At 53.3% G+C, this 115,343-nt stretch carries 100 protein-coding genes and 1 pseudogene (1 of these 101 running past the window's edge); 49 read left to right on the top strand and 52 right to left on the bottom strand.

All coding sequences use genetic code 11. From position 1 onward, the window contains the following. Positions 1–367, bottom strand: partial view of an HAD family hydrolase gene (locus ACQ9LF_RS07260; RefSeq protein ID WP_462488719.1) — the 5' portion only. Its footprint begins 236 nt before the window's first position; the window shows 367 of its 603 coding nt (coding positions 1–367); it begins with the start codon at positions 365–367; its stop codon lies beyond the left edge, outside the window. 174 nt (positions 368–541) lie between these two features. Next, on the bottom strand, positions 542–1,189 hold the full coding sequence (locus ACQ9LF_RS07255; RefSeq protein WP_462488718.1) for a hypothetical protein: 648 nt from the start codon (positions 1,187–1,189) through the stop codon (positions 542–544). 131 nt (positions 1,190–1,320) lie between these two features. Here ACQ9LF_RS07255 and mgtE point away from each other — a divergent pair, with 131 nt between their 5' ends. The 4 genes from mgtE (at position 1,321) to ACQ9LF_RS07235 (ending at position 6,958) form a co-directional block, all read left to right on the top strand. After that, on the top strand, positions 1,321–2,778 hold the full coding sequence (mgtE, locus tag ACQ9LF_RS07250; RefSeq protein WP_462488717.1) for a magnesium transporter: 1,458 nt from the start codon (positions 1,321–1,323) through the stop codon (positions 2,776–2,778). Between the two features lie 177 nt (positions 2,779–2,955). Then, complete coding sequence (locus ACQ9LF_RS07245; RefSeq protein WP_462488716.1) at positions 2,956–4,092, top strand: type IV pilus twitching motility protein PilT; 1,137 nt, start codon at positions 2,956–2,958, stop codon at positions 4,090–4,092. A 73-nt stretch (positions 4,093–4,165) separates the two neighbouring features. Beyond that, a complete protein-coding gene (locus ACQ9LF_RS07240; protein ID WP_462488715.1) occupies positions 4,166–5,815 on the top strand; it encodes a GspE/PulE family protein in 1,650 nt (549 codons plus the stop codon). A 15-nt stretch (positions 5,816–5,830) separates the two neighbouring features. Beyond that, complete coding sequence (locus ACQ9LF_RS07235) at positions 5,831–6,958, top strand: hypothetical protein (protein WP_462488714.1); 1,128 nt, start codon at positions 5,831–5,833, stop codon at positions 6,956–6,958. A gap of 196 nt (positions 6,959–7,154) precedes the next feature. Here the strand turns inward: ACQ9LF_RS07235 and ACQ9LF_RS07230 are convergent, their stop codons facing one another. Then, entirely contained in the window at positions 7,155–7,304 is a 150-nt protein-coding gene (locus ACQ9LF_RS07230) for a hypothetical protein (RefSeq protein ID WP_462488713.1), read from the bottom strand. A gap of 326 nt (positions 7,305–7,630) precedes the next feature. On the opposite strand from ACQ9LF_RS07230, the gene ACQ9LF_RS07225 reads away from it, so the two are divergent. The 3 genes from ACQ9LF_RS07225 to ACQ9LF_RS07215 are packed head-to-tail and all read left to right on the top strand — an operon-like array spanning position 7,631 to position 10,513. Further along, entirely contained in the window at positions 7,631–8,650 is a 1,020-nt protein-coding gene (locus ACQ9LF_RS07225; RefSeq protein WP_462488712.1) for a radical SAM protein, read from the top strand. A 23-nt stretch (positions 8,651–8,673) separates the two neighbouring features. After that, a complete protein-coding gene (locus ACQ9LF_RS07220; RefSeq protein WP_462488711.1) occupies positions 8,674–9,915 on the top strand; it encodes a serine/threonine protein kinase in 1,242 nt (413 codons plus the stop codon). 25 nt (positions 9,916–9,940) lie between these two features. Then, complete coding sequence (locus ACQ9LF_RS07215; protein ID WP_462488710.1) at positions 9,941–10,513, top strand: TetR/AcrR family transcriptional regulator; 573 nt, start codon at positions 9,941–9,943, stop codon at positions 10,511–10,513. Positions 10,514–10,531: 18 nt separating this feature from the next. Here ACQ9LF_RS07215 and ACQ9LF_RS07210 read toward each other — a convergent pair whose 3' ends face one another. Beyond that, positions 10,532–12,499 (bottom strand): heparinase II/III domain-containing protein, encoded by a 1,968-nt coding sequence (locus tag ACQ9LF_RS07210; RefSeq protein WP_462488709.1) that lies wholly within the window; start codon positions 12,497–12,499, stop codon positions 10,532–10,534. A 354-nt stretch (positions 12,500–12,853) separates the two neighbouring features. Here ACQ9LF_RS07210 and ACQ9LF_RS07205 point away from each other — a divergent pair, with 354 nt between their 5' ends. Further along, positions 12,854–13,732 (top strand): amino acid--tRNA ligase-related protein, encoded by an 879-nt coding sequence (locus ACQ9LF_RS07205; RefSeq protein WP_462488708.1) that lies wholly within the window; start codon positions 12,854–12,856, stop codon positions 13,730–13,732. 3 nt (positions 13,733–13,735) lie between these two features. Then, positions 13,736–14,356 carry an amino acid--tRNA ligase-related protein gene (locus ACQ9LF_RS07200; protein WP_462488707.1) on the top strand — a complete coding sequence of 207 codons (621 nt, stop codon included), beginning with the start codon at positions 13,736–13,738 and terminating at the stop codon, positions 14,354–14,356. A 41-nt stretch (positions 14,357–14,397) separates the two neighbouring features. Here the strand turns inward: ACQ9LF_RS07200 and ACQ9LF_RS07195 are convergent, their stop codons facing one another. From ACQ9LF_RS07195 to ACQ9LF_RS07170, 6 genes are all read right to left on the bottom strand, one after another. Continuing rightward, positions 14,398–15,933 carry a sensor histidine kinase gene (locus tag ACQ9LF_RS07195; RefSeq protein WP_462488706.1) on the bottom strand — a complete coding sequence of 512 codons (1,536 nt, stop codon included), beginning with the start codon at positions 15,931–15,933 and terminating at the stop codon, positions 14,398–14,400. 280 nt (positions 15,934–16,213) lie between these two features. After that, positions 16,214–17,020: a 3-keto-disaccharide hydrolase gene (locus tag ACQ9LF_RS07190; RefSeq protein WP_462488705.1), complete on the bottom strand. Its 807-nt coding sequence runs from the start codon at positions 17,018–17,020 to the stop codon at positions 16,214–16,216. Further along, positions 17,017–19,344: an O-antigen ligase family protein gene (locus ACQ9LF_RS07185; protein ID WP_462488704.1), complete on the bottom strand. Its 2,328-nt coding sequence runs from the start codon at positions 19,342–19,344 to the stop codon at positions 17,017–17,019. Before ACQ9LF_RS07185 ends, ACQ9LF_RS07190 begins: the two co-directional genes overlap by 4 nt. Before the next feature lie 24 nt (positions 19,345–19,368). Beyond that, on the bottom strand, positions 19,369–20,445 hold the full coding sequence (locus ACQ9LF_RS07180) for an MraY family glycosyltransferase (protein ID WP_462488703.1): 1,077 nt from the start codon (positions 20,443–20,445) through the stop codon (positions 19,369–19,371). A gap of 57 nt (positions 20,446–20,502) precedes the next feature. Further along, positions 20,503–21,081 carry a DUF4416 family protein gene (locus ACQ9LF_RS07175; protein WP_462488702.1) on the bottom strand — a complete coding sequence of 193 codons (579 nt, stop codon included), beginning with the start codon at positions 21,079–21,081 and terminating at the stop codon, positions 20,503–20,505. 146 nt (positions 21,082–21,227) lie between these two features. After that, complete coding sequence (locus ACQ9LF_RS07170) at positions 21,228–21,974, bottom strand: fibro-slime domain-containing protein (RefSeq protein ID WP_462488701.1); 747 nt, start codon at positions 21,972–21,974, stop codon at positions 21,228–21,230. Between the two features lie 562 nt (positions 21,975–22,536). Here ACQ9LF_RS07170 and ACQ9LF_RS07165 point away from each other — a divergent pair. Next, positions 22,537–22,938, top strand: coding sequence for a Dabb family protein (locus ACQ9LF_RS07165; protein WP_462488700.1), 402 nt, complete (start codon positions 22,537–22,539; stop codon positions 22,936–22,938). Between the two features lie 138 nt (positions 22,939–23,076). On the opposite strand, the gene ACQ9LF_RS07160 is transcribed toward ACQ9LF_RS07165, so the two are convergent. From ACQ9LF_RS07160 to ACQ9LF_RS07115, 10 genes are all read right to left on the bottom strand, one after another. Then, on the bottom strand, positions 23,077–24,222 hold the full coding sequence (locus tag ACQ9LF_RS07160) for a serine hydrolase domain-containing protein (protein WP_462488699.1): 1,146 nt from the start codon (positions 24,220–24,222) through the stop codon (positions 23,077–23,079). A 39-nt stretch (positions 24,223–24,261) separates the two neighbouring features. Continuing rightward, entirely contained in the window at positions 24,262–26,412 is a 2,151-nt protein-coding gene (locus ACQ9LF_RS07155; protein WP_462488698.1) for a glycoside hydrolase family 32 protein, read from the bottom strand. Between the two features lie 56 nt (positions 26,413–26,468). Next, positions 26,469–28,040: a 2Fe-2S iron-sulfur cluster-binding protein gene (locus tag ACQ9LF_RS07150; protein WP_462488697.1), complete on the bottom strand. Its 1,572-nt coding sequence runs from the start codon at positions 28,038–28,040 to the stop codon at positions 26,469–26,471. A 3-nt stretch (positions 28,041–28,043) separates the two neighbouring features. Next, positions 28,044–30,374 carry an NAD(P)H-dependent oxidoreductase subunit E gene (locus ACQ9LF_RS07145; protein ID WP_462488696.1) on the bottom strand — a complete coding sequence of 777 codons (2,331 nt, stop codon included), beginning with the start codon at positions 30,372–30,374 and terminating at the stop codon, positions 28,044–28,046. After that, positions 30,374–32,110, bottom strand: a complete 1,737-nt coding sequence (locus ACQ9LF_RS07140; protein ID WP_462488695.1) for an outer membrane protein assembly factor BamB family protein — start codon at positions 32,108–32,110, stop codon at positions 30,374–30,376. Before ACQ9LF_RS07140 ends, ACQ9LF_RS07145 begins: the two co-directional genes overlap by 1 nt. Before the next feature lie 2 nt (positions 32,111–32,112). Next, positions 32,113–33,405, bottom strand: coding sequence for a 4Fe-4S binding protein (locus ACQ9LF_RS07135; RefSeq protein ID WP_462488694.1), 1,293 nt, complete (start codon positions 33,403–33,405; stop codon positions 32,113–32,115). Next, positions 33,402–33,959: a 4Fe-4S dicluster domain-containing protein gene (locus tag ACQ9LF_RS07130; RefSeq protein WP_462488693.1), complete on the bottom strand. Its 558-nt coding sequence runs from the start codon at positions 33,957–33,959 to the stop codon at positions 33,402–33,404. The genes ACQ9LF_RS07135 and ACQ9LF_RS07130 overlap by 4 nt, the downstream gene beginning before the upstream one ends. After that, positions 33,956–34,219 carry a hypothetical protein gene (locus ACQ9LF_RS07125; RefSeq protein ID WP_462488692.1) on the bottom strand — a complete coding sequence of 88 codons (264 nt, stop codon included), beginning with the start codon at positions 34,217–34,219 and terminating at the stop codon, positions 33,956–33,958. Before ACQ9LF_RS07125 ends, ACQ9LF_RS07130 begins: the two co-directional genes overlap by 4 nt. Further along, positions 34,188–35,219 carry an NHL repeat-containing protein gene (locus ACQ9LF_RS07120; RefSeq protein WP_462488691.1) on the bottom strand — a complete coding sequence of 344 codons (1,032 nt, stop codon included), beginning with the start codon at positions 35,217–35,219 and terminating at the stop codon, positions 34,188–34,190. Before ACQ9LF_RS07120 ends, ACQ9LF_RS07125 begins: the two co-directional genes overlap by 32 nt. A gap of 61 nt (positions 35,220–35,280) precedes the next feature. After that, entirely contained in the window at positions 35,281–36,657 is a 1,377-nt protein-coding gene (locus ACQ9LF_RS07115) for a PQQ-binding-like beta-propeller repeat protein (RefSeq protein ID WP_462488690.1), read from the bottom strand. 301 nt (positions 36,658–36,958) lie between these two features. Between ACQ9LF_RS07115 and ACQ9LF_RS07110 the strand changes: the two genes are divergently transcribed. Further along, on the top strand, positions 36,959–37,792 hold the full coding sequence (locus tag ACQ9LF_RS07110) for a DUF4097 family beta strand repeat-containing protein (RefSeq protein WP_462488689.1): 834 nt from the start codon (positions 36,959–36,961) through the stop codon (positions 37,790–37,792). 44 nt (positions 37,793–37,836) lie between these two features. On the opposite strand, the gene ACQ9LF_RS07105 is transcribed toward ACQ9LF_RS07110, so the two are convergent. The 20 genes from ACQ9LF_RS07105 to ACQ9LF_RS07010 form a co-directional block, all read right to left on the bottom strand. After that, the gene (locus ACQ9LF_RS07105; protein ID WP_462488688.1) at positions 37,837–41,184 is read right to left on the bottom strand and encodes an FtsX-like permease family protein; all 3,348 of its coding nucleotides are present in this window, start codon (positions 41,182–41,184) and stop codon (positions 37,837–37,839) included. Further along, positions 41,181–41,867 carry an ABC transporter ATP-binding protein gene (locus ACQ9LF_RS07100; RefSeq protein WP_462488687.1) on the bottom strand — a complete coding sequence of 229 codons (687 nt, stop codon included), beginning with the start codon at positions 41,865–41,867 and terminating at the stop codon, positions 41,181–41,183. The genes ACQ9LF_RS07105 and ACQ9LF_RS07100 overlap by 4 nt, the downstream gene beginning before the upstream one ends. Then, positions 41,864–43,156 (bottom strand): glycosyltransferase family 4 protein, encoded by a 1,293-nt coding sequence (locus ACQ9LF_RS07095; RefSeq protein WP_462488686.1) that lies wholly within the window; start codon positions 43,154–43,156, stop codon positions 41,864–41,866. Before ACQ9LF_RS07095 ends, ACQ9LF_RS07100 begins: the two co-directional genes overlap by 4 nt. A 149-nt stretch (positions 43,157–43,305) precedes the next feature. Continuing rightward, on the bottom strand, positions 43,306–44,493 hold the full coding sequence (gene kbl, locus ACQ9LF_RS07090) for a glycine C-acetyltransferase (RefSeq protein WP_462488685.1): 1,188 nt from the start codon (positions 44,491–44,493) through the stop codon (positions 43,306–43,308). Between the two features lie 44 nt (positions 44,494–44,537). Further along, entirely contained in the window at positions 44,538–45,257 is a 720-nt protein-coding gene (hisA, locus tag ACQ9LF_RS07085) for a 1-(5-phosphoribosyl)-5-[(5-phosphoribosylamino)methylideneamino]imidazole-4-carboxamide isomerase (protein WP_462488684.1), read from the bottom strand. Between the two features lie 14 nt (positions 45,258–45,271). Continuing rightward, positions 45,272–45,709 carry a hypothetical protein gene (locus ACQ9LF_RS07080; protein WP_462488683.1) on the bottom strand — a complete coding sequence of 146 codons (438 nt, stop codon included), beginning with the start codon at positions 45,707–45,709 and terminating at the stop codon, positions 45,272–45,274. Positions 45,710–45,756: 47 nt separating this feature from the next. After that, the gene (locus ACQ9LF_RS07075; RefSeq protein ID WP_462488682.1) at positions 45,757–47,067 is read right to left on the bottom strand and encodes a phenylacetate--CoA ligase family protein; all 1,311 of its coding nucleotides are present in this window, start codon (positions 47,065–47,067) and stop codon (positions 45,757–45,759) included. Positions 47,068–47,141: 74 nt separating this feature from the next. Next, entirely contained in the window at positions 47,142–47,573 is a 432-nt protein-coding gene (locus ACQ9LF_RS07070; protein ID WP_462488681.1) for an ACT domain-containing protein, read from the bottom strand. 73 nt (positions 47,574–47,646) lie between these two features. Continuing rightward, positions 47,647–48,051, bottom strand: coding sequence for a GxxExxY protein (locus tag ACQ9LF_RS07065; RefSeq protein WP_462488680.1), 405 nt, complete (start codon positions 48,049–48,051; stop codon positions 47,647–47,649). A 3-nt stretch (positions 48,052–48,054) separates the two neighbouring features. Continuing rightward, the gene (locus ACQ9LF_RS07060) at positions 48,055–49,356 is read right to left on the bottom strand and encodes a phenylacetate--CoA ligase family protein (protein ID WP_462488679.1); all 1,302 of its coding nucleotides are present in this window, start codon (positions 49,354–49,356) and stop codon (positions 48,055–48,057) included. A 176-nt stretch (positions 49,357–49,532) separates the two neighbouring features. Further along, positions 49,533–51,017, bottom strand: coding sequence for an alginate export family protein (locus ACQ9LF_RS07055; protein ID WP_462488678.1), 1,485 nt, complete (start codon positions 51,015–51,017; stop codon positions 49,533–49,535). 98 nt (positions 51,018–51,115) lie between these two features. Beyond that, the gene (locus tag ACQ9LF_RS07050; protein WP_462488677.1) at positions 51,116–52,912 is read right to left on the bottom strand and encodes a sodium:solute symporter family protein; all 1,797 of its coding nucleotides are present in this window, start codon (positions 52,910–52,912) and stop codon (positions 51,116–51,118) included. Positions 52,913–52,973: 61 nt separating this feature from the next. Next, the gene (locus tag ACQ9LF_RS07045; RefSeq protein WP_462488676.1) at positions 52,974–53,144 is read right to left on the bottom strand and encodes a symporter small accessory protein; all 171 of its coding nucleotides are present in this window, start codon (positions 53,142–53,144) and stop codon (positions 52,974–52,976) included. Between the two features lie 380 nt (positions 53,145–53,524). Further along, complete coding sequence (locus tag ACQ9LF_RS07040) at positions 53,525–54,325, bottom strand: amidohydrolase family protein (RefSeq protein WP_462488675.1); 801 nt, start codon at positions 54,323–54,325, stop codon at positions 53,525–53,527. A 45-nt stretch (positions 54,326–54,370) separates the two neighbouring features. After that, a complete protein-coding gene (locus ACQ9LF_RS07035; protein ID WP_462488674.1) occupies positions 54,371–55,258 on the bottom strand; it encodes a homocysteine S-methyltransferase family protein in 888 nt (295 codons plus the stop codon). Continuing rightward, a complete protein-coding gene (locus ACQ9LF_RS07030; RefSeq protein ID WP_462488673.1) occupies positions 55,258–56,148 on the bottom strand; it encodes a hypothetical protein in 891 nt (296 codons plus the stop codon). The genes ACQ9LF_RS07035 and ACQ9LF_RS07030 overlap by 1 nt, the downstream gene beginning before the upstream one ends. Then, positions 56,145–56,642, bottom strand: coding sequence for a hypothetical protein (locus ACQ9LF_RS07025; RefSeq protein WP_462488672.1), 498 nt, complete (start codon positions 56,640–56,642; stop codon positions 56,145–56,147). The genes ACQ9LF_RS07030 and ACQ9LF_RS07025 overlap by 4 nt, the downstream gene beginning before the upstream one ends. A gap of 7 nt (positions 56,643–56,649) precedes the next feature. Then, positions 56,650–56,997: a ComEA family DNA-binding protein gene (locus ACQ9LF_RS07020; RefSeq protein ID WP_462488671.1), complete on the bottom strand. Its 348-nt coding sequence runs from the start codon at positions 56,995–56,997 to the stop codon at positions 56,650–56,652. Between the two features lie 95 nt (positions 56,998–57,092). Then, on the bottom strand, positions 57,093–58,628 hold the full coding sequence (locus tag ACQ9LF_RS07015) for an endo-1,4-beta-xylanase (protein ID WP_462488670.1): 1,536 nt from the start codon (positions 58,626–58,628) through the stop codon (positions 57,093–57,095). Between the two features lie 136 nt (positions 58,629–58,764). Next, positions 58,765–59,265, bottom strand: a complete 501-nt coding sequence (locus ACQ9LF_RS07010; RefSeq protein WP_462488669.1) for a DUF2284 domain-containing protein — start codon at positions 59,263–59,265, stop codon at positions 58,765–58,767. 377 nt (positions 59,266–59,642) lie between these two features. Between ACQ9LF_RS07010 and ACQ9LF_RS07005 the strand changes: the two genes are divergently transcribed. Next, positions 59,643–61,145, top strand: a complete 1,503-nt coding sequence (locus ACQ9LF_RS07005) for a hypothetical protein (protein WP_462488668.1) — start codon at positions 59,643–59,645, stop codon at positions 61,143–61,145. A 126-nt stretch (positions 61,146–61,271) separates the two neighbouring features. On the opposite strand, the gene dnaK is transcribed toward ACQ9LF_RS07005, so the two are convergent. Continuing rightward, the gene (gene dnaK, locus ACQ9LF_RS07000) at positions 61,272–63,206 is read right to left on the bottom strand and encodes a molecular chaperone DnaK (RefSeq protein ID WP_462488667.1); all 1,935 of its coding nucleotides are present in this window, start codon (positions 63,204–63,206) and stop codon (positions 61,272–61,274) included. Between the two features lie 361 nt (positions 63,207–63,567). Between dnaK and ACQ9LF_RS06995 the strand changes: the two genes are divergently transcribed. Then, on the top strand, positions 63,568–64,317 hold the full coding sequence (locus ACQ9LF_RS06995; protein ID WP_462488666.1) for a SagB/ThcOx family dehydrogenase: 750 nt from the start codon (positions 63,568–63,570) through the stop codon (positions 64,315–64,317). Between the two features lie 15 nt (positions 64,318–64,332). Here the strand turns inward: ACQ9LF_RS06995 and fmt are convergent, their stop codons facing one another. The 3 genes from fmt to lptB all read right to left on the bottom strand — a co-directional run bounded on the left by fmt (position 64,333) and on the right by lptB (position 66,769). Next, a complete protein-coding gene (gene fmt, locus ACQ9LF_RS06990) occupies positions 64,333–65,313 on the bottom strand; it encodes a methionyl-tRNA formyltransferase (RefSeq protein ID WP_462488665.1) in 981 nt (326 codons plus the stop codon). Positions 65,314–65,316: 3 nt separating this feature from the next. Then, a complete protein-coding gene (gene def, locus ACQ9LF_RS06985) occupies positions 65,317–65,847 on the bottom strand; it encodes a peptide deformylase (RefSeq protein ID WP_462488664.1) in 531 nt (176 codons plus the stop codon). Between the two features lie 184 nt (positions 65,848–66,031). Beyond that, positions 66,032–66,769: an LPS export ABC transporter ATP-binding protein gene (gene lptB / locus ACQ9LF_RS06980; protein WP_462488776.1), complete on the bottom strand. Its 738-nt coding sequence runs from the start codon at positions 66,767–66,769 to the stop codon at positions 66,032–66,034. Positions 66,770–66,936: 167 nt separating this feature from the next. On the opposite strand from lptB, the gene ACQ9LF_RS06975 reads away from it, so the two are divergent. The 7 genes from ACQ9LF_RS06975 to ACQ9LF_RS06945 all read left to right on the top strand — a co-directional run bounded on the left by ACQ9LF_RS06975 (position 66,937) and on the right by ACQ9LF_RS06945 (position 75,785). Then, a complete protein-coding gene (locus ACQ9LF_RS06975; RefSeq protein WP_462488663.1) occupies positions 66,937–67,623 on the top strand; it encodes a hypothetical protein in 687 nt (228 codons plus the stop codon). 150 nt (positions 67,624–67,773) lie between these two features. Next, positions 67,774–68,550, top strand: a complete 777-nt coding sequence (locus ACQ9LF_RS06970) for a metallophosphoesterase family protein (RefSeq protein ID WP_462488662.1) — start codon at positions 67,774–67,776, stop codon at positions 68,548–68,550. A gap of 103 nt (positions 68,551–68,653) precedes the next feature. Further along, complete coding sequence (locus ACQ9LF_RS06965) at positions 68,654–70,660, top strand: YidC/Oxa1 family insertase periplasmic-domain containing protein (RefSeq protein ID WP_462488661.1); 2,007 nt, start codon at positions 68,654–68,656, stop codon at positions 70,658–70,660. 64 nt (positions 70,661–70,724) lie between these two features. Then, positions 70,725–72,137 carry a tRNA modification GTPase gene (locus ACQ9LF_RS06960; RefSeq protein ID WP_462488660.1) on the top strand — a complete coding sequence of 471 codons (1,413 nt, stop codon included), beginning with the start codon at positions 70,725–70,727 and terminating at the stop codon, positions 72,135–72,137. 66 nt (positions 72,138–72,203) lie between these two features. Beyond that, on the top strand, positions 72,204–73,343 hold the full coding sequence (locus ACQ9LF_RS06955; RefSeq protein ID WP_462488659.1) for an ATP-binding protein: 1,140 nt from the start codon (positions 72,204–72,206) through the stop codon (positions 73,341–73,343). Positions 73,344–73,489: 146 nt separating this feature from the next. After that, a complete protein-coding gene (locus tag ACQ9LF_RS06950) occupies positions 73,490–74,089 on the top strand; it encodes an NfeD family protein (protein ID WP_462488658.1) in 600 nt (199 codons plus the stop codon). Positions 74,090–74,123: 34 nt separating this feature from the next. Continuing rightward, complete coding sequence (locus ACQ9LF_RS06945; protein WP_462488657.1) at positions 74,124–75,785, top strand: flotillin family protein; 1,662 nt, start codon at positions 74,124–74,126, stop codon at positions 75,783–75,785. A 72-nt stretch (positions 75,786–75,857) separates the two neighbouring features. On the opposite strand, the gene ACQ9LF_RS06940 is transcribed toward ACQ9LF_RS06945, so the two are convergent. Further along, positions 75,858–79,052, bottom strand: a complete 3,195-nt coding sequence (locus ACQ9LF_RS06940) for a GEVED domain-containing protein (RefSeq protein WP_462488656.1) — start codon at positions 79,050–79,052, stop codon at positions 75,858–75,860. Between the two features lie 346 nt (positions 79,053–79,398). Here ACQ9LF_RS06940 and ACQ9LF_RS06935 point away from each other — a divergent pair. The 13 genes and pseudogenes from ACQ9LF_RS06935 to mutY form a co-directional block, all read left to right on the top strand. Then, positions 79,399–79,710, top strand: a pseudogene (locus tag ACQ9LF_RS06935) (YbjQ family protein); the annotation flags it as partial. Positions 79,711–79,793: 83 nt separating this feature from the next. Continuing rightward, positions 79,794–80,246 carry a YbjQ family protein gene (locus tag ACQ9LF_RS06930; RefSeq protein WP_462488655.1) on the top strand — a complete coding sequence of 151 codons (453 nt, stop codon included), beginning with the start codon at positions 79,794–79,796 and terminating at the stop codon, positions 80,244–80,246. After that, a complete protein-coding gene (locus ACQ9LF_RS06925; protein ID WP_462488654.1) occupies positions 80,240–80,980 on the top strand; it encodes a PrsW family glutamic-type intramembrane protease in 741 nt (246 codons plus the stop codon). The genes ACQ9LF_RS06930 and ACQ9LF_RS06925 overlap by 7 nt, the downstream gene beginning before the upstream one ends. 173 nt (positions 80,981–81,153) lie before the next feature. Continuing rightward, a complete protein-coding gene (rpmE, locus tag ACQ9LF_RS06920; protein WP_462488653.1) occupies positions 81,154–81,381 on the top strand; it encodes a 50S ribosomal protein L31 in 228 nt (75 codons plus the stop codon). Between the two features lie 114 nt (positions 81,382–81,495). Then, positions 81,496–82,590, top strand: coding sequence for a peptide chain release factor 1 (prfA, locus tag ACQ9LF_RS06915; RefSeq protein WP_462488652.1), 1,095 nt, complete (start codon positions 81,496–81,498; stop codon positions 82,588–82,590). A gap of 36 nt (positions 82,591–82,626) precedes the next feature. Beyond that, a complete protein-coding gene (locus ACQ9LF_RS06910) occupies positions 82,627–83,724 on the top strand; it encodes an AAA family ATPase (protein ID WP_462488651.1) in 1,098 nt (365 codons plus the stop codon). A gap of 12 nt (positions 83,725–83,736) precedes the next feature. Then, positions 83,737–84,438 carry a deoxyribose-phosphate aldolase gene (gene deoC / locus ACQ9LF_RS06905; protein WP_462488650.1) on the top strand — a complete coding sequence of 234 codons (702 nt, stop codon included), beginning with the start codon at positions 83,737–83,739 and terminating at the stop codon, positions 84,436–84,438. An 8-nt stretch (positions 84,439–84,446) separates the two neighbouring features. Beyond that, positions 84,447–85,865 (top strand): anthranilate synthase component I family protein, encoded by a 1,419-nt coding sequence (locus ACQ9LF_RS06900; RefSeq protein ID WP_462488649.1) that lies wholly within the window; start codon positions 84,447–84,449, stop codon positions 85,863–85,865. A gap of 75 nt (positions 85,866–85,940) precedes the next feature. Beyond that, a complete protein-coding gene (locus tag ACQ9LF_RS06895) occupies positions 85,941–86,777 on the top strand; it encodes an aminotransferase class IV (protein WP_462488648.1) in 837 nt (278 codons plus the stop codon). Between the two features lie 12 nt (positions 86,778–86,789). After that, on the top strand, positions 86,790–87,152 hold the full coding sequence (locus ACQ9LF_RS06890) for a hypothetical protein (protein ID WP_462488647.1): 363 nt from the start codon (positions 86,790–86,792) through the stop codon (positions 87,150–87,152). Positions 87,153–87,228: 76 nt separating this feature from the next. Next, complete coding sequence (locus ACQ9LF_RS06885; RefSeq protein ID WP_462488646.1) at positions 87,229–88,341, top strand: Nif3-like dinuclear metal center hexameric protein; 1,113 nt, start codon at positions 87,229–87,231, stop codon at positions 88,339–88,341. After that, entirely contained in the window at positions 88,338–89,222 is an 885-nt protein-coding gene (scpB, locus tag ACQ9LF_RS06880) for an SMC-Scp complex subunit ScpB (RefSeq protein ID WP_462488645.1), read from the top strand. Before ACQ9LF_RS06885 ends, scpB begins: the two co-directional genes overlap by 4 nt. Then, positions 89,219–90,337: an A/G-specific adenine glycosylase gene (mutY, locus tag ACQ9LF_RS06875; protein WP_462488644.1), complete on the top strand. Its 1,119-nt coding sequence runs from the start codon at positions 89,219–89,221 to the stop codon at positions 90,335–90,337. The genes scpB and mutY overlap by 4 nt, the downstream gene beginning before the upstream one ends. A gap of 27 nt (positions 90,338–90,364) precedes the next feature. On the opposite strand, the gene ACQ9LF_RS06870 is transcribed toward mutY, so the two are convergent. Next, positions 90,365–90,802, bottom strand: coding sequence for a glycine zipper domain-containing protein (locus ACQ9LF_RS06870; RefSeq protein ID WP_462488643.1), 438 nt, complete (start codon positions 90,800–90,802; stop codon positions 90,365–90,367). 161 nt (positions 90,803–90,963) lie between these two features. Here ACQ9LF_RS06870 and dapB point away from each other — a divergent pair, with 161 nt between their 5' ends. The 4 genes from dapB (at position 90,964) to ACQ9LF_RS06850 (ending at position 94,061) form a co-directional block, all read left to right on the top strand. Then, entirely contained in the window at positions 90,964–91,761 is a 798-nt protein-coding gene (dapB, locus tag ACQ9LF_RS06865) for a 4-hydroxy-tetrahydrodipicolinate reductase (RefSeq protein WP_462488642.1), read from the top strand. 79 nt (positions 91,762–91,840) lie between these two features. Then, positions 91,841–93,127, top strand: coding sequence for a UDP-N-acetylglucosamine 1-carboxyvinyltransferase (gene murA, locus ACQ9LF_RS06860; protein WP_462488641.1), 1,287 nt, complete (start codon positions 91,841–91,843; stop codon positions 93,125–93,127). A gap of 184 nt (positions 93,128–93,311) precedes the next feature. Continuing rightward, positions 93,312–93,848, top strand: a complete 537-nt coding sequence (locus ACQ9LF_RS06855) for a nitroreductase family protein (protein WP_462488640.1) — start codon at positions 93,312–93,314, stop codon at positions 93,846–93,848. Between the two features lie 9 nt (positions 93,849–93,857). Further along, complete coding sequence (locus tag ACQ9LF_RS06850) at positions 93,858–94,061, top strand: hypothetical protein (protein WP_462488639.1); 204 nt, start codon at positions 93,858–93,860, stop codon at positions 94,059–94,061. A gap of 30 nt (positions 94,062–94,091) precedes the next feature. On the opposite strand, the gene ACQ9LF_RS06845 is transcribed toward ACQ9LF_RS06850, so the two are convergent. Next, positions 94,092–94,235 carry a 50S ribosomal protein L34 gene (locus ACQ9LF_RS06845; RefSeq protein WP_462488638.1) on the bottom strand — a complete coding sequence of 48 codons (144 nt, stop codon included), beginning with the start codon at positions 94,233–94,235 and terminating at the stop codon, positions 94,092–94,094. 162 nt (positions 94,236–94,397) lie between these two features. After that, on the bottom strand, positions 94,398–95,366 hold the full coding sequence (locus ACQ9LF_RS06840; protein ID WP_462488637.1) for a 3'-5' exoribonuclease YhaM family protein: 969 nt from the start codon (positions 95,364–95,366) through the stop codon (positions 94,398–94,400). A 269-nt stretch (positions 95,367–95,635) separates the two neighbouring features. Here ACQ9LF_RS06840 and ACQ9LF_RS06835 point away from each other — a divergent pair, with 269 nt between their 5' ends. The 11 genes from ACQ9LF_RS06835 (at position 95,636) to ACQ9LF_RS06785 (ending at position 105,791) form a co-directional block, all read left to right on the top strand. Further along, entirely contained in the window at positions 95,636–95,938 is a 303-nt protein-coding gene (locus ACQ9LF_RS06835; RefSeq protein ID WP_462488636.1) for a DUF2089 family protein, read from the top strand. Continuing rightward, complete coding sequence (locus tag ACQ9LF_RS06830; protein ID WP_462488635.1) at positions 95,935–96,579, top strand: hypothetical protein; 645 nt, start codon at positions 95,935–95,937, stop codon at positions 96,577–96,579. Before ACQ9LF_RS06835 ends, ACQ9LF_RS06830 begins: the two co-directional genes overlap by 4 nt. Positions 96,580–96,589: 10 nt before the next feature. Then, positions 96,590–97,105 carry a hypothetical protein gene (locus ACQ9LF_RS06825; RefSeq protein WP_462488634.1) on the top strand — a complete coding sequence of 172 codons (516 nt, stop codon included), beginning with the start codon at positions 96,590–96,592 and terminating at the stop codon, positions 97,103–97,105. Between the two features lie 443 nt (positions 97,106–97,548). After that, the gene (gene ffh / locus ACQ9LF_RS06820; RefSeq protein ID WP_462488633.1) at positions 97,549–98,952 is read left to right on the top strand and encodes a signal recognition particle protein; all 1,404 of its coding nucleotides are present in this window, start codon (positions 97,549–97,551) and stop codon (positions 98,950–98,952) included. Positions 98,953–98,966: 14 nt separating this feature from the next. Then, positions 98,967–99,275, top strand: coding sequence for a hypothetical protein (locus ACQ9LF_RS06815; RefSeq protein WP_462488632.1), 309 nt, complete (start codon positions 98,967–98,969; stop codon positions 99,273–99,275). Between the two features lie 163 nt (positions 99,276–99,438). Then, a complete protein-coding gene (gene rpsP / locus ACQ9LF_RS06810) occupies positions 99,439–99,819 on the top strand; it encodes a 30S ribosomal protein S16 (RefSeq protein ID WP_462488631.1) in 381 nt (126 codons plus the stop codon). A 13-nt stretch (positions 99,820–99,832) separates the two neighbouring features. Next, entirely contained in the window at positions 99,833–100,561 is a 729-nt protein-coding gene (gene trmD, locus ACQ9LF_RS06805) for a tRNA (guanosine(37)-N1)-methyltransferase TrmD (RefSeq protein WP_462488630.1), read from the top strand. Between the two features lie 17 nt (positions 100,562–100,578). Next, complete coding sequence (gene rplS / locus ACQ9LF_RS06800) at positions 100,579–100,947, top strand: 50S ribosomal protein L19 (protein ID WP_462488629.1); 369 nt, start codon at positions 100,579–100,581, stop codon at positions 100,945–100,947. 12 nt (positions 100,948–100,959) lie between these two features. Next, a complete protein-coding gene (locus ACQ9LF_RS06795) occupies positions 100,960–101,355 on the top strand; it encodes a YraN family protein (protein WP_462488628.1) in 396 nt (131 codons plus the stop codon). A 65-nt stretch (positions 101,356–101,420) separates the two neighbouring features. After that, a complete protein-coding gene (locus ACQ9LF_RS06790; protein WP_462488627.1) occupies positions 101,421–102,209 on the top strand; it encodes a TatD family hydrolase in 789 nt (262 codons plus the stop codon). Positions 102,210–102,374: 165 nt separating this feature from the next. Beyond that, positions 102,375–105,791 (top strand): DUF5696 domain-containing protein, encoded by a 3,417-nt coding sequence (locus ACQ9LF_RS06785; protein ID WP_462488626.1) that lies wholly within the window; start codon positions 102,375–102,377, stop codon positions 105,789–105,791. Between the two features lie 53 nt (positions 105,792–105,844). Here the strand turns inward: ACQ9LF_RS06785 and ACQ9LF_RS06780 are convergent, their stop codons facing one another. The 4 genes from ACQ9LF_RS06780 to ppdK form a co-directional block, all read right to left on the bottom strand. Then, positions 105,845–107,152 (bottom strand): rhamnogalacturonan acetylesterase, encoded by a 1,308-nt coding sequence (locus tag ACQ9LF_RS06780; protein ID WP_462488625.1) that lies wholly within the window; start codon positions 107,150–107,152, stop codon positions 105,845–105,847. Between the two features lie 205 nt (positions 107,153–107,357). Next, positions 107,358–107,558: a hypothetical protein gene (locus ACQ9LF_RS06775; RefSeq protein WP_462488624.1), complete on the bottom strand. Its 201-nt coding sequence runs from the start codon at positions 107,556–107,558 to the stop codon at positions 107,358–107,360. Positions 107,559–107,614: 56 nt separating this feature from the next. Then, positions 107,615–108,364: a SagB/ThcOx family dehydrogenase gene (locus tag ACQ9LF_RS06770; protein WP_462488623.1), complete on the bottom strand. Its 750-nt coding sequence runs from the start codon at positions 108,362–108,364 to the stop codon at positions 107,615–107,617. A 107-nt stretch (positions 108,365–108,471) separates the two neighbouring features. Beyond that, on the bottom strand, positions 108,472–111,231 hold the full coding sequence (ppdK, locus tag ACQ9LF_RS06765) for a pyruvate, phosphate dikinase (protein WP_462488622.1): 2,760 nt from the start codon (positions 111,229–111,231) through the stop codon (positions 108,472–108,474). A 455-nt stretch (positions 111,232–111,686) separates the two neighbouring features. Between ppdK and ACQ9LF_RS06760 the strand changes: the two genes are divergently transcribed. Next, positions 111,687–115,343: LamG-like jellyroll fold domain-containing protein (locus tag ACQ9LF_RS06760; RefSeq protein WP_462488621.1), on the top strand; the 3,657-nt coding region annotated here is incomplete at its 3' end.

Raw genomic sequence — 115,343 nt, 5'->3', positions numbered from 1 at the left:
GGTAATGACGGCGGATATAATCCCAATGCAGCGGATCGGTATCGGACAACAGCCCCAGCCTGACCTTGCCGCTTAACTGAGCCACCAGGGAATCCATTCCCTCCATGGGAGCAAAAATGTCACACCAGCCAAACACAAACGCCTCATACGACAGACCAAGCCGGTAGTCATCCTGCAGCTTTTGGTAGAATTCCTGCGTTTGAATGCGCCCCAGACTGTATTGCATCATGATGGGATCCGCCATAATCCGCCCCAGTACCTGCTGGATATCCTGGCCTGCATCAGTCGGGAAAAAAAAGTGCCACAGCTTTTGGGTGTCCACCTGCACCAGCACGCGCCCCAGATCAAAGATCACCGCACGAATCATATCTTTTAGGCCCCCACATTATCCTCAAAAAAGTCTGGCGACTCTGCCATATCTATATATAAACAATTCCGGATATAATATAGCTATCAAACAGATTCGTAAAGCAAAAAACAAAAAACCAGCCCTTAGATTCAAGGCTGGTTTTCTATGGTAGCTCAGATATCCCCGACACAGTTACCGCATCACCCAGTGTTGCTCCTGAAACGCCAGACCCGCTCGAGCTCGCAGCTCAGGGTCAGTCGTATTGGCATAGATCAATTGCAAGGTCTTTTGAAGATATATTTTCTCTGGATTCCCATTCTCATCTTTATTCACCGGGTGATTGATCGCCGCAGTTTCATTGGAAAGTCCTGCGATAAACAGGCTGATTTTCTTGGCATTGGGATCAAATTCAGGCCAGATAATCGCAATATCACGGGAATTATCAGCCCCTTTGCGTAATTTCATATCCGCAAAATCCATCGACTCGAGGAAGGGATACTGCCCCTGATGCTTCAGTTTAATGGCATCAAATACTTCTTTGCGTACCCCCTGGCCGGCGGGAATCGTCTGGAACGTGTCGGTCACAAGCTGGCAACTCGGGATCAGCGAAATTTCAGGATTGGACGTATTGTTGGTCAGACTCAGAACCACATACCAGAACCGCTGGGGCACATCAGAACCCGGAAGACGGACCGAAATCTGCAGGGGCTGGCTATACTGGACATCCAATGTCCACTGACCGGCACGCTGAACCGTAGCCGGCTTGGGTGCTGAAATAACCGAATAGGAAAACACGCCAAACAATAATACAGTAATTAGGACAATACCTGCACGTTTCATAGAAAATATCCTCTTTTTCTGTTGCCGGACGTCTTTGGCAAAGATAGTATTGTACTATCGGTTGCCAGGAAGGTAAAGCCAAAAACATCAGCCTTCTTAAAAATCCAGCATGACCCAATAGCCTGAATTCGATGTCTGAAGAAAAAATCGAAATTTATCACGAAATCATCGGTTTGCTTGAGGAAAACAACCTCAAAGCACTGGGGGCATTCCTGGACCTTCAGCGGGCCAGCGATATTGCTGAAGCCGTCGAAATGCTGGATAATGACCAGAAACGCAAGGTCTTCGATGCCATGGAGGACAAGGAGCTGGCCGCCGAAGTCCTCGAAAAAGTCGACGAGGCAACCCGCGCCGAACTGTTCGATGAAGTCCTTGAAAATAAAGAAATTGTCGATCTTGTTTCAGAACTTCCACCCGATGAAGCTGCCGACGTCCTGGCCGAGATGGATGAAGAGGAAAGCCAGGAGGTTCTGGCCAATCTCGATGATGATGATGCCCGCCAGATTCAGGGGCTGATGAAATACGAGGAAGACTCCGCCGGCGGTATTATGCACCCGATGATCCTGGCCGTCGAAGAAAACCTCACGGTTCAGCAAACCATCGATTTGATTCGAAAGGCAGAAGGCCAGGAGGAGTTTTATTGCGTTTTTGTTGTCAATCAACAAAGACGATTCCTCGGTACGGTCGGCATACGCCATCTTTTAGCTGCCGACCCACAAACCCAATTGGGTAAAATTGTGGACCCACAAGCCATTTATGTCACGGTGGACACCGACCAGGAAGAAATACGTAACCTATTTAAGAAGAACAACTTACTGGTTGCTCCGGTCGTTGATGAACAAAAAAGGCTCGTCGGCGGCATCACAGCCGACCGCATCATCGAAGTCGCCGAAGAAGAAGCTGCCGAAGACATCTATGCCATGGCCGGTACGGATGCGGAGGAATTGGAATCCTTCTCCGTTTTGCATGCTGCACGGGTCAGAATGACGTGGCTGCTGCCCTGTCTGATTGGGACGGCAATTACGGCATTTCTGGGTCTTTATTTTAAGAATCTATTTATACAGTGGGATCAGCTTTATATCTTCGTTATGGCCTTTCTTTTTGCCCCGATGATTGGGGCCATTAGTGGAAATGCCGGACTTCAGACATCCGCAATTGTGGTCTGCGGTCTTGCAACCGGGGATCTGGCTGCCCTGCGAATCGGTCAGGTTTTTTTTCGCGAAGTTCGGGTTGCTTTTCTGGTTGCGGCCTGTTGCGGGATTATTGGGGGCCTGATTTGTGCTTATTTGCCTCAAATCATTGCCCCCCACCTGGACCAGGAGATTCAGGATGCGGCCGCATCGTCCCCATCGAATCCACCCAGCACCACTGCGATTGATCCCAGACAGCAAACCAAAATCGCCCTCGCGCTGGGTTTTGCGATGTTTTCGGCCATTATGGTCTCTACCACATTAGGCCTGCTGCTGCCGTTTGCTTTCCGCCGAATCGGCCTTGATCCGGCCATCAGCTCCGGGCCGCTGGTAACCACGGCCAATGACTCCATCAGCATTACGATTTATATGCTGCTGACCCTCTTGCTGACCCGGTAACTGCCCGCATATTGCCTAAAAATTACCCCGCAACAAAATGGATAGCGGTTGACGGAAACAAGTCCTTATTGTATAATTAGTTATTCATTTAATTGAGACCCTCAATGGTCCTATTTGGGCATTCGGGGTCGTTTATTGTTTTGGGATAGTTTGTGCAGGTATGTGCAGGAGTCTTGTATGACTACAGGTCAACCGATAGACAGCCATGTCCATATGGACAAGGTGCCGGAAATTGACAAATACTTCAAGGCCGCCATCAAAGCGGAAGCCAGCGACCTTCACCTCAAAGTCGGGATGCCCCCGATCATGCGAATCAGCAGCAAGCTCAAGAAAACCACCGCCGAGGTGATGACCGAACAGCGCATTGAAGAGTTGATCTTTGAAATAATGAGCCCCAAGCAGAAGCAGTTTTTTATGGAAAACGGGGCACTGGACTTTGCCTATCAAGTTGGCCCCACGGACCGCTTCCGCATTAATGCCTTCCGGCAGCGCAATTTTGTCAGCGTGTCAGCACGACGCATCAGCAGCAAAATCCCTCCCTTTGAAAAGCTTCACCTTCCCCCGGTGATTGAAAAAATAGCCGACAGCACCCACGATGGACTGGTTCTGGTGGTTGGTCCGACCGGTTCCGGCAAAAGCACCACCATCGCATCCATGATCGATTATATCAACCGTACCCGGGCGGCTCACATCGTCACGATTGAAGACCCGCTGGAATTTCTGCATGTGGACCAGAAATCCATCGTTTCTCAACGTGAGATCGGGATTGATGCGCTGAACTACGAAGATGCACTTCGCAGTCTGATGCGTCAGGACCCCGATATTGTGCTGGTTGGTGAAATGCGCGACCGGGAAACACTGACCGCTGCCATGCGTGCTGCAGAAACCGGCCATCTGGTGTTTGGCACACTGCATGCCAACAATGCCGCCCAGACCATCCAGCGTATTCTGGACCTGTTCCCGCAGGAAGAACGCGAACTGGCTCGGTCCACGTTTGCCCTGACCATCCGCGCCATTATCAGCCAGCAGCTTCTGCCCGGTATTCGCCCGGATGTGACACGTGTCCCCGCGGTGGAAGTCCTGATCCGCACCCCGATTATACGCAAATTAATCAGTGACCAGCGGGAAGCAGACATCCCCACGGCCATTCGCGCCGGTGCCGGGGAAGGCATGATTGATTACACCTCCAGTCTCTGCAGGCTGGTGGAAGAGGAATACATTGATTTGAAGGTTGCCATGGATTATGCCCCCAACGTCGAAGAATTGAAAATGGCCATGAAGGGCATTCGGACAACCTCCAGCGGAATCTTATAATCGCGTGAATCCCCCTTCGACAGGGTCTTTGGCTGTCGAAACGAAACGAGATAACTCCAAACAGGAAACAGGTATGCAAACAAGTGTTTTGTCGGCAGTGGAATACGGCGGCTATGTCGCGCTTTACAAGTTGCTCATGATGATGATTCTTTTCCTGGCGTGGATGCCCCTGGTTAACTGGATTTACATGGACAGCCAGGCCGTACGAACCGATAAGCGGGTCTGGACGGGAACTATGACGATCACCGGAGCAGTATCATTGTGGCTGTGGCTTCTGATTCCAATCTTCTGGATTGGTTTTTTCATTTATGTCATTCTGGTCGGTGCCGTCGCGTTTGCGTATGTAACGCACCGCAACGCCCGCGTGGCTGAGTTCGAAAAAGTCCTGACCGCCGATCATATTCGCAGTCTCTTTGTCAATCCCACCAAAAAACTCCAGAAAGCCAGCCGCGGCTTGTCCTTTATCACCGCCAATAAAAACGAAGTCCCTTTGCCGGACCCCAAAAGCCCGGAATCCGAAGCCTTCCAGGTGGCCTGTGAACTCTTTGATGATGCCCTCTGGCGGCGCGTCTCCCAGATCATTCTGACGCCGCAAAAGGACAACTATGCCGTGATTTATGAAATTGATGGCGTAACCAGTCGCCAGAGCGAACGGCCCAGAGAGGAAATCGATATCCTGGTTCGCTACCTTAAACAACTGGCCGACCTGGAACTGGATGAAAAACGCAAGCCTCAACAGGGCACTTTTTCCATTCTCAAGGACAATGACTGGAAAAAGAAATCCGCCTGGGAAGTGCAGACTGCAGGCTCCACCGCCGGCGAACAGGTGCGCATTATCAAACAGGAAGATTACACTGCACGCAAGCTGACCGAGCTGGGATTGAATGAAAATCAGTTTGAATCGATCCGTTCTCTGCGGGACATCAAGCAGGGCCTGATCCTGGTATCCGGTCCGGCCAAAAGCGGCGTGACCAGTACGCTGTATGCCCTGCTGGGCAATCATGACCCGTTCCTGAACAACATTGTCACGCTGGAACGCAAAAAAGCCGCCGACCTGGCCAATATCACCCAGACTGAATATACCCTCAGCGACACCGGCACAACCACCTTCTCCCGCAAACTTCAGTCGGTCTTGCGCCGGGGTCCGGATATTGTTGGCGTGGCCGATGCCGAGGAAGAAATGAGCGCCAAGCTGTGCTGCGCGGCAGCAGCCAAAGACGGCAAAATAATCTATGCCACCCTGCAGGCCACCAGTGTCATCGAAACCATGGATAAGTTTTTGAAGCTTGTCGGCGACAAAAATGCCGTAGCCGACGCGCTCGAAGCCATCATCAATCAGCGGCTGGTGCGGATCCTCTGCCCTGACTGCAGGCAGGCCTATAAACCCAATCAGGCACTGTTCAAAAAATTCAATATCCCCTCGGATGAAGTGGATATGTTCTATCGGCCCGGTGAAATTGAATATGATAAACACGGCAAACCGATCATCTGTGAAAAATGCCAGGGGACAGGCTTTTACGGACGCACCGGCCTGTTCGAAACCATTCGCATCACCGATGAACTCCGGCAGGTTATCCGAACCGCAAATACCATTCAGGAAATCGGGGCGGCATTCCGCAAGGCCGGGATGCTTTATATGCAGGAACAATCCATCAAGAAGGTAACTATCGGGGTTACTTCCATCAATGAAGTCATTCGCAACTTCTCATCGAAAAATGGATAATTCAGGAGTAAGACAGTGATAGCCATCATATTGATACTGCTCATTACCGTCCTGACCGTGGCACACTTTTATCTGAAGTGCTCCGTCATGACCGCGTTTTCAACCTTTATGGCCGCCATCTTCGGCTCCATCATTGCATTCAATTACTATGAATTGCTGGCCGATCTGTTTGTATCTCGCGGGTATGGTGGTCCCTGGGCTCATGCCGGCTGCTTTATCCTGGCGTTTGTGCTGGGATTTGCCGCAGTGCGTGCACTGGCCGATCTGCTGGTGGGGGCCAATATTGATTTCGGAAACACCCCCAAAATTACGGTGAATATAATTCTGGGGCTGACCACCGGCCTGATTCTGTCGGGGCATTTATTGGTGGCTTTCGGAATGCTCCCGGTTTCAGGCGGTTGGGCTTATAACCGTTTCCCCCCCGGAACACCCATCTCGCTGAATAATCCCAAAACCGTTCTGTTCAACCCGGATGGAATGGTGAGCTCAATTTTCAGCCTGTTTAGCAGGGGATCGCTTAGTTCCAGCAAGAGTTTTGGCGTACTGTGTGCCGATTTTGTCAATCGCAATCATCTCAATCGGCATGGTACCCAAGAGGGCATCTGGACGGTCAGCTCTCGTAAGGCATTATCCGTTCCGGCCGCGTCCAAAAAGCCGGTACGCACGATGGATATCCCCGATGTTGGGAATGTCACGGTTGTCAGAGCCATCCTGGCATTCCGGGACATCCCCGACGGCGGTGCCAAACAACCCCCGGACGGCAACATTGTATTTACGATGTCCCAGGTCCGTATGATTACCAAGGCCTCCGAGGAAGCCGGCACTCTCCGCGGGGCCGGAAAGGCCATCTGGCCTATCGGTATTCTTGAAAATGGCAAGCTGGTCAAGAAAAGTCTCTCGGACACATTGACTTATACCAACAAAGAGGCTCGAAAAGACCGAACCGTATGGGTGGATTTTGTCTTTGAAACGCCAGCCGGTCAGCAGGGTGTCCTGCTGGAATTCAAACTCAATGCAATTACCCAGCTTCCGGCCCCCGCTGTTTCCACCGACGAGCTTGAAAAGGCCCTAAACGCCGATGAACAGTCTGCTGAGAATGGAACCGAACAAGCGGCTTCCCAGCCAGCAGAAAATCCTCAATAACCCCCTGAATTGGATTAACAGCAAAAGGTATCCGATGGTCAGATGGATACCTTTTTTTATGTCCGGACAGTTTCTTTAACTGCTTATTCGGCCAATACTAAAGGCATTTACCTCCACGGCCCTTAAGCCTCACAGGTAAATGCCTTTTCAGTTGATATCCGCGGAGCCAGCCTGTCCGCCCGCAGCGAACCGCCGATTATGCACAAAGCGCGTAATCTTCGATTTCAATACCCAACAGATTTTCCAGATACTTGTCCAGGTCCTCACTTGAAAACTGTGCCAAAAACTCCGGTTTGGCTGTCCGGTTGATTTCGAGGATACAATCAATTAATTCCCTCTTACTCATACATTACTCCTTGGGTTAACTTCAATAAACATCCTTGTTTACAGTATGCTTATCGGAAGAGATTTTGATTTTTCTTGAATTATCTATCGCGGGTGTGCCTTCAAATCAAAAAATAAACCCATACAATATAATTGATCGCCATAATGGCCAGCCACAAGCTGTAGTTAAGAGCAAAGTGAACCAATTCATACGTCCAATAAAATACTTCACTTCAAAAAAACATCAGGGGTGTAAAAAAATAGAATTTTTTAGAAAATTTTTTATAATGCTTTTTGGGTGGCGGTAATTTCTTGTATTGTGTACCCACACGGAACCACAGATAAATAATGATGAACATTTTAGAAAACAAGTACAATATGCACATTGGCCGGGAGCAGGCCAAGCTGAAAATCTGGCGCTATGCCGGCCTGATGCTGACTTATCAATGCAGCGCTGCCTGTGCATTTTGTTACTACTGTTGCGATCCCCGCCAGGGGGGATTGATGCCCACCGATGTCGCCTTGGGGGCCTGGGAAAGTCTTGTACGTCTGGCAGGCAAAGAGGCTCGAGTCCATCTGACAGGCGGCGAACCTTTTCTGGTATTCGACCGATTGGCAGAAATCGTTCAACAGGCACATAAAGCAGGGCTTACAGGTCTTGAATATGTCGAAACAAACGCTTCCTGGGCAAACCAGACTTCGGACATCCAGGAAAAACTGCGTTTTCTGGCCGAAAATGGGATGGAGAAATTGAAAATAAGCTGCGATCCATTTCATCAAGAGTTTGTCGATATTCAGAAGGTAATTCACCTTCAAACGATTGCCAAGACCATACTTGGACCGGAGCGAGTTATGGTCCGATGGCAGCGGTATTTACAGAATCCTGTGAACTTTAAGGCAATCAATGACACAGAAAAACAGGCAATTTACCGCCAGGCACTCTGTGATGATCCCTGCAGATTAACCGGACGTGCGGCATTTCGCCTGGCAGACCTGCTGCCCCAGCGTTCCTGGACAGATTATCTTCACAATCCCTGCTCTCAGAGTATTCTGGGGGCTAAAGGGGTACATATTGACCCCTATGGCAACGTCTTTAGCGGGCAGTGCAGCGGGTTAGTCGTCGGTAATCTGGCCAAACAGCAACTCGATACCCTATGGCGGGATTTCAACCCACTGAGCAGTCCTCCCTGGAAGCAGCTACTGACCGAAGGCCCGGCCGGACTGATGGGCGAAGCTCTCGCCCAGGGGTACATCCAGCGACCGGGATATGCTTCAAAATGCCATCTTTGCACAGACTTACGGCGATTTTTTTTTGACAAATCCCTTTTTTGGCCGATAATTTCACCAAGAGAATGTTATCATATATAAAATAGAAAGCAGGAGGCTGAAACTTGGCCCAGAATGAACAAACCAGCTACGACACGCTGTTCGGAAGAATGGCGGTCGAGCAAAAGCTATGCACCGAAGAGGAGGTTCGCTCCTGCCAGGACGAGCGGAAAAAAAGGGCTTCCGAAAAGCCAACCACCCTGGAGCAGCTTTTACTGGAAAAACGCTATCTGACCCCTACTCAGGCTGAACGGCTGAAAGTCTCTATTCGCGAGAGTCGTGACAGCAGCAATCAAATCCCTGGCTACAAAGTCTTAGGCAAATTAGGGTCAGGGGCCATGGCCGTCGTATATAAGGCTAAACAACTGTCCCTGGATCGCACCGTCGCAATCAAGGTATTACCCAAGAAATTTGTCCAGAAATCGGATTATGTAGAGCGGTTTTATAAAGAAGGTCGTCTTGCCGCCAAACTCAATCATAATAATATCGTCCAGGCTATCGATGTCGGTGAAGTCGGCGGATTGTACTATTTTGTGATGGAATATGTCGAAGGAAGGACCCTCTACGATGATTTATCCAAGGGCAAAATCTTTTCTGAGAAAGAGGCCCTGGATGTCATTATTCAGGTTGCCAATGCTCTGGCTCACGCCCATGCCCAGGGGTTAATCCATCGTGACGTCAAGCCCAAAAATATCATGATCAATAAAGACGGCGTCGTCAAACTGGCCGATATGGGATTGGCTCGCGAAACCTCGGATGTCCGCGCTGCCAAACACGAGCAGGGCAAGGCCTTCGGCACCCCTTATTATATCGCACCTGAACAGATCCGGGGCGAGATGGATATTGACGGTCGCGCAGATATTTACTCGCTGGGCGGCACGCTGTATCATATGGTCACAGGACGAGTCCCCTTTGACGCATCAGCCCCTGCGGAAGTGATGAAAAAACACCTGAAAGAACCCTTGATTCCGCCGGATCACATTAATACCGCCCTGTCTGCCGGGATTTCAGAGGTCATCGAAGTCATGATGGCCAAAGACAAGAAAGACCGATATAAAAATATGGAAGAAGGCATTGTCGATCTTCAGGCCGTACGCGATGGAAAGCCCCCGCTGATTGCCAGACAGCGTTTCAACCTCGAAGCATTGGGTGAGCTGGAAGAAGGGGCGGCCGTCGATGTGCCCAACGAAAAACTACTGCGAGCCACCGAAGAAGCCCTGACCAAATATAAAATGCTTGTCATCATTCTGGCCGCCTTGTCGGCGGTGCTTCTGCTGGCGGTTCTGTTTTTGGCATTAAGCCGATAATGTCTTAATCCTTCGGGAGCCGACGATGTCGAGACATCCCACTGAGACCAAAACACGCATTTTGCATTCCGCTCGCGGCCTGTTCAGCAACCACGGGTTTACCGCCACATCGCTGGATGATATCCTCGGTGCAACCGGCATCACCAAAGGAGCGTTCTATCATTATTTTCGCAGCAAAGACCACCTGTGCGAGGTCATGCTGGAAGAGGTTGTCGCAGAATATAAAACGCTGCTGATGACGATTGACAAGCAAGCACCGGCTATCGAACAATTGAAACAATGGCTGTCGATTCTGATGGAAAAGAATACCTCCGGACAATGGGTCAACTGCCGGCTGATTAGCCGGCTTTCCGTCCAGATTCAGCAGCTTGGGCCGGACCTTCAGACCCGGCTGACAGACTTCTGGCGATGGTATGAGGGATTGTACATCAACTGGTTGACGCAATCCGGCTTGAACAGTGCCCAGGCCGCGTTATCTGCAAGGACTCTGATCGGCGTGATATTCGGGACGATCTGGCTCGATAAATGTGCTCCCTCAACATTATCCATGCCCGACGTGGTGGATTATCTGCTGGGCCTGGTCCTCAGGACAGAGTAACTTTCCATTCCCGCCTGCTTATTTGACTTTTTCCGGCCACGGAGCAGGCTGATATGTCTGGGGCGAAAAATCCTTCTGACCGTTTGTCAGAGGTGCCATCGTAACATAATAGTCCATCGTCTGGGCGGCCTGGAGCGGAATCTCAAATCCCAGAATTCGCGTACCGCGATTCGGCTCATCCAGTTTGGATTTCGGCTCAGTGGACCAAATCTTAAGCGGAATATCCATCGCTGGGGCATCCAGAACATGCACCGCAAAATACAGCATTTTGCCATCCTTTTTCAGCAGGGCCGTCCCGCTGGATTGAATTTCGACCTCCGCCGGCGTGACCATGCTCCATCGCACGGTAACGTCCTTATTCACAGCCTTAACGCGGTCGTGAATCCAGGTCGTTCTGTCGGCGGATATCTGGACCGAACGCATTGCGGTGTCCAACTGCCCGGCATACACACGGCTCATATCCACGACCACACGGGGCTTGGGCTGGTCCGGCACAAATTCCGTAATCGGTGCAAATCCTTCCACGTGCTGGAGCTGCTCATCAACAGCCAAAGTATTATGCCACAGATTCGTATAGCGCATAATCTGCCAGCGCTGCGAATCCTGTCGCATGTTAAACAGGCTGACTCCCATCTGCTCAACACGGTTATAATCCTGCATACCCAAATCCAGTGCCCATCGCACTCCATCCACATCCAGCACAAACGACCCGATATCCATATGGCCATGATTGACAGAGGGGCTGCCGCCTTTGATGGCAACATAAAGCGACTCCTCCTCCCAGCCGCTGCGCAATACCGCCACAGGGTTATTGCCATCGCCCTTCCAGCATTGTATCGCTGGCTTGACAGGTTCGGCCTGTCCCATCCAGATTAGTGTCATCGGCAGAAAACAGGACCCTCCGGACATCCCCTGGCCTGCCTTTGTTCGATAGCGTTCCAAAGCAGGCTTCTCCCCCCATAGCCAGTCCGGTCGGGAGTAATGCCTGGAAAACCAGACGATTTCCGGATAAATCTCCCGCCCGCGCTGGCCGCAATCGGCATAATTAAAAAACAACCCCGTCGGGCCGGTCATCTGGACAAAATAATCCCCAGTCTTCTTAAATCCCTTGTGTTCCGAAAGCCCGAAATCTGTTTTCAAAGCCGTATTCAAAGCATCAATCAGCACAATATTGTAGCTGGTTCCATAGACCCAATAACTCGGCCCTTCCGGATACGCCCCATCCGGATTGTATTCGCCCATGGCCCGCGGAACAGAATGGATTGCTCGATGGACAATCTGCGCAGCCAGGCGCGGCTCATCTTCCAGCACTGCCAGCGCCCCCAGTGTCATGCCGCCATTACAGACCTGGTTCCAGTTATTCGTCGAAGTGACCCACCAGGTGTTCATCCGCTTTTCGATACTCTTTTTAATCGATTCGAGATTAGACAAATCCTCTTTGGTTTCCAGCGATGGCATCAGCCCCTTATCCACAATTGCACGACGGATGGTTTCTCGCGATGCTGGTGACAGTGTGTCATAGAGCCAGTCATAGCCGATGGCCAGCCCCGCCGTCATCTCCGCCACATCCAGAAAATGGGAGGGATTCCAATCGGAAAATGCTGCCGCAGCGAGCATTTCTTTCTGGGCCCGCTGGGAATAGACCTCCTGTCCGGTCATCCGGTACATAAACGACAAGGTTAGTACACGCTTGATGCAGGTACGAGACTTATCCAGGAGCCGTCTGCCGATTTGAACGCGTTCTATCGGAGGCTGTTCAAGCAGTGCCTCGGCCTGGCTGTGAATTTGCTCAAAAATGGCCTTGGCTGCCGGGTCTGCCGCAATGCGGTCGCGAATCTGCTGCTCTGTTCCTGCAGGCCATATTAATCGAGGGTGGGCCGCTGGTTTTTCGAGGACTTTTTGCACCTGGACAAAGGGCACCTCTGCTGCATGTAAAAGTCCCCCCAGCCATACCACACCAACGAGCCAACGACAGGTCCGTTTCATAATAGCCTCCACAATACCTGTTTCATATCAGGAACACCAGGATAAGCATATTTCCTTTTTATGCAAGATGATGCTGGCCGTCGCAGGATTACATGGATTTCGCACGGGGTGGGATATTTTCTACTTAACACGTATATTTTGCCGCCAGGTTGGCCATCGAACAGATTGAAACCGTGCTTAGCCGCGCCTCCGGCGGACAATTTGCCCAGAATCAGTGTACTTAACACAGCCCCGGCTCTCTGAGATATTCATATTAAAAAATCCAGACTCTATATTGATTTTTGGTCCTATCGGGGGTACAAATACCCCTGTGATGCAAATAAAACTATATAACCATTCATATTTCAAGGTGTTATGAAAACGACAATCCATCAGCTCAGTGCATTCGCCGGTCAGGAAGTCACTCTGTCCGGCTGGGTCTATCATAGCCGTCATAGCGGAAAAGTCGCCTTCATCGTCCTGCGGGATGGCACCGGCCTGTGCCAGTGCGTCATCGAAAAGGGCAAAATCTCCGACGAGTTGTTCGAACAGCTTGTCCGGCTGGGACAGGAGTCCTCCCTGTCACTGTCGGGCATCGTCCGTGTTGAACCCCGCAGTCCGGGCGGATACGAACTGGCTGTGACGGCAGCAGGTATTATCTGCCCGACACAGAACTACCCGATTACACCCAAAGAGCACGGTGTGGAATTTCTGATGAAAAACCGTCATTTGCATCTCCGCAGCCAGCGGCCCTGGTGCATCGGACGCATTCGCCATACCGTCATTGATGCCATTCGGCGATTTTTCAACGACAACGGCTTTACCCTGGTGGATACTCCGATCTTCACCGCTGCAGCCGGTGAAGGTGAACAAACGCTGTTTGCCGTCAATTATTTTGGTAAACCCATGTTTCTGTCACAGACGGGACAGCTTTACCTTGAATGCGCTGCAATGAGTTTTGGTAAGGTCTATTGCTTCGGCCCGACTTTCCGCGCTGAAAAGAGCAAGACCCGTCGCCACCTGACCGAATTCTGGATGGTCGAGCCGGAAATAGCCTTTATTGACCTGCCGGGCCTGCTGGAACTGGCGGAAGATTTCGTGACCAGTATCGTCAAGCGAGTTCTGAAAGACAATCGTCCGGAACTGGAAACTCTGGGTGCCGATATCACCATGCTGGAAAAAATCGAACCGCCCTTCTACCGTCTGACCTATACGGAGGCGGCCGATATCCTGACCAGTGACCGCACCGCCTGATTTATGGCCGAACAGCTCGAGCAGTTCAAATCCCAGAAGGCTGCTGTGGAAAAACAACTGGCCGACATCGAAGCTGCAGACAAAGCCGGCGGCCTTAAACAGTGGCAAAAAGACAAAAATGCCCGCCTGCAAATCGAGCTGCGGGCTGAGCTGGACGAATTGAATATCAAAATTGAGAATAATCCCAAACATGCTCAACTGGCTGCCGAATTCAAATGGGGCAAAGACCTGGGCGGCTCAGATGAAACCATTATCTCGCTGATGCATGACAAGCCGGTCTTCGTTACGCATTACCCGCGCGAAGCCAAGGCGTTCTATATGAAGACCGACCGCGACAATCCGAAGGTGGTCCAGAATTTCGACCTGCTGGCCTCTCAGGGGTTCGGCGAAATCATCGGTGGTTCCGTCCGGGAAGATGATTTGCAGTATCTGCTCAAACGCATTGAAGAAGAAGGGTATAATCCCCAAAACTACGACTGGTACCTGGATTTACGGAAATATGGCTCGGTGCCGCATGGCGGCTTTGGTCTGGGGATTGAACGCACCGTCGCCTGGATTACCAACGAACGGCATATCCGTCAATGCATCGCCTTCCCGCGGCTGATGGATAATGTGTGCATTTAGTCCGCACGAAAATAAAAAGGCAAAGGCAACAAACATCTGAATTATGAGGTGCTTTGGGCCAGAGCAGCAGTTTTTTCTGTGTCTGCTGTTGGAGCCGCAGGCGGTATATCCAGCGGAATTTCCATCACAAACGTACTGCCCTGACCCGCATCGCTTTTCAAGGTCATGGAGCCATTCATCCGCTGTACCAGCCGAACCGCAATCGGCAGACTCAGGCCGAAACCCCGATTGTCGCGGTTGATTTTATTGTCCGAACGAGTAAAGATATTCCAGATCCAGTCCTGCTCTTCGGGCTTGATGCCGACGCCGGTGTCTTCCACTTCAAACCGCAGCCAGGAGCGGATCGCATCGTCCCGGCGACTGACCCGAATATAAATATGTCCCTTCTCGGTATATTTCAGCGCGTTATCCATCAGTACCACCAGACACTGCCGCAGATGGATCGGGTCACCCAGAATCCGCTCGGGAAGCGTCCCCATCCGCTGGATTTCAAAACACAATCCCCGGTCTTCTGCGGGCAGATAATAAATTGACCAAAGCTCCCGCAGCAGTTGTTCCAGCACAATAGGCTGACAGGAAATCTGGACTTCATCTCGCTCGATTTCGGTCAAATCCAAAATCCCGTCGATCAGGCACAACATCGTTCCCGCCGCGGCATGGATACTCTGAACAAATTCCTTCTGGTGCTCGGCCAGCGGTTCTTCACGCAGCAGTTCCGAAAACCCCAGCACGGCATTCATCGGAGTCCGCAGTTCATGGCTGATATTGGCCAGGAAATCGGTTTTGAGCTTGTTGGCTTTTTCCGACAGTCGAGCCAGACGCTTGGCTTCCCGAACTGCTCGTTTGAGTTTTTCATTAATCCGGTTGAGCTTAGTCTGGGTTTTAACCAGTTCGGCATTGGCCACTTCAAGCTGTTGTTTATGATCACGCTGCCTGTTGACATACTGTCGCATCAATAACGCAAACATCACTGCCAGAATCAGCCAGCAAATCAGCAGCACACCGCATACCCCGTAAAAGGTATACAACTCCCGCCGCTGCATCTGTTTGATGTCTTTTTCCATCTGCTCAGTCAGCGTGATCAGAGAGACAAAATCCGCATCGAATGCCGCAATCGCATACTCTGTTTGATTAGACAGGGCAATGCATTCCAGCCGGTTGAGAATCTGTTGCCGATACGAAGCAATCTGTTTTCCAATCGTCTGAGCATACCTGCGGATCGAAGCATTGCAGGCTGGAGGGTACGAGTCGTGGTGATTTACCCCCCCCTGTAATATCGCCTGAACATACCAGACCGCATTATCCAGGTGAGATCGAACACGGCTCAGAAGGTCCTCTTCGCGAACATAAATGTATTTTTGCAGCCACAGGTGGGCGGCAGCAGCTTCCAGTCGAATCTCCATCGCCGCACAGCAGACCTTGCTGTGTTCCAGGGTCATCCGCCGGGCTGAAAACCAGGCATAGCCAAGCCCCGCTGTCGATGCCAGAAGACACAACCCTATCACCAGGTATACGCGAATAATAGGCTGACCTAAACCGGCCTTCCGCTGTTCCTTTGGATCACCATTCTTATCCATAACTTAGTCCGATAACTTCACGCATTCATCGGGTGCAAAACATTGCAGACAGCAGACAATATTGGGCCGTTTCAGCGTCTCCACAGACGAGATACATTAATCCAGGTTCACCTGGAACGGCTTATTAAGTGATGTCGGCTATTCAAACAACTCATTTCACAAGGAAAAAACACCTATTTTTGCACTATCGGACAAGTTATTGTGATTATTCTCGCAACTAAGCCCAAAATTTGATTCACACTTCTTTAAACCAGCCTGTCGAGGGTATTGGGGCTGGCTTTTACTGTTCTTCCAGCGGCAGGATTTCCACCTTACGGAACTCTACCGGGTGACTTTCGGCCTGCAGAGCAATATAGCCTTCCGACAACAACAGCTTGCCGTCCTGAATCAGTTTTTTGGCGTTCGCGTCCCGCTCATCCAGCTGCGGCTTTTGGTATTCTATCACGGTTTCCCCATTGATTTTATGACGGATCATATCGCTGCCATGCACTTCAATTTCAATTGTCACCCACTGATCTCCGTGATAGGTCTTGGACTTGGACGTGATACAGTGGTCGGTGATCAGTGTATCGTTGATTACCACGTTGGTACCCGGGGTACAGAGATTGCCCGTGGTGCGATCATTTTTGCCGTCACCGCCGAGCAATTGAACCTCAATACTGACTGGAAAATCCTGGTCCTGAGTCATGGTATTGGGATCCTGACAATGAATCATCACTCCGCTGTTACGGAATGCCCAGGCAGGACCGCCTTTGACCTGCTGGCCGGTAAAACGGTATTCGGCCCGGAAGAGATAATGTGAAAACGGCAGTGCATAAAACAAATGTCCGAATTCACCCTTGAACTGCTCATACTGGTCGTAGGAGACTTTTAATACGCCGTCTTCGACCCGGAAGGTATTTTTGTAATTTTCGCCCAGTTTCGAGCCGGTAAATTTGGGTGTCCAACCCTTGAGGTCTTTGCCGTTAAACAGGCTGATCCATGTTTTCTTTTGTTCCTGTTCCTGACCGATTGCACCTGTGCAACAGAGTCCTGCAATCGCTGCGATCATCAATCCTGCCGCGTAGTGTCGTTTCTGAAGCTTCATGGAGTATTCTCCTTTTCTTGGGTATTTGTTGGAGTTTCGGGTGAAACCCTTTCTTTATTCACATAGGCCAAGGCATAATCATACCGGCTTTGTCCCAGGCGGCTGCATAGCGGATATCCCGGATACATCCGGGCAAATTGGGCACGGTACTGTTCTTCAATCAGGACGGCTTGGGAAAATTGTCTGAAAGCCTCTTGCCGATTGCCCATCCGCTCGGCCAGAAGCCCCAGATCATACGCAATCCGATCTGAACCCGGATAACGAGCCTGCGCCTCAAGGCCGGCCTGATAAGCAGATTCCAGCAGCGGTCCGGACTGCTGGGGATTCGTTTCGGCCAGCGCAATATAGGCTCTGCCAAGCAACTCCCGACAGCGGAAATTGGCCCGATCTCGCCCGCAGGCCTGCTGGAAATACGACACCGCTTTTTCTGCATGTTCCCGACGGAACAATCGGGTATTCTCATATTGGCTCAAATGCCACTGGCCGGCAAAGACCCAGGGGTCCGGGTCCAGCGGATCCAGTCGAGCCGATTCCAGAAAATACGGTTCGGCGTGGTCGAAGTCCCGCAGTCCCCGCTGAAATACAGCACCCGCTTTGACGGGAATCCAGACATAATGATACCCGATCAAACCCGTCACGAGCACCGCAGTGATGATTCCGATCCACCGCCGCGGCATCCGCATCGCTTCCGACGCAGCAGGCTTGTCCGGCCTGCGGCTGATAGCCAGAATCAGTGCCAGCATCAGCCAGAAGCTCATCCACACACCCGGTTCAAAAATGGCAAAGTCAATCAGATTGTGAATCAAAATACCAACCACACCACACACCAGGCCGCACAACAGCCCGTCACGCGGCATTACGCTGGTCGGCTCTTTTGCGGTTGCCCACAGCAAACCAAACGCAAGCACAAACGCTGCCGCCGGAAGCACATACATCAGCACAAACACCGACAGTTGAACCGTAGCATTCTCTCCGATAATACCACCTTCGCTGACCCAGGGCCGAATCACCAGCAGCAAAAAAAGCGTTCCCATCAGCACGCCCCACGGGGTCAATGCATCCGGACCAGCGGCAATGGAATCAGCCGCTCCGGCCTGTTCACCGCAACATCTGCGAAAACCTTTCCAGACCACAGCTCCCACCGCCATCAGAAAGGCCATCGGTCCCAAAATTCCAAACTGGCACCACAACGACAGGATAAACTGATGCGGGTCCTTCACTGTCTCCGGAGCCGCAGCAATTTTATACCGCGGATAAAATATGCCGAAATTACCCCCGCCGACACCGGTCACGAAACGATCTTTAAGCATCTCCGCCGCCCCCACCCAGTACTGCCATCGCACATACAGGGCATTGGGGCCGGGCAGCCGTCCATGCTGATGCCCATAGGCAATCACCCAGCTACCACATACCACAGCCGCCAGCAGCCCCGCAATGAATATCGGTTTGCGATAAGCCCATACCCAACGTCGGCACAACAGAAAAACCGCAAACAACCCCCCCGACAGCATTGCAGCACCGATGCCGCCCCGGCTTTTCCCAATCAGCAGGCCAACAGCCAGCGTCATCAGCACGACTAGTTGTACCACCAGCCGGGCGGCAAATCCCGCATCCTCCCTGCGGCTGCGTAAGGTATCAACAATCAATCCCAGTGAAATCAAGATTCCCGCCAGCAGGAATGTCGCCGTGGAATTACTGGTCAGGAGAAATCCACGAACATCTTTGGAATGCAGACGGTGTTCATACTGGAAATGCGCCAGGCTGTTAGGCTCAATTCCCAGCAGCGCCAAATGTTTGTATGGGTCAGCGGCGTAGTCCTGCTCCACCTGCGAATTGCCGGCGGTATATTGATCCATACTGACATAGACTGCCGCGCAGCCGGTCGCCAGAATAACCCAGACAGCAGCATCCACCCGCCGCTGAGAATCCAGCCAGCCGACCACCGTAATCGCCATCAGCATGGGCACGATGAGTGTAAACAGTTCGCTGATAGCCGCCCGTTTGTCGGATGAAACCATACAGGCGATCACCCCACCGACCAGAAACAATCCCGTCGCCAGCGGCACAAGGCGTCCCGACCATGGCAGCCGCCCTCGAATCCACAGGCTCACAACCCCGGCCATCACCGCCGCAAACACCACCCCCGACAGCAGCAGACTCATCCCGCGGGGCGTCGTCCATAAAGCCGGATTCTGCATCGCCGAATGCGGCTGCTCAACAAAACTCAACCGCAGCGCCATCATACCCAGCACCACCGCCAGAAGAATCCCTTCCAACAGGCGGTTCGAGGCAGGCTTGGTTAGGTTGTTCTTTTTGAGTGCCATAGCGTGTGTCTTCAAAGAGGATTGTCACTGGTCACAGGGTTTGCCGGTGGCTTCCAAAATCGCTACAATCGCCAGCGTCATCAGTGTCTGGACAAAAATCAAAATCGCCCCGACGAAATCCACCTGCCGCAGAAATATCGCCCCCAATCCGGTACACAATGTCGCCAGATATAGCGTTAGTGCCGTTTGCGTATCGGTCAGTCCTCGCCTGCGAAGCCGGTGCGAAAAATGCTGCGTATCGCCGACCAGCGGGCTTTTGCCCTGTTTAATCCGCAAAAAGGTTACACTGACAAAATCATACAGCGGCACAGCCAAAGCCAATAACGGCATAAACACGGCATACAGGCCGCCGCCGTCATTTTGATGATAATAGGTGGTCCGAAGGCTCAACAGGGCAACAAAAAAACCAATCACCAGCGACCCGCAATCCCCCATAAAAATTTTGGCCGGCGGGAAATTCCACACCCAGAAGCCCGCCACCGCCCCGATAAACAGCAGCCCCAGACCGGAAATAAAGACCTGCCCGCTGCCGACCGCCGCCGTCAGCAGCACCCCGGCCACAATCATTGCAATCCCCGCTGAACAGCCGTCCATATTATCAAGAAAATTAAACACATTCATAATCCCGACAATCCACAGCACCGACAGCAGCGTTGTGATGACCTTGTTATGAATAAACATCTCCACGCGCACATCAGCAAAAACCGCAGCCGCAGTCGCAACTCCAAACTGCACCGCCAGTTTCAGATAAGGCCCCAGCCGTTTCTTGTCATCCCACAGCCCTAAAAGATGCAGCATCGCCGCACATCCCAGCACCACCCACAGGTCCCGACTTCGATTGATAAATCCTTCCACATGGTCACTAAGACTCTTGTCGATGAAAGAAAGCCTGCCTGCATCCGCCAGATACCCCCCCGCCAGCCCAGCCAGAATAAACAACGCAATCGTCCAGAAGATGGCAACCCCCCCGCCCAGCGCAATGACCGTCCGATGATAGCGGTCCTGACGCGGATGGGCACAAAAATCGACTGTCATCGCTGCCTTTCGCACTAATACCGTCAGCATTGCCGAGAGCAAAAACGCCCCAACCGGCAAAACCATAGCTAAGATCATTACCTGTGAAATCGAATTAATCCTTTCCTATTGCCTGTCATCGATTCATGGGGTATCCGAATCATCCGGCGATGCCGCCGCCGAGGCCAAATCCCGCCGCTGGGCCGCCAGTTTTTCGCGCGCTGCCGACAAAAAAGCGTTATATCGTCCGCTTTTGAAATCGGGGAACGTATAGGGATAGACCTGCCAAACCCCCTTGTTATAGGTCAGCGTCACCTCTGCCCACATCCCATCGCCAATATACACCCGATGGGCAAAATTCTTGGTCGAGGCCAACACCAGCTTGCTCGGTTCCAGATATCCAGGGTCAAGATTAACCGGACGGGGCCACGGTGTTGCCAGCACCTCGGCAAGCTGCATCTCCATCCGGTTGGTCTGGTGCTTGATCCCCCCCAGCCGGCCTGGATCGATAGGAGCCTCAATGCTCACAAATCGCCGCAAAATGGCCGGTCCGGCCTGCTGTTGGTAATAGGTCGTCATATCAAACGGATACACCGGACTGACCAGGTCCGCCTTGCCAAACGTCTCGGACACCGCCGACTCCGCCACTGCAAGACACCGCTGGTCAGCCGCCAAGATTCCAATAATCAGCTTAACCGGCTGAGGTTGCTGTATCTCCCACATTCTATTGCTTCCAAGTCCAGTTCTAATGCTCCCATATTCTAATCATACGATGGATAAATGCAAAGCATCTCTTTTTTTCCGTAAACCAACAAAAAAAGCCGTGGCCAAACGCCACGGCTTTATCATCTCACCCTAATTTAACAACCTTACAGACTCCGGCGTCTCCGAAGCCAGCCAACCAGACTCGTGCCCATCGCACCCAGCAGAATCGCTCCAGGTGCCGGAACCACCGGCTGTTTCAGTTCAATCGACGTGGTCATCTTGAAATTGGACTCTGTGGTATGCCGTTCGGCAAAGAACAGATCAAAGGCATAGGTCTGTCCAACCGTCAAGCCCAGGGTATCGAGATTTACCGTTTGAGATTGAGAACTATGGACACCGCCCAGATCAATGACTAATTGTTTGTTGATAAAGACCCACAGGTCGTCGTCACCGGTAAAATTAAAGACCTCACCGCCCTGATAGGTAAACATATTGTGCATTTCAAGCGTGAAATGATAATTGTGTGAACGGCCTTCATTACCGAATCCTTCGCCGTCAATCGGGAAGAAGCTGGCGTTGTTATATTCATATAAACCGCCCGCATTCTTGGTGGCCACCAGCGTCTTGGAGATGACCAAATTCACACCAGCTACATCGTTATACCACTGATTGAACGTCGCTTCACTGGTGACCGCATTTGTGGTGTTGGCAGTGTTATACACCGGCTTGCCATCTACCCCCAGCGTGGATAAAACAATTCCCGTGCCGGAATAATATGGACTCATTTCAAAATCCGGGTGCGATGCCTGAAAATCCCGAATCGTCACGTTGAGATTCAGGGTCTCGGCCGCATGGGCAACCCCGGCCAGCACGCCCACGACACATAGACACAACATTACTCTTTTCATCATTTTCTCCCTTCACAATCAAATCAGACTGTCAAAATATGTTTTAGGTATGGAAAACAATCCAACCATCCTACAAGATTTCCCTATCTTATCTTTTTTTGACACAAAAAGCAAGTTTATTTTTGATATGCGGAATATGGATGAAATATATAATTAATAATAATTTGCAAACGCTACATATATTCTTCACAATGTACTGCATTCCATCGAGAAATCGTGGAGATGAAAAGAAAAGAGGAACCAGACGACTGGCATCTGATTCCTCCTCCTCACATGAAGCTTCACACAAAAGACGTTCGGGGGGAGAACGACTTTTGTGTATTATAACCAAATGGACAGACTCAATTCAACCCTGAAATCGTTTTCCCTGTATTGTTGCCGAAAATTCGTCGTCTGAATGATAAAAATAGCCTTTCATGGCTATTTGTTTTTCTGCCTGGTCCGGCCAAGCATTGACTTTCTTTCATGAGATGCGTATGCTGATATCATATAGCCGACACTGGCGGGATAGATTATCGTTTTTCCGCAGTCGGCCCGGATGGGATACTCTTATAAGGATACGACCATGAAACGCTGGTTTTGGCTGTTACTGATACCGCTGATGGCTCTGGCCGGATGCTGCAACTGTCTGTTTGGAGGCAAAACAATGACCCAGGAACCCATGCTGGCCCATAGCGTGTTTTTCACCCTCAATGACAACTCCGCCGGGCAAAAGGAACGATTGCTTGAGGAGTGCTACACCTATCTGAAAGACCATCCCGGCGTGACCTTCTTCTCCGCCGGCCTGCGGGATACCACCCTGACCCGGCCGGTTAATGACCAGGCCTTCGATGTCGCCCTGACTATCGTCTTCAAAACCCGCAAAAATCACGAGGACTACCAGGTCGCCGCCAAACACAAGGAATTCATCCAGCGCAACCAGGCCAACTGGAAACAAGTCCGCGTCTTCGACTCGCTGGTCTGGTAACGCCCACAACAAAAACACACGAGGCCGAACAGGAGTTTAAGCCTGTGCGGCTACAGAGAGAATCTGGACGAACACCAAATCTGCACCTTACGAAAAAAAGATAAACACGGGGTAATGAGGGTCAACCATAGGTTGCTCCTACCGGGACATATCGGCAATGGCTTTGATGAGTGCAGCGACGGTTTCGTCGGAGGCTGCGAAGGCACTGTCGCCGCCCTGGTTGATGCAGACTAGCACGGCAAAATCACGCTTGGGGGCGATCCAGGTGTTGGCATAGTTCATGGTGTTGGAGCCGGTATGGTGAAGGACGGCCCCGCCACCCCAGTCACGGGTAACGGCCAGCCAGCCGAGGGCGTAGTCGTTGCCAAAGGGCGGGGTGTGGAGGATGCGATAGGTGTCGGGGGTCATCAGGGCGGATTTGCCCATACCGCCGCGAAGCTGGTCGATGACAAACTTCGCCCAGTCGGAGATGCTGGCATGGACGCAGCCGGCCGGAGCCATAACCATTGCGTTATCCATATCGGGGCCATTGCCCTCAACAGGAGAGCCGTCGGCACGATGTCCCCAGGGCTGGTCGAGTTTGCCCGGCGTCCCCACTCCGCCAAAGCCGGCGGTGGTCATCCCCAGCGGCTTAAAGAGGCTGTCGTAAATCTGGTCTTCCCAGGACTTGCCTGATATTCGCTCGACGGCGATTCCCGCGACAACATATCCGAGATTGGAGTAATGAGCCTCTGTGCCGGGGGTGTATTTGGGCTTTTCGGTCAGGGCCTGTTCCATAACCGCCTGGCGCTGGCGGCGGATATCGCCGCGGGAGGCAAACGACCGCCAGTTGAGGTTTTCGGTCAGCCCCGCGTGATGCGACAGGAGCTGCAGGATGGTGACGCCTTTGAGCTGGGAATGTATGCGGTCGGCCAGCTCGGGAAAAAGCTCGGCCAGCGTCGAGGTCCAGCGGACTTTTTTCTGTTCGACAAGCCGGGCGAGGACTGCGGCGGTCATGGCCTTGGTATCGGAACCGAGATGCCATAAGTCACTTGTGGTGACGGGGGTGGTATCGCCCCTGCGGCGAAGGCCGACGGCACCGATGGCGATGATACCGTCGCTGTTGACTATGGCTGCACAGATGGCCGGGACGTTGTGTTTTTGACGGATCGGTTCCAATAGGTCAGTAATGTCTGCCACCTTTGTTTTCGGGGATTCCACAGTAGCTTTATCCTGAGTCTGCCCCTGGCAACCGCCGCAGAAGGATATCACTATGACTAAAGCCATCAATCGGTTATGATTCATCACAAGCCTCTATCTGCACGAATTTGCGCCCCGGGGAGTTTACGGCCAGATGGATTTTAGCGGATACACATCCAGTCTTTCAACCAGAATGTCGCTCTGGTCAGCACGGAATTGCAGCGAATCAGAACAGCGAGTCAAATTGACGCCAAGGGGCATATAGATACGGCCGTTGTTGGCGAAGATTTCAATGCTCATGCGGTCAACCAGTACTTCAAGGCGGATTTTGCCGTCAACAGGTGCCAGCGGCGCGGATTTATCCAGGCAGGTCAACTGCTGCTTTGCGGCGTTATAGACAATGGGGGTATCGCGAATGACCAGCGAGCAGGACTGGGCATCCTGGGGCTTGAATTCAGCGATGATATGGAACAATTCGCCTTTGATGTCGGCCAGCGGATTGTCGCCGGGTTTGACGGTAAGGTTTTCTTTTTGCCAATGCTGCTGATGAAGGTTTTGGATTTCACGAATGGGTTCAGTGAACATCCGGATGCCGTCAGGGGTCGTCCGCAGGGTCAGCGTGACCGGGAACAGGATCATCTGATTGAAGGGCATATCGGGCATATTGATTCGGGCCCAGCCCATCTGGACGCGGCGACCATCCCCGGGCGGCATATCGTTAAATGTCTGGGAGGCATAAAAGCAATTGCCGTATTCAAATTTGAGCAAGCCGGTATCGGGAACAAACTGTGTTCCATCGAAGCGGCCGATTTTATAATCACCGCTGGCACCATAGACAACCCACTTGCTGTTTGCCCGGTCGCCATCCACCGGCAATTCAAACAGCTCCGGACATTCAAAGAACCCCTCCACATCACTTTGTTTGTGCCATGTTTTCAGGTCGGAGGAATTAAAAATCGACAGCGTCGAGCCATCGATCCAGAGAATCATGACCCATTTGCCTGTTGGTTCATGCCAGAAGACCCTCGGGTCACGGCTGCCGTCGCGAATCTTGTCGATAACAGGATTCTGAACGTATTTAGTCCAGGTCTTGCCGCCGTCATTGCTGTATGCCATCGATTGAGTAAAAGGCTTTCCCTGTGATAACGGGTTATTGCCGCCGGCGGAGGTGTAAAATGCCACGAGGGTCTTTTCGCTGCCGGTCTGCAGGCCGGCAGTGTTGTTCTGATCCACGACCGCCGAACCAGAATATATAGTCCCCATCACATCAGGATGCAGGGCATCCGGCCATTCCTGCCAGTGCACCATATCGGTACTGACAGCGTGCCCCCAGGTCATATTGCCCCAGTTCCAGCCATAGGGATTGTGCTGATAGAACAGGTGATACCGGCCTTGGTAATACACCATACCATTCGTATCGTTGAGCCATCCGCGCCGGCTGGAGAAGTGAAACTGCGGGCGCAGGGCTTCGCGGTAGAGGGTGTCCTGGCCGGGGAAGGTGTCGGCGTGGGTGACGGCGTCAAAGCCAGTCTTCCAGGCACAGTCATAGCGGTCAATTTGAAGAGTCCCCTGTTTGCCCGCAAATTCGCTGACATCCAGAAAGACCCAGAAATCCGGGTCTTCGGGGGCGATTTCAATCTGGAATTCCCGAACGCACTGCTGATCGATAAACAGACGAACAAGGCGGTTTGCGGCGCCGGTCTTGACGGGGAAATTCAGATATTTTTTCTGCAGACTGAAGGTGCGTTCTTTATTGGCGATGACCTGATGGCAGGTATTGCTCTGGACGATGTGATCCACATTGATATGGCCCCATCCGCCGGTGTGCAGGTCGATAATCTGAATTTGAACGGTCTGGCCGGCCAGTTCACTGACATCCCAGGACTGCCAGTCGAGCTGTTCCGAGCCGCCGGGGGTGATGTTGGGACCGGTTGCGGTGCGAACGATTTTACCGTCAGCCACAAGATTCATACAGGTCTGGCCGGGGTGACCACCGCCGCCGATGAGGAAATTGATAAAATGGCGTTCGATTTTGAAGGCCGGCGAGGTCAACGTACCGGTGGAATCATCGCCCCGATAGAAGGAATTGACCAGCCCCTTGCCTTTAAAACCGGCAACCTGCATCTGATTGGGCAGGGTTCCGCGGGCCGGGCCGGGACCGAAGGCCTGACCGGTGATTTGCCAGTCGCCATAGGTATCTCCTTCGAAATCGGCAATAAGAATATCCCCAGCGGCAGCCATAGCCGGAATTACACTTGACAACATCCCTGCAAAAACCATCAAGACTAATTTCATAGCTGTTCCTTTTGCGGGCTCATTGTTGAGTCTGCGGGTGAATCCATGTTGTGCTGTCAGCGGGGCAACCGGGACAGCGCTCCCGTCGGGCAGATTTTGACGCATGCTTCAGCACAGGCCTGGGACAGGCTCTCCGTCAGCAACCCATGCAGCGGAACGGCGATTTCGGTCTCAAAACCCCGTCCGGCAAATGCAAGCCCTTTCTGGTCCGCGTATTGACGGGCGGTCTGGACGCACAGGCCACACAAGATGCATTTGCCCTGCTCAAACACAAGGCCATACGGCGTCGTCTGCCGCGTAAAGGGCTTGCGATGACCTTTGTAAGTCTGCTGGCGAACCTGGTATTTTTCAGCAAGGTCGCGAAGAACACAGGCATCCTTCTTCAGGCAGTCGCACCCCAGGCATCGTTTCGATTCCATCACGGCATCGTCGGGGGACAGTCCATCGCCGGCTGTCGCGGTACGACGCGGACCTGTTTCGGCCGTTGCAAGATACTGCTGCATCTCGCCTTCGGCAAGCTGCCCCAGACGGCTGTTGAACCGTTCTTGAACGCCTGTAACCTCTTTGCCGGACAATAACTGCACAATCGATATCGCTGCTTCTTTGCCGTCGGCAACCGCTCGAACGGCCAGGCGTCTGCGGCCAATGGCCTCACCGCCGGCAAAAATAGTCGTCTGACCCATCCGATAAGTCCTGGCATCCACCTTGATTCCCTTGTCCGTCGCATCAAGCCCCAAAGCAGTCGAATCGGCTTTGCCCACGGCCACAAATACCGCATCGAATTCTGAAGCAAGCTGCTGGAAAGAAAGCGTCCGGCCAATCTCCACGTTGCCGCGAAATTCAATCCCCGGCAGCGACAGCAGATTATCGATTTCCGCCTTGAGTACCTCCGGCGGCAAGACCGCTTTATCGATTGTCCTCAACATCCCGCCAGGCTGGGGATGCTGATCGAAAACGACTGATGCGATGCCTGCAACAGCCAGATAATACGCCGCAGCCAGTCCACACGGTCCGGCACCGACAATAGCCACCTTGTTACCGGTTAAGGGTTTGCACTGCGGCTGATAGGGTTTAGCCGCAGCCAAATCCCAATCAGCGACAAATCGTTTTAATAAACAAATTGATACCGCTGCATCATGTCCGGCCCTGCGGCACACCTTTTCGCAAGGAGCCGGGCAAATTCGGCCCAGAATCGCGGGCAGGGCAATATCGGCCTTAATAGTCGCGATCGCCCGGTCGAGTTGGCTAGAGGCTATCTGCCGCAGCATCTGCGGGATATCCATTTCAGCAGGACACCCCCGCTGACAAGGGCCCATACAATCGCCGGCGTGTTCGCTGAGCAGCAGCGCTATCGCCGACTGGCGGGCCGCCAGAACCTGCGGCGTATCGGTGCGAATCCGCATCCCTTCCTGAGCCATCGCCCCGCACGAGGGAATCAGTGCCCCCGACCGCTCCATCGCCACGACACAGACCATGCAGCTTGTCGATGGCGTACAGCCGGGCTTGAAGCACATTGTGGGAATTGCAATACCCAGCTTGGCCGCCGCCTGCAGCACTGTTGTCCCCCGTTCCACTTGGACATGATGGCCGTCAATGGTCAATTGAATGAGATGATCATGATGGGTCATTGCCTACGACTCCACATCCACAGCCTTGGCCGGACAGACCGCCTTGCAGGTCCCGCATCGCACACATTTTTCGTGCTCAATGCGATGCTTGCGGTACGGCTCGGGTGTAATCGCCCCGACCGGACACCGCTGGGCACAGAGCGTACAGCCAATACAGTGATCATTAATTACATAACGAATCAGCCCCTTGCACTTGCCCGCCGGACAGCGGCCGTGCTTATGAGCTTCGTATTCCTCGCGGAAATAATGCAGCGTCGATAAGACCGGGTTGGGCGCGGTTTTGCCCAGTCCGCACAGACTGCCGGCCTTGATTTGCCTGGCCAGGTTTTCCAGTGCATCCAGATCACACGGCTTGCCCTCGCACAAATCCGTCAGCATCTCCAGCATCCGCTTGGTCCCGACGCGGCAATAGGTGCATTTGCCGCAGGATTGGGCCTGGGTGAATTCCAGAAAATAGCGGGCGATATCGACCATGCAGTCGGTTTCATCCAGCACAACCATACCGCCAGACCCCATCATGGCCCCCACGGACAACAGAGATTCATAATCAATCGGCGTATCGGCCAGCGACGCAGGCACACACCCCCCCGACGGCCCGCCGATCTGGACGGCCTTGAATTTTGCTCCGCCGGCAATCCCTCCGCCGATTTGCTCGACAATATGACGAATGGTCATCCCCATCGGCACTTCGATCAGCCCGCCGCGGTTGACCTTGCCGGTCAATGCAAAGACCTTGGTGCCCTTGCTGCTGGCGGTGCCTATGGCCGAATAGGCTCCCGGTTCGCTGCGCAATATCCACGGTATCGCGGCGTAGGTTTCGACATTATTAATCAGCGTGGGCTTGTCCCACAGACCTTGTTCGGCCGGGTATGGCGGACGCAGAGAGGGCATTCCGCGTTTGCCTTCAATCGAAGCCAGCAATGCCGTTTCCTCGCCGCAGACAAACGCCCCGGCCCCTTCCATAATCGACAGCTTCAAGTCCCCCAGCAGCCCGCGCTGATAACAGATGTCAATCGCGGCTCGAATTCGCTGGACAGCCAGCGGATACTCGGCTCGTATATACAGCACGCCTTCTTTAGCACCGATGGCCCGCGCGGCAATGGCCATCCCTTCCAGCACACGGTAGGGATAGCTTTCCAGAATCATCCGATCCATGAACGCACCGGGATCGCCTTCATCACCGTTGCAAACGATATATTTGGGGTCACCGCAAGCCTGCTGGGTAAGCTGCCATTTGCGGCCCGTCGGGAATCCGCCCCCGCCGCGACCACGCAGGCCGGACTCGATAACCCGCTCGATTATCGCATCGGCAGACATCTGACTGGCACGCTGCCAGCCCTGCCAGCCCTGATGACGCAGGTACTCATCTATATCCAGCGGATTAAGCCGTCCACAAAATTCAGTGGCGATACGCTGCTGGCCGCCGAGGAACGTGCAGATTTCCCCATCCCGCACAGCACGCTGAACCAGCGGTTTGGATTCACTTTCCAGCAATCCATCAAGGGCGTCTTCCGCGGCCAGTCGCAAGCGACGCCATAATCCCTGGGGCTTGAAATGCCGCTTGACAATCTGTCTGGCTTCGGCAGCCGAGACCTTGGTATATAAAATAGCGCCGCTGGTTTGGGGGGATGCAGGATCCACAATTTCCACCAGCGGGGTCTGATGACACATACCCACACAGCCGACAGGCTTAATGACCACGCTGTCGGACAAGCCCATCTTTGCGACGGTCTGATCCAGCTCCCTGCGGACATCCATACTGCCGCCGGCCACACAGCAGGAGCCGACACCAATCCGCAATTCCACGGGAGCCTCTGTCACCGTCTTGCTCTGACCGTTACCCGACGGGGATGATTCAGCATCGCCTTCACGCAGGGTAGCTTCGAGAATCTCATGCACGGCCTCAGGGCGTACCGGACCATAGACTTTATGATCCACCTGCACCACCGGCGCCAGCGTACAGCAGCCCAGACAGGCAATCTTTTCGACAGTGAACAGAAAATCGCTGTCGGTATCTTTATCCGGGTCAATTTTTAACTGCCGTCGGAAGGCTTCATAGACCCGCTCGGCCCCCTTGACATGGCATGCGGTGCCAACACAGACCCGAATGGTATGCTTGCCCGCCGGAGTCAGGCGGAATTGGTCATAAAAAGTCGCCACACCCCAGATATCGGCATGACGAATTCCCGTTCGGCGACAGACCTCCTCAATCGCCTCGGTCGGCAGATAGCCGTACTGCTGCTGAATCGCCTGCAGGATGGCCAGCGTCTTTTCCTGGCCGGTGCCCGTGCGGGCCAGAATCGCCTCAATCGGTTGTAAGTCGCATTGCGGCACTACTCCACCTTCCCGATGCAATAGAGGCTTTGTGTTGAACGCAGAAACATCCGTCCCGGGGCAAAGGCCGGCGAGGCGTAACAGGCTTCATGGATGGCACTGCGGCTCAGTTCCTCATACGTCCGCCCGGCCTGGGCGATAATCATCTGGCCGTCCCGACCCAGAATATAAAGCTTGTCACCGACCAGCGTCGGGGAGGCATGGCATTCCAGATCCAGCGATTGCGTATAGACCTCCTTGCCGTCGGCCAGATCAAAACAACTCAACCCGCCCGAAACCGTCAGGGTCCAGACCAGTTCGCCGTTACTCACCGGGCTGGCAATATCAGGCATATCCCCCGGGCTTTCCCAGGCCTTAGCGGATTCGGTCACATCGCCGCCGGCGTTATCCAGACGAAAGGCATAGAGCTTGTCATAGGGCTGAAGGGCCACCACCAGCCCGGCGGCCAGAATCTGGGTCGGGGCAATGTCGCTGCCCAAGCATGAGGCCTTCCACAATTCCTGTCCGGTTGCCGGGTCATAGCCTATCACCCACGGCGAGCCGCTGGTCAGAATCTGATAACCTTTATCCGTCTTGACGATTGTCGGCGAGGTCCAGGTATTCGGCGTTGGGCGTTTGGTACGCCACAGAAGGGTGCCATCGGCAATATGAAACGCCAGAATTTCGCTGAGTCCTTCCTCGCTGCCTTGGTCAAACTGTACAATGACTTTATCTTCAAACACCGCCAGCGAGGTCGCATAGCCATAGGCACTTTCAGGAATACCCAGGGCCTTCTGCCATTGGACCTTGCCATCCCGGTCAAAACAGCCGATATCGCCGGTGGCAAAAATGGCACAGACATAATTGCCGTTGGTCACAGGTGTATTGGCGGCAAACCCGGTATCTTCCATGATGTGCGGAGCCTCACGTCCAGCGGTACCGTCCGGCTGAACCCGGCCGGCCCACAGCAGCTTGCCGTCGTTGGCATCAAAACAGAATACTTTCTGTTCGGTTTCGGTAGCGCCAGTCAGATAAACCCGGTCATCCCAGACAATCGGCGAACTGAAACCCGGCAGCGAGACTTCGGATTTCCAGACAATCGCCTGGTTTTGTTCTTCGTTCCATGCCTCCGGAATGTCCGGCATCCGGCAGACACCATCACCCCACGGCCCGCGGAAGGACGGCCACTGATCAGCCACGGCTTGGGCCCAATCCATGGCCGCGGCAGCCTGCTGCGTGACGAGGGATTGAGATTCAGCCTGTTTTGGCCGGGCCATAAGAGCCGCATACAAGCCCAGCGCCCCCAGCAGTGCAAGTGTTACCGTAACCGCCAGTCGCGTCTGCCGCGCCCGCTGAATCTGTTCACCGGGGCAGATGTCGGCTGTCGGCACAACCGGAGCGGGCTTGAGCATCGAACGGGCTGCAATAAAGCAGACCGCCGCGATGACAATGCTGCCGGCAAAATAAATGGTCCCGGTATGGATGAACTGCTGACGGCGCAACTCATTGCGGCGGACACGAGCGTCCAGGTCACGAATCTTCTCGGCCAGCACCTGATCGGACGGCTTGGTCTGCAGTTGTTCTTTGTACGTTTGCAGCAGCGCGGCCTGGGCCGGGTCCGTCACTCGAATCTGATAGCCCGCCACAGCCAGCAGCACTGCGGCAACCACCCCCAGCACGGTCGCAACCACCGAACAGCCCATCAGCCCCTGATACAGCGGCCGCATCTTTATCTGGGTATTATCAAGGTAATCCATAGTCATTTCGCCCCGGGAATGGGTTGATCAATTTTTCGCTTTTGTTCCACCGGGCAATAGGCAAAACAGCGGCCGCAGGCTAAGCAGCCTGCTCGATGAGCCTCGTATTCTTTCCGTACGACCGGGACCGTCGAGGCAATCAGCTTGCCGCCGGCAAGCAGGCCCAGCACGATACCAGCCAGGACCCCTCCGACCCAAAACCGATGGCGAATGGATCCCGCCTCCAGCCGCAGTAATTGAATATCCTGCCCGCTGGCTCGGAAGGCCTCGCTGGCATCAGTATGTCCTTTAACCAGACCTGCCATTTCCGCATCGATACGGTTGGCCAGCCGCACCGTCGGGTGGGCGTCAGCCAGCAGGGGATGTATCGCTGAGCCAATCCAGCCGCCCAACGCCGCCAGGACCGGCAGCAGCACAATCAGAAATACAATCGTGCGTTTGCTGCGGGCGGTTTCGGCCGGCGACAGCGGTTTGGCGGGCTTGACTACCGCACCAAAGGGACAGGCCTGTTCGCACAGGCGACATTGAATGCATTCGTCCGGCGTAATCTTGACACGCCATCGGGAAATCCGGCTCAGTTGCCGCAGAATCACACCGTAAGGACACAGAAACCGGCAATAGGGTCTGCCGACAAACAGCGATATCAGCAGAAAGCTGATGCCCAGCACCCACTGGTTCCAATTGCCGTTCAAGCGAAAGAACGTCACGAATGGATCATATCGGCAGATCAGAAAAAAGCTGCCGGTGGCCGCGAACAATACTGCAAAAGCCAGATACACATACGCCAGCAGCCGCAATGCCGCTTCCAGCGGTTCGGGAACACGCAGCGGGTGAATCAGAACGAGATCCTGCATCGCTCCCAGCGGACAGACCGCCGCACAAAATCCCCGCCCGAAAAACAAGGTAAAGACCAGCGGCGCCAGAAAGAACACCAGCACCGCCACCGGCAAAGCGTATTCAGAGTCAAACGCGGCCAGGGCGATATTGCCGATGGAACCCACCGAACAGACACACCCTTTGCGGAAAAAACCAAAAAACAACAATGAAAACAGCATCAGGCCGACAATCCATTTGCGGCTGCGTTTTTTCAGCGTCAGCCAGGAAGCCAGACCGAGGGCTGCCACGAGTACCACGACGCCCACCACATCCCGCATCGGCGGATGCGGCAGCGGAGTGGTCATCTGTGGAATCTGATAATCCGAGTCAAACTGCGGCGGCGGGAACCGCTGCACGCCCCACGCTGGCATCGACAGCAATAGCATCAAACCAATCCATCCGATGTACCGTTTCATCATTGACCTTTCAGCAGATAAGGCTTATCGGCGGGTACACGTCGGAACGCTTGCGGAGGACAGGCCGCCGCGATGGCACACTCGTTGCAATTGACGCAGCGATCGTGACGCACCTGCAAAAACAGCGAACCATTGCCGAAGGCACCGCAGCCTTCCACACACTTGCCGCAGCCGTTGCACAGCGATTCGTCAATGGTGTATTGAAAATATGGATCTTCCACATACGTCCGGATGATGGCTCCACGCGGGCAGAGCTGATTTTCAGCGGCCGTATCCAGCGCCGATGGTTCCGGGCGATAGTAGCCCGTGCACAAATCACAATACCCGCACATCTGGTAAGCATGAACACACTTGACTGCCGACTCCTGCAGGACGCAGAACGTCGCACAGTTGCCGCAGGCGGTGCACTTGGCCGGGTCGATCTGCCAGACATAGTGCTGCCGGCCGCTTTTGGAGGCCAGTACCGCCCCCGTCCCGGCAAGCCCGGCAAAACACGCCCCCCACAGGCCATCCCGCAGGAAATCACGTCGATTGACTGGTTTGTCAGGCTGGGTCATAATGATCTTCCTATCTGCTGTTTAAAGGACAGGGCCTTAGGATGGCCGCATTGTTTCACCAGACCGCATCCGCGACAGCCAACCCGACCTTGGGGGTCTGCACAAGTCTGACGATTCAGGTCAATTCCGTTGCGTCGCCCCAGCCAGCCGGTTGCCGCGGCCAGCACGCCTACAGTAGCCCATCGCAGGGCGGAACGAATCCACTGCCGACGACTGGGAACCGTTGTGCTATTGTTTTTTTTGAAATATGCGAACGACATTTTTCACCGTATCCAAAACATAAATCCGGCCGGTCTCATCGACAGCCACATCAAAACCTCTGCTCTGGCACTGCTCGGGCGTATCGCAGACCTTCAGCGGCCCTTGCCATTCAAGCTGGTCAGGTCCGGCCACCACACCCGCAAACTGTCCCTGGGCATCATAGACCTTGACCCGCACCAGGCCTTTTTCAGCCGTCACAAACGATCCGTCGGGTAAAATAGCCATATTGACCGGGTTGCAGCAGCCGCTGAAACCATCCACCTTCGGGGAGGCCTTGCCCCAGGCCCATTCCCGATGACCATCCAGCGTAAAAGCGACAATTTCATGCCGGCCGGGGTCCACCACCCGCAGCAGGCCATCGGAGGCCATCGCAATATCAAAATACGGGCTGGGAATTACAAACCCCTTATGGTCTTCTTTTTGCGGGTCTTTTTCGCCGATGATATTGACGAGCCCACCCTGGAAATCGTAACGATAAATCAAGCCATTGACAGCATCGGCACACAAAAGCAGCCCTTCATTCAGGACAATAGAACTCAGGATAGCATTCTTTTGCGGGACGACAAATTGGGTTCGTTTGGTTCCCGTGCTGTCAAAAATGGTAATGGTATCCTGGGACCCGACAATTACGACCCCTTCTTCATCAACAGCAAGGCTGGTCGGAGCAGACTCCAGGATCATTTCTTTTTCTATTTTTCCTGAACCGTCTATTTTTACAACCCTCATATCACCTGCGACATAAATGCCATCCTGGTATGCAATGGACCGTGAGGCCTTCAGGCCGGTGGGGATTGGATTGCCAACCTGTTGGTAAATAACCAATTCAGACGGAATTTTTGCATATTCGGAGATATCATACCTATATTCTGGAGACAGTCCGCTGCCTCTTTCGCCAGTAGTGTCATAACTGACCACAGACACGATACTCAGAATGATGGCGACACCAATGACAATGCCTGCCACAAGGCCGGCGTTACTTTTTCCTGTTTTACAGGCCACGTTCTATCTCCCAAATCAATCCTTTGTGTACAAACAATATTAGTCGTTTATATCAAAGTACTTATGGCGCAGCAATATCCACACAGACCATCGTCGTCAGGTCGCGGACGATCAGCCTGCCCTGAACCAAGGCCATCGGTCCCCAGCATTCGTGCCCTTCCAGCACTTTCGCCTGGGTCAGAAGACTAAACCTATCAGAGCGGGCTTCAATGATTGATAAAAGGCCGTCATCATCCAGAATCACGATCTTTTCGTCTGCAATAATGTATGGACCAAGTCCATATTTGTTCGCCGAACCGCTGGTCCAGATGATTTTTCCGTCCGGGTCCATACAGACCAACTGCTTATCGGGGCGGACGCCGTAGATGTATCCTTTATAATAAATTGGTGTCTGCTGGTCGGCGCCAAAGACACTGGCCTTGTGCGTAAAAAGCACTTTTGGAACAATAGTTTCACCCTCTTGTTCTAACTGGAGCATCATGCTGCCTTTATTGTATCCGGCAGAGAAAAATAGTTTGCCATCTCCCACATCCACCGGCGTGGGTACATTGGTGGTCATCTTCCATTGGTCGGTTTTCCACAAGACTTTGCCGGTTTCCTGATCGATTCCAACCACTCCACCGCTGGCACAATAGACATACATCTTTTTGCCGGCAAACTCGGTACTCAGGATCGACGAATGCGTCATCTGCCATTTGTCGGGATTGTCGGTCTGCCAAATCACCTTTCCGGTCAACGCCTCAACTGCAACCATCAAAGCCTTGCCGCCGGGGGCAATAATGACCCGGCCATTATCGATACGTGGGCATTGCCCCGCATACCACAGCGGTTCTTTGGTGTCGTAGTCCCGGACCAGGTCCATCGACCACAGGTATTCGCCTGTATCTGCTTTCAGACACGTGACATGGCATTTCGGACCCATCGTTACCACAACACCTTCCGCCACCGCCGGGACGGTACGGCTCATGCCGTGATTGCGTTTAATTTTAATCGGGTAGGAATAACGCCAGATTTCTTTGCCATCATCAAGGCCAAAGCAACGAATCGCATCAGCCTGTTTTTTCATATCATAATCAATCACATAGACCCGGCCATTGGCAACGGCGGCGCCGGCATAGCCTTCGCCAAGCTGGAGCTGCCATCGTTTTGCTGGTCCAGCAGGGGGAAATTGGGATATAACAGATGTTTTACCAGTATAAATACCATCATAATTGGGGCCACGGAAAAAAGGCCAGGATTCAGCGATTTCGGAGGGCTTGCCGTCAAAGGTTTCAAGGGTTCCGTTCTCCGGCCCGCCGACGGATGCGGCGGAGGCTGACGGACGATGATCCGCCCCGGCCAGACGCAAGGGCACAGTAAACGTCACGTAACGATATATCCAGACTGAAAATAGAGCCGTCCCCGCTGCTGCCAGCAGGCACGGCAATGTCCATCTCATCCAAGGCTGCTGCATAAGAATCCGCTGTTTATCCATTTACGATATATCGTATCCGTTCGTCTGGCCATATCATACCCGTTTGCAGCACAAACAGCAACCCTCCTTTTGTGGGCAACGATTGCCTATCTATACTGAATTTAGGAAGGAATGTTTTGCACTTTTTCGGGCTTGGGTTTTTGCCTTATCTTTTGACAGACAATCTCTGGTATTATAAAATTACGATGAGTTTGGTCATTTTTGGAAAAAAGCACATTTACAACCGTCTATTGATTAAATAACACATCATATAAAGGATAATGAGATGAACAGGACAGGCGTGTTTGGAATCATTGCAAGTCTATTATTGGCAAGCGGTTGCATCGTAATTTGTAATTCCTGTGATGATCTGCCCTTCAAGGCTGAAAACACCGTGACGGTGTCGCGTGAGATGGGTACGGGGCTGCTGCTGGATGCCCAGACCAATAACGGCAATATCTCGGTTCAAGGACAGGATACCACGACCTGCACCGTTACCGCCCATATTACCGCCCGTGCCAAGACACAGAAGGAGGCCCAGTCGCTGGCCGACGGCACCCAGATTGTGCTTGTGCTGTCGGATATGGGGATGAACGTTGATATTAAAAAGCCGGATTCTGAGCTGGCCAAGTATATCTCGGTCAGCCTGGACATCACGATGCCCGGCCAGAACAAGCTGAACCTGAAAACCAGCAACGGCAATATTCAGGTCAGCCAGGTCAGTCAGAAGATTGATTTGGGCACCAGTAATGGTAATGTTACCCTGATCGATACCGCCGGGCCGGTCAATGCCCAGACCAGCAATGGCAATGTACGCTGTGTGAATACACAAAACGATATCCATGCTCGCAGCAGCAACGGCAATATTGAGGTTACCTTTGACAAGGCCGCCGCCGCAGGCACCATCGACCTGGAAACCAGCAACGGTTCAATTACCCTGACGCCGGGGGAGAATTTCTCGGCGAAAATCGATGCTTCCACCAGCAATGGCAAAGTGATTTCCGACCGACCGATTACCGTGCAGGGGGAATTATCCAAGACATCCATCCGGGGCACCATCGGCGATGGACAAGGCACCTGCCGGCTGCACACCTCCAACGGGTCCATACGCATTCATTAGAAACCGCGTGGATCTAATCCACCCTACGCGGAAAATGATGCGGGCTATTCTTTGCGCAGCGGTTCGAGCAGTTCACCTCGCAGGGCAGCTTTGACAGCACAGAATACCCAGAGGAGCCCGCTGACTGCCATCGCCGCAACCAGCCCGGCCAGTATGGGCCAGGGGAATTTTCCGGCCTGCGACAACTGCGGCCCGGCAGCCACCAGGGCACACATCACCCCGCACACTAATCCCGCCGCCAGAAGTCCGGCATGTTCCATCAGGATTATCCGCATAATCCGGACCTTTTCAAATCCCATCGCCCGCATCATGGCCAGTTCACCGGCCCGATCCAGCACATTGAGCAGGACAACCAGCCCCAGTCCCACGCTGCCCAGCAGCAGGCCCAGAGAACCCAGGGCCATAAAAATAGCGATGTAGGTATTCTCCACTTCATAAAACATGGCCAGCCGCTGGGCGGTTGGAATCACCTCCAGCCCATAGGATTCATACGCCCGCGTCAGGCCCTGTGCAACGGTTTCGATGTGCTCCAGGGGTGTTTCGACCAGGAAGACATTCCATCCGGCCTGTGAGCGGAATCGTCTGAGAAATTGTTTTTCGCTGATCAGCAATCCGCCCTGCAGAGCGGAGTTGTCCAGCAGCCCGACGATATGCAGATGAAACAGCCGGCCGTCCTGATCCAGATAATCCACCTGATCCCCCAGACGCTTGTGGAGGCTCCAATAGACCGTTGCATAGTCACCGATGGCCGGCACGACATCCGGTCCGAGGTTTTGATTGAGCAGGTCAAATGGATTGCCTCCGGCAGGAGAGCCTTCCACGGACTTGAAATGAAATCGCCCGGCCAGTTGTTCGGGGATGATGCCCCAGATCATAGGCTGCTGAGTGCGGGCCAGGTTCAAACAGCTGGCCTGGCCCTGGGCATATTGACGCAAAGACACAATCTGAATCGCCTGAGCAGGAACCGACGGCATGGCTTCCTCGTGCAGGGTAACCGCATTGGGCCGTTTGCCGATGGGAATACTGCTTTTTGCCCAGAGTGTAAAGCCGCCGGAGCCGCTGTCCCTGCGAGTCGGATCCTCGATGGCGGTCTTTTGAAATCCGCCCACTGACACCACGACAAAAACACCCATTGCCAGCGCTGTCACCACAGCCAGGCTGCGGCCTTTGCGGCGCGAGGCGTTATTGACGGCCAGCCGCAGTACGGACAGAGCCGGATTGTGTGCACTCCGCGCAACCCAAGACAGACGCCAATACAACAGGATTGCCAGAGCCGCCAGCAGACAGGCTCCGGCAGTAAAAAACATCATCGCCGCCTGCTGACTGGAGGTTCGGGTACCATACCAGGCCAGCCCCCCTGCAACGAGCATCAGTCCAATCGCTGCGATCTGCAGTCGCCGGATACTGCCCAAAGACAGGATCGTCGTCTGGCTGTCATTCAAAAGCTCCACCACAGGACGACGCAGCAGGCCTCGCAGCTTCCAGCTGAAAATACACAATGCCAGCACGATGGAGCACCCCCCCGTCAGCAGCAGCGTCTGATAACGGACCGAAAAGACAATCTGCAACCCGCCTGCAGCCGACGCCCAGATGCTGTTGAGCCCCATCAGAATGAATTGGGTAAACATCATGCCCGCCGGAATGCCCAGCAAGACCGCAGGCACGACAACCAGGCTGTGTTCCAGAATAAAGACCGTAACCAGTTGGCCCTGAGTCCACCCGGCTGCCGACAAAATGCCAAGCTGAGACCGTCGCCGCTGGAGTGCAAAGGCATAAACCAGCCCTGCCAGAATCAAGGCCGCGATAATCAAAAAGAAGCACAATCCGGTTACCAGTCCGCTGAAATCCGTTGTTCCGGCGGCAGCGGTCCTGGCAGACCCCGTATCCAGAATCGCAAAGCCGGCATCCAAAGGCTCCACCGCCGACAAAATCCGTTTGGCGAGGGTTTGGGAATCATTGCCTGCGGCTGGAAACCGCATGGCCGTAATAGTCCCAAACCGGCTTGACCAGAGCTGCAGGGCCGTCTTCATGGCAATAAATGCCTTGGGGGCACCTTTGTATTGCTGCCAGTACTGCTCGTCCTGGGGGCGAATCCGACCAAAATCAATCGGAATGCCCGGCTTCCAGTCCCGGCAGCTTTCCGCATCAGCCAGCGCCTCGAATGACGGCATCAGCGAGGGATCCGCCCCCGTACCCATCATCGGTACAACCGCCTTGACAGTAAAGAGGGCGCTTTGTTCAGAGAGATTTTTGCCCTGGGAAGGGACAAAGTATCGGATTTCAATTTTGCCGCCTTCGGACACACCCAGATCGTCGGCGAGATTTTCATTGATGATCATTTCATCGGCGGCCAGACTTGAAAATAAACCCGTATCGGCACGGTCTTCGATTGCCCCGACAAAGGAATAGGGAACGGCATTATCGCCGGACCGCAGTTCGTTGACAAAGTAGGTCAGCACCTGCTGATGGGCCGGAATTTGTCGGGCAATCGATTGTGCGATGGAATCCGCGAAGAAGACCCCCTTGCTTCGCAGCTCGAACCCGACCAAACCATTCGGCTCCCGCAATTCCAGCCCGGCATCAGACAACTGCCACAGGGATTTGATGCTCTGCAGCACCGTCACGCTTGGGATCGCAGCATCCATCAGCAGGAGATTGGCCTGTACGGTCGAAGTCTCCGGATGCAGGAGGGAATGCAGCCGAGCCAGCGGCACAAAAATATTCATTCCGCCGTCGGGCCGGGAGTATAAATCGAACCGGCCAAAGGCATCGCCGTCGACAATCCCGCCCACCGTCCAGCGAAAGGCCGTCAGCCGCTGCTGTTCGGGTGCCAGGACCGCCTCGACGGGCATGCCGCCGGGAGTCCTGAGCCGGACCAGAATATCCTGCCCCACAGAAAGATTCAGCCGCCGGGCCAGCGGTTCACTGATGGCCACCCGTGAGTCCAGCCCTTGGAGCGGATCGATTCTCTGTGCAGGTCCCAGACTCCAGAACCGCTCATCCACACCCAGCACCTGAACATCCCCGACGCGCATTGCCCCCTCGGGAGAATCCGCAAACCCCTGAGCAAGCAGCACCGGTGCAACAGCTATTCGCAAACCGGCGGACAGGTCTCCGGCCAGGTCCGCCCGAAACAAACCCGAATGGGCCACGGCCAGTCGGGTCTTGCCCAGTCGCCACTTTGCCTGCCGCCAAAGACTGGCCCTGATCGAATCGCCGACCGACATGGCCCCTGTCCATACCGCGGCAGCCACCAGAATCGCCAGTCCCGCCGCCACATGCGACTTCCAGTAAAATCGAAATCCCCGTCGTGCCAGTTGAATCTTCTTCATCCTAATCACCTCAATCGATTCGGCCCGTGATTTCTGTCGGGCCGGAATCGTTATGGTCATAATGTCTTGAGCAGGCCGTCGACCAGTTCATAGCGACGATCCATCCTGCTGGCCAGATTCATGGAATGGGTCACCACAATCAGCGTCAGCTTTTCCTGCTGATTCAACTCCACCATCAGTCTGGCGATCTGTTCGGCGGCAGCATGATCCAGTGCCCCTGTCGGCTCATCCGCCAGCAGCAGAGCGGGCTTGTTGATCAGTGCCCGCACCAGGGCCGCGCGCTGACGCTGGCCGGCACTAAGCTGGCCGGGCAGATAATTCATCCGCCCCGTCAGACCAACCCGATCCAGCAATTCCGCCGCATAGTAGAGTGTTTCCTTTTGGGGCGATTTGGTATTGCCCGCCAGCGTGGGAATCAGTACGTTTTCAAGGACGGTGCATTGCGGCAGCAGATGATGCATCTGGAAGACAAATCCAATCCGCAGGTTGCGGACTTTGGCGGCTGCGGTTTCGCTGAGGCCTGCACAATCCTGTCCCTCCAGCGATACTGTCCCTGCCGTCGGCTTGTCCAAGAGCCCCAGAATGTTGAGCAGCGTGCTCTTGCCACAGCCGGACGGGCCGACAATCGCCACCGACTGACCCCGCGGAACATCCAGATCGATGCCTTTGAGTACCTCGGTTTGGCCGGCGGCCTCGGAATACTTCTTTTGAAGTCCTTTAATCTGTAACAGCAAATCACTCATGTTCGGACAACTCCTTCCAGCAGCTTGAGGTACTGCCTGGAATTCAATGTGATATCGAAATGCCGCAAAGCCGCCTGACGGCCTTTTTCGCCCATCTCGCGAATTTTGGCAGGATTGCAGACAAGGCCCCGCAGAGCCGCCATCAGATGCGTACACGAATTGGGTTCAACCAGAATTCCCGCCCCGCTGCAGTCGGCATACTCCGGAAATACGCCCGCTGCCGGTGCGATAAAGCCCACACCGCTGGCCATGGATTCCAAGACGCATAATCCGTAGGCTGCGGGCTTGCGAAACGGCACACACATTAAATCTATCGTTTGGAAAAAAGCCTTGCGGCTGTCAAAACTAAAATCCTCCCGAAACGCCACGCGTTTGTGCAACCCTGCGGCCTGAATCTTTTTTTTGACCGAATCAATATACACTGTGTCGGCTGCGGTCTGTCCGCCGCTGGCTACCAGCCGCACAGGGGGCAATCCCGGCTCAGCTGCCAGCCCGATGACCGCATCGACCAGCATATCAAACCCGTTATCCGGACAAAGACGCGCCAAATAACCGAGCGTCAGGATATCGTTATTTTTGGGGCCCGCGGGGTAATCCGATATTGCCAACCCTGGATAAATAACCTGAATCCGCCCTGTCGGCAGAGCCAGTTTTTCGGCCATCCGTTCCAGATAATACCGACTGACCGCGACAAATAAATCCACGTCCGCTGCACACTGGCGCATCCGATCCCAAACCTGCTGGGACCATGGCTGGCCCAACCCCTCGATAAACCCATCTTCATCCTGCAAGAGGCTAACCACCGCACAACCCAGCGTTTGTCGAATCGGTCCGGCCACTCCCATCAGCAGGGCATTGGACAAGACCACCACATCCGGCCGGTTTTCCGGCAATAGCAGCCACTCAATCAGGCGGTTGAGCTCCTTGACCTGTTTGCCATCCTGCCCCTGAAGCATCGAAATGGTGGTTTCCCCCAATTGCCTGACATTGGACACACCCGCCTGCCGGGCGGCGCGGGATAACAGCCGCGGTGAGTCCAACAGGGCATCCAGCCAGCGCGGTGTGTGTCGGAACAAGCCCAGCTTCTGCTGGAGATAGACATTGATGCCCCCGAAAAACAACGGCCCCTTCGGAATATCCTGCTGCTCGGGACCAGCAGGTAAATACATCGGCAAGGCGATGGCATCATGCCCCAGCCGGCACAATTGACGCAACATCATTGCATCGCGAACGCAATTTTCGCAATAGAAACCGCCTCCCGCCCCCGGTGCCAGATGTACGATTCGCATAGGCCGTCTCCCATTCCATTAGGTTTAACCAGACAGGTACTATTGTCCCGCCCCAGAGAGCTTTTGTCAAACCTGAATTTCGGCAGACATACTCTATCGCCTACCAGAACATGCGGGCCGACACCACGCCCCTGAAAGTCCCCTAAAAATCAGCAGAGGTTCAGTTCTTTGCCGACCTGCTGGAATTTTTCAATGGCAAAATCCAGGTCTTCTTTGGTATGAGCAGCGGATATCTGGGTGCGGATACGGGCCTGTCCCCTGGGGACCACCGGGAAGAAAAAGCCAATCACGTAAATCCCTTCTTCAAGCAGCCGGGCGGCCATCTTCTGAGCCAGAACCGCATCACCCAGCATAATCGGCGTGATGGGATGGTCCCCGGGCAGGACCTTGAGGCCTGTTTTCTGAATTCGCTGGCGGAAGTAGGCCGTATTTTCATGCAGGCGGTCCAGCAGCACCGTGGATTCGGTCAGCAATTCCAGTGCCCGCAGTGAGGCACATACAATCGCCGGTGCCAGTGAGTTGGAAAACAGATACGGACGGCTGCGCTGACGGAGCAGGTCAACGATCTCTTTGCGTGCCGAGACGAATCCGCCGCTGGCTCCGCCGAGGGCCTTGCCGAAGGTGCCGGTGATGATATCCACCCGCCCCATGACACCGCGATATTCGGGTGTGCCTCGGCCGGTTTTGCCGATCACGCCGGTGGCGTGGCAATCGTCAATCATCACTGCCGCATCGTACTTGTCGGCCAAGTCGCAGATTTCATCCAGACGGGCCACATACCCATCCATGGAAAAGACACCATCGGTAACAATCAGACGCAGGCGGGCATTGGACGCTTCTTTGAGTTTGGCCTGGAGGTCGGCCATATCGCTGTTTTTGTAGCGATACCGCTGAGCCTTGCACAGGCGGATGCCATCGATGATGCTGGCGTGATTAAGCTCATCGCTGATGATGGCATCTTCGGGGCCGAGCAGCGTTTCAAAGACGCCGCCATTGGCATCAAAACAGGAGCTGTACAGAATTGTGTCTTCGGTACCCAGAAATTGGGATACTTTAGCCTCGAGATTTTTGTGAATCTGCTGGGTACCGCAGATAAACCGCACCGAGGAAAGCCCAAAGCCCCATTTGTCAAAACTGTCGGCGGCGGCTTTGATAATCTCCGGATGGTCGGACAGGCCCAGATAATTGTTGGCGCAGAAATTCAGTACCGGCCGGTCCGGCAGGACGGTAATGCGGTTCCGTTGCGGACTGACAATAATCCGCTCGGTTTTGTACAAGCCGTCACGGCGAATCTGGTCCAGTATTTCACTCAAGTGCGTTTTCATCGATTGATACATGACTTGCCTTTCCGTTGATCACCTATTCCGGACTCTATCCATAATTAACTTGCCGCAGCCGCCGCAAGTGCTGCTTTAAGATCGATTGAGCCTTCGTAGAGCGACCGGCCAATAATAGCACCGGCGGCCCCGATGGATTTTACATTTTTCACATCTTCAATGGTGGTTACACCCCCGGAGGCAATCACCGGCACGGAAACGGCCCGGATAAGCTGACCTGTCCGCTCCAGATTCGGGCCGGACAGCATGCCGTCTTTGCTGATATCGGTATAAATAATAGCGGCAATCGGAAGTTCCGCAGTCTGTCTGGCAAAATCGATGAGGTCTTCGCCGCCGGCCTGAAGCCAGCCGTGTTTGGCAAGCTTGGAACCGCGGGCATCCAGACCCAAAACCAGCTTGCCGGGGAACCGTTTGGCCATTTCGCTGAACCAGTCGAATTCTTCGACCGCCTTGGTCCCGAGAATCACCCGCTTAAGTCCCAGATGCAGCATCTGTTCGATGGTCTGCTGGTCGCGGATGCCGCCGCCGAGTTCCACCTGCAGCGGGGTTTCTTTGACCACACGTCCGACCACCTCGGCATTCACCGGGTAGCCGTCTTTGGCCCCGTCGAGATCCACCAGATGCAGCCAGCGGGCGCCGGCCTGATAGAACTCCATCGCCTGGGCAACGGGGTCGTCTTTATAAGTAATCTGGCGATCGTACTGGCCCTGGATCAGCCGAACACATTTGCCGCCGCGTAAATCAATTGCTGGTAAGATATCCATTGTGTTTCCGTTACTTATGATAGTTCATACAATTCTTCGTCACTCATCAGGCGGAAACCCTGCTCGGTCAGCAACGCCGCAATATCCACGCCGTCGTTGTTCTGGACCTCAAGAAAACAGATGCCCTGCTTGTCGCTGGGTGAGACAAAGCCGTAGGCATCTTTGATATTGACATTTTTTTGCAGCAGGGCAGAGCCAAGTTTATTCAGATTGCCGGGCTGGTCCGGAGCGGTTACCGCCAGGACATCCTTGAGGGCACAGGCAAAACCGCGTTCGGCCAGAACCAGCTGGGCCTGGGAAGGCTTATCGACAATCAGCTTGACTAAGCCGAATTCGCCGCGATCCTGAATGGTAAAGGCCCAGATGTTCAGGCCGGCCTGCTGAAGGACATCGCAAATGGATTTGACGCGTCCGGGCCGGTTTTCGAGAAATATGGTTAGTTGCTTTGCCATCGTTTCGCTCCAATTTGAATAGAATGGTCCACGTCGGACACTCGACATTACAACCTGATTCGCTCATCCACAACGCGTTTGGCCTTGCCTTCAAAGGCGGGCAGCGAACCGGGTTCGTGCAGTTCAATATGGGCATTAATCGTAATCGAAGCACGGAGTCGATCCTTGATTTTACTCTTGAGCAAATCGATCTGCGACAGGTCGCCGGTGAATAGCTTCTGGTACAGTTCCACCTTGACCGTCAGCCGGTCCAGCCCTTCGTGCGTTGAAAGATAAATCATATAATTATTGCCGACTTCGGGGATGCTCATCAGGACTTCTTCGATCTGCGAAGGGAAGACATTGACGCCGTTGATAATCATCATATCGTCGGTACGACCCTGAATGCGGGACAGACGCCGGTGGGTCCGACCACAGGGGCAGGGCTCGGCATGAATATAGGCCAGGTCGCGGGTCCGATAGCGCATCAGCGGCAGGGCATGGCGAATCAGGTTGGTAAATACCACCTCGCCCAGCTCGCCGTCCGGCAGCGGTTCGCCGGTGGCAGGGTTGATGATTTCCACGATATAGCTGTCTTCCCAGACATGAGGATCGCTTTTGCAGCAGCATTCAAAGGCCACGCCGGGACCATTCATTTCGCTGAGGCCGTAACAATTAAAGATGTCGATCTGGTAGAGGTCCTGCAGTTTCTGGCGGGTGGTCTCCGAATGCGGTTCGGCCCCCATATACGCCCTGCGCAGCGCCAGCTCGGAACGCTTGATGCCAAATTCAGTCAGCCGCTGATGAATATGCAGCAGATAGCTGGGGGTGATATGCAGAGCAGTGGTTCCGAAATCCTTCATAATCTGAAGCTGCCGCTGGGTGTTGCCGCCGCCGACGGGGATGACGGTCATGCCGACCCGTTCGGCACCATAATGCAGCCCCAGCCCGCCGGTAAACAGGCCGTAGCTCATCATATTCTGAAAGATGTCTCTGGAGGTGGCACCGCTGGCAACAATACCGCGGGCCAGCAGGTCGGTCCATCGATTTAAGTCGTCGCGGGTATAATAAATCACTGTCGGCACACCGGTGGTGCCGCTGGAGGAATGGACTCGGACAACCTGCTCCATATCGACAGCCAGCAGGCCCTTGGGATAACTCTGGCGAAGATCGTCTTTGTCCGTGAAGGGAATCTTGCGCAAATCCGCCAGCGTCTTGATGTCGTCGGGACTGTGGAGCCAGGCCTTGGCCAGACGTTTTTGATAAAAGGGGGTTTTGAGGGCATAGCCCACGATGTCCCGCAGCCGCTGGAGCTGTAACTGCTCCAACTGCGAACGGTCCATGGTTTCGATGTCTTTGGACCAAAACGGAAATTCCATAATCCTTGCCTTACAAAAAAAGCTTCTCACAGCCACACTGAACAACTGCGGTCCTGCTGTGATATTGGATGCCTTTACAGACCTTGAATCTCTTTGCGGGTGACCACATTAACTCCGGCAGAAGCCAAAACCGCTGCGGCCTTTTCGGGATCGTCAAAACGAAACACCATCAGGGCCTTGTCGCTGAATTTTTCCATAAATCCGTACATATATTCCACATTGACGTCAGCGTCGGTCAGCACTTTCAGCACATCGGCCAGCCCGCCGGGCTTATCCGGGACTTCCACCCCCACCACATCGGTACGATTGGCCGTGATGTTATTTTGCTGAAACATCTTGACCGCCGCATCGGGCTTATCGACAATCAGCCGCAGCACGCCGAAGGTTTCGGTCTCGGCAATCGTCAGTGCCCGGATATTAATCCCGCTTTGCCCCAGCCTGGAGCAGATTTCATACAGCCGGCCCTTGCGATTTTCGAGGAATACTGATATTTGCGTCAGTTTCATACTCCGTTCCTTTCGTCTTTTGGAACCACAGATTACACAGATTTCACAAATTATATAAAATAATTATACCCTGTTAACCATAAATAAATCGCTGAAATTTCAGGGAAGGCTGGCCAAAATTAACCAGCAATCCAACCTTCATCCTTGCCGCTTTTAACACATTAATAATCTGAGCCTCATCGACTTTCGTCAGGCCGGATTCCGCCTTGATTTCAACAACATAAGAATCAAAACAGATAAAATCCGGCTTATAATACTTCTCAAGCGGCTGCTGCTTGTAATATAACCTCACCTGGGGCTGAGCAAGAAACGGTATATCACGCTGACCAAACTCCATCTGCAAGGCTTCCTGATAGACCGCTTCCAAAAAACCAGGACCCAACTCTCGGTGAACTTCCATGGCCGCACCAATAATAGCGTAGGCTAATTCATCTCGTTTATCTATCTGTGAAATCTGTGTAATCTGTGGTTTTATCATTTTTTACAGGGTACGTTTATCAATCACCCGTTTGGCTTTGCCTTCACTGCGGGCGATGGTTTTGGGCTCAACCAGCTTGACGGTAACCCCGATTGACAGCACGGCCTCGATTTCTTTTTTAATCTTCTGTTCCAGCGCGTGCATCTTTTTGATTTCATCGCTGAACAGTTTTTCATCCACTTCCACCATAATTTCAACCTCATCGAGCCGATGAGCCTGACGGTCGATGACCAATTGATAATGCGGATGCGTGCCTTCGATCCCCAGCAGCACATGTTCAATCTGCGAGGGGAAGACATTGATGCCGCGAACCACAATCATATCATCCGTACGGCCTTTAATCTTGCTGGTGCGGGGGCTGGTTCGGCCGCATTTGCACGGCTGGTGGGTTATGCTGACAATATCCCGGGTCCGGTAACGAATCAGAGGAATCCCCTGCTTGGTCAGCGTGGTAATCACCAGCTCGCCATCATGCCCTTCGGGTACGGGCTTGCCGGTTTCGGGGTCAATGATTTCCGGATAAAACACATCAGAGAATAAATGCAGGCCGGCCTTGTAATGACATTCCTGCGAGACCCCCGGGCCGATGATTTCCGACAGACCATAGATATCGGTTGCCAGCATATTCCAGGTCTGTTCGATTTCGCTTCGCATGGATTCGCTCCAGGGCTCGGCCCCAAAGACGCCAATCTTCCAGCTTGCCTGTCGCGGATCGATACCCATCTCACGGGCATCTTCAGCCATATACAGGCAATAGCTGGGGGTACAAGCCAGGATGCGCGGCTTGAAATCCTGCATGATCTTGAGCTGGCGCTTGGTCTGTCCGGACGAGGTCGGGATGATGGTCATTCCCATTTCCATCGCCCCATAGTGGGCACCAAGGCCGCCGGTGAACAGCCCATAGCCATAGGCAATCTGAATGGTGTCTTCCGGCACCGCACCCGCACAGCAGAACGCACGGGCCATCACCTCTGACCACAGCTTGATATCCTCGCGGGTATAGCCGACCAGGGTGGGATTGCCGGTGGTGCCGCTGGAGACATGGATTTCCACCAGGTCGGTCCGCGGTACTGAAAACAGGCCGAACGGGTAATAATCCCGCATATCCATCTTGGTTGTAAACGGCAGCTTGACGATATCGTCGATGGATTTGATATCGCCGGGGCCGACACCAATCTGGTCGAACTTCTGTTTGTACACCGGGCATCGCTGATACACATAGTTGACCAGCTTGACCAGCCGCTCCGACTGAAGATTCTTCAAATCCGCCAGCGGCATCGTTTCTATTTTTTCATTCCAGATCATAAACCGCCTCCTGAATGCAGGTCGTTAATCGTTGATGCTTCAAGGTATCCTATAACAACAATCGGGTCAAGAATTATCCGCCTGAAAGCGGGTTTTCAGGCATAAAAACGCATTTTGCGCATAAAAAAGCCCGGTTTTTTAGGCCGGGCTTGTCGCAGACTTGCACAAAACAGGACTTAGAATGTCCACTCCATATTGATACGGGCAAAGATCGCGTGGTCACGGTTGCTCTGATCATAATAGCTGCCGGGGATGAAGTAATCCACCAGGAACTGGGTGCGGAAATTCTTGCAGCACTGATAGGTCAAAAGACCGGTAATCATCTGGCCGCGGAAATAGCTGTTGTTGGATGTGGCAAGCTGGGTAGGATTGGCCTGTCCGGCACCATTCTGGTCAGCCCACATCAAGTTGTACAGCGTATCCATCGTCCATTCCTTGGCAGGCTTGAAGCTGTGCTTGATACCCGCACGGTGCAGGTTAGCCACTTCACCGAGGGCACCTTCAAACGTCCACAGATACGACTGCAAGTCGCCGCCGCGCTGATACTGCGGCCAGTCACCCCACAGGGTATCAAATTTCTCGCTCTTGGTAGTCGATTTGTTATCCCCGGACAGATATTCATACATGAGGGTTAATTCATTTTTCAGGTCATCATTAAATGCGTATTTCAACGAATTGTTGGAGCCAAGCCCTGTCATGCTCTCTTCGTCGCGTTTGCCGAATTGTTTGGCTACTTCCACGCTGTACGACCAGTTGGCATCCAGATTCTGTGCGACACGTCCACCGAAAGTATGGATTTCGGCATCCTGACCCGGGGCTGTTGCCCACCAGGATTTGGTACCTTTGGCCCAGCTGGACGGTTCTTCTTTCTTATAGATGTAGTAGCCTTCGAGAGTGGTGTTCTCAATGGATTTATCGGTCAAATACCCAATAAAACCGGTTTCATCTGTCCTCTGTGTTACATGGAGATAATCGCGGTGATTGATGGGCTTGAGCCATTTGCTTTCATCATCATACTGGACAATCCCAATCAAATCCAACTTGGTGGTATCCCGTAAATCGATGGTGGCACGCGCCGCATCAAAATAGCCCGTTCGTGAACCATCCGCAGGTGTTCCCTCAGCCACCAGCCAGCCGGTGCCCAGGATAATATCCTGACGGCCAACCGTCAGAGTCATCGGCAGGTCAAAGGCATTTTTCCACTGAATGTTCATCCAGTCAAAAATCGCTTCGCGGAAATCCGTATCCTGCTTGGCTAACGCTCTCATGCTGTTGAGATGATGCCGCTCCGGATCGGTAATCGACCAGAATTCCCAGACCAGCCGGGTGTTGAAGGTCATATCCTCAGCCAGAGTCCATTTGGTTGACCATCGGGTGCGATATCGCTGCCAGTGGTTGTCATTGGAATTGGCAGCCGGATCCCCCCACTGATCGTTTACAGAAAAGATATTATGTGCATACACTTCACGTAACCGGATGTCCAATCCCATCTCCAGTCCGTCAAACGGATGATGGAAGGCATCCGCCCAGGCTCCCTTGACATCATGCCAATGCGGTTCTGCGGGGGCCGCGGCAGCGGGTTGAGCGGCCGATGCCGACGAAATCCATACGGCCGCCGACATCACTAAGACCAGGCACACAATCCTTGTTACCATACTCATTCTGTCTCTCCTTAATTTAGGGGTTATAGAACACTTTGACTCTCTATTTCGGCAAATCCGGGCTAAATGTTTGAAACATTTTTACCGCGGCAATAGACTTATTGAAAGCATTTCTTGATGTGCTCCGGGGAGGGCGGAGGGGTGATCAGGCTCACAATCACCGCTACCAGTACTGATATCGGCAGCGCCACGATCAGCGGGTCCACTTCCGACCAGTTGGGTTTATCCAATAAAAGCGAGGTTTTTCCGAATAATTTTGAGCATAAACCAATGGTCGTTGCTTCCTTATCCTTGATAAACACCAGCCAGAAAGCGGTAACGATAAATCCGATAAACATCGACCAGATTGCACCCGCCCGCGTCATCCGCTTCCAATACAATCCCCCCAGAAACGCCGGCAGGAACGCCGAGGCACATAACCCAAAAAAGACCGCCGTCGCACGGGCAATAAAGGTGCTTTCCCTGGCATAGAAACTGATCACCACCGCATACACAATACCAATAATAATCCCAATCCGGGTAATATTGGCACTGCCGCCGTGCTGGCCGGTCAACTGCTCATAGACGTCGCGGCCAATGCTGGTGCCAACCGTATGAAACTGGCTGGACAGGGTACTCATCGCCGCCGACAGCAGGGTCAGCAAAAACAGCAGCCCAAACCATTTCGGCATGGCACTGGTAATATACGTCGGAATGATCTCGTCAGCAGAGCCGCCGGCATAGACCACCGAAATGCTCCGGCCTTTCTGTATCGTAACAGTCTGGCCATCGGCCCCCGGCTGGCTGCCGCCATTGCCGGACAATTTTACCGGGGCAGTCTTTTCAGGCACATCCCGCCAGACCCCTTGTTCGTCGGGTTTCATGATCTGCAGCACCGCAAGACCTTTGCCCTCATCGAGGATTTTGACCACCCGTCCTGACAACTCGGCCCCATGTTCGGCAAAATAGGCGTTGGATAAGGCCCCCACCGTAAAGGCCACCCCTGTCATCACAATAATAAACACCCCGCCAATCAGCGTGGCACGATTGAGTTCCCGCTTGCTGCGGACAGTCATAAACCGCACCACCAATTGCGGCTGAGCCAATACGCCAATACCGACACCCAGCGTAATGGTACTGATAACCATCCACCACAGATTGTATTTAACATCACCCCAGCCAAATGCCGGCATGGCCGTCCAGCCGCGATGACCAATCGCCTGCAGCTTGCCCGGCACCAACGGAGCCAGGGCTGTCAGTTTTTCATGGGCCGCGGTTATTCCGCCCAGTTTGGCATAACAGAAAATCAGCAGCGCAAACATTCCCACAAACATAATCGAGCCTTGCAGGGCATCGCTGTACATCACGCCCTTAAGCCCGCCCACCACCACATACGCCGCAATAATGACGCTGAACACCAGCAGCGCCGTTTCATACGAGATGTTGAAGGATGTCGCGACAAATACGCTGCCGCCAATCAACACCGCCGCAGCATACAGGGGGATAAACAGAAAAATAATTGCGCCGGCAAAGACCTGGATAAACCGGCTTTCATACCGGCGTGCCAGTAATTCAGGGAAGGTATGGGCATCCAGATGATGCCCCATCCGACGAGCCCGCGGCGCCAGAAACACAAACGCAATAAATATACCCACAAAGATATTGCACACCGTCAGCCACAGAACGCTCATCCCGAACAGCCCGGCAACACCGCCAAAACCCACAATCGCACTGGTGGAAATAAACGTCGCTCCATAGCTCATCGCCATGACAAATGGGTGCGTCTGCCGGCCGGCAATCAGATAATCCGTTGCGTTCTTGGTGCGTAAATACCCCATGACCCCCAGATACATTACCAAAAGAAGATAAGCAAGAACCACAATGATGTCCAACAACCCTACGCTCTGCGCCAACATAAAACCTCCATTACTTTAGAAGCAATTAACGGCTCATATCCTCTGCGTGATGTGTACTGAATTAGAATTTCTCTTCGACTTTTTTCTCTTCGGCAACCCATTTGACATCATCGGGTTCGACCGGCTCGTCGCCGCGATTCCAATTCAGCAAGCCATAGACAACACACAGCCCGGCACTAACAATACAGAGCAGATAGGCCGCCACTACCCCTTTATCCTCAATTCCCAACATCGTGTTCTTCCTGCAAAATCATGGCTTTTCTGTTTAAAACACATACTCCGAAAAACAACCGAAGTTTCTATGAGAAGAAACAATAGTAGCAAATCTCACTTTTTTCAAATAAATTTTGTTCTGAATTCACAATTTATCGACAAAAAGTACAATAATCGTGACTATTAGGACATTAATCCGTGGTTTTCCATGCCAATTGGTACAACTCAGGATTGCACCCCAGGGAAAATACGGATGGGACGGACAATCATATATGAAGTGTTTACCCAATAAGATTTATATCTTACGGGTATATGATTCCGCGACGGCCCCAGGCTGTTTTAGGCTCGCGTCATTAGGGGGTAACGTTGCTCACCTGGGACCCAGCATACCAGCGGTTGTTATGCCTGACAATTCAGCAATCGCAGGGCATTCTGGTAAAGCATCTTATTGAGTGTAGCTTCGGGTAAATGCAGGGTTTCCAGAAAAGCAATCATTTCTGCCTGGTCTGCCCAGGGGCTGTCGGTCCCGAACAGCAGATAGTCGGCCGGATGCGCCAGCAGCATTTGTCGAAAACGATCCTCCCCCAGAAATTCCCGGCTGACGGAAATATCCATCCAGATGGGCTTGCCCAGCAGATAACGCTCGACGTCATCCCACTGTTGCCAGGAGCCAACGTGGGTCGTAACCAGCCTCAACTCCGGCACCTGTTCCAGCACCCTTAAAATCCGCTGGGGGCCGGCTCGATCGATCCATTCGAAGGCGATGTCGAAACCCGTATGAATCACGGTAATGAGCCGATGTCGGCTCAGGGCCTCGTAAATCGGCATCATCCGCGGCTCATCGAGGTCAAAATCCTGGTAATAGGGGTGAAATTTCATCCCAATAAATCCCGCCTCGGCCACCTGCTCGATCTTGCGGACGGCATCCGGATCGGCCGGGTGTACCGATGGGAACGGGACTATGTGCGAAGACCGGATTTGCTTGCTCCACTCCAGAATCGGTTCAAACTGTTTTGGGCGGGTGGCAATATTGCACAGGACACTCGTCTGGATACCGGCCCGGTCCATCGAGGCAATCAGCGAACTCAACCGCCCGTCCAGGACGGCCTTCCAATCCGCCTCCGCTTGCATCGACGTCATGGCCTTTTCAGCCACACTGTCCGGAAAGGCATGAGTATGAAAATCAATCACAGGACGCATTACTGAATCCTCAAACCAAACTGACCGGTCCAAACCATCGCGTTTCTACTGGTTGGCAGAAATCGCAGCCTCCAGGTGGGCCGGACTGGTTCCGCAGCAGCCGCCCAGGATCGCCGCTCCGCAGTTACGGATTTTCACCATCGCTTCAGCATACGCTGCGGGGGATAAGTGATAGACTGCTTTATCGCCCACCAGTTCCGGACGTCCCGCGTTGGGCTGGGCAATCAGCAGAATATATCCACCGAACAATGCGGACGTAAATGTCTGCGCCAGCTTGACATAGCCGTCCATATCAAGGGTACCGCAGTTAAAACCCACCGCACGCACACCCTGACCAGTCATCGCATCCACCAGCATTTTGGGTGTTACCCCCATCATGGTCCGCGGCCCATCCGGCGTCGAGTCAAACGCCATCGACGCAAACACCGGCTTGGCCGTAACGCTCTTGATCGCTTTGACCGCCACAGTCAGCTCATCCAGAGCCATCATGGTTTCCACAATAAACCCATCCACTCCGCCTTCTTCCAGGGCTTTGGCCTGCTCGGCATAGGCGGCAAATAAGTCGGCCTCTTTCAGGGTCCCCAGCGGCTCCAGGAAATCCCCGGTCGGCCCGATGTCGCCGATGATATAGCGGTCTTCACCGGCAGCCTTGCGTGCAATCGCCGCCGCAGCCAGGTTAATTTCCCGCATCCGGCCTTCCAGACCATGCCGGCGCAGCGAAATCGGATTGGCCCCAAACGTATTGGTCAAAACCGCATCGCTGCCGGCATCAAAATACGCCTGATGCACGGCTTCGACGATCTGGGGCTTCTCGATGTTCAGCAGTTCATTACAGCCGCCCGGCTGGGCGCCGCGTTCAAATAACTGCGTTCCCATCGCACCATCAAGAAAAACGGTTCGCTTGCCAAGCTGTCGTCCCAGCGGTACTCGCATTAGAATCTCCCTTCGGCCTGTTCCCGGTCGGGAACAAACTCACAAAATTCGTTTAATTGATACACGGCTTCAAACCCTTTGGGTTCCGGCCGCACAAACAGCCGCATCTGGGCCTCTGTCGGCCTGAACACGGCTATCCCCGACAGTTTCAGGGTCAGCCGCGTATTCATCCGGCCGCCGCGAAAATGCCGCAGATCAAGAGTGCTGGGAATATCCCCAACATCCGTAATCGTCTTATAGTCGCTCAAGTCCGCCGAGGCAATCAGCGCTCCCAGCATATCGCAATACTCGATTCGCTCAATCCGGTACGTGCAGCAGTTGATATAGACCCGCCGCAGTCCCGTCGGCTCCATCACAGTCAATACGTCAAATCCCGGATCATGGCTCAACAGCCAGTCCAGCGACAAATCTATCTGTCCCAGTGCATCGGCCAGATAAAAGGGATTAAACCCTATTTTTTCCGGACACCGCAGCACATTTCTGCGCGGACCGTACCACGCCGTATCCAGTGCCGGCTTGACATACATCCAGAATGTCTCGGCATTGGCTCCAATGCGGATCGGCCCGAATTTCTCACCTCCAATGTACAGCTTGTCAGGTCCGACAAATCGCAGCGTCCCATCAAAGCTTTCTTTTTTGGGCTTTCCCTGCGCATCCGTAAATTCCATGACACAGCTGACCGACGACCGAAGCGACAAGGTTGCGGCCTGCCGGGCTCGCAGCGTTTCGATCACGTCTTCTCGGGTTGCCTTGCCCGGACACACAATCTCGGGATCCTTTTGCGGCGGCACACATCCGCCAGCCCAAAACAGTCCCACTGCCATCCACAGCCCCACCCAGCCGCGAATACCAGAAAAGGATGTCCCCTGATTCCTTTGCGGAGTCTTCATTCCGTCTCCAGGCTCGTCTGCAGAATCTGTCCCATCTGCTCGGACAACTGCTGAATCTGGTCTTCATTCAGGTGCGGATTGACCACGTCCGCTGTCCGGTCTTCCCCGGCCACTTTCATCGTCCAGATTTCCTGATCATTCTCATTCCGTGCCGACTCATATTTCAACTTGCGCTTGCGCATCAGGATCAGCGTCAGCACAAAACGGAAATTCACTTTCTCCGGTTCCTGTTCATTGGCCAGCCGGTCGAAAAACGCCAGCAGCATCGCATCATCGATCAGCAGTTTCTTTTTGTGTTCAGGGTTGGGAATCCGGCTTTTCCAGAAACAATACACCTGGGGCTTATGCTCTTCCCAGTAAGCCGTACAAAAATCCCGACGTTCCAGACCCTGTTCAGTTTGCACCAGGGCCGCAAAATACTCCTCCCCCACCGCCAGTTCGCGTCCAGTCCCGAAACACCGTCCCACCGTTTTTCTGATTTCCCACTCTGCCATCCGTGTCCTACTCCGCTGTTGGCTGCTCGCTGGCTAACGTAATCCAGCGCCGCATCTTGTTCACTGTCGCCGGGCCGATTCGGGGCACCGCCTCCAAATCCTCGACCTGTGCAAACGCCCCGTGCTGCTGACGGTATTCCACAATCGCCGCCGCCAGTGCCGGGCCAACCCCTTGCAGCCGCACCAGGCTGGCCGGAGGGTCCGTATTCAGATTAATCGTATCCAGTGGACAGGGCTGCTGCATCGCCTGGCCTGCATACCCGATAAGCCCGCAGTACACAATCACGCCGGCAAAGACCATCGCCGTTACCTCTTTGAGACTTTTGATTCGGTGTGACAGGAGAACGGAGGCCATTTCCCCGGTTCTGGATGCAAAAATTTCTTTTTTTCCGGATGGATATGCCACCGCTTACCCTCCCTGCCCCAATCCGGAATCAAACATCAAAGCATTCACTTGGTCTCGCCCAGCATTTTCAGAATCGCCTTTTGGAATTTACCTATCGTCAGATACGCCTTTTTGGGACACAGCTTGTCATCCACCAGTCCCGCCCCGGCCCAGCTGCAGTCTCCGCCGTCAGCCAGCTGCGAATAGGTTATCGTGGACACCAAAGGCCGACCCAGCAATGTCTTGTATAATTGCTCAATCCACTCAGCCTGCAATGCCGCCGACCATGGCTGTTTCCACTGGCCCGCCCGGCTGTAATCTTCATCACCGGCACAACTCCGATCCGGAGCCGCAATCGCCGTAATATGCAGCGGTTTGTTAACCGGCAAAAAACAATCCAGACGCGAGGCAATCTGCATCATATCCCGCAGGTGCATCCCCACCCTGTCCCGGCCGAATTCCAACTGTAAGCCAAACGCATCAAAGCTGATGCCGCTTTGAATCACAACATCCGCATAGACCAGCGGCGGCATCGTCAGCTTGTCTGTCGCATAATATTCGCCCCAGGGCGCCACAATTTCCACAATCCGCCGGCTCTTGGCATCGGCTGCCTTGGCCGCCAGACAGGCCGTCCGCGTCATCTCAATCATCTGCTCATAGCTGAAGCCAAAACAATTCCGGGCATTCATCCCGCTGATGACACGCCAGTAATGCACATACTTGCCATACCGGGTCACCAGTTTATGAATAAACTCGTAGGCCTCTTCACGAACTTTTTCAAATTCCGCTTTGGATTCCAGCAGCCATCCCGGCACAAGACCCGGCTCAAAACACAGCAGCGGACCACAACTGATCGCCAGCCGCTTGCCCGCCAGATGATCCATACAGGCATCGATGGAGGAATAGTCGTATTTCCCTTTTTCAATCTCAATCTTGCCCCAGTTAACCGGCACCGTAAAGAAACTGAACATATCCAGCATCAATTTACGATACTGTTCGTCCTTAATTAATGCCGGGTCCACTCCGCACCCGAGGCTATGCCGGCTAACCCCTTTGTTTTTAAGCCGATACGATAAAAATTGTTCGGAATACCGCCCCGACAGTTTATCCGAGAACTGAATTCCCTTTTGCAAAGCCTCATCCGCCAGCTGCGAGGCTTTAGCCGGATCGGTTACAATATATTGCAGCGACTCAATGAACAGATGCTGGGCCTCATGCGCCAGGTCGGCAAACTTGTCGGTTTCCTCAAACAAAGCCCAGTCTTCACGCTTGAGCGTCACCTGCATCAGGCGGGCACGGGCCAGTTCCACATTCAAAATATACGGCTCTTCCCGTTCCGGCAAACGGGTTGTCGGCAACAGAAATGTGCCACAGTCTTTAACCGGCCACAGCAGAGCCAGTCCTGCCGCATCATCACCTTTGCGGCGGCATTCAATCACCCCGTTCTTGAATGTTATCGATTCCACATAACGCAGCGGAACCATATCCATCCCGAACATATACGCCGCAGACAGTACAAACTGGTCAGCCAACCGACCGTTTTGATAGACTAAAAAACGCAACTGTCCCTCAATTCTTGAGTTATTGTTTTCCCGCTTCATCCGTCCCCGGGGCCACAGACTTCACCCCACAGACGGCTACTTCTCACGCCCCGGAATTATAACACCAGCCCCCCGAATTGCAATCAATTCCCCAATTTTCATCAAATCCCGACCCATAGCCCCCGCAATAAGGCCATTACTCAATCAGCACCACGCCGTAATAATTCCCCTTGCAGTCGGGTGTTTTGACCACCTTGATGGGGTATCCGTTCGCTCGGACTGTCGCATAGACATCAATCCCGCACGCCTCCATCGACGGGCGAGTCTTTTCGGTGTGCCGGCACGTCTTGCCGCAGGTTTTACACAGATTACAGGGACCGGCCCCCATCCCAAAGGCCTTGTAAAAGCCATCCAGAAAAATCTCCCGTTCCAGCACCGGCACCATCGAGTGAATATCCGTATAGGCATCGCCGTGAATCAGCAGCGCTGACGTGTAAAAGCCCAGCATCCGGCGGGTCTGTTCAGGCGTCGGTGAATGCGGTGGACACGTCAGACACTGCCCATATCCATCGCAGCCGAACTGACACTTGAGCCGAACCCATTCTGCAGCAACAATACTCTTGGCCGGAATGATTTTGGCCTCGACTGCCCCCAGTTCCCTGGCCCGCTTGATGTATTTGGTATAGCCTCGCATCATCACACCCTTTCGATTGTCCTGATTCTGCTATGGCAATATCATTATAATCCATTCACGCCAGGGAACAACACCTCTTTTATTCAGGATTGGCACGAACCTTTTCTAATTACAAGAGTACCTTAAGAAGAGGGTATCATGTCAAATGACCAGATATATAGTAGGCATTTCTTTGTATCATTTTTGCCTCCGTAATATCACGCAAATTCACATTGATATAAAACAAATTAGTTTACATCTTTTGTGCAAAACTTAAGGAATAAACAATTGTTTAAGCCAAAACTTTTTCGGAGGGCAAAACCATGCAAAGAACATCCCTTATATTCACTGCACTAGTATTGTGCTTCTGTACTCTGTCCATGCCGGTGGTCGCGGAGTACATGAAAATGGATCCCCCGCCGGACGTGGACAAAGCCGCTCACGGACATGCCGGCTCCAATAGCTGCTGGCTGGCGACTGCGGCCAATATGCTGGCCGGTGCCGGTTATGGCGTCGGAGTCACCGTTCAGCAGCGGGCCGACAACATCTACAATCAATTGGCAGCCCATTACGGCGTAGCCAATGGCGGCTGGGCCGACACGGCTATTAGCTGGTGGCTCGGCTCGGCACACAACCTCTGGCCCGGAAATCCCTACGACGTCGTTACGGTGTACGGCAACAAAACCCGCGTCCCCTGGAATAACGCCAACGGGGCCATGTTCATCGGCAATGAACTGCGACGCTGCCAGATGCTGGGCTTAAGCATCAGTTGGCCGCGTACCACCGCCGGCGGCAGCGCCTCCGGCGGACACGCCATTGCCTGCTGGGGCGACAGCGGCGGACGTGGCACCCTGGCCGCTAATCCGGCCCAGGTCATTGTTGTCGATTCCGACCGGGACACCGGCGGTGATGTCCAGACCTATACCTACGATAATTACGTCAATCCCAACCCCGCCGGTTTCGATGAAGGCAACGGCTGGTACATCAACTACAGTACCAACCATCCGTTTATCAAGCATATCGTAACCCTGTGCCCGACAGACAATCCCGGCGACCACACCCAAACTCAGAAAGTCACCGGCAGCTACCGCATCCATCAGCGTTCGCGAATTCTGCGGGCCAACGATCTGCATTACAAAGTCGGCACCGACGTGGACATCCTCAGCTACAGCACCTGGCTTGACTGGTCAACCGGCAATACACCGTCGATAAAAGAAAATGCCAATCCCCCCCGCGAACTGACGGTGGACTGGGATCTGAAAGATCACCCTGTCCCCTATTGCACCTGGGTCACCATCACCACTGAATTTGTCGTGCCGCACTGGAATGCCATTTCGTATCGGGATGTCTATTTCACCTATCCCGAACTGTCGATCCGCTTCCCTGAATTTTACTGGCTCATCAACACCCCCATATCCGATATCGCCCCGAAATATCCCAACGCCACCGGCGGCTATGTCGTCGGCGGCTTTGACCTGATCTGGCAGAGCATGACCGGAGGGCCGCAGGAAGTCATCGCGGAGTATCGTTTCCTCCACGAGTATGATTTCATGCAGAATCCCGAGCGGCATGAGTTCATCCTGCAAAGCAATGAACCGGAAATGATTTTCATCGGCAACCTGCGATTCGGCCATAGCTACGGCCACCTTGATACCGAGGAGCTATGGTCCTTTAAAGACTGGATGACGCGCCTGCCCGGCCAGTATCCCATCCAGCAATTGCCCGCCGTCCAGATCGACTGGACGGGTCTGTTGCCGTATCCGGAAGGCGAAATTTACAAAGGCGAGTTTGAACCGCCCAAATGCACCGTATTCTTTGACGAAGACCTCAACAAAGACTGCTGTGTGGACCTGGAAGACTTCAACCTGCTGGCTCGCCGCTGGCTGGATTGCACCACCCGTTAAACATCACGCTGCATAGCCGTCTTACGCATGAATAAGGCCTGCTCGGTCGCTTCCGATGCAGGCAAAATAAAAAGGCCCGTCTGAGGGACGGGCCTTGTGAAGGATTGCTGTCGTCTGAGCTGTGAATTATTTGGCTTCAAATTCCGCATCGATGACGTCATCGCCGCCTTTGCGACGGACTTCGCCTTCTTCGGGAGCCCCGGCAGGCTTGCCCTTGGGGGCCTCGCCGGCAGGCTGTGTCTTGGCCTGTTTCCTGGCGGCTTCCTCATACAGAATCTTGCCCAGTTCCTGAGCGGTCGTATTGAGGTTTTCCATCGCTTTTCGGATGGCCTCGCCATCTTCGCCCTTGGCGGCTTCCTTGAGCCGGTTGACGGCACTTTCGATATCACCGCGGACTTTGGCATCGACCTTTTCACCATATTCCTTGAGTGTCTTTTCAGTCTGATAGACAAGCTGGTCGGCCTGGTTTTTCAGATCCACCACCTCGCGGCGTTTCTTGTCTTCGGCAGCATGGGCCTCAGCATCCCGTTTCATCTTTTCGACTTCTTCTTTGCTCAGGCCGGAGGAAGACTGAATCTTGATGGACTGCTCCTTGCCGGTACCCAGGTCCTTGGCCGAGACGTTCAGAATGCCGTTGGCGTCGATGTCAAAGGTGACTTCGATCTGGGGCACACCGCGCGGGGCCGGAGCAATGCCGTCCAGATGGAACCGGCCCAGAGTACGGTTGTCACGGGCAAACTCGCGTTCCCCCTGCAAAACATGAATCTCAACGCTGGGCTGATTGTCACTGGCTGTTGAGAACACTTCTTTCTTGCTGGTGGGAATCGTTGTGTTTTTCTCGATCAATTTGGTCATTACGCCACCATAAGTCTCCACACCCAGCGACAGCGGCGTTACGTCCAGCAGCAGGATGTCTTTGACGCCCGAATCGCCGGACAGAATGGCACCCTGAATCGCAGCACCAATAGCCACCACTTCATCTGGATTGAGGCTCTTGTTGGGTGTCTTGCCAAAGATATCCTGGGCGATTTTCTGCACCAGCGGAATGCGGGTCGAACCGCCAACCATCAGCACTTCATCGATGTCTTTGGGCGACAATTTGGCATCTTTAAGGGCCTGGTAACACGGATTTTTGAGTCGTTCGAAAACCGACTCGGCCAGGGCTTCGAATTTACTGCGGGTAATGGTGATATTCAAATGCTTGGGCCCGGAGGCATCCGCGGTAATAAACGGCAGATTGACCGTGGACTCGACCTGCTGGCTGAGTTCGCACTTGCATTTTTCGGCCGCTTCTTTGAGCCGCTGGAGAGCCATCGGATCCTGCCGCAGATCAATACCCTGCTGCTTCTTGAATTCATCGGCCAGATAGTGAATCAGCACTTCGTCGAGGTCGTCGCCGCCCAGGTGGGTATCGCCGTTGGTGCTGAGCACTTCAAAGACGTTATCGCCGATATCCAGAATCGAGATATCAAAGGTGCCGCCGCCGAAATCAAAGACGGCCACTTTTTCATTCTTTTTCTTTTCAGTGCCATAGGCCAGGGCTGCGGCAGTGGGTTCATTGATGATACGCACCACGTCCAGTCCGGCAATGGTACCGGCGTCTTTGGTTGCCTGACGCTGAGAGTCGTTAAAGTAGGCAGGTACGGTAATTACTGCCTTTTCGACTTTTTCTCCGAGATAATCTTCGGCAGTCTTTTTCAGATCTTGCAGAATCATCGCCGAGATTTCCGGGGGCGTATATTCTTTACCGCGAACGCTGACTTTGACCAGCTCGTCAGGCCCCCCCGTGATAGTATAGGGAACCATCTTTTCTTCAGTGGCCACTTCACGATGGCGACGCCCCATAAATCGCTTAATCGAGAAGATCGTGTTGGTTGGGTTGGTCACCTGCTGGTGCTTGGCGGTCTGGCCGACAAGCCGTTCGCCTTTGTCGGTAAAGCCGACCACCGACGGCGTCAGCCGCGAACCGCTGGCATTGATGAGCACCTTGGGTGCCGAGCCTTCCATGACGGCAACCACCGAGTTGGTTGTTCCTAAATCGATGCCTATGATTTTTGCCATTGTCTGCTCCTGTATCCTATTGATTACAGTATTGATCGTATTCAGTTTTCAATCAGGCCGAAACAGCCGACCTGACCTCCACACTATGGTGCAAACAATGTGCCACATTTTCGACGCAGCCATAAGTCATTTATTATAAGGAATTTACAAAAACAACCCAAAGACCGGTTATGCCATTATGGCAGAACGATGCAGAATTGGAGTAATTTTGGCAAATCACTAAAATCTATCCACGAAGTCCTGTTTTGGGTCAGATTCCATAAATAATGTGTTTGGAAAGGCGGTTTTTGCTTGAGACTTACATCGAACAATCTACGATATATCGACAAGCAACAATAATATGATTGGAGGAATCTATTATATGGATCGCAGAGTATTTTTGAAGAGCGTGCCGGCCCTGGCGGTATTGAGTGCCGCAGAATCCTCCCTGGCCGAGGAAGCCAGGCCCGTCCCCCCTGTCACACCCGGAACCCCGGCAGCACCCGCACCGGTGACGAATCTGAAACCGATCTCCTTAGTCCGACCCCAGACCGACGGCGGCAAGTCTGTCCTGGCGGCGCTATGGGAGAGAAAAACCATCCGCAATATCAGCGATCGGAAGCTGACAGGGCAGGAATTGTCGAATCTGCTCTGGGCGGCCTTCGGGGTCAACCGTCAGGAGGGGCCGCGGGGGCAGGTCGGCAGAACCGCCGCCAGTGCCAGCAACTCGCAGGAAATTGATTTGTATGTGGTGTTGGCCGAGGGAATTTATCTCTATGATGCTCTGGAACATCGTCTTATCCCTGTGGTTGCAGGAGACTATCGTGCAACAGTGGGACGCCGGCGCGGCGGAGCCATGGCCACAGCGCCGGTGATCCTGGTATTCGTGGCCGATCTTGCCAAATACAAACTGTCCCGGATGCAGGAACCGGGCCTGAAAGACCCCGACATTCAGAAATCCTATTATAATGTGGCAATCGGTCTGATTGCAGGCAATGTGTATTTATTCGCCGCATCACAGGGTTTGGCCGCGTGGTTTCATAACTGCAACAAGACCGCCCTGGCCGACCTGCTGAAGCTGGGGACTGACCAGCATGTGGTTTATGCCCAAACCGTCGGCTATCCGGCATAGGCCTGCAGGGGTTTTCTACAGATTGGATTGTGAAAAATCCCGCAGGACCAGGTCCAGCGGAAGAAACAGGTCCTCTTTGCCGCCCTGCCGGCCATTAATAAAAGATTGAAAATCCATCAGAGCGGAGCCGGCAGGCTTGACTTTGTGAATCCTCAGCTTGTCCCGACCGCAGATGACATGAAAATGTTCATCCATCATGCCGCAAACCTGTCCGGAATGGCTTTCGGCAACCACCTGGCAGGAAGCAATGGTCACTCTCCAGGACTTACCCGTTTTGGCGGAGACATAGACCGCCGCAGCCCCCGGCCAGGGCCACAGGCCGCGAACGAGATTCGCAACATCCGATGCCGGTTTTGACCAGTCAATAAATCCATGCTCTTTTTTCAGCTTGGGGGCTTTGGTGACGAATTGTTCATCCTGGGGCCGATAAACCGCTGTTCCTTTTTCAATGGCATTGATGGTATCCATCAACAGCGGCGCCGAAAGCTCGGATAGACGGTCATGGAGAGTCTGAAAATCATCCTCAGGAAAAATCGGCGTACAAGCCTGCCCGAGAATCAGTCCGGCATCCATTCGGTCTGCCAGTGTGATGACACTGACGCCGGTTTGGGATTCCCCTCGAATAATCGCCCAGTTGATGGGAGCAGCTCCGCGATATTTGGGCAGCAGAGAACCATGAACATTGATGGCGCCCTTGGGAAACAGCTGCACCAACGACTGGGAAATTTTCTGCCCAAAGGCAATGACCACCAGCAAATCGGCCTTGTAATCGGCTATCTGCCGGTACTGGTCTGGCCTGTTGATATCCTCGGACTCAAAGCAGGGAATGGCTTTTTCATGGCACCATTGGGCCACCTCGGTGGGCTTGAGATCACGATGACGTCCGGCCGGTCGAGCAGGCTGAGTAAATACAGCCGCCAGGGTATGGCCGGAACAGCGAATTGCCTCCAGACAGGGAATACCGAATCGCCCGGAACCGAAATAGAGTATCCGCATAGCTTATTTAGGCCCTTGTTGTGAAGAGTGATTCTTCTGGTACTCTTCCTGGAGCCGCTTCAGGATACGGCGGGCACGCAGTTTGGACGCTTCACTCATGCGGTCCTTAATCATCACGCCCTGGAGATGGTCGTATTCATGCTGCATGGCCCGGGCAAACAACCCCTCCCCAGCCTCACTGAAGGGTTTGCCATCGAGACCGAGGGCATGAACCGTGCATTGGCTGTAACGCGGAATTTTCGCATAGATGCCGGGCAGTGACAAGCAGCCTTCTTCCATCGTGGTCATCGGGCCGGACGGTTCAATCTTCGGATTGATATAGACTTTGGCGTTTTCTTTGGTGCCATCCAGCGAGATGACAAAAATCTGCAAGTCAACACCTGCCTGTGGGCCAGCCAGACCGATACCCTTTTGCTCGACCATAATCTCTTTCATCCGTTCAGCCAGCTGACAAATTGACTCGTCTATTGTCTGAATCGGCTTTGCGGCCTTGAGCAGAACCGGCTCTGGAAAATGCGTAATTTTGCAATTCATATAATCAACCATACCAGACTGAATCTTCACTTAAATTTACCGTTTTGGCCAGGCTTGAGAGCTTCCAGCCATCAGCTTCCAGTACCATCTTTTTTCCGCGGCCGCATAGGGGAACCTGACCCTGTGAATACCTGCAGCATAAAACGGCTCGCAGCCGCCGCGGAATAGTATTACCCATTGGGTATTAATTATCGAATTCATCACCTTTGAAGGTATTGCCCAGGTAGCTTTTCTGCACCATTTCGTTCTGGATGATATCCCGGGGTGTGCCCTCAGCAATCACCTTGCCATGATCGATAATATAAGCCTTGTCGGAGACTTCCAGTGTCCGCTCCACATTGTGGTCGGTAATCAGGATGCTGACACCGCCGGCAACCAGTCTGCGGATTTCGGTCTGTAATTCTTCCACGGCAATCGGGTCCACGCCGCTGAAGGGTTCATCCAGCAGAATCAGCGACGGATTCGTCACCATGGCCCGGGCAATTTCGAGTTTACGACGTTCGCCGCCGGACAGAAAGCGGGCCTGACTTTGAGCCACTTCAGTCAGACTGAAACGCTCAATGAGTTCCTCGGCCTTTTGCTTACGCTGGGCACCGGTCATCGACATCGTCTCCAGAATCGCAATCAGATTCTCCCGGACCGTCAGTCGCTGAAAGACACTGGGTTCCTGAGACAGATACCCCATGCCCAGCCGGGCACGTTTGTACATGGGCAATTTCGTAACCTCAGTCCCCTCAAAGACTACTGAACCTTCGTCGGGGACAATCATGCCCATCACCATCCGGAATGTGGTGGTTTTGCCCGCCCCGTTGCGGCCCAGCAAGCCCACGATGCTGCGCTGGCCCACCGAGATATTCACCTGATTGACCACCGTTCGTCCGGTAAATTTTTTCACCAGTCCATGTGTCTGGAGTAATGTCATTTGTACCAAAATAATATCTCCTTTAACAAAACAGCGGGGTATTATACCATCGAACGCCGTCGTGCCAAACCCCTTTTTTGGAGTTGAAGCCTGTTTTGTTTGGCGCACATGGAGATTTGTGGTATGGTAACGGTTTTGGAAACGGAATCATTCAGTATAGGAAGTGTATGACAAAATCAAGTCCTTTTGAACAGGTACACCTTCAGATGGGAGCCCAAATGGGGGATTATCACGGCTGGCGTCTGCCGAGCCGATATAGCACCGTGGAGGCAGAAAAGTATGCTTTAGACACCCACTGTGCAGCGTTTGATTTATGCGGATTCGGGCGTATCAGTGTTAAAGGACAGGATGCAGAGGCGGTGCTGACTCAGGCAGGACTGCCACATCTTCCGGATCGTTCCAGTCAACAATGGATTTGGGCCGGCAACGGAGCGGAACAAGTTCATCGTATTGCGGCATTGCGGAACGAGTATATCGTGATTAGCAAGCCCGGATATTCCTTATTTGGGCAGGTCCGCGACATCATTCAAACTCAAAATGTGGACGCGACCGTAACGGACTTGTCGGAAAAAACAGCTTTTTTGGGATTGTATGGACCCGGCGCCTTTGAGTCGATAGGCAAACTGTTACCTTTTGAAATTGATGAACTTACGATTGGTTCTGCAATGCCCGTATCGTTTTTTATGATGACTTTTATCTTGCTTCGGGGCAGCTGGCTTAACGGCGATGGTCTGGAGCTGTTTTGTCCGGTGTCAGCCGCAGGCCTTGTTGGCGGTTCAATCGCCAAGTATCGGCAGAAATACAATATCACGCCGGCAGGAATGGAATGCCTGATGACGGCCATGGGAAAATAGAGACATTGTCTGTAATTTATACAGACTTTGAGATGTTCCAGATTTGTAACAGAACTTACCCACATCGGACTGGTTTTTATAGCAATTTGTGCAGGCTTATGTTATAAGAAAATGCCTTTTTTAGGTTAATAATAGGGACTTAATGACAGTATGTTTGCCATAATCAGTGATATACATTCGAATCTGGAAGCCCTGACTGCGGTCTTAAACGACATTGAACAGCGTGGCATCAAAACCATTTACTGTCTGGGGGATATCGTCGGGTATGCCGGCAATCCCAAGGAATGCCTGGACCTGGTTATCGCCAAGACTGAAAACTGCATCATGGGCAACCACGACTATGCCGTTTTATACGAGCCGACCAACTTCAATTCCGGGGCGGAGTCGGCCGCTTACTGGACTCGCAAGATGCTGGAACAGGAAACCGACCGGGAGAAAGTCCAAAAACGCTGGAATTATCTGGGCACCCAGAAGATGCGTTGGACCCTGCAGACCAAACTGGGCGAAGTGGATGCCCACCTGGATTTTGTGCATGGCTCGCCGCGTCGGCCCATCAATGAATATATCTTTCCAGATGATGTGTTCACCACCGCCGGGAAGATGGATGCCCTGTTTGAACGGGTCAAGCATATCTGCTTTATCGGCCATACGCATTTACCCGGGGTGTTTCTGGAAGATCCGGACTTTTATCCGCCCGATGAACTGGGCGGCAAATACCCGATTATCCCGGATGAAAAGGCGATTATCAATGTCGGTTCAGTCGGTCAGCCGCGTGACCGCGATAACCGAGCCAGCTATGTTTTTGTGGCGGACAATGAAGTGCATTTTGTACGACTGGAATATGACTATAAAGCCACAGCCCAGAAAATTTATTCGATTCCGGAGCTGGACCGCTTCGAAGGAGAACGGCTGGCCGACGGCCGATAGCCTGGCGGCATAGTTCGGAATACAACTCATCGATCAGAGACTGCATCCCAGATGCGGCTGCAATCTCTGATTTTCAAAACAGCAGAATAAAAGGATAATTTCAATGACAATAAAACGTATCGCTTTAGGTTTTTTAATTGTATTTACGGCTGCCTGCGGGGCCCTGATCTGGCACAGTGTCACAGTCGGCCACTCGGCAGGAGCGATTCGGCTGGCTGCGGAAATCCCATCACAGCCGCCGGCGATGCCGGTCCAGCCCGCCCAAACAGCATTGCTGCCGACGGACGCCCCTATCGAACTGTCGGCTATTAGCGGCAGTGAGCAGACCGTCATGCTGGGCGGCCTGATGGACAAGATTGCCCGGACGGATGATTCGAGCCAGTATAAATTCCAGGCGGAATTGACCTCACGGGGTGCCGCAGTGCGGACGGCCCGGCTTTCGGAATTCAGCAACCTTGACCGTAAAGACCCCAAAGCGATGGCCATTTTAAGCCCGGTCACCAGCGGTAAAACACACTATTCGATGGCCTGTGAATCGCTGTACGTGGCACGGCATGGCCAGCCGTTCAGCGGACTGGCGTTTCCGCTGGAAAAGCTCAACTGGACACTCGCTGAGCACAACCACAGTCAAGCGGTCTTCGTCGCTGAACTGGGCACGGTCCAGACCGTTGCCGGCCAGCAGCAGATGACCGAGCCGAAGCTGCGCATCACCCGCACCTACCAGGTACAGCCCGGCAGCTATGACCTGATCAGCCATCTTCGGATTGAAAATCTGTCGCCGGAACCCCTCAAGGCCCAGTTGAATATCGCTGGCCCGACAGGCATTCCTCATGAAGGTCAGCAGCGGGATACGCTTAAGGTATTTGCAGCCTTCCAGTCCGGCACGCAGGTCGAATCGCAATTTATGGATACGGCAAAAATGAAAAAGGCCGTGGACAAAAACAAACCCGAAGACCTGACATTTGCTGCCAAACAAACACTGCCGTTTTTGTGGGCGGCAATCACCAACAAATATTTTACCGCCATCGCTTATCCCTCTACGGCCCTGTCCAAATCAATGACAGGCTTTCTGACGGCCCGTTATTATCCCGAAAACCCCAGCGTGCGGCATAGCGAGAACTGCTCGTTTGTGCTGAAAACCGGCACCTTTGAACTGGCCGCAGCCGGCGACAGCAGATCGGCGGTCGAAATGGGAATCAACCTGTATCTGGGTCCCAAGGACAAGAAGGTCTTTGAAAACAACCCAGTCTATCAGGCCCTGTCATTCTTCCAGACAATCGATTTCAGCTCGTGCTGCTGTCCCAAAGCCATCATCGGGCCTCTGGCTTTCGGCATTGTCTGGCTGATGAATACGCTGTACCATGCCATGGGGCCGCTGGGCAACTACGGCATCGTGATTATGATTTTTGTATTTGTCATTCGGCTGGCACTGCATCCATTGACCAAAAGCGGACAGGTGCAGATGATGAAGATGCAGAAGATGCAGCCCAAGATTCAGGAAATCCAGAAAAAATATGCCAGCAACAAGCAGGAAATGCAGCGGCAGATGATGCTGGTGTACCGCGAGGGTGGCGTTTCACAGTTTATGTTCATGGTACCGATGATGATACAAATGCCGATCTGGATAGCGTTGTGGACGGCGGTGTATATGAATGTTGATTTGCGAGGGCAGGGTTTTCTGCCGTTCTGGATTACCGACTTGTCGGGGCCGGATGCCCTGTTCCGCTTCCCGCCGATTGATGTACCGCTGATTGGTGAATTAAGCTCCTTTAACCTGTTGCCGCTGCTGATGGGAGCGGTGATGTATCTGCAGATGAAGCTGACTCCGCAGGCCCAGACGGCACAGGCCAATCCCGAGATGGCCCAGCAGCAGAAAATCATGTCGATTATGATGGTCGCGATGTTCCCGATTTTCCTGTATAACGGGGCATCGGGGGTGAACCTGTATATTATGTCCAGCATTGCCGCCGGGGTGGTCGAGCAGATGGTTATTCGCAAACACCTCAGGGAAAAACAGGAGCAGGAAGAAGCAACCCTGGTACCGACAACAATCAAACTGGCCAAATTCAAAAAGAAAAAGCCCAAGCCTTTTTTCCGTTTGGATAAATGAGCCGTATTCTGCGGATTCACGGATCGCTTAACAGGTCTTCCGTGAATCCGGCACTGTACCTTGTATGTATTCACTGGATGACACCATTGCTGCGGTTAGTTCGCCGTCCCTGCTGCCAGGTCGGCCGGGACGGATTATTATCCGCATCAGCGGGGCTTGTGCATTTTCCATTTTTACCCATTCGCCTTTGCAGTTCCAGTTCGGCAGCACAACTGGTCTGGTCCCGAATCCGCGGGGCCTGACGGCCTTTCGGGCAACGCTTGCCTGCGGCGTTTGGGCAGATGGCATGGCATATTGTTTTACCGCACCGTCATCCTACACCGGACAGGATTTGGTAGAGCTGCATGTATGGGCGGCTCAGCCGGTGGCGGATGCGATTTATCAGGCTGTATTGCAGACGGGTATCCGTCAGGCCGGGCCGGGGGAATTCACCCAGCGGGCCTATCTGAACGGCAAGATGGATTTATCGCAGGCCGAGGCGGTGATGCATCTTGTCTCGGCCGGGAATGCAGGGCAACTCTCCGCCGCCCAGCGACTTCTGCAAGGAGGCCTGGCCGCCACCATTCAGCGACTTCAGGAACAGACGCTGGAGCTGCTGTCGCTTTTGGAAGCGGGATTGGATTTTGCGGAAGAGGATATCGAATTCATCGGACCACAACAGGCCTGTGAACGGATAGGTCGGCTGTCGGAGACGGTTCAGCGGCTCCTGGACGGAGCGGTACGGTGTGAGGAATTGATAGAACTGCCATCCGTGGGGCTGGTTGGGGCGCCCAATGCAGGCAAAAGCAGCCTGATGAACGCCCTGACGGGAACCCGTCGCAGTATTGTCTCGGAGTATGAGGGGACAACACGGGATGTATTAACAGCCCTGTTGGAACTGCCTGGCGGAACATGTGTGCTATTCGACTGTGCGGGGCTTAAAACCAGACCGGAGGATATGCTGGATGAACTGGCTGGGCAATCGGCAATTCAGGCGATTCAATCGGCTACGGTACTGCTGTTTTGTGTGGATTTAACTGCCACCCCTCCGGACGCATCAGAGGCGGTCTTCAGTCTTTTGTCCGGCTATCCTCTGATCGGGATTGCCACCAAGTCCGATTTAATCCCCTCAGAAGCACTGTCATCACGGCTCACAGCTTTAAGACAGAGGTTCGGCATCGACTTTCTGGCCGTCAGCAGCACGTTGAGAACAGGGATAGAGGCACTGAAAACAACCCTGTCGCGTGCATTATTATCGGCCCAGGCCGGACAAGCCGAAACGGACCGCGGCATGGCCATCAATCTGCGGCATCGGCAAAAACTGCAATCGGCCCTTAAGCATCTGGCCGAGGCAGCCGAAGAAATGAATACCGGCAGAACGGAAATCGCCGCCATGCTGCTGCGAACAGTCCATCAGGAACTGGGTGGACTGGAGCATGAGCATATCGATGAGCGGATTCTGGATGTGATATTTTCGCGATTCTGCATTGGAAAATAAAAGAAAGACAGGTCATTGTCTGCAGGTATTGGCGATGATCAACAGGAATAGTAAACTCAGGAATTCATGGCTGAACTTCGCATCATAACAGGTCCGCTGCGTGGCACTCGTTTTGAGCTGGAAAAAGGCGGATGGGCCAAGTCGATTGGCCGGATAGATGGCATGGATATTGTGCTGTCCGACAAAGCCATCTCTCGCAAGCACGCCGAGGTGTTTTATCGCGACAGCCAGTGGTTTATCCGTGATCTGGGTTCATCCAACGGAACATTCATTAATGAACAGCGGATTACAGAGCCCATCCCGCTAAAAAACAATGATCAGATTCGCTGCGGAGCAACTGTCCTGCTTTTTGAATCCGATCAGGACTCCTGGATTCTCGACAAACCTGCCAAAGACAGTCCCACGATTGAACTGGAGTATAATCCTGGCGACACGATGGTGGCGATTGCCTTCGATAATTTGCAAACCAAGCAATCCGCTCAGCAGCGTCAGCGGCTGATGCAGGCCGGACAGGCAGCACTGAATTTGTCGCATGGGATCAAGAATATCCTGCAGGCAGTCAGCACGGGCCGAGACGTGATCGATTCGGCGTTTTCTCGCAATGAAATCGACCAGGCCAAAAAGGGCTGGAATATCCTCAAACGGAATCTCGAACAGATTCAAAAGCTGGTCCTGGACATGCTTAAATTCAGCAAAGAAATTGAATTACGACTCCAACCCTGCCTGTTCAACCGACTCATCGAGACTGTCATTCAGATGGTATCTCCCCAGGCTCAGATGCGATCGGTAACGGTGGCTGCTCAACTGGATGAACAAATCGGAATGGTCAATGTGGACCCGGACCGCATGCAGGATGTGATTATGAATCTGCTCTTGAATGCGATTGAGGCCGTGGAGCCGCAAAAAGGACAGGTTACCGTGTCAACCGAACTCGATACGGAACGACACCAGATGATTCTGCGGGTGGCAGATAATGGGCCGGGGATCAACGACCTGAGCAGCCTGTTTGAGCCATTTCATACCACCAAAGGCAACACCGGTGTGGGTTTGGGGCTGGCTATTGTCCGCAAAGTGGTCCTCCATCATAAAGGTACCGTCGATGCCCAGAGCATTCCGGGTGAGGGGTCCATCTTTACGGTCCGCCTGCCTTATCTGCCTGTCAATAATGAGGTTACAGAAAGCCCACTGCAATCTCAGGCAAATTGACTTTAAAATATTCCACCATCTCGGTTTAAACCCTGTCTCTATTATCTTGGATGAATTGTCGGAAAAATGAAACATCATTGTTGTTTTTCCCCTCTATTAAGATAGAATCCAGCTATAGAGAACAAACTGGCGAAGGAGTATCGATTATGTTTACAATCCTGTCAGCCATAACAGGTCTTGAACTCGTTTTTGTGTCGTGTGCAATTCTGGGCGGTGGGCTGTTTGTCATCCGGCTGATTCTGATGTTTGTGGGGGGTATGCACGGCGACACGGACGCCGGGATGGCCGATTCCCCGGAGGCTGGAGGCACAGACTTTCATCATGACATGTCCGAGTCTTCGGATTTAAGCTTTAAGTCCCTGTCGCTGCAAGGTCTTACCGCGTTTTTTATGATGTTCGGGCTGGTTGGCTGGGCGATGTTGCGGCAAAGCAAAATGCCGCCCGGCATATCGCTGATTGGAGCAGCAGCGGCCGGGGCGGGGACCGTCTGGTTAATTAAACATATATTTCAATGGGCAGGAAAATTCCAATCCAGCGGGACCCTGAATCTCCATAACGCCATCGGCAGCGGAGGCACCGTGTATTTAACCATCAAACCCGGCCAGACAGGCAAGGTTCAGGTTACGATTCAGGAGCGTCTGGTGGAGTTGGAAGCACGAAGCCAATCGGATCAGGAAATTAAAACCGGCGAAAGTATCCGGGTCGTTGGCGTCAGCAACAACATTCTCATTGTAGAAAAGATATAACTATAACTAACGAGATTTATTTGAGGAGGGACTTATGCCTGCTGATTTTCTTTGGATTATTGTCATCATCGCGTTTGTTATTCTGATCACATCGTTCTTTCTGTTTCTGGCATCACGATATCGCCGGTGTCCTTCGGACCAGATTCTTGTCGTGTTTGGTCGAGTAGGCAGAGACCAGACCTCTCGCTGTATTCATGGCGGTGGTACATTCGTCTGGCCGCTGATTCAGGATTACTGCTACATGAGCCTGACGCCGATGACGATTACCATTCCACTGGAAAACGCCCTGTCGTTACAAAACATCCGCATCAACGTACCCAGTACGTTTACGGTGGGTATCAGCACCGATCCGACGATTATGCACAATGCTGCTGAACGTCTGCTGCGGCTGATGCCCAAACAAATTGAACAGATGGCCCAGGAGATCATCTTCGGCCAGTTGCGTCTGACGGTGGCATCGCTGACGATCGAACAGATTAACCAGGACCGCGAGCGGTTTCTGGATGCCATCCGCAAAAATGTCGAGCCGGAACTGAACAAAATCGGCCTGTACCTGATCAATGTCAATATCACCGACATTACCGACAGCAGCCTATATATCGAAAGCATCGGGAAGAAGGCTGCCGCCGAGGCCGTTAATACCGCCAAGGTGGATGTGGCCGAACAGGATAAAAACGGGGCTATTGGTGAAGCTCAGGCCGGCAAGGAAAAGGCCATTCGGGTGGCCGAGAACATGGCCGAGGCCAAAAAAGGCCAGAAAAAGGCCGAAGCCGACATGCGTATCTACCTGCGTCAGCAGGAAACACTGGCGTCCATCGGCGAAGTCGAAGCAGACCGGGAAAAGACCATTCGCACTGCCGAAAATGAGGCTGCCGCCGAAAAAGGACAGAAAAAGGCCGAAGCCGACAAACGTATTTTCATTCAGCAGCAGGAAGCAGAAGCTGTCAAGGGTGAAAAGAAAGCTCAGGCCGAGCAGCGAATTTATGTACAGGAACAGGAGGCCCTTGCCGTCGCCGGCGAAAACAAGGCCAAGGCCGACATTGCCGCCGCAGAGGCCTTGCTGGCCATACGGCAGGCTGAAGCTTTACAAAAAGGTGAAGTCGCCAAGCGTCAGGCCGAAGTGGAAATCCAGAAAGCTCAGTACCTGGCCGAACAGCAGCGGTTGAATGCGGTGGAAGTGGTCCGGCAGGAAATCGACAAAAAGAAAATTGAAATTGAGGCTGAAGCCATTGCCGAAAAAATCCGCCGCGAGGCCAAAGGTCAGGCCGATGCGATTCTGGCCAAATACGAAGCCGAGGCCAAGGGTATCCGGCAGGTGCTGGACAGCAAGGCCGCCGGGTATGAATCGCTCATCCGAAGCTGTAATGGCGATGCACGGGCAGCGTCCACCCTGCTGATGATTGAAAAACTGGAAGAAATTGTCGGCAAGCAGGTGGAAGCGATCAAGAATCTCAAGATCGATAAGATTACCGTCTGGGACAGCGGCTCGGATAAAGGCAGCAGTACCTCGCAGTTTTTGTCCAGCATGATCAAGGCAATTCCGCCGCTGCAGGATCTGGCACAGATGGCCGGCGTGCAGTTGCCGGAGTATCTGGGCAAAATGGTGGACAATAAAGACGCCGCTGAGAAAGAACCCACGCCGGCACCTTCAGGCGGTTATGTGAATGTCCAGCACAAAGGACAGGATAAGAAATAATCCATACACGATACAAACAAAAACCGGGAAGGACTAACACTCTTCCCGGTTTTTTTATGCCATCCGCCAGGATTACTCCTGCGGCAGGTCAAGCAGCCACTGCGATGCAAAAATCGCAAAATCCGTCAGATCCACATGACCATCATTATTCAAATCCGCAGAATCGGCCGTCTGCATGAGCGGCACAAAGAGATAATCTTCGGTTTCGCCAATCCAGTATCCATCCTGCGGACCACTGCCGCCATACCCTTCAAGCAACGGTGCCGACAGGGTATCGGTCATTGGCAGCGGCGACATTGCGGGTTTGTCGGACAGGGTAATCCGCATCCATATCGGACATTCAAACGCTGGATAGAACGGATGCCAGCAGATAAACGGTGGGGTTGCGATGCGATGGAAGCCCGGTTTCAAGCCGGTCAGCATCTGATTGCGTACAGCCCATTCATGGGCCAGCAACGTCTTGTCGGCAGCATCATCGGGATTATTGCAGGGGATGATGTCGTCCCAGTCGCCATCGCGGTTCCAGTCGAACCAGACATTGACATACAGTCGATCGATGGGCTGCAGCAGATGAACCAGATAATCAAACCGTGCGGGCCTGCGATGCGGCAATCGCAGCGGGATTCGGACACCGTCATCGGCCTTATCCCAATCTGCTGCATCTTTGGGCGGAATCAGGTTGTTGGTCGGGTCCTGGTCATAACCATAGTCGGCATCGGTTTCTCGGGTGAGAGCCTGCCCCAAATGAGCAATGAGGATCGGATTCCAGTGGATGGGACCATAGGGCGGCAGACCGCGGAAGACTGTCGGGAATCTGGCAGGAACAACGACATCCAGCGGCCCCAGTGAACGATATGCAGTCATATGGACATTGAAATGATTGGTGCTGTCGGGGGCATCACCCAGCTCAGCGGTACGCTGCGGCGGCTCAATGTTTACAAGATAATCTTCGACCTCGCCATTTCGGGCCAGGCCGGCATATTTGAGGCCTCCTTCCAGACTGAAGCGGAAACGGGCATACGTCGGAGTATTGGTCAGAACCGTATGCGGATGCGGGGGAACATGAATCATCAATTCATTGGCTCCCATCGCCAGTTTTTCACTGGCAAATATCTGTTCGGCAAAATCGTCCCAGTCCCCATCGTGATTAAAGTCAATCCAGGCATCAAGGCAGCCATCGACGGAGGCCCACACACGGAGTTTGGCAGGCATGCCGGGTATCAGGGGACTCAGAAATTCAACACCGCCTTCATCATCGGCCCCGTTGATATCATCTCCATCGGCGGCAAGGGTGGGCTGGCCATCCTTTTCAGCATCAATCTGGATACAGTCTGCCGCCCCGCCGCAATCGAGGAGCGGATTGCCCAGAAAGACAGCCGGGTCAATATAATGCCGGGCGCCATCGCGGGCAATTGTGGTCGGGTAACTGTTGCAGCGGACCACAGTGTTATCGTCGCAGCGAAGTTCGGGGGCGTCGCCGAAATCAAAACGCGGCTCAGGGATGATTTTTACCAGATAATCTTCCACTTCACCATCTTCGGCAAGACCGGCATAGCCAAGCACCTTTTCCGGAGCATTTAAAGAAGTAAATCGGAATCGGATATAAGTGGCAAACGGCTCGATTTGTGTGTGGATAGGCGAAACATAAAATTTCAGATAATTGACTCCGGCGGCAAGGGCTTTGGCCTGGAAGATCTGTTCGCCTGCATCTTCCCAGTCGTTGTCGGCATTGAAGTCTGCCCAGCCATACAAGAGGCCGTCGCAGGATGCAATGACTTTAATCTCGGCATTCTGGCCGGGAGTCAGCGGGCCGGCGAAAAAGACACCATCTTCATCATCCAGATCATTCAAATCATCACCGTCGGCTCCCATGGAAGGCTGGCCGTCTTGCTCGCCATCGATATACCGCCCGAGGCGAATCTGCGGATTAATCTTATGGCGAGCACCATTGGTCAGCAGAAGGGTCGGATAGCCGCTGGGGGCAAAATCCCCGTCCGGCGTATCGCCGAAATCCAATTTCGGCTGCGGGGCGGCATCAATCTTCACCAGATAATCTTCCACCTCACCGTCTTGAGCCAGTCCATAATAATTCAAACCGCCGGTGGTACTGAAACGAAACCGTGAATAGGTATTCCGCGGCGAGTAATCACCATCACTGAAGGGAACATGGAAGGTCAGGATATTCAAATCGGTTGTCACTGGGGCACTGGTAAAGATCCGTTCGCCCAGGTCATCCCAGTCGCCGTCGGCATTAAAATCAATCCAGGCATCAATAAAACCATCGACCGATACGCTGATTTCAACTGTTGCCAAGGTGCCGGGAATCAACACCGCCGGCAATTTTACGGCCTGTTCATCATCTATATCGTTGATGTCATCACCATCACACAGCAGGGTCGGCTGGCCATCCGGTTCCGCATCAATCTGGATGACGGTTAACAAGGGCGAGCCCATAAACACACCCGGAACCATCACATGCCGGGCGCCGTCGCGGGCCAGGGTGGTTGGATAGGTATTGCATTTGGCGCCGGGCACATCGCATTTGGTTTCATCGGCATCACCAAAATCCATCGGCCGGGCCGGCGGAATATCACGGCCGTTGATAACAAACGCCATATCCGGCGGCACTGCGGTCGAGTCGGGTATCGGCCTCCAGACCGGAGCGGGGGCAATCGGCCAGGGAGTCCACAGAGGACTCTGGCCATAACGCTGGATTGCGGTTTTCCAGCCGGCCTGGGCCTGAATCGTATTACTCTGGGCATACGGACAAAGCAGGTGCAAGACCAGCCAATAGCGTCTGCCCTGTTCCTGATAAAATGGATTGTCAATCCCGGTGATGTTGACCTGGGAAAACCGGGTGTGGTTATCGGGCAGAAAGAATTCAGATGGATCGGCATTGGCGGGGCAAAGCCAGCCTTGCAAAGAACCTTCCTGATCCAATACGTTGATTTGAGCCTTGCCCAGTTTCCACAATGGCTGGCCCGGTGTGCCGTTGGCGTCCTCATAGATGGCAACATACCAGTCTGTGACCCTGTCGAGGATATTGCCTTTCCATGAAATCCAGAAATGAATGTCGGTAATCGGGCCGGTCCGACTGCATTGAAAATCGTCGGCGATAGCAATCGGATCAAGGCATACATCCCAGCCCTTTGGATTGGGCAACTGGGGATAGTGCATTTTGTGGCCATCGGTTGGAATCCAGTCTCCGAAGGCAAACACCGACAGCATCAACACCATCACAAAAGCAAAAAAAGTCCTTTTGTCCATTTTTAATCCTCCTGAAATGAATGTCACTATTTATCAAGAGAACGGTGAAGTCAATCGATGTTTTGATTTACATGTCTGCAAGAGTTTAAACGAGGTGGTATCTTTTGTAACCAAGATGAGTAATAGCATCATTATACCCTTGTTCAAAAGTCAAAGTCAAGTGCGGCATACAATATCGGAATAAAACCGTCGGGAATTGTTATTGGATGGACAGAAAGACCCTGTTTTTTCGGAATTGAGATTGTATTTTGAGAGGGTCAGGTTACAATTTCGGATAAATGAGGTGAAGTTGAAGGAGTACCCAAAACTCCACATATAAACTTGATTCAGAGAAAGAGGGTAAATCATGATTGTCGTCAACACCGAAACCATTCCGGGCAAACGCATTAAGGAAATCAAAGGGCTTGTGCAGGGCAATACCGTCCGGGCCAAGCACATCGGCAAAGATATCCTGGCCGGTCTGAAAAACATCGTCGGCGGCGAATTGAAAAGCTACACCGAGCTTCTGGTGGAATCCCGTCGAGAATCGATGGCCCGGATGCTGGCTCAGGCTCAGCAGCTCGGCGCCAATGCCGTGGTCAATGTGCGGTTTGCCACCAGTTCCATTACCGCCGGGGCAGCCGAATTGTATGTTTACGGCACGGCCGTCATCGTCGAAGACGAGATACCCGGCCAGGTCATTCAGCAGGCTGTCCAGTCCGCCCCGGTGCAGCAGCACCCGCAAATGTAAAAGGAGGCGTTATGGAATCTTTGTTTCCGATTGTTTTTGCGGCGGTATTAATTCTGGTGTCGCTGGTGGTGGGCCATATCATTGAGGCCCTGCATTTTCGCAGGCTGGCTCAGCAGGAACGCGAGTTTGAGTATATGCTGGTGACCAATCTCAAGACGATTCCACCACAGGCAGCCCATGCCGGGGCGGTGATTGTAGTCGGTGAAGCGGTCATTGCAACCGATTATTTCAAGGTTTTCGCAGCCGGACTTCGCAACCTGTTCGGCGGCGAGATGAAATCGTTTATTACACTGCAGAATCGTGCCCGCCGGCAGGCCACTCTGCGGATGCTGGAAGACGCCAAGCGCTATGGTGCCAGGGCCGTCTGGAACGTCCGTTACGAAACCGCCACCATTCAGGGCCAGGAAAATCAGAAAGCCGGCGGCGTGGAAATCATCGCTTACGGCACTGCGCTGGTATGGTGAAAAACAACGATTATTTTGATGTTCGCAACGAGCCGTGGCTGAAGGATGGGCCGTTCAAGACCGACCCATCCGAGCAAAAGCTACCGCCCACGGCCAGCGGTGATGACGAACTGGCCGACCGGCAGAATTCGGTGGCGTATGAGCCTGCGCTGACCGGAAAACTGGAACAGCCGTATATTGGCGACTGGATACAGGAACAAAGGCAGCGTTGTTCCCTGGCCGGCAATCTTGGGGCTACCCTGCTGGCGGCACTGATTGGAGGTCCATTTGCAGTCGTCGGGGCTTTTATGGCCGGCAGGCAAACTTCGGCAGCCATTTTATACACCGTGCTTTTTGCCCCGATCATTGAAGAACTGCTCAAACAGTCGGGCATGATTTATCTGCTGGAAAAGAAACCATATCGATTGTTTTCGGCCACGCAGTTTCTGTTTGGGGCGACGATCTCCGCACTGATTTTTGCCGGCATTGAGAATCTGATGTATATCCATCTCTACACCGCAGAGAAAGATATGAATAATCCGGCAGACTATGCCCTGTTTCGCTGGACAGTCTGTACCGGGCTGCATGTGGTCTGTTCGCTCATTGCCTCAATCGGACTGATTCGACTATGGAAACGCCAGCAAACTGACGGCCGGGCCATTGACCTGGCTGGGGCGTATCCCTGTTTTGCCACTGCCATGGTGCTTCATAGTCTATATAACCTGACTGTTTCTCTCTTGAATCCCTCGTTTTAACCCATCAACTCACCATTTATATCATTTATTAACAAGCACTTATGTGCTTTTCCAAATAAACGACATGATACGCCTTATTTAGGTGTAATTTTTTTAAAAAATCCTTGCAATCTCACATCGGGTTGTTATAATTTTTGGTTTCTTATTGAGACAATAAAACGGAGATTGAAATTATGAAAAAAGATATTCATCCGACATATCAGGTCGTGAAGGTTCGTTGTGGTTGCGGCAACACCTTTGAGACCCGCAGTACGGCCAAAGAGATTCACGCTGAAATTTGCTCGATGTGCCACCCGTTCTACACTGGCAAGCAGAAATTCGTTGATACCGCCGGCCGTATCGAACGGTTCCAGAAGAAATTCGGACAGAATTACTTCACCAAAAAAACCGACAAGAAGTAGCGACTTATTCCGTACAATTCTTGCGCTGTCGAACGTAATTTACAGATTACGGAAGGCAGCGCAATTTTTTTGTCTTCCCCCCAACCCCTAAAATCCAAATACGAGTAAAATGCTATGGATCCAATCAATCAGGCTATACTGGGTAAACTCGAGGAACTTGACAAACGTTATGTCGAGATTGAAAATCAAATCACCCAGCCGGATGTGGTCTCCAATGCTCAGAAGCTGATTCCGCTGACCAAAGAACAAGGCAAGCTGCGTCCTCTGGTGGACAAGTACCGGCAGCTTCGGGACTTATTGCGACAGGCCGAGGATTCGCGGGCGATGTCGGAAGATCGCAGCACCGACCCGGAACTGCGGGATTTGGCCAGGGAAGAAGTCAAGCAGTTAACAGAAAAAGCAGACCAACTGCTGGAAGAAATCAAGGACAGACTGGTGATGGCCGACGACGACGCGATCGATTCGGTCATCTTTGAGATCCGAGCGGGTACCGGCGGCGAGGAGGCCGCGTTATTTGCCCGCGACCTGCACAATATGTATACCCGATACGCCGACAAAATGGGCTGGAAGGTCGAAACCATGGACTTCTCCACCACGGACAAAGGCGGCTTTCGTGAAATTATTATGACCATCAGCGGACCGGGCGTTTGGGCGCATTTGGGATATGAAGGCGGCGGCCATCGCGTCCAGCGTGTGCCGGAAACAGAATCTCAGGGACGCGTACACACGTCAGCAGCTACCGTGGCCGTCTTGCCCGAACCCGAAGAGGTGGACGTGGACATCAAGCCGGACGATGTCATCGAAAATGTCAGTTGTGCCGGCGGGCCGGGCGGACAGAACGTCAATAAAGTCGCCACTGCCATCCGGCTGGAGCATATCCCGACCGGAATCGTCGTCAGCATGCGTGATGAACGCAGTCAGCACAAAAACCGGGCCAAGGCCTGGCGTATCCTTCGCGGCCGCGTTTTCGAATTCTATCAGAAAAAGGCCCAGGCCGACCGTTCGCAACAGCGCAAAACGATGATTGGCTCCGGCGACCGTTCCGAACGCATTCGCACCTATAATTTCCCGCAAAATCGGCTGACGGACCACCGCATTAATTTGTCGCTATACAGTCTCGATAAGATCATGATGGGTGAAATTGATGAGCTGATTGCCGCCTTGAAGGACTACGACAAGCAGCAGCGTCTGGAAAACTTCACATTGTAAAATCGGACATCCAAAACCCAGAAACAACTTTCTTTTATGATTATTCTGGTTACAGGTGTAGTAGGAATTGACAAGAAGCGGTATCTGGCCGATGTCTGCGAACTGGCCCGAAGCCGCGGCAGGGATATCCTGCTGTGCAATGTCGGCGATATGATGTATGCCGAGGCGCCGGATATCGCACCGGGGCGGATTCTGGATATCTCGCTGCAGCGGCTGCATTCGCTTCGACGCAGCGTGTTTAAGGATATTATCACCAAAGCTGGGGACCACGAGCATATTATCGTCAATACCCACGCGACGTTCCGCTGGCGGCACGGCCTGTTTCCGGCGTTTGATTTTTATCAGATTCGCCAGCTCAATCCGGATTTATATATCTGCATGATTGACAGCATCGAGCCGTTGCATGTACGACTAACCGCTGAGCATCATATCCGCCATTCGCTCAAGGATCTGATGGTCTGGCGCGAGGAGGAAATCCTGGCCACCGAGATGATGCAGAAAGGCACCAATGAGAATGCCCCCTGTTATTGTCTGGCCCGCGGCCCTGAACAGGGCACCATTGAGACCTTTTATCGACTGGCCTTTGAACCGTGGCGAAAAAAAGTCTATCTGAGCTTTCCAATGACGCACGTTGCCGGACTGCAGCAAACCCTGTCCGAGATTAATCGCTTTCGTGCGGCCATGAAGGAACAATTCATTTGTTTTGATCCCGGCGACCTCGAAGAGGCATATCTGCCGTATTATGCCGAGCAGGCGGCCAAAGAAGGACGCAAAGGGATTGAAATGGAAGTGCTGGGAAAACAAATTTGCCTGGAAGTTCAGGAAATCCGTCAGATTCACCGTGACATCAACAGCCAGATTTACGCCCGTGATTTTGCCCTGATTGACCAGGCCGACCGGATTGTCAGCTTTATTCCTGCCCTGCCGGATGGCCGGGCCGCAATTTCCAGCGGCGTGGAACGGGAACTCCAGCACGCCCACGAAGCCGCTAAAGATGTGTATGTCATCTGGACAGCCCCATCGGAGCCGAGCGTCTTTGTCACACAGACAGCCACACGGGTCTTCAAAACCGCCGACGAGGCAATAGAATACTTCTCTGGGGAAAATCGCAGCGCCGAAAAACTGCTGTTTTAAGGGAATCATTCGATGATACAGAAACCCGCAACAAAAGCCCAGCTGGCTAAATGCATTGACCATACCCTGCTGAATCCCACAGCCACGGAGCAGCACATACGCCAGCTTTGTGCCGAAGCCATCCAATACGGCTTTTACAGTGTCTGCGTGATGCCGCGGTGGGTGGAGGTGTGTGCCGATATACTGCATGAAACAGGCATAAAAGTCTGTACTGTGACCGGATTTCCGATAGGAGCGGATTATTCGCGAGTCAAGGCGTTCCAGGCCGACCTGGCCATTGCAGCCGGAGCAGATGAAATCGATATGGTTGCAGACTTAGCGGCCATCATTGCAGGAGATGAAAACTATCTATTGAATGATATCCGGACTGTTCTGCGTCCGTGTCAGTCTGTCCGGCCGTTTGTTACACTCAAAGTGATCATTGAATCGGCAGCGCTCACAACCGACCAGATTATATTTGCTTGTAAGGTCGCCCAGACCGCCGGCGCAGATTATGTCAAAACCAGCACCGGCCTGCACCCAGCCGGCGGAGCAACCGTCGAACATGTACAACTCATGGCTCAGTCCGCCCCAAAATGCAAAATCAAGGCCGCCGGCGGCATTCGAACCGCCGCCGATGCCTTGGCGATGATCGAAGCCGGGGCTTCCCGTATCGGAGCCAGCAAATCCATTGACATCATTCAGGGCTTTGAGCCAACACCATCGCAGACATGATCCCTGCTGTGTCCGAGCCGATTCTATGTCGTGTTCATATCCGGCCGGTGCCGGGGGATATCGCCCTGCTGTCGCTGGGGCGAATCATATCTCGGCAAGTCCAGCCCGCCATCCTTGGCGGCAATCTATCGGTCGAAAACTTCAGTTTGTTTTGTGCCTGTCCCGTGGATTGCTTTGAATTTCGTGACGGTTCGCATCCCCTGGAACAACTGCAAACAACCCTCGCAAAATATCAACTTGAAAGCAATATCTCGTTATCGGAGTCCATTCCTCTGCCGGGCTGGATTGGATATTATTCCTACGACCTTGGACGTTATCTGGAATCTCTGCCCAGCCATGCCAAAGATGATCTTCGGATGCCAATCATTCATCTGGCCTTTTATGATGCGATCATTGTTTATAACCACAATACCGGACAGGCCCACCTCGCAGCGCTGGAATATACAGGACAGAAAGAATCCGTCCAGCAGAAATTCGCCCGACTGGAACACTGGATTGCCCAATCACAGGAACTGATACTTGAGCTGCCGCCCCGGCTGCCGCGGACCAGCAAACCCGAACTGGCATTTCAAACCAATATGAGCCGGGCCGATTATATACGGTCGCTCGAGCGGATAGGCCGGCATATCCTGGACGGTGATGTGTATCAAATTAATTTTTCGCAGCGGTTTGAATGTCCTTTTCAGGCCGACCCGGCAACGCTTTTTCTGTGGCAGAATACCTACAATCCCAGTCCTTACGCCGCTTACCTGGCATCCAACAAGTGGGCTATTGTGAGTGCCTCACCGGAGCTGTTTTTGCGCATTCGCGGACAGGATATCCTGACTCGCCCCATCAAGGGTACCCGACCACGTCACATGTGCGAATGCGGACCGGATGCTGTCGAATTCAATCGCAGACACTACGAGGCACTGCTGCACAGCGAAAAAGACAAGGCTGAACTGATGATGATTACCGACCTTCAGCGTAATGACCTGGCCCGCATCTGCATCCCCGGCACGCGCCACGTCCGACATCCGCGCAAGATTGAAGCCTATCCCACAGTCTTCCACGCGTATTCGGAAGTCGCAGGCACGCTGCCGCGGACAAATGACCCGGCACTTTTCTGTGATATCTTGCGGGCCATGTTTCCTGGCGGCTCCATCACCGGCGCCCCAAAAATCCGTGCCATGCAGCTTATCGAAGAACTTGAGCCCACCCGTCGCGGTGTCTATACCGGCTGCATCGGACATCTCGGCATTAATTTCGACGCGACTCTGAATATTGCCATTCGTACCATGGTCGTTCAGGACGGCCGGGTTTATGCCCAGGCCGGCGGCGGCATCGTCGCCGACTCCGACCCGCAGGCCGAATGGGATGAAACGCTGGTCAAGGCCGGGGCTTTGCTCGACTGTATCCGGGCCGTCAGCCACAACGGACCCTGTTAACATAACGTCACCTTTTTGCTGGTTTTTTGTCGTCATTTGAGTATATTTATTCCATTCAGCTCTAAGGATTAGGATATGAATCAGATATTTCTCAATGGAACCATCGTGCCGGCTGAACGAGCCGGAATTGCTACCACCGACAGTTCGTTTTTGTTCGGTATGGGATTGTTCGAGACCATGCGGGCAGTCAACGGCAAAGTCTTCCGTCTCGACGACCACATCAACCGGATGCTGGCCAGTGCCGCGGCCCTGTCGATTCCGTTCGGGTATTCAGCGGACTACATTCAGGAAGCCACTTCGCGGCTTTTGGAGGCCAACGAACTCACAGACGCCCGGATGCGGATGACACTGTCCAGCGGGCCGGTGTCCGATACGGAGAACATCAAAGGAACGCTGCTGATTACAGCGGCTCCCTTTACCCCTTATCCAAAAGCATATTACGAAAAAGGGGTTCGCGTCATCCTGACGGACTTTCGCCAAAATCCCAAAGACCCCACCTGCGGCCATAAAACAACCTGCTATGCCCCACGGCTGATGGCACTAAAACAAGCCCACGAAAAACTGGCCACCGAGGCTGTATGGTTTACCACTGAAAACAAGCTGGCCGAAGGCTCCATTAGTAACATCTTCCTCGTGCGGGACAAGACCCTGCTGACCCCGCGTGTGGAAACACCCGTCCTGCCCGGCATCGCCCGCAGGACCGTGCTGGAACTGGCGGACAAGCTCAAGATTAAAACTCAAGAGCGGGATTTGAGCATCCACGACCTGCTGGCCGCCGAAGAGGTCTTTTTGACCAATGTCATCATGACCGTGCTGCCGGTGACCGCCGTCGAATCGCACACCGTCGCCGAAGGCAAAGTCGGCCCCATCACCCGACAACTCACCCAAGCGTATGAAGACTTGTTAAAATAAGGAGCGTAAGCTATGGATATTTTCTGGAACATGAACCAGCGATGGCTTACCATGAAAGCAGAGAAAGCTGCTGAGGATGCAAAGGTCAAAGCGAATGATGCCACTCTTCATTTGATTCGATTGGAAGAAAAGGTCGATCATCTGGCCTTGAAGTGCCAGGCATTGTGGGAATTGGTCAAAGAGCAAACGCAACTGACGGACATGCAGATTGCTGAACGCATCAGCGAAATCGACATGCGGGATGGTGTGGCGGACGGGAAAATCACCCAGGGACGCCGCCAATGCAGCGACTGCGGACGGGCCGTGGGCCCCGGTTACACGCAGTGCCTGTTCTGTGGCGCCCCCATGAACGGCACGGAAATATTTGAGCCGTAATCGTATCAGCCGCCAAATAGAATCAAAATATCGTTTTCAGCCCCGTCGGGGTGATATAAAAATCAGGACAAAACTTATGAAACTTCAACACATTATCGATGCCGTCGAAACCATCGCTCCGCGGAAGCTGGCGCAAAGCTGGGACAATGTCGGCTTTCTGGTCGGCGATGCAAAACGCAACATCAAAAAGATCTTAGTCACCATCGACACCACCCAGGCGGTGGCTGATGAGGCAATCCGCTTCGGGGCGGATTTGATCCTGGCCTATCACCCGGTCATTTGGGACGGCCTCAAACGCATCACCGCCGACGGCGCCACCGCCCCCATCTATCAGCTCATCCGCAATAATATCGGCGTCTATTCTATCCATACTTCGCTGGATACCGCAGCCGGTGGAGTCAACGACGCCCTGGCCGAGATACTGAGCCTGACCGACACCCGGCCGCTGGGCGATTTTGTGGACGACCCGGCCGGGCCGCAATACAAAGTCATCACCTTCGTCCCCGCCGACAGCGTCAACAAAGTCGCCGACGCCATGTTTGCCGCCGGGGCGGGTGCCATCGGCAACTACTCCCACTGCGGCTTTATGACCAACGGTATCGGGACATTCCAGCCCCTGAAAGGGGCCAATCCGGCCATTGGTAAAATAGGCAACATCGAACGCGTCGCCGAAGTCCGCCTCGAATCCGTCGTCCCGGCCGGCAAGGTCCGCCAGGTCATCGCCGCCCTGCGAAAAAGCCATTCTTACGAGACCCCGGCCTTTGATGTCTTCCGCCATTACGATGTCGAGGGCAAGCTGGGGCTGGGCCGGATTGGTAAGCTGGGTAAACCTATGACCATTGAACAAATACTCCGCCGGGTCAAGACCATCACCGGCGCCAAAGCCGCAGGCATCATCGGCCCGCAAAAAAGACTCGTCAAGACCGCCGCGGTCTGTGCCGGGTCGTGCAGCAAGCTGGTTTTTGATGTTATTAACGCGGATTGCGACCTGTACCTGACCGGCGAACTGAAACATCACCAGGCCCTGGCGGCCTCTGAGGCTGGCTTGACCTGTATCTGCTTGTCGCACAGCGTGTCCGAGCGTTTTGCTCTGAAAAAATTGGTAAAGCAATTGCAAAAACAGCTCGTAGGCGTCACAATACGCCAAAGTACCAAAGACGCCGACCCATTTGTATGGAAAAAGATATGACGGAACAAAAGCAACCTACGCAGCAGCAAGAAGATATAACAAAACAGCAGCCTTGCAATCCGCAAGAACAGGATATAACAAATCCAAATATAGAATTGACCCCAGATATTGCCGAAACAGATTTAACCAAACAAAGCCAATTTTCGGAAGCAGAATCCGCAGAGCAAGTGCAGATTCAGGACTTAGAAACACCGGAAACGACCCCATCCGCTGCCAAGCAGGAAGAAGCCTCCGCCAGCCAGCCGGATATTACCGCCCCGGCCATGGAAACCGCCCCCGAAGCGGCTGGCTCCGAGGAGGAAGCCGCAGAAGACGAGCCGGACGATGAGCCGGAGCTGATTGAGGGGGAATTTGATACGACGCTGGAGTCGGTGGTGGAGGCGATTCTGTTTGCCAGCGATGAGCCGGTCAGCGTACAAAAGCTGGTGGAAATTGCCGAGGCCGGCTCGGTCAAGACCATCCGCAAGGCTGTCAAGGCACTGAACAAGAAGTATCGGCTGGGTCGGTTTTCGTTCCGGATTGAGGAACTGGCCGGGGGTTATCAGATGATGACGCTGTCGTGCTTTAATCCATGGCTTAGTAAGCTGATTAAGGTGCGGTCGGATAACAAGCTGTCGCCGGCCCAGTTGGAGACGCTGGCGATTGTCGCCTATAAGCAGCCGATCATCCGGGCGGATATCGAGGCTATCCGCGGCGTGGCTACCGGTGAAGTCCTCCGCAACCTGATGTATAAAGGGCTGGTCAAAATCGTCGGGCGGGCGGAAATCCTCGGGCGGCCGATGCAGTATGGCACCACCAAAAAATTCCTCGACATCTTCGGCCTGGCCAGCCTCAAAGACCTGCCCAAGATCGAAGAACTGAAAAATCCGGAGAAAGGATGAACCAGCAATCAGAAGTCAGCAATCATCAATTAGAGGATAGCAGACTTCTGCATCATCATCTTCTTTCCTGGTTTTCACGCCATGCACGGGATTTGCCGTTTCGTCGGACGAAGGACCCGTATTGCATCTGGCTGAGCGAAATTATGCTTCAGCAAACCCAGGTCAAGACGGTCATTCCCTATTACGAGCGGTTTCTCAAAAAGCTGCCGACGGTGCAGGCACTGGCGGAGGCAAAACTGGATACCGTTTTGAAACTCTGGCAGGGGCTGGGTTACTACACCCGCGCCAAGTCGCTGCATAAGGCAGCCCAGGTGATTGTCGAACAATACAACGGCCAATTCCCGCAGGAGTATGAAGCCATCCTCGCCCTGCCCGGCATCGGCCGATATACCGCCGGGGCGATTGGCAGTATTGCCTTTGGCCTGCGAAAAGCCGTGCTGGATGGCAACGTCATTCGTGTCTTGTGCCGGCTGTATGCGATTCAAGACAATCCCGCCGACGCAAAGACCCGCGACCGCCTATGGCAGATCGCCGAAGAACTTCTGCCCAAAGACCACTGTGGCGACTGGAATCAGGCCCTGATGGAACTGGGGTCGGAAATCTGCACGCCGAAAAATCCGCAATGCCTGATCTGTCCGGTACAGGAATTCTGCCAGGCCCGAAAGCAGAATCTGCAGGATGTCCTGCCGCTGCGAAAGAAAGAAAAAAAGACACCGCATTATACCGTCGTCGTCGCCCTGATTACTAATGACGCAGGAAAAATCCTGATCGATAAACGCAAGCCCGAAGGCTTTCTCGGCGGGCTGTGGGAATTACCCGGCGGCAAGAAAAAACAAGGCGAGACCTTCACCGCCGCCGCCGAACGGGAAGTCCTCGAAGAAACCGGCCTGACCGTCAAGGCAGGCAAAAAACTCTGCGTGGTCAAACATGCCTATTCGCATTTTTCGGTGACACTACACACCTATGCCTGCGAGCCTGTTGGCGGAAAAGCTCGGGCTATTACCTGTGATGCCGTCAAGTGGGTCAGCCCGAAAGAGTTGGACAAATACGCCTTCCCCGCCGGCACATTGAAAATCTTTAGCGCATTAAAAAAGGCAGGTCACAGCCTGCCTTGATTGTCAGTCGAATCGATTTACCAACATTTAAATGCCATACACCGGCTTGAGCTGTTCCTCGGTCGGCATTGTCTGGTAGCGTTCGCCCTTGGGGCCGGTATAAGAACCATCCGCATTGCGGGTCAGCCGCACGGGTGTCTGCGAACCATTGGGATTAGTCAGCCAGATCGTCACGGTATTCTGATCAGAAGCCGCTGATGCAGCAGGAGCCTTCTTGGCCTCCTCGGCCTTTTTCGCATCAGAGCTATCCATGACGCCACCGATGATTCCGCCAGCCAATGCCCCAACACCCGCGCCAATGAGGGTCGCTTCGGTATTGCCGCCGGCCACCTGGCCGATAGCCGCACCCGCACCGGCACCAATCAGCGTTCCAGACTGCCATTTCTTTTCACAACCACTTACCAGCACAGACGATAAGACAAGGCTTAAAACCAGTACATACATTACGCTATTTTTCAACATCATAACTCTCCAGAATTGTTTTTGTTCCCACTATTAAGACGATTATCCCCTTTCTTTTGTTACTGTCAAGAGCAATCGCACCGTTTCTGCCTTGTCAGAAGCCTCCGAACCACTTATACTTACCGTTACTGGACAGGATTGAAAATTCAAATTGGAGACAATCAATGAAACCCACTTTGGTAATCCATGGAGCAGGCGGACGCATGGGCCGTCGCATATTAGCATTGGCAGTTGAAGAGCAGGTTTTTCAGATCACTGGGGCCGTTGACCACCCCTCCCATCCGGAATTAGGCAAAGATGCCGGCGTTCTGGCTGGCGTGTCGCCGATTGGCGTTAATCTGGATAAATCTTTCCCACAAAAAGCTTCCGTCGTGATCGACTTTTCCCTGCCCCAGGCAGCCCCAGAAACCATAAGCTGGGCAGAGAAATCCGGTACCGCCTTAATTATGGGTACGACAGGTCTGGATAATACCCATATGGATCTGCTCAAAAAGGCCGCCCAGAAGATTGCTATTGTGCAGGCAACGAATATGAGCCTCGGAATGAACCTGCTGTTCAGCATTGTCGGCAAAGTCGCGGAGACGCTGGGGGCCAATTACGATATCGAAATTACCGAAGCCCATCACCGGTTTAAGAAAGATGCCCCAAGCGGCTCGGCCCTGTCGCTGGCCAAAAGCATCTGCCAGGCCACCGGCCGGGACTTCCCCGGCTGCTTAGTCCATGGCCGCGAAGGCAAAGAAGCCTTGCGTCAGGGCGGCACCATCGGCATGCACGCCATCCGTGCAGGCGACATCGTCGGCCAGCATTCGGTCATCTACAGCACCATTGGTGAAACAATTACCATCTCACATAACGCCCACAGTCGGGATACCTTTGTCGGCGGTGCACTGCGGGCAGCCAGCTGGATACTGACTCAGAAACCCGGCCTGTACACCATGCAGCATGTGCTGGGACTGGCCTGAGACCTGCGGCAATCTGAAAAAAATGCCGATACCTTTTTATACAGACAGGACCTAACTATACAATAAGGAAAAACAGGATATGGATATCTTTGAAATTGACGGGCCGGTTCGGCTGTCCGGCACGATTGACGTGGCCGGGTCCAAGAACGCCACGCTGCCGATTATGGCCGGGGCGCTTCTGGCTGCAGGCAAGACGGTCATCGAAAACGCCCCCAATCTGGCCGATATCGCCAGCTTTCAAACCATCATGCACAGCCTGGGCGTACCCACCAGCCGGGACGAAAAAGGCGGCCTGGTCATCGATGCGACTACCATCGAGCGGCCAGTCGGCGAATATGACCTCGTCCGCAAGATGCGAGCCAGCATCTGTATTCTCGGGCCCCTGCTGACCCGGTGTGGCCAGGTGAAAGTCTCCATGCCCGGCGGCTGCGCCATCGGCGACAGGCCAGTGGATATCCATCTACGAGGCCTTAAGGAACTGGGGGCTCAGATTCACCTTGAAAACGGTTATATCGTCGCGTCCGCCCCGCCCGGCGGCCTCCGCGGCAAACAAATCTTTCTGGGCGGTCCGTTCGGCTCGACTGTGCTGGGCACCGACAATGTGATGATGGCTGCCTGTTTAGCCAAGGGCACCACCGTCATTGAGTCGGCGGCCTGTGAACCGGAAGTCAGCGATTTGGCGAACTTTCTCAACCAGATGGGTGCCAAAATCACCGGCATCGGCTCGCCGCGTCTGACGATCGAAGGCGTTAAAGAACTCCGGCCGATTCGTTACAAAGTCATCGGCGACCGCATTGAAGCAGGCACCTTTATGGTTGCAGCAGGCATCACCGGCGGCAATCTCCATATCCGTAACTGCAATATCAACGATATGGTCGCTGTGGCGGATCGGTTGAACAATATGGGTGTGGATATCGAACCCGCTGTCGATGGCTGTGTCGTCAGCCGCGAAGGTCCGATTCTCCCAGCGGACATCACGACCCAGCCGTATCCCGGCTTCCCCACCGACCTGCAGGCCCAGTTCATGGCGATGCTGGCCCTGGCCCGCGGCAACAGCGTCGTCACGGAAAAAATCTATCCCGACCGCTTCCTGCATGTGGCGGAACTCAATCGCATGGGAGCCAATCTCCGCAAGGAAGGTCCCAGCGTTTTTATCCCCGGTGTGGATCGCCTGATTGCCGCTCCCGTGATGGCCTCCGACCTGCGTGCCTCAGCAGCACTGGTGCTGGCAGGGATGGCAGCCTATGGCACCACCATCATCAACCGCGTCTATCATATCGACCGCGGCTATGAGAAAATTGAAGAAAAACTTAACCTGGTGGGAGCCCGCATCCGCCGTAAAAACACCGCATCAAAGGCCGACTAAGCCAAAAACCAGCAACATCTTATCGTAATCCTTCACGCAGCCCTGCACCTTGGTGCAGGGCTGCCTTCATAATCCAGCGTTTGTTTTCTCCCCTTCGTCAAGACGGTTTTTTGTTGTTTTTCAGACTGGAAATCCGGGGATGCTCTGTCGTATAATGTCTGCGGTTTTTCAGGGAGAGATGACAATGAATTTTTTCGATGTAGTCAAGAAACGGCATTGCTATCGTGCCGCATTCAAGGATGTTCCGGTCGCACGGGAAGACCTGTGTAAAATCGTTCAGGCCGGACTGGACGCCCCCTCCGGCAAAAATGCTCAGACAACCGAATTTGTAATTGTCGATGAGCCAACGCTGGTTCGGCAGATCGCCAAACTGCACCCAGCCAACAAGGCCATGCAGCAGGCACAGGCCTTTATCGCCTGCGTACTGGACAAAAACCCCGAAGCAGTCTATGAAGGGTTTGCCTTTCAGGTCGAAGATTGTGCCGCGGCGGTTGAAAATATGCTGCTGGCGATTACAGCACTGGGTTATGCAAGCGTCTGGATTGATGGCTGGCTTCGGCTGGAAGGACGGGCCCAGACAATCGGACAAATGCTGGGGCTGCCCGCGACCAAATATATCCGCATCCTTCTGCCGATTGGAATTCCCGCTGAAGAGTATCAGTCCCCGGCCAAAAAACCGTTTGATCAGCGGGCATGGTTTAACCGCTATGGGAAAGCCTGAGTCGGGCCTATGGCAACCAGACTGCCTGAAGGTCAGCCGCCGCGATGCCCAATATGCGGCTCATGTAATGTGGCATGGATTGTATACAGTCCCGTCGAGATGAATGACGAGCTGGCAATGATGATTCAGACTAAAAAAATCGTTCTGCGTCAGGCAGAACAGGCCCCCACAAACAAGACATACTACTGCCACCACTGCGGTTACACCTGGTAGCCGCAGCGATGGGCAGCTTATTTCAATGCGTTACGAGAAGCTCTTGCGAATATTGACCCTGCGGCCGGCCCGACGTTTGCGGGAATGAATCGCGCGGCCCTTTTTGGTGCTCTGGCGAACCAGAAAACCCTGTCTGCGGGCTCGTTTACGAAGACTTTTGCTATGATTTTCCACGGTTAATTCTCCTGACACTAAACAAGTCGAGTCGATAAACTACTCAAAATATCCCGAATCCATTAAAAACAGAGGGGAAATTATAGCGATAACCTGACGATTTTCAACCAAAAACTGAAATTTTGGAAAAATACACACGCAATAAACGATTAAATATATCTATTACTGCTCCAGTACCCGCATCCGGTACAGCTTGGTCTCCAGCGATTTCTGATAGCCGGTCCAGTTGCCTTCGGAGTTGTCGTTTTCAATCAGGGAGGCAGTCTGGTTCATTTTGGCATCGAGATTGTCGATATAGTTGACCATAAATGCCTCGGGCGTGGCCGGTAGTTTTGGCGAGCCGAATTCGTAGGAGCCGTGATGGCTGACTATAATATGCAGGAGGTTATCCAAGACAGGCCCGTTGACAGGCTTGCCAGCAGCGGCCAGCTTATCCGCGGCCTGGGCCACCATCTGGGTGCCGAGGATAATATGGCCCAGCAGTTGGCCTGTATCAGTGTAGGAAATAGCTGCTTTGTAAGACAATTCTTTGGTTTTGGCGATATCATGCAGGAAAATGGCTGCACGGACGAGGTCTTTCTGAATTTTGGGATACAACGGATAAATTGCCTCGCCCACTTCCAGCATATTAAGAGTGTGTTCCAACAGGCCGCCGAGGAAATTGTGATGCATCTGCATCGCCGCGGGTGCATTGCAGAACAAAATCATCAGATCCTTATCATATAAAAAAGCCTCGACGATAGCCTTGATCTGCGGATGGGTAATCTTGCCAAGAATTTCCTTGAGGCGATTGTACATCGTCGGCACATCTTTTTCCGTCCGGGCCATGTAATCAGCCAGATTGACCTTGTCCTGGCCAACCACCAGTATATCATTGACTACAATCTGGAGGGCATTTTGATAGAGTTCGCTTTTGCCGCGAATCTGGACGAAACCCTCCGAGGGAATCTGCTGATAGAGGGATTCGGTTGCCTGCCACATCCGGCAGTTGACCTTGCCGGTTTTGTCGGACAGATACATCGCAATGTATAAATCGCCCTTGGTCGTAGGGCGAAGGACCGGCTGGGTGACCAGGTAAATATCATTGATGTTCGTGCCGGGTTTTATGTCTTTAATGAATAAATGCGCCATGGGCTCTCCATATCAATATAGTAATTCGACGCAAATTATAGCCCAAAATCCAACCGGCGAAAAGCTCAAAACGCAATTCCTTGAGGGATAAGAAATTAAGAAAAAAAGCGAAATCTTTCTTCAATATAATCTAAAAATATATAATATATGGTTTAATAATATTAATATTTACATTGATTTTATAAACTTTTAGTATTATATTTTGATCATAGATATGTAATGAATGGCATTTCACTCGATATAAACTTTTTCTATTTGGAGCCAAGGCGATGAGTCGCTTGCCTGTATATTGTCCGGCCTGTCGGGAACAGTTGAATGTCAACAAGCTGACCTGCGGGAAGTGCCAGACGCAGGTGGAGGGCCTTTATGACCTGCCCCTGCTGTTGCGGCTGGAGCCGGAGGAACAAAGATTCATACTGGATTTCCTCAAATGCAGCGGCTCGCTGAAGGAAATGGCCGCCCTGATGAAGCTTAGCTACCCCACCGTCCGCAACCGCCTCGACGACATCATCGGGAAAATCAAACAGCTCGAACAATCCATGATAACGGAAACCAAGGAGCCGAATTCATGAATACTGAAGCCTTGTCTGGAAGAACAAATCGTCTGGCTGTATGGCTGCTTAATCCATTTACCTATATCGCCGGCTGGCAGGCACTGATGCTGGGGATTATTCTTCTTATAGCAGCCGCTCTGCTGGGGTCGGTGGGCAATGTCCATTTCGATGGCGTGCTGGATATGCACATAGGGGCGAAGGCACCGCTGTGGTTGTATATTGCTGAAGGATTCATCAACTGGCTGAGTCTGGCAATTGTTTTATGCATTGCCGGCCTGATAGTGCGTGGAACGGCATTTCGGATCATCGATGTGTTGGGGACGCAGGCGCTGGCCCGCTGGCCTATGCTGCCGGCTGCGGCGGCGGGAATCCTGCCGGCCAATCAGCGAGTCACGGAAGAATTGATGAAAATCGTGCAAAATCCCAATCAGCCCCCGGTTCTGGCCCTGGAACCGCTGGATGTGATCGTCTTTGCCCTGGCGATGATTCTCATTCTGATCACCATCGTCTGGATGATTGTCCTGATGTATCGGGCGTATGCGGTGTCCTGTAATCTCAAAGGAGCCAAAGCCATCGCGTCATTTATCGTCTGCCTGCTGGTTGCGGAGGCCATCTCGAAGGCCGCCTTGTGGCTGCTTGTGAAAGAGTTACACCAATAGGATCCCTGTTATGGAGTTATACAAACATACACAAAAAGGCAATCCCTTTTTTTATTGGGGAATTCCAGCGATTACCCTCAGTGCATTTCTCTTCGCTGCAACAGTCATCAAGGCAACTGCGGGGGATAAGCCCATCTGGACCTGGAGCGTTTTGGGGAATCTGGCTCCGGGGTTTCTGATTGCTATGCCGACGACAATCTGGGCCGGATTGTTCCTGAGCCGACTAACAGTCACAATCGACAAGGAATGGATTCGCATACGGTTTGGTTTCGGTATGTGGCGGAAAAAATTCTCCCTCAACCAGATCCAGTCCGCTACAGCCGTCCGCAACGCATGGCTGATGGGCTGGGGGATACACTGGGTCGGCAACGGCTGGCTGTACAATATCGCAGGCTTTGATTCGGTGGAATTGACCTTCAAAAATGGCAAAAAAGCCCGCATCGGCACCGATGAACCGGAAAAACTGGCCGCAGCCATACAAAATGCCCTGCACTCCGATGAAAAATTTTACAGCAACGCCCGATAATCTCGCGTTTGCGCATCCGACAAGTTGGAACCGGCATGTATTTTCTATAAAAACTTAAAATATGCTTAATATTTAATTCGTATTTTGTTATAATCCAGCTTAATCAGTTGGGGATAACAATGAATACGAAACCAAATACACCATTCATTCTGATAGCCGTCCTTTGTGACGGTCGGGGTCCGCCGGAGGGCTAAAAAAGACCGTAGTTTACCAGTATTAGGCCTCCATACCTTCTTTTCGTCAAATCAGCTATATCATAGCTACACACCTGACTATACAGACCATTATTATCTTTTATCTGGATAATTCCGCGGTTTCTGTATTTTCATCTTGAAAAAAGCCTTCCGATTGACTACAATTCGACGTTTCTGTCGGGCAATCCCTGCGCAGATGCCGCCTCTGGAGGCGGCAGAGAAGACTTGAAACGATGTATGTGATTTGAAATGTTTGACGCTTTAACACAAAAATTCAGTTCGGTATTCCGATCCCTATCGGGACGCGGACGCATTACGGAGTCCAATGTCGCCGATGCGATGCGCGAGGTCCGCAAGGCACTGCTGGAGGCCGATGTCAATTATCACATTGTCAAACAGTTCTGCAAAGATGTCCAGGAAGCCGCTTTAGGGGCTGAGGTGATTAAGAGTCTCCGGCCGGACCAGGTCATGATCAAAATCGTCTATGACGAACTGGTTAAGCTGATGGGTCCCGTGGACACACGCATTTACTTTGTTACACCAGGGCCAACCGTGATCCTGATGGCCGGTCTTCAGGGCTGCGGCAAAACCACCACCAGCGGCAAACTGGCCAAATATCTGGTAGCCAAAGGCAAAAAGCCCCTGTTGGTTGCCGATGATCTTCAGCGTCCTGCTGCCATCGATCAGCTCTGCACGCTCGGCGAACAGCTTGGCGTGGAAGTGTATACCGAACGCGATACCAAGGACGCTGTCCGCGTAGCCAGAAACGGCATTCAACACGCCAAAACCAAAGGCTGCGATGTCGTCATCCTTGATACCGCGGGCCGGCTGCATATTGACCCGGAAATGATGGGGCAGATCAAAGACGTCGCGGCAGCAGTCAACCCGCACCAGATTTATCTGGTATGCGATGCGATGACCGGCCAGGACGCAGTCAATTCTGCCAAGGCCTTTAATGAAGCCCTTGAACTGGATGGTGTCATCCTGACCAAACTCGATGGTGATGCCCGCGGTGGTGCGGCGTTGTCCGTCAAGGCCGTCACCGGCAAGCCGATCAAATTCATCGGCGTCGGTGAAAAGATGGAAAAGCTCGAGGAATTCCACCCCGACCGCATGGCCAGCCGGATTCTCGGCATGGGTGATGTCGTCTCGCTGGTGGAAAAGGCCCAGGAGCAGTTCGACGCCGCCGAAGCCCAGAAGATGCAGACCAAGATGGCCAAGGGCACTTTCGGCTTCGATGATTTTCTCAAACAAATGCAGGCCGTTCGCAAGATGGGCGGAATGTCCAGTCTGCTCAAACTCATGCCCGGCATGGGTGGGCTGAGTCAGATGGATATCGACGACAGTGAAATCAATAAAATCGAGGGGATTGTTCATTCGATGACCCCCCAGGAACGGCAGAATCCGGATATGATCGATTCTTCTCGCCGGCGACGTATCGCCCGCGGATGCGGTCGCGATGTTCAGGAAGTTGCCGGCCTGATTAAAACCTTTAAACGCAGTCGCGATATGATGAAAGCCCTCTCGGGCGGCGGCCTGGGTGCCTTCAAAAGCCTTCTGTCCGGCAAGGTGGACATTTTCAGCGCCATGTCCGGCGGAGTCAAGATTAAAGGCCCGCAGCCCAGACATCGCTCACCAAGAAAACGACGATAAGACGGGCGGGCTATATGCCGCTGACAATCGAACAATATCTGGCTGGCGTGGGACGTTTTGTGGATGAGCCGTTCGCGAAACAGTTGCGAAAGCAGTTTCAAGACAGCCGCGGGTCCAGTGAACTGGCTGTGCTGCAGGCGCCCAGTCGGGAGGAATATGAACAGTTGTGCCGGCTGGTCGCGGTGATGACGCCCCAGGAAAAAGCCGCTGCCGATCGCCTGAGCGACTCGCAGATTCAGAAACTGGCTGCGGATGCCGGGGCGGATGCGGCCCTGGCAGCATTATTTTTTAACGGCTTTGTGTTAGAGTTAAGGAAAAAGTAAAAAGGAAAATGGCAAAATGAGTCGATTTTGTCATTCAAGACTGGGTTGGTGTTGTTGAAATAAGACAGCCTTTTACCTTTTTAATGCTGACGTTGTAACGTGCTTGTGCCTGACACCGTGTCTGGCGCAATGATTAACTATATGAGTAAGAAAGGTAACACACATGGCAGTAAAACTCAGAATGACCCGGATGGGTCGCCGTCATCGGCCGTTCTTCCGCATCAATGCGGTGGAAAGCCGGACGCCCAGAGACGGACGTATCCTCGAAAAGCTGGGCCACTATGATCCGATCGAAAAGGACAGCTCCAAACAGCTGGTCCTGAATCTCGAGCGGATCAAATTCTGGCTCGAACAGGGGGCCATCCCCACTGAAACCGTCGCTGAAATCATCGTCAAGCAGGGTGTCAAGTGCGCCTGGTACGAAGATTTGCAGGCTCGCCGCAAGAAAGCCCGCGAGATCGCCCGTAAGGCCAAACAGCCTTATACCAAGGCCGAAAAAATCGCCGCAGGCTACTTCAAGGTCGAAAAGAAAGAAAGCGAATAAGGTTCTTTAACGAATGCGTATCGATATCCTGACGCTGTTTCCCGAGATGTTCGAATCGCCCCTGAGCTTCTCGATACTCAAACGGGCCCAGCAGCAGAATATCGTTCAGATTGCTCTTTCAAATATCAGAGATTTTGCTCTCGACAACTACCGCAAGGTGGACGACAGCCCGTATGGCGGCGGCCCGGGTATGGTCATGATGTGCCAGCCCGTCTTCGACTGCCTGGACCACGTCCGCAGCCTGGACCCGGAACCGGGAAAAGTCCTGCTGATGTGTCCTCAGGGAAAACCCTTCAATCAGCAGATGGCAATAGAACTGGCCGCTCAAAAACGGCTGATTCTGATCGCCGGTCGCTATGAAGGATTCGACGAGCGAATTCGCACCGGCCTCGATGCCGAAGCGATTTCCATCGGCGATTACGTCCTCAGCGGAGGTGAATTGTCGGCTATGGTCGTCATTGATGCCGTCGTTCGGCTCCTGCCGGGCGCTCTGGGCGACAATCAGTCTGCCCATGACGAATCGTTTACCGACGGTCTGCTCGAGTATCCCCATTATACCCGGCCGGAAAATTTCCGCGGAATGACTGTTCCGCCTATCCTGCTGGGAGGAAACCACGCCAAAATCGCCGAATGGCGATTGCAGCAGCGGATCGAACGGACGCAGAAACAGCGGCCGGATCTGTGGGCAAAATATCTGCAACAGCAGCAGAGCAACTCAACGAAAACCAATACTAACGAATAAGATACAGGAGTATATCCGTGAAAGACAAATTGATACAGGCTGTGGAAGCCAAGAGCCTCAAGGCGGAAAAGCCGTATTTTGAAATCGGCGACACCGTCGAAGTCCACTGCAAGATTCAGGAAGGCGACAAAACTCGCATCCAGATTTTCAGCGGTACCGTCATCGCCCGAAAAGGCAGCAAGATGAATGAAATGTTTACCGTCCGCCGCATGGTCGGTGAACAGGGTGTCGAGCGTATCTTCCCGATTAACTCACCCAATATTGAAAAAGTCGTCCCGATCCGCAGCGGCAAGGCCCGTCGGGCAAAGCTCTATTACCTCCGCAAGCGTACCGGCAAGGGCGTCAAGCTGTCCCAGCGGCACAGCGAACATACCTCCGGCAAATAAACGGAGGATGCTGTGTGGCTGTGGCCGTTCGCAAGGGCGCGTCTGCTGCGGAATCCGGCAAAGCTGGGCCAATGGGGTGAAACCCGGGCCTGCCGGTTTCTGGTCAAGCTGGGCTATAAGCCCCTGGCCCGTAACTGGCGTGCCGAAAAAGGCGAACTGGACCTGGTGATGGCCGACGGCCGGGCAATTGTCTTTGTCGAGGTCAAAAGCCGACGCGATGAAGAGTTTACTCCGGCAGTTCGTGCGATCACCACACACAAAAAGAAATTGCTCTATCGAACCGCAAAGTGCTTTCTGAGACAATACCATCTTTCAGACAGGCCTTTGCGGTTCGACGTTGTTACGGTGGTTCTCGGCAGAACCGGAAGCCCGGAAATCCGACATTACCGGAATGCCTTTGTACCGTAACTCGATATATTACCTGCGTTATCCCATTAATACTGCTGAAGGCCATACCCTAAGTTGGATAGTGAATGTTTGATTTGATTATGAACCTGATTGATACCCATGCCCACCTGACCTATCCCGAACTGGAAAACCAGATCGATGATGTCCTGTCCCGCAGCCGCAAAGCCGGCGTTACCGGATGGATTACCATTGGCACCGACCGCATGCACAATCAGCGAGCTGTTCAACTGGCTCAGCGGTTCGACAACATGTTTGCCGCGGTGGGCTTTCATCCCCACCATGCGAATGAAGTCACCGACGACGATATTGCTTTTCTCGAACAGGCCGTACAAGCCGAAAAAGTCGTCGCCATCGGCGAGACAGGGCTGGATTATCACTACGACAATGTCGTGCCTGCTAATCAGGAACGTGTCTTTCGGGCACATCTGGAGATCGCGGCACGTTATCACAAGCCCGTTATCATCCACACGCGGCAGGCCTTTGACGATTCGATGGCAATTCTGGCCGAATATCGTGACAAAATTCCCAATATTGTCATCCACTGCTACGGTGGTGATTTTGCACAGACCAAATTTGTGCTCGACCGCGGTTATTACATCTCTTTTACCGGCACGGTAACGTTTAAAAAATCCGATGCTCTCCGCGAAGTTGCTAAAACCATTCCGCTGGACCGGCTGATGCTCGAATCCGACTGTCCGTATATCTCCCCCGAACCTGTTCGGCGGATTCAGCCCAATGAACCTGCACTCATTATCCACACCGCCAAGTGCCTGGCCGAACTGCATCATCTGGACCTTGATACCTTCGCCAATCACCTAACCACGAACAGCAAAACATTCTTTGCTTTGCCATAACGACTGGATTATCGGCTCTATCCTTGCAGGGAAATTTTCCAGCGACGGGGACTGGCCGCCTGCGATGCAATGACACAACATAAATTTAAGTAACGTTGTATCCATTGTTTGCGTCAAAGAGAGAGGGTTTGGCCGCAATATCCAAATCCATACGGAGATATGACGATGAACAAGATGACAGCAGGACGGGTGTTTTGGGGGTGGATAGCATGCTGCACGGCGGGGGTTTTAGCAGCAAGCGAGCCGGTGGAACTGCCTGCGGGCCACACTTCGCTGGCGGACGTGGGGGTCTATCAGATTCGTTATCAATCCTACGGTCAAGAGGCCGTCGGGATGCCTGCGTCGTGGGTGGGGACCGATGAGGCCAGCGGAATAATGTACCGGCCGGGGGAACATCTGCTGGGACGGGAGGGCATCCTGATCCATTCCCCCTGGCGGGTGCCGGCGGGAAAGACCTGGGTCGATTACCGGCTGCGGCTGCCGGAGACAAAGCCGGTGACGCTGTCATTCGGGATTGCGATGCGGCCGGATATTGCAACGCCGGATAAAAGCGATGGCGTGACGTTTGGCTGCACCCTGCTGGCCGGGGCGGGCGAAAAAGAGCTGATGCGTAAACATCATAACGAGGGCAGGTGGGAAGACTTCCGTTTTGACTTGTCCGAATATGCGGGAAAAGACATCACAGTGCGGCTGCAAGTGGAGCCGGGGCCAAAGAACAATTCTGCCTTTGACTTTTCATATTTTGGCGATGCGAGCATAACAGCCGGAACAGCCGGGGAGGCCCGGTCGGATACAGTCAAGCGGCTGACGGCTACGCAGGCATACCGGGCGACAGAGGGGGCAAGCCTGCTGGCACTGGCCAACCGGCCGGGACAGGGCGTGACACCGTCGAACCTGCTGCCCGCGACCAATGCCATCCACAAGACAGCAGTAGGGTATGATTTTATCTACGAAGGCAAGGATGCCAGAATTGTGTATCACTATGTGCCGGAATCGGGAACGCTCGATGATTTTACCGTCCAGATGGATAACCAGCCGCCATTCCAGCCCGCGGGGTCGGGCGGAGTCCATGTGATTGTGAATAAGAAAGTTCTCCCGGCCCGCGGCGGCAAGGCCGAGAGCATCAGACTGACCCATGGCGGACGGACACTGGAAGTGATTTGGGCTTATGCGATAGAGGACGTCTCATTTCAGGTACAATGGCAGTTTGGCATCATCGGCAAGGCGATGACAGTCAAGGCCAAGTGTGACCAGCCCGTATTGGCAGGGTTGTCGCTGGGACAGGTCTGCGGGGCACCACTGCGAAAGCTGTTTGGGATTCCGTATCTTTCGGCCAATCCGACAGGGGGAATGGTGACGTATCTGCCAGCCAATCAGGTATATGTCTGTCGGTATCTGGACTGGACGGTGTCTCACGCGTCGGCCTGTCCGGAAGGCGAGGCCCGTTATGAGCCGAAGACCGACGGCACCTATAATACGCTGCTCGAAAGCGGGTATGTGGCTGTGTCGCCGGATGTGGGCGAGGTGCTGCCGAATATTCCGCATCCGCCGTCACCGTATCTGCAGCAGCTTGGGCCGCTGGTGATGCTGGATATCTGGGGACATTACCAGGGAACATATCAGGGTGATGCGGAATTGCTGCGAACACTCAAAGACAACGGCGTGGATCATCTGGCGATTATCTCGCATGTCTGGCAGCGGTACGGATATGATGTCAAGCTGCCCGACCATCTGCCGGCCAATCCGGACTTTGGCGGCGATGAAGGGATGATAGAATTCGGCAAGGCGGCCCATGATTGCGGCTATACGTGGTCGCTGCATGAGAACTATATTGACTTGTACCCCGATGCGCCATCGTATCGGGAATCGGCGAGGGTGCTTCGTGCGGATGGGACGCCATCGCCGGCATGGTATAACGAAGGAACGAAGGTGCAGAGCTTCGGCCTGAAGTGCAATATGGCTTTGGATTTTGCCAAACAGAACACACCGGAAATTCACAAGCGATTCAGAACCAACGCGGCGTATCTGGATGTGCATACGTGTGTGCCGCCGTGGCATCAGCTGGACCATGAGGCGGGACAGCCGATGGCAGCGATGGCGCTGGCCAAGGTCAAGTACGATACGGAATTATTCCAGTATATGCGGGATACGCACCAAGGACCGCTGTTCGGTGAGGGGGCCAATCATTTCTACTGGGCGGGACGATGTGACGGTGTCGAGGCCCAGGTGGCCGGCGGGCAGGGGCATCAGCCATGTCTGGATTTTGATTTACTCAAGATTCATCCCCAGATGGTCAATCACGGTATGGGGTATTATGAGCGGTGGTTCGATGCGGGCTATGGGATGCAATGGGGCAGGGACGCAGGGTCCGTCAAACAGGTGGATCAGTACCGCGCGCAGGAAATTGCCTACGGACATGCCGGTTTTATCGGCAATGCACAGACAGCGAATATCCAGTGGGTGGCCAAGGAGCACCACATCATGCACGCGGTGCAGGCATTATATGGGACAGCCAAACCGACCGAAATCAGGTATGAGATTGACGGAACGTATGTCTCGGCATCCGTAGCACTGGCAGTGGGACAGCGCGGACGGCAGCGAATCAAGTATGACAGCGGACTGACAGTGTGGGTCAACTGGAACCAGACGCCGTGGACAGTTGAGGGGCGTGTTCTGCCGCAATGGGGATTTCTGGCACTGGGGCCTGATACTGAAGCGTGCATGGTCCTGCAGGATGGCAAGTATGCCGATTATGTGTCGTGCCCGGAGTATGTGTTTGTCGATGCCCGGACATCATTCAATATGCCGTATCTGCGAACGGCCAGAGCGATTACGCCGCGGCTGGAAAAGATGGAGTATTTGGGTGACGGCAGGATTCGTGTCCTGTATGCGTGGCAGGTGGAGGAATCGGTCGATGCAGATTATTCCTGTTTTGTACATTTTATTCATGCACAGAGCCATCGTGGCGAACATGTTGAATTTCAGCAGGATCACCGGCTGGCCCGGCCGACCAGCCAATGGAAGCCCGGCGAAACCGTGTTGGACGGACCTTATGAAATCAAACTACCTGTGGATGGATATGATACCTATGATCTGACCATGGGTCTGTTCAATCAAGACGGACGGCTGATGCTGTCGGGACCGACGGCGGATGGAACGCGGATTGTACTGGGGCGGCTGCAATTCCATCGCGAAGACGGCAAGATCAAAAACGTTATCGTGACTGATTGCAGCACGGAATATCAACCCAAAGACAGGACACAAGTGGATTTTAAAGCTCATCTGAATCCGGCGGGCACATGGGTCGATTTCGGTACTGTGGCAACGGATGGCTCGGTCAAGATTCAGAAGGATAAAAATGCATTAACCGTATTTCCTTATCCGCGGGATAAGACGTTCAACATCCGGTTGAATCTCAAGGCACTGGCTCCCAAGGCAGTGGCAGACAAAATCGAGGTCCGGGCGCTTGCGGCCGGCACGCAGAACGACCTGGGCAAGATAGATTATACGATGAAAGGAGACTTGCTGACATTCACACTGGGACTCAAGGGATCGGGCCGCTATGTGATTACCCTTCCATAAAATCAGGACGCGGTCTCACGGTTCTTTGCCAGAGCCGCGATTCAGACAGAGGCTCAGCTGCCTTCCGGCGTCACAGGATCGAAAGCAAGGCTGGCGGGGATATTGATCAACTCAACCGGATCGGGTTTGGCGGGATCAAATGCAGGACTATCGTTGGTCAGATGCTTAGCCAGCTCTGGAAGATTGACTTTGATGCCCTCGACAACGCATTTGGCCAGTTCGTAGGCGCCGTAATTGTTATGGTGGGTGCCATCCTGAAAGGCTTTTGCGGACCCCTCCGGCCCCAAAGCCTCGTAGAATAGTTTGCTCATGGCATTAAGGTCGATCAGCGGCACACTTTCGGATTTGCCAACCTGTCTCATGGCTTCTGGAAAACCGGCCAGCGTATCCACGACTTTTCCCTGTTCATCGAACCGGCGGCGGTGCATGGAAGTCACCAGAACCGGATGGGCACCGCGACGGCGGGCTTCATGGATGAAATGCTTGAGTGAATCCTGATACTTGACTTCCTCCGGTGTGCCCTGCTTCATATCATTATGGGCAAACTGGATGAACAGGTAGTCGCCCTTTTTGATCTGGCTGAGGATTTTATCGAGCCGCTTTTCGCTCATAAACGAATTGAGCCGCCGGCCGGACTCAGCATGATTGGCAACGGCAACCTCGGGTTTGAAAAATCGCGTCAGCATCTGGCCCCAGGAGGCCCAGGGTTCCTGGGGCTGGTCGGTGACGGTCGAATCGCCGGCCAGAAACACAGTGATCGCATCATCAACCTTTTTTATTTCGATGGCACAGACACAGGGCCGCTTTCCAATGAATTCCAGCGTCAAGCGATCATCCCAGTGAAAAGCCCTCTTCTCTCGGTCATTAATACGTACCTGTCCCCCACCGTCTATCTGACTATTGCGAACGTTGACTGTAAATGTCCGGCGGATCCATTCACCGGGTTTGGTTTGGGCCTTTTCAACCATCAGACGGCGCGATTCAGCCTTGATGGTGGTCTCGGCAGCGGTATCTTCGGCACCCAGTGTCACTGTAACACGGTAATTGCCCTCCGGCACAGCCACCGAAAACAGGAACGGCTTATCGGCGGTGCAGTAATCGCTCGTCAGAGCATCCTTGCCGCTCGAATCAGAACCGACCACCAGGGTTTGGCCCTCGAAACCATAGCCGGCCTCGGCCGTATAGACAGTCGTCGGTACGACCTGCACATAGCCGGCGGCTACGGGACCAGAACCGAAATCAAATTTCCATTCGGTCCTGGTACTGTCGCCAGCCAGGGACCCGGCAGCCAAACAAATCACCCCGCAAAGAGCAGGCCCTACCCATTTGCCCCCACCACACAGCACCTTATCCGTATTCATAGGTTCATTCTCACTCCATGTGCACTTCAATAATAACCGGCATATAAAGGATATAGACCCGAACGCGGTTTTTTGCCGCTATTTTTTAAAGGGTGGCTCTAAAAATTGCTTTTGAGCGGTAAAGAGAAGATTTTTGTCCGCCAAAATGAATTTTTAGAGGAACCCTAAAATCAATGCCTCGGATTCAAAGCGGTTTATATGAATATCACTCTTCAAACGTGCCGAGTTTGACCGGGGTGCATAGGCTTTCCTTGCTGGCCGCGACCCGACCGCAGCTTTTGCAGACATATTCGGGGTTCTGCACGAGCTGATGGTATTTTTTCGGGTCAGACTTGTGCAGGCCATCACTGGTCAGCTTGCATAGATGCTGGTCGTGGTTTTTGCATGGGGTATGGGTCGTTGACATAATCAGTTCTCCTGAATTTGGCTATATCCAAGTTTCAATGTTCGGTTTTAATGCAATTATTTTTTTCCGACTGAGGCCAGATAGATTGCAAATTCTTCCCGGCCGTCAATGCCAAGCAGGTCATCCAGCGGCTGCTGAAGATAGGCCGCAACAGCACAGGCACCCACATCGATGGATTCGGCGGCCAGGCACAGATTCTGGCAGGCGTGGCCGGCATCCAGAGCAATCAGCTTGCCCGCGGCGGTGCTGTATCGCCATTCCATCCGATACGGGATGGCGGTAAAGATAAAGTTGACCGCCGCCCGGCTCATCCAGGTCTGCCCGCAGCAGGCCGCGGCAACACTGGACATGATGTTCGAATCCGGCCGGATTAACAAGAGTTCATGCTCGACACCTAAATACCGATAGAGCCCCGCGGCTAATCCATCCACATGGCCAACGGCCAGATACAGCTCCAGGGCATGGCGGGCGCCCGCCGAGGGAACCGTGCGGAATAAGGCTTCGCCCTTTCCAAACACTTTCTGGACACCCTGTGCGGCCCAGCATAAATAGGCGACTTCATCGAGTGTTAACGGGGTGGTGCTGAATTTGCGGCGGCTTCGACGCTGACCAATGACTTCGGCAACCGCCGTTTTGAACGTAAACTCTTTTGGCAAAGCAAGTTGTATTCGATTTGCCTGCGGGTCAAATGGCTTTTCCACCGGCGGACAGGGCTTGCCAAGCTGCTGGTCAGGAACAATCGCATCGGCGCTGCCCCACAATTCCGCTTTCAGGAAATCACGACCTTGTTTTATCTTTTCCTGCATCGTCTGGTCTCCGTTGGCGGTCTATTATACCCGATATGCCGAAAATAAAAAGGCCTGCCGGGGTCACCGACAGGCCTTTTATATTTGGAACAAGCAAGGGTTATTGCTTATTTCTTTTTGGTTTTGCACTTGCCTTTGCAGCTGCAGCCTTCAGCAATCACAGCCTGGGCAGCGGCAAGACGGGCAATCGGCACTCTAAACGGCGAGCAGGACACATAGTTCATGCCGACTTTGTGACAGAACTTCACGCTGGCTGCTTCGCCACCGTGTTCGCCGCAGATACCGACCTTGAGGTCGGGACGTGTTGAACGGCCTTTTTCGATCGCCATCTTGACCAGCATACCAACACCAGCCTGATCGAGGCTCTGGAATGGATCGGCCTTGAAGATGCCCTTGCCTCCGTCCTTTTCGCTGGCAACGTAAATCGGCAGGAAACGGCCGGCATCGTCACGGGACAGGCCCAGGGTCATCTGGGTCAGGTCATTGGTACCGCAGGAGAAGAATTCAGCCACTTCGGCAATTTCATCAGCCAACAGGGCAGCACGCGGAATTTCGATCATCGTGCCGATCATGTATTTGACCTTCACTTTGGCTTCTTTGAGCAGGCTGTCTGCCAGGGCTCGAGCCTGGGCAACCTGAATGGCCAGTTCTTTCTTATCAATCGTCAGCGGAATCATAATTTCCGGCAGGACCTTGATGCCCTTCTTGGTGCAGTTGATGGCCGCTTTGATGATTGCGGTAACCTGCATCTCCAGAATTTCCGGATAGGTGATGCACAGACGGCAGCCGCGGTGACCGAGCATCGGGTTGGATTCGTGAAGCTGTTCGCAACGATGTTTGATCTTCTCGACGGGAATACCCGTTACATTGCTCAGCTTACGGAAGCCTTCTTCGTCCTTGGGAGTGAATTCATGCAGCGGCGGATCAATCAGACGAATGGTCACGGGCTTATTGTTCATCGCGGTGAAGATCCCTTCGAAGTCGCTCTGCTGGAACGGCAGCAGTTTGGCCAGAGCAGCCTTGCGGGCTTCGACGGATTCGGCCACAATCATTTCCTGCATGGCAAGCCGGCGTTCTTCGGTTTCGAAGAACATATGCTCGGTTCGGCACAGACCGATGCCTTCGGCCCCCATCTTGATGGCATTGGTGGCATCCGCCGGCGTATCAGCATTGGTACGAACCTTCAGGGTTCGGATTTCATCGGCATATTTCATGATGGTCTGATAGGCAGCGGGCTGCTCGGGCAGCTGCAACGGCAGTTTGCCCATATAGACATCGCCGGTGTTGCCGTCGATGGTGATAAAGTCGCCCTGCTTGATGACCTTGTCGCCAACCTTCATGGATTTGGATGCATAATCGATATCCAGCGCCTCGCAGCCAACGACGCAGCACTTGCCCCACCCGCGGGCCACCACGGCTGCATGGCTGGTCTTGCCGCCGGTTGCGGTCAGAATACCGACTGCAGCATGCATCCCACCGACATCTTCGGGGCTGGTTTCTTTTCTGACCAGAATCAGCTTTTCGCCCAGCTCGGCCATTTCTTCGGCTTCTGCGGCGGTGAAAACAACCTTGCCGGCGGCAGCACCCGGTACTGCATTAATACCGGTAGCAATCTTGGTCGCGGTCTTTGCAACCTTGGCATCCAGCTGCGGATAGAACAACCGTTCGATGTCTTCAGGTGTAATGCGTGCAACCGCTTCTTCCTTGGTCAGCAGTTTTTCCTTGACCATGTCGGCAGCAATCTTGAACACGGCCGCCGCAGTACGTTTGCCGGTACGGCACTGAAGCATATACAGCTTCTCTTCCTGCACGGTGAATTCGAGGTCCTGCATATCCTTATAATGCTTTTCCAGCTGGACTCGCACCTGGCAAAGCTGTTTGTAAGCCTTGGGCAGCAGCTTGGCAAGTTCGGCGAGTTTCAGCGGCGTCCGGATACCGGCCACCACGTCTTCACCCTGAGCATTGATCAGGCAGTCCCCATAGAATACATTTTCGCCGGTGTTGGGGTCGCGGGTAAAGCACACACCAGTACCGCTGTGATCTCCCATGTTGCCGAACACCATGGTCTGAACATTCACCGCAGTTCCTTTGAGATCGCTGATTTTTTCGACGCGGCGATAGGTTACGGCTTTATCAGCTTCCCAGCTTCCGAACACAGCCGCAATGGCACCCCAAAGCTGTTCATACGGATCCTGAGGGAACGGCTGGCCTTTCATATTATCCGAGTAGAATTTCTTGAACTCGGCACACAATGCCTTGAGCGCCTCGGCACTCAATTCAGGGTCGGTCTTGACGCCGGCCCTCTGCTTGGCATGAGCCAGCATTTCTTCCATCGGCTCTTTGGATAATCCCATCGCCGTGGTGCTGTACATCTGGATAAACCGACGATACGCATCGTACGCAAACCGCGGATTATTGGTCTTCTTCGCCAGGCCTTCAACCGACTGATCATTGAGACCCAGGTTCAGAATGGTTTCCATCATCCCGGGCATCGACCGAGCGGCACCGGAACGAACCGAAACCAGCAGCGGATCGTTGACATCGCCGAATTTCTTGCCCATGGCTTTTTCGACTTTGGCCATGTTTTCACGCACTTCCGCCTTTAATGCATCGGAAATCTTTCGGCCAAGCCGGTAGAATTCTTCACAGTTGGGAATCGAAATGGTAAATCCGGGAGGAACCGGCAGCCCGGCAGCAGTCATATCTGCCAAACCAGCACCCTTACCGCCAAGAATCATCTTTCGTTCGCTTTCCGTTTTGGCGACAGACATCCCTTCGGCCTTGCCGTTGCCGAAGAAGAACACTGTCTTTTTGGCCTTGGCCGGGGAGGCTTTTTTGGCCGCAGCTTTAGCTTTCGCCTTTGCCATGTTCTGTTTCTCCTATATCTGAAATTTGTTAATTTTTATATGGCGTTTCTGGTATAGACCCCGACCGCCGGGGCGCATAATATCTTCTCATCCAATAGTAAAGATTGCAAAATATAGCTCACTCTGACGCATGTGTCAACCCGTAAATATCCTACAATGTCCGGAAAAAACCGATATTTACGCAAACAAGAACCCGTTCATGAATAAGAAAAACCCTCACCGTTTGATATAAAAGCAGATATGGCGGATTCAGTTTTATAGTGGACAAAAAAATCCTGATTTTTATTGTAGTCGTTCTGGAAAAATTAAAATTTTTGACCTAAAAAAAAAGACCTTAATTGAGTATTATATTATTATGGTGTTGCATTTGACGTTAAAATCTTCAATGGGGTTGGCATCGAACAAGATAAATCAGACATAGAACGCGTCTATGGTCATAAAAAGCCGGAGAATTCATGAATTGGATTAAAACATATTGCGCCATAATCGCCGTCTGTTTGGCATCGACCGCTGTTTGTGCACCACATGGGGGGGAGATATACGAGCTTTCGCAGCCCGACGGAAGTACTGTCCAGGTAAGAGTTTATGGAGATGAGTACTACCAATATGTCGAATCCCTGGATGGCTACACCCTGATTCGCAATCCTCAAACCGGCTGGATTGAATATGCCCAGACCAATGAGGATAACAGTGAGTTTGTGGCAACGGGTGTGGTTTACGACGATAAAGTGAATATAGACCCATATCATCCCGTATTTGAGCCTTCAGCACGACAGGCTACCGGGGCCAAATGGAAACAAGGCAATCCGGATAACAAAAAACCTTTTATTGAAAAAAGAAAACGTCTTCGCAAAGAGGTCGCCAGACAAAAAGCCCTGGACAATATGAAACACATTGATCCGCGGAAATATGTTGCCCTGACCGCAGACAGCTCCATAGAGACCTTCCAGACCATCAGCCCTGCCGGGGATATTTCAGCGGCCCCTGTGACCGGGTCGGTTATCGGACTGACTATTCTGATTGATTTTTCTGATCAGCCTGCAACGATATCACAGGCCGAAATTGAAAAGTACTGCAATCAGCCCGGCTACACCGGGTTCAGTAATGCAGGCTCGGTTTATGATTATTTTTACGATGTGTCCAACGGCAAGCTCCAATATACCAATTATGTCACTGCATATTACAGAGCTAAAAACCCGAAATCCTACTACGAAGGAGATTGCAGCAGTTGGGGTAAAACCAGCGAACTGATCAATGAAGCCGTTCGGGATCTGGATGCCAAGGGTTTTGATTTCCGCATTCTGAGTCTTAATGGAACTCGGGTTCGGGCATTAAATATTTTCTATGCCGGCAATCCTTCCTGCGGCTGGAGCAAAGGGCTTTGGCCCCATAAAGGCTGGTGGTCGGGATACACCACGGATGAAGGGGTTACCTTTGGTGACTATCAGATGAGCAATATCGGCAGCAGCCCATCCATTTATGTGTTTTGCCATGAGAACGGACATATGGTGTGCGGCTACCCTGATTTGTACGATTATGGCGGAGAATCGAGCGGAGTCGGTAATTTCTGTGTGATGTGCGGACGGCCCAACGACAAAAAACCAGTACCTCCCTGCGGTTATCTGCGTTCCACCACCGGATGGGAAACCGTGATTGACATCACCAATGACCCGGCCGGGACGCTGCGGCAGCTGACAGCCAACGCCAATGTCAGCTTGAAATACACCAATCCGAACAATGCCAAAGAATTCTTCATGGTTGAAAGCCGCCTGAAAACCGGTCGAAGCGAAGTCCTGCCCGCCGAAGGACTTCTCATTTGGCACATCGACGAAGCCGGCAGCAATGACAATCAGGAAATGACACCGTCATCCCACTACAAAGTCTCTCTCGAACAGGCGGACGGTGCGTTCCATCTGGAAAAAAATAATAACAGCGGCGACAGCAATGACTCTTTTCGTGCCGGATATAAAGACCAGTTTGATGATTACACCTCGCCGAATAGTCGCTGGTGGAATGGTACGGTATCGGGTTTAAGCCTGACGCAAATCAGTGCGGTATCCGGACAAATGAGCTTGGTTGTTGGCGCCAGCGCCCCCGAGGGATACTGGAAATTCGACGGCAATGGCAATGACAGCAGCGGCGCCGGGAAAACGCTGACGTTGTTCGGCAATCCAGCATGGTCTTCGGACACTTGGAAAAACGGCCTGGCCAATCTTGATCGCTGTCTGATGTTCGACGGCATTGACGATTATGCCCAGGTTGCAAATGTTGCCGATTCAGCCGCTTCCATCAGTGCCGCATTCTGGCTGCGTTGCGATACCCCGGGTGAGATGGTATTACTGGATAAATTTCCTTCCGATTCGAGCGGATCCGGCTGGCGGATCTGGCTGGACAGCGAAGGCCGACTGCACTTTACCATCGGCTCTCAGGGGGCATCCACGGATTTAGCCGCTGGTCAGCCTGCAGCAGTCCCGGGCCTGTGGCGGCATATTGGCTGCACATTCTCCAGAGGAAAAGCCCTTATTTTCATCAACGGACAAGCCGTCGCCGAAGCCACAGAAATACCTTACACGCCGGCCTCTTCCGGACTCCTGACTATCGGCAAAAGCAATGCTGTGGTGTTCGGTCAGCCGTTTCGGGGACGATTGGACGAACTGACGATTTATACCACCAGTCTCAACGATCTGCGGATTCAATCGATGCCGGGGTTGGCATTTCAGGAACAATTTGGAACTCTCGGATACTGGAAGTTTGATGATTTAGCGGGTCCAACCGCATCCGACACCAGCGCCATGGCCAGCAGCGGCACATTAAACGGCGGAATGACCTTCGAAAAAAATGCTGTCGCGGGAGTCCGCGGCCAAGCCCTTTCATTTGATGGAGTCGATGATTTTGTACAGATCACCAACGGCACTTCCACGCCCGGCACAGGCTTCACGGTATGCCTGTGGGCCTATCCGACTGCGGTCAAGACCTGGGCACGCTTTATTGATTTCGGCAACGGTTCCGCTTCGGATAACATCCTGCTGGCACGCTATTCAACGACCAATGACCTGGTACTTGAAGCGTACAACGGTTCTTCCAGCGGCGGTATAGTGCGGGCCGCCAATGCCATCGAATTGAATCAGTGGCAGCATTTCGCCGCAACCCTGGATTCTGCCGGCAATGCCAAACTCTACAAAAACGGCATTCTGATTCAATCCGGCACAACAGGCATATTCAAGAAAATCGCTCGAATCAATTCCTACATCGGAAAAAGCAACTGGAGTGCCGACCAGTTGTATCAGGGTGTGATGGACGAGGTTCAGATTTTCAACTCAGTCCTGACCCAACAGCAGATTCAAACACTGATCAACGGCACCTGGGCCATGGCCCCATCTCCCAAAGACCACGCCACCCTGGTTTCGACACAGTCCCTGCTGAGCTGGCAGGGAACCACCTCGGCAGTCATGTATGGAATCTACCTGGGAACGGACGCGACAGCCCTTGCCGCAGCAACACCGGCCAGTCCTGAATTTCTGGGTTATTGCTCATCCAATCAACTTAACCCCGGAACATTAAATACCCATACGGTTTATTACTGGCGGGTGGATTCCATCCTGGAGAATGGTACCACCATCTCAGGCCCCGTATGGAATTTCACAACCACAGGTTCACTGACCCGACAGGTTTATACCGATATCAGCGGTTCGAGCATTTCCAATCTGACCAGTGCATCCAAATATCCCAACAGTCCGGACCGGTATGATACGGTTACCACTTTTGAATCGGCAACAGACTGGCTGGACAATTATGGCACCCGGATCGAAGGGTATCTGACACCGCAAACCAGCGGCTCATACACCTTCTGGATTGCCGCGGATGATGCCTGTGAATTGTGGCTGAGCACCTCAGACAATCCCGCCTATAGTTCACGGATTGCCTACTCTACCGCTTATACCAACTCACGTCAGTGGACCAAGTATTCCACACAGAAATCTGCAGCCCGGAGCCTGACTGCCGGTCAGCGCTATTACATCCGTGCCCTGCAAAAGGAAGCGTCCGGCGGGGACAACCTTGCAGTTGCCTGGCAGGGTCCGGATTGTCCAACCCGCAGTGTTATTCAGAGCCGT

Origin of the sequence: Anaeroglomus insulsum (assembly GCF_050689095.1) — a bacterium.
Lineage (GTDB): Bacteria > Planctomycetota > Phycisphaerae > Sedimentisphaerales > Anaerohalosphaeraceae > Anaeroglomus > Anaeroglomus insulsum.
This window is presented reverse-complemented; position numbering and strand designations above follow the sequence as displayed.

Bases quoted from the DNA above. Each gene is read 5' to 3' on its own strand.
- dnaK (WP_462488667.1), bottom strand. From the start codon at position 63,206: ATGGCAAAAATCATAGGCATCGATTTAGGAACAACCAACTCGGTGGTT.
- prfA (WP_462488652.1), top strand. From the start codon at position 81,496: ATGGATCCAATCAATCAGGCTATACTGGGTAAACTCGAGGAACTTGAC.
- ACQ9LF_RS07200 (WP_462488707.1), top strand. From the start codon at position 13,736: ATGGCCGAACAGCTCGAGCAGTTCAAATCCCAGAAGGCTGCTGTGGAA.
- ffh (WP_462488633.1), top strand. From the start codon at position 97,549: ATGTTTGACGCTTTAACACAAAAATTCAGTTCGGTATTCCGATCCCTA.
- ACQ9LF_RS07155 (WP_462488698.1), bottom strand. From the start codon at position 26,412: ATGAAATTAGTCTTGATGGTTTTTGCAGGGATGTTGTCAAGTGTAATT.
- ACQ9LF_RS06785 (WP_462488626.1), top strand. From the start codon at position 102,375: ATGAACAAGATGACAGCAGGACGGGTGTTTTGGGGGTGGATAGCATGC.
- ACQ9LF_RS06925 (WP_462488654.1), top strand. From the start codon at position 80,240: ATGGTGAAAAACAACGATTATTTTGATGTTCGCAACGAGCCGTGGCTG.
- ACQ9LF_RS07150 (WP_462488697.1), bottom strand. From the start codon at position 28,040: ATGACCCATCATGATCATCTCATTCAATTGACCATTGACGGCCATCAT.
- ACQ9LF_RS06885 (WP_462488646.1), top strand. From the start codon at position 87,229: ATGAAACTTCAACACATTATCGATGCCGTCGAAACCATCGCTCCGCGG.
- ACQ9LF_RS06870 (WP_462488643.1), bottom strand. From the start codon at position 90,802: ATGATGTTGAAAAATAGCGTAATGTATGTACTGGTTTTAAGCCTTGTC.
- ACQ9LF_RS07030 (WP_462488673.1), bottom strand. From the start codon at position 56,148: ATGAAGACTCCGCAAAGGAATCAGGGGACATCCTTTTCTGGTATTCGC.
- ppdK (WP_462488622.1), bottom strand. From the start codon at position 111,231: ATGGCAAAGGCGAAAGCTAAAGCTGCGGCCAAAAAAGCCTCCCCGGCC.
- ACQ9LF_RS07055 (WP_462488678.1), bottom strand. From the start codon at position 51,017: ATGAGTATGGTAACAAGGATTGTGTGCCTGGTCTTAGTGATGTCGGCG.
- ACQ9LF_RS07110 (WP_462488689.1), top strand. From the start codon at position 36,959: ATGAACAGGACAGGCGTGTTTGGAATCATTGCAAGTCTATTATTGGCA.
- scpB (WP_462488645.1), top strand. From the start codon at position 88,338: ATGACGGAACAAAAGCAACCTACGCAGCAGCAAGAAGATATAACAAAA.
- ACQ9LF_RS06825 (WP_462488634.1), top strand. From the start codon at position 96,590: ATGGAGTTATACAAACATACACAAAAAGGCAATCCCTTTTTTTATTGG.
- ACQ9LF_RS07225 (WP_462488712.1), top strand. From the start codon at position 7,631: ATGATGAACATTTTAGAAAACAAGTACAATATGCACATTGGCCGGGAG.
- dapB (WP_462488642.1), top strand. From the start codon at position 90,964: ATGAAACCCACTTTGGTAATCCATGGAGCAGGCGGACGCATGGGCCGT.
- ACQ9LF_RS07020 (WP_462488671.1), bottom strand. From the start codon at position 56,997: ATGGCCTCCGTTCTCCTGTCACACCGAATCAAAAGTCTCAAAGAGGTA.
- ACQ9LF_RS06945 (WP_462488657.1), top strand. From the start codon at position 74,124: ATGCCTGCTGATTTTCTTTGGATTATTGTCATCATCGCGTTTGTTATT.
- ACQ9LF_RS07115 (WP_462488690.1), bottom strand. From the start codon at position 36,657: ATGAGATGGACATTGCCGTGCCTGCTGGCAGCAGCGGGGACGGCTCTA.
- ACQ9LF_RS07175 (WP_462488702.1), bottom strand. From the start codon at position 21,081: ATGTGGGAGATACAGCAACCTCAGCCGGTTAAGCTGATTATTGGAATC.
- ACQ9LF_RS06970 (WP_462488662.1), top strand. From the start codon at position 67,774: ATGTTTGCCATAATCAGTGATATACATTCGAATCTGGAAGCCCTGACT.
- ACQ9LF_RS07205 (WP_462488708.1), top strand. From the start codon at position 12,854: ATGAAAACGACAATCCATCAGCTCAGTGCATTCGCCGGTCAGGAAGTC.
- ACQ9LF_RS07040 (WP_462488675.1), bottom strand. From the start codon at position 54,325: ATGCGTCCTGTGATTGATTTTCATACTCATGCCTTTCCGGACAGTGTG.
- ACQ9LF_RS06965 (WP_462488661.1), top strand. From the start codon at position 68,654: ATGACAATAAAACGTATCGCTTTAGGTTTTTTAATTGTATTTACGGCT.
- ACQ9LF_RS07240 (WP_462488715.1), top strand. From the start codon at position 4,166: ATGCAAACAAGTGTTTTGTCGGCAGTGGAATACGGCGGCTATGTCGCG.
- ACQ9LF_RS07185 (WP_462488704.1), bottom strand. From the start codon at position 19,344: ATGGCACTCAAAAAGAACAACCTAACCAAGCCTGCCTCGAACCGCCTG.
- fmt (WP_462488665.1), bottom strand. From the start codon at position 65,313: ATGCGGATACTCTATTTCGGTTCCGGGCGATTCGGTATTCCCTGTCTG.
- ACQ9LF_RS06830 (WP_462488635.1), top strand. From the start codon at position 95,935: ATGAATACTGAAGCCTTGTCTGGAAGAACAAATCGTCTGGCTGTATGG.
- ACQ9LF_RS07045 (WP_462488676.1), bottom strand. From the start codon at position 53,144: ATGTTGGGAATTGAGGATAAAGGGGTAGTGGCGGCCTATCTGCTCTGT.
- kbl (WP_462488685.1), bottom strand. From the start codon at position 44,493: ATGTATCAATCGATGAAAACGCACTTGAGTGAAATACTGGACCAGATT.
- ACQ9LF_RS07135 (WP_462488694.1), bottom strand. From the start codon at position 33,405: ATGATGAAACGGTACATCGGATGGATTGGTTTGATGCTATTGCTGTCG.
- ACQ9LF_RS07210 (WP_462488709.1), bottom strand. From the start codon at position 12,499: ATGAAACGGACCTGTCGTTGGCTCGTTGGTGTGGTATGGCTGGGGGGA.
- ACQ9LF_RS07125 (WP_462488692.1), bottom strand. From the start codon at position 34,219: ATGTCGTTCGCATATTTCAAAAAAAACAATAGCACAACGGTTCCCAGT.
- ACQ9LF_RS07130 (WP_462488693.1), bottom strand. From the start codon at position 33,959: ATGACCCAGCCTGACAAACCAGTCAATCGACGTGATTTCCTGCGGGAT.
- ACQ9LF_RS07255 (WP_462488718.1), bottom strand. From the start codon at position 1,189: ATGAAACGTGCAGGTATTGTCCTAATTACTGTATTATTGTTTGGCGTG.
- ACQ9LF_RS06840 (WP_462488637.1), bottom strand. From the start codon at position 95,366: ATGGCGCATTTATTCATTAAAGACATAAAACCCGGCACGAACATCAAT.
- ACQ9LF_RS07035 (WP_462488674.1), bottom strand. From the start codon at position 55,258: ATGCGAGTACCGCTGGGACGACAGCTTGGCAAGCGAACCGTTTTTCTT.
- rpmE (WP_462488653.1), top strand. From the start codon at position 81,154: ATGAAAAAAGATATTCATCCGACATATCAGGTCGTGAAGGTTCGTTGT.
- ACQ9LF_RS06850 (WP_462488639.1), top strand. From the start codon at position 93,858: ATGGCAACCAGACTGCCTGAAGGTCAGCCGCCGCGATGCCCAATATGC.
- mgtE (WP_462488717.1), top strand. From the start codon at position 1,321: ATGTCTGAAGAAAAAATCGAAATTTATCACGAAATCATCGGTTTGCTT.
- ACQ9LF_RS06835 (WP_462488636.1), top strand. From the start codon at position 95,636: ATGAGTCGCTTGCCTGTATATTGTCCGGCCTGTCGGGAACAGTTGAAT.
- ACQ9LF_RS06770 (WP_462488623.1), bottom strand. From the start codon at position 108,364: ATGCAGGAAAAGATAAAACAAGGTCGTGATTTCCTGAAAGCGGAATTG.
- rpsP (WP_462488631.1), top strand. From the start codon at position 99,439: ATGGCAGTAAAACTCAGAATGACCCGGATGGGTCGCCGTCATCGGCCG.
- ACQ9LF_RS06995 (WP_462488666.1), top strand. From the start codon at position 63,568: ATGGATCGCAGAGTATTTTTGAAGAGCGTGCCGGCCCTGGCGGTATTG.
- ACQ9LF_RS07215 (WP_462488710.1), top strand. From the start codon at position 9,941: ATGTCGAGACATCCCACTGAGACCAAAACACGCATTTTGCATTCCGCT.
- ACQ9LF_RS07140 (WP_462488695.1), bottom strand. From the start codon at position 32,110: ATGGATTACCTTGATAATACCCAGATAAAGATGCGGCCGCTGTATCAG.
- ACQ9LF_RS07180 (WP_462488703.1), bottom strand. From the start codon at position 20,445: ATGGTTTTGCCGGTTGGGGCGTTTTTGCTCTCGGCAATGCTGACGGTA.
- ACQ9LF_RS07075 (WP_462488682.1), bottom strand. From the start codon at position 47,067: ATGGAATTTCCGTTTTGGTCCAAAGACATCGAAACCATGGACCGTTCG.
- ACQ9LF_RS07190 (WP_462488705.1), bottom strand. From the start codon at position 17,020: ATGAAGCTTCAGAAACGACACTACGCGGCAGGATTGATGATCGCAGCG.
- trmD (WP_462488630.1), top strand. From the start codon at position 99,833: ATGCGTATCGATATCCTGACGCTGTTTCCCGAGATGTTCGAATCGCCC.
- ACQ9LF_RS07095 (WP_462488686.1), bottom strand. From the start codon at position 43,156: ATGCGAATCGTACATCTGGCACCGGGGGCGGGAGGCGGTTTCTATTGC.
- ACQ9LF_RS07165 (WP_462488700.1), top strand. From the start codon at position 22,537: ATGAAACGCTGGTTTTGGCTGTTACTGATACCGCTGATGGCTCTGGCC.
- ACQ9LF_RS07070 (WP_462488681.1), bottom strand. From the start codon at position 47,573: ATGAAACTGACGCAAATATCAGTATTCCTCGAAAATCGCAAGGGCCGG.
- ACQ9LF_RS07025 (WP_462488672.1), bottom strand. From the start codon at position 56,642: ATGGCAGAGTGGGAAATCAGAAAAACGGTGGGACGGTGTTTCGGGACT.
- ACQ9LF_RS06955 (WP_462488659.1), top strand. From the start codon at position 72,204: ATGGCTGAACTTCGCATCATAACAGGTCCGCTGCGTGGCACTCGTTTT.
- ACQ9LF_RS07170 (WP_462488701.1), bottom strand. From the start codon at position 21,974: ATGATGAAAAGAGTAATGTTGTGTCTATGTGTCGTGGGCGTGCTGGCC.
- ACQ9LF_RS07105 (WP_462488688.1), bottom strand. From the start codon at position 41,184: ATGACCATAACGATTCCGGCCCGACAGAAATCACGGGCCGAATCGATT.
- ACQ9LF_RS06940 (WP_462488656.1), bottom strand. From the start codon at position 79,052: ATGGACAAAAGGACTTTTTTTGCTTTTGTGATGGTGTTGATGCTGTCG.
- ACQ9LF_RS06815 (WP_462488632.1), top strand. From the start codon at position 98,967: ATGCCGCTGACAATCGAACAATATCTGGCTGGCGTGGGACGTTTTGTG.
- ACQ9LF_RS06855 (WP_462488640.1), top strand. From the start codon at position 93,312: ATGAATTTTTTCGATGTAGTCAAGAAACGGCATTGCTATCGTGCCGCA.
- ACQ9LF_RS06950 (WP_462488658.1), top strand. From the start codon at position 73,490: ATGTTTACAATCCTGTCAGCCATAACAGGTCTTGAACTCGTTTTTGTG.
- mutY (WP_462488644.1), top strand. From the start codon at position 89,219: ATGAACCAGCAATCAGAAGTCAGCAATCATCAATTAGAGGATAGCAGA.
- ACQ9LF_RS07100 (WP_462488687.1), bottom strand. From the start codon at position 41,867: ATGAGTGATTTGCTGTTACAGATTAAAGGACTTCAAAAGAAGTATTCC.
- ACQ9LF_RS06775 (WP_462488624.1), bottom strand. From the start codon at position 107,558: ATGTCAACGACCCATACCCCATGCAAAAACCACGACCAGCATCTATGC.
- ACQ9LF_RS07060 (WP_462488679.1), bottom strand. From the start codon at position 49,356: ATGATCTGGAATGAAAAAATAGAAACGATGCCGCTGGCGGATTTGAAG.
- ACQ9LF_RS06780 (WP_462488625.1), bottom strand. From the start codon at position 107,152: ATGAATACGGATAAGGTGCTGTGTGGTGGGGGCAAATGGGTAGGGCCT.
- ACQ9LF_RS06930 (WP_462488655.1), top strand. From the start codon at position 79,794: ATGGAATCTTTGTTTCCGATTGTTTTTGCGGCGGTATTAATTCTGGTG.
- def (WP_462488664.1), bottom strand. From the start codon at position 65,847: ATGAATTGCAAAATTACGCATTTTCCAGAGCCGGTTCTGCTCAAGGCC.
- murA (WP_462488641.1), top strand. From the start codon at position 91,841: ATGGATATCTTTGAAATTGACGGGCCGGTTCGGCTGTCCGGCACGATT.
- ACQ9LF_RS07005 (WP_462488668.1), top strand. From the start codon at position 59,643: ATGAAAATGGATCCCCCGCCGGACGTGGACAAAGCCGCTCACGGACAT.
- ACQ9LF_RS07010 (WP_462488669.1), bottom strand. From the start codon at position 59,265: ATGATGCGAGGCTATACCAAATACATCAAGCGGGCCAGGGAACTGGGG.
- ACQ9LF_RS06895 (WP_462488648.1), top strand. From the start codon at position 85,941: ATGAATCAGATATTTCTCAATGGAACCATCGTGCCGGCTGAACGAGCC.
- ACQ9LF_RS06790 (WP_462488627.1), top strand. From the start codon at position 101,421: ATGTTTGATTTGATTATGAACCTGATTGATACCCATGCCCACCTGACC.
- ACQ9LF_RS07050 (WP_462488677.1), bottom strand. From the start codon at position 52,912: ATGTTGGCGCAGAGCGTAGGGTTGTTGGACATCATTGTGGTTCTTGCT.
- ACQ9LF_RS06975 (WP_462488663.1), top strand. From the start codon at position 66,937: ATGACAAAATCAAGTCCTTTTGAACAGGTACACCTTCAGATGGGAGCC.
- lptB (WP_462488776.1), bottom strand. From the start codon at position 66,769: ATGACATTACTCCAGACACATGGACTGGTGAAAAAATTTACCGGACGA.
- ACQ9LF_RS07080 (WP_462488683.1), bottom strand. From the start codon at position 45,709: ATGGCAAAGCAACTAACCATATTTCTCGAAAACCGGCCCGGACGCGTC.
- ACQ9LF_RS07160 (WP_462488699.1), bottom strand. From the start codon at position 24,222: ATGAATCATAACCGATTGATGGCTTTAGTCATAGTGATATCCTTCTGC.
- ACQ9LF_RS07230 (WP_462488713.1), bottom strand. From the start codon at position 7,304: ATGAGTAAGAGGGAATTAATTGATTGTATCCTCGAAATCAACCGGACA.
- ACQ9LF_RS06960 (WP_462488660.1), top strand. From the start codon at position 70,725: ATGTATTCACTGGATGACACCATTGCTGCGGTTAGTTCGCCGTCCCTG.
- deoC (WP_462488650.1), top strand. From the start codon at position 83,737: ATGATACAGAAACCCGCAACAAAAGCCCAGCTGGCTAAATGCATTGAC.
- ACQ9LF_RS07015 (WP_462488670.1), bottom strand. From the start codon at position 58,628: ATGAAGCGGGAAAACAATAACTCAAGAATTGAGGGACAGTTGCGTTTT.
- hisA (WP_462488684.1), bottom strand. From the start codon at position 45,257: ATGGATATCTTACCAGCAATTGATTTACGCGGCGGCAAATGTGTTCGG.
- ACQ9LF_RS07245 (WP_462488716.1), top strand. From the start codon at position 2,956: ATGACTACAGGTCAACCGATAGACAGCCATGTCCATATGGACAAGGTG.
- ACQ9LF_RS07195 (WP_462488706.1), bottom strand. From the start codon at position 15,933: ATGGATAAGAATGGTGATCCAAAGGAACAGCGGAAGGCCGGTTTAGGT.
- ACQ9LF_RS06890 (WP_462488647.1), top strand. From the start codon at position 86,790: ATGGATATTTTCTGGAACATGAACCAGCGATGGCTTACCATGAAAGCA.
- ACQ9LF_RS06910 (WP_462488651.1), top strand. From the start codon at position 82,627: ATGATTATTCTGGTTACAGGTGTAGTAGGAATTGACAAGAAGCGGTAT.
- ACQ9LF_RS07065 (WP_462488680.1), bottom strand. From the start codon at position 48,051: ATGATAAAACCACAGATTACACAGATTTCACAGATAGATAAACGAGAT.